88 protein-coding genes, 21 tRNA genes, 2 rRNA genes, 1 riboswitch and 1 other annotated feature (1 of these 113 cut by a window edge) are annotated in these 99,219 nt (G+C 45.4%); of the genes, 25 read left to right on the plus strand and 86 right to left on the minus strand.

Annotated features, from left to right (window positions below):
* The 8 genes from murC to AS034_RS07250 all read right to left on the minus strand — a co-directional run.
* Positions 1-382, minus strand: the beginning of a protein-coding gene (gene murC / locus AS034_RS07215; RefSeq protein WP_032087313.1) for a UDP-N-acetylmuramate--L-alanine ligase. The gene continues 941 nt to the left of window position 1, outside the view; only the first 382 of its 1,323 coding nucleotides appear in the window; its start codon is at positions 380-382; its stop codon lies off the left edge, out of view.
* 217 nt (positions 383-599) lie between these two features.
* Positions 600-1,451, minus strand: coding sequence for a hypothetical protein (locus AS034_RS07220; RefSeq protein ID WP_141687670.1), 852 nt, complete (start codon positions 1,449-1,451; stop codon positions 600-602).
* A gap of 77 nt (positions 1,452-1,528) precedes the next feature.
* The gene (locus tag AS034_RS07225; protein WP_058297981.1) at positions 1,529-4,369 is read right to left on the minus strand and encodes a DNA translocase FtsK; all 2,841 of its coding nucleotides are present in this window, start codon (positions 4,367-4,369) and stop codon (positions 1,529-1,531) included.
* Positions 4,370-5,107: 738 nt separating this feature from the next.
* Entirely contained in the window at positions 5,108-5,713 is a 606-nt protein-coding gene (gene ytpR, locus AS034_RS07230) for a YtpR family tRNA-binding protein (protein WP_032087312.1), read from the minus strand.
* A 14-nt stretch (positions 5,714-5,727) separates the two neighbouring features.
* Positions 5,728-6,522: a DUF1444 domain-containing protein gene (locus AS034_RS07235; RefSeq protein WP_058297982.1), complete on the minus strand. Its 795-nt coding sequence runs from the start codon at positions 6,520-6,522 to the stop codon at positions 5,728-5,730.
* A 140-nt stretch (positions 6,523-6,662) separates the two neighbouring features.
* Positions 6,663-6,980, minus strand: coding sequence for a thioredoxin family protein (locus AS034_RS07240; RefSeq protein ID WP_032087310.1), 318 nt, complete (start codon positions 6,978-6,980; stop codon positions 6,663-6,665).
* Position 6,981: 1 nt separating this feature from the next.
* Complete coding sequence (locus AS034_RS07245) at positions 6,982-8,016, minus strand: PTS sugar transporter subunit IIC (RefSeq protein ID WP_058297983.1); 1,035 nt, start codon at positions 8,014-8,016, stop codon at positions 6,982-6,984.
* Positions 8,017-8,233: 217 nt separating this feature from the next.
* Entirely contained in the window at positions 8,234-8,740 is a 507-nt protein-coding gene (locus AS034_RS07250) for a hypothetical protein (RefSeq protein ID WP_032087308.1), read from the minus strand.
* 196 nt (positions 8,741-8,936) lie between these two features.
* On the opposite strand from AS034_RS07250, the gene AS034_RS07255 reads away from it, so the two are divergent.
* Together AS034_RS07255 and AS034_RS07260 are read left to right on the plus strand one after the other, a co-directional pair.
* A complete protein-coding gene (locus AS034_RS07255; protein WP_032087307.1) occupies positions 8,937-9,383 on the plus strand; it encodes a YtoQ family protein in 447 nt (148 codons plus the stop codon).
* Positions 9,384-9,630: 247 nt separating this feature from the next.
* Positions 9,631-11,124 (plus strand): peptide MFS transporter, encoded by a 1,494-nt coding sequence (locus AS034_RS07260; protein WP_058297984.1) that lies wholly within the window; start codon positions 9,631-9,633, stop codon positions 11,122-11,124.
* An 88-nt stretch (positions 11,125-11,212) separates the two neighbouring features.
* Here the strand turns inward: AS034_RS07260 and AS034_RS22695 are convergent, their stop codons facing one another.
* The 3 genes from AS034_RS22695 to AS034_RS07275 form a co-directional block, all read right to left on the minus strand.
* The gene (locus AS034_RS22695) at positions 11,213-11,560 is read right to left on the minus strand and encodes a hypothetical protein (RefSeq protein ID WP_141687671.1); all 348 of its coding nucleotides are present in this window, start codon (positions 11,558-11,560) and stop codon (positions 11,213-11,215) included.
* Between the two features lie 108 nt (positions 11,561-11,668).
* Positions 11,669-12,193, minus strand: coding sequence for a DUF84 family protein (locus AS034_RS07270; RefSeq protein ID WP_336433365.1), 525 nt, complete (start codon positions 12,191-12,193; stop codon positions 11,669-11,671).
* A 119-nt stretch (positions 12,194-12,312) separates the two neighbouring features.
* Complete coding sequence (locus AS034_RS07275) at positions 12,313-13,386, minus strand: M42 family metallopeptidase (RefSeq protein ID WP_058297985.1); 1,074 nt, start codon at positions 13,384-13,386, stop codon at positions 12,313-12,315.
* 166 nt (positions 13,387-13,552) lie between these two features.
* Here AS034_RS07275 and AS034_RS07280 point away from each other — a divergent pair, with 166 nt between their 5' ends.
* Complete coding sequence (locus tag AS034_RS07280; RefSeq protein WP_058297986.1) at positions 13,553-13,867, plus strand: PepSY domain-containing protein; 315 nt, start codon at positions 13,553-13,555, stop codon at positions 13,865-13,867.
* A 47-nt stretch (positions 13,868-13,914) separates the two neighbouring features.
* On the opposite strand, the gene AS034_RS07285 is transcribed toward AS034_RS07280, so the two are convergent.
* Positions 13,915-14,760: a YtnP family quorum-quenching lactonase gene (locus AS034_RS07285; protein WP_058297987.1), complete on the minus strand. Its 846-nt coding sequence runs from the start codon at positions 14,758-14,760 to the stop codon at positions 13,915-13,917.
* Positions 14,761-15,411: 651 nt separating this feature from the next.
* Positions 15,412-16,056, minus strand: a complete 645-nt coding sequence (gene trmB, locus AS034_RS07290) for a tRNA (guanosine(46)-N7)-methyltransferase TrmB (protein ID WP_032087301.1) — start codon at positions 16,054-16,056, stop codon at positions 15,412-15,414.
* 568 nt (positions 16,057-16,624) lie between these two features.
* Between trmB and AS034_RS07295 the strand changes: the two genes are divergently transcribed.
* A complete protein-coding gene (locus tag AS034_RS07295) occupies positions 16,625-16,903 on the plus strand; it encodes a YtzH-like family protein (RefSeq protein ID WP_058297988.1) in 279 nt (92 codons plus the stop codon).
* On the opposite strand, the gene AS034_RS07300 is transcribed toward AS034_RS07295, so the two are convergent.
* The 5 genes from AS034_RS07300 to thpR form a co-directional block, all read right to left on the minus strand.
* The gene (locus AS034_RS07300) at positions 16,904-17,677 is read right to left on the minus strand and encodes a phosphotransferase family protein (RefSeq protein ID WP_058297989.1); all 774 of its coding nucleotides are present in this window, start codon (positions 17,675-17,677) and stop codon (positions 16,904-16,906) included. It lies immediately after the preceding gene.
* Between the two features lie 203 nt (positions 17,678-17,880).
* Positions 17,881-20,031, minus strand: a complete 2,151-nt coding sequence (gene pulA / locus AS034_RS07305) for a type I pullulanase (protein WP_058297990.1) — start codon at positions 20,029-20,031, stop codon at positions 17,881-17,883.
* The gene (locus tag AS034_RS07310) at positions 20,025-20,978 is read right to left on the minus strand and encodes a diacylglycerol/lipid kinase family protein (RefSeq protein ID WP_058297991.1); all 954 of its coding nucleotides are present in this window, start codon (positions 20,976-20,978) and stop codon (positions 20,025-20,027) included. The genes pulA and AS034_RS07310 overlap by 7 nt, the downstream gene beginning before the upstream one ends.
* Positions 20,975-21,952, minus strand: a complete 978-nt coding sequence (locus AS034_RS07315; RefSeq protein WP_058297992.1) for a nuclease-related domain-containing protein — start codon at positions 21,950-21,952, stop codon at positions 20,975-20,977. The genes AS034_RS07310 and AS034_RS07315 overlap by 4 nt, the downstream gene beginning before the upstream one ends.
* Before the next feature lie 24 nt (positions 21,953-21,976).
* Complete coding sequence (thpR, locus tag AS034_RS07320) at positions 21,977-22,543, minus strand: RNA 2',3'-cyclic phosphodiesterase (protein WP_058297993.1); 567 nt, start codon at positions 22,541-22,543, stop codon at positions 21,977-21,979.
* Positions 22,544-23,116: 573 nt separating this feature from the next.
* Here thpR and cysK point away from each other — a divergent pair.
* Complete coding sequence (cysK, locus tag AS034_RS07325) at positions 23,117-24,046, plus strand: cysteine synthase A (protein WP_032087295.1); 930 nt, start codon at positions 23,117-23,119, stop codon at positions 24,044-24,046.
* 62 nt (positions 24,047-24,108) lie between these two features.
* On the opposite strand, the gene AS034_RS07330 is transcribed toward cysK, so the two are convergent.
* From AS034_RS07330 to pepV, 3 genes are read right to left on the minus strand one after another with little or no spacing between them, the layout of a single operon-like run.
* Entirely contained in the window at positions 24,109-24,396 is a 288-nt protein-coding gene (locus tag AS034_RS07330; RefSeq protein WP_032087294.1) for a hypothetical protein, read from the minus strand.
* A gap of 13 nt (positions 24,397-24,409) precedes the next feature.
* A complete protein-coding gene (gene dat / locus AS034_RS07335; protein ID WP_058297994.1) occupies positions 24,410-25,276 on the minus strand; it encodes a D-amino-acid transaminase in 867 nt (288 codons plus the stop codon).
* A gap of 21 nt (positions 25,277-25,297) precedes the next feature.
* On the minus strand, positions 25,298-26,698 hold the full coding sequence (pepV, locus tag AS034_RS07340; protein ID WP_176716085.1) for a dipeptidase PepV: 1,401 nt from the start codon (positions 26,696-26,698) through the stop codon (positions 25,298-25,300).
* A gap of 372 nt (positions 26,699-27,070) precedes the next feature.
* Here pepV and AS034_RS07345 point away from each other — a divergent pair, with 372 nt between their 5' ends.
* On the plus strand, positions 27,071-27,292 hold the full coding sequence (locus AS034_RS07345; protein WP_032087291.1) for a DeoR family transcriptional regulator: 222 nt from the start codon (positions 27,071-27,073) through the stop codon (positions 27,290-27,292).
* An 89-nt stretch (positions 27,293-27,381) separates the two neighbouring features.
* Here AS034_RS07345 and AS034_RS07350 read toward each other — a convergent pair whose 3' ends face one another.
* Positions 27,382-28,098 carry a pseudouridine synthase gene (locus AS034_RS07350; RefSeq protein WP_058297996.1) on the minus strand — a complete coding sequence of 239 codons (717 nt, stop codon included), beginning with the start codon at positions 28,096-28,098 and terminating at the stop codon, positions 27,382-27,384.
* Between the two features lie 136 nt (positions 28,099-28,234).
* Here AS034_RS07350 and AS034_RS07355 point away from each other — a divergent pair, with 136 nt between their 5' ends.
* Positions 28,235-28,459: a hypothetical protein gene (locus AS034_RS07355; protein WP_058297997.1), complete on the plus strand. Its 225-nt coding sequence runs from the start codon at positions 28,235-28,237 to the stop codon at positions 28,457-28,459.
* 36 nt (positions 28,460-28,495) lie between these two features.
* Here the strand turns inward: AS034_RS07355 and AS034_RS07360 are convergent, their stop codons facing one another.
* Positions 28,496-30,118: a putative polysaccharide biosynthesis protein gene (locus AS034_RS07360; protein ID WP_058297998.1), complete on the minus strand. Its 1,623-nt coding sequence runs from the start codon at positions 30,116-30,118 to the stop codon at positions 28,496-28,498.
* 204 nt (positions 30,119-30,322) lie between these two features.
* Between AS034_RS07360 and AS034_RS07365 the strand changes: the two genes are divergently transcribed.
* Positions 30,323-31,582 carry a BaiN/RdsA family NAD(P)/FAD-dependent oxidoreductase gene (locus tag AS034_RS07365; protein WP_058297999.1) on the plus strand — a complete coding sequence of 420 codons (1,260 nt, stop codon included), beginning with the start codon at positions 30,323-30,325 and terminating at the stop codon, positions 31,580-31,582.
* Between the two features lie 44 nt (positions 31,583-31,626).
* On the opposite strand, the gene AS034_RS07370 is transcribed toward AS034_RS07365, so the two are convergent.
* The 6 genes from AS034_RS07370 to AS034_RS07395 form a co-directional block, all read right to left on the minus strand.
* A complete protein-coding gene (locus AS034_RS07370) occupies positions 31,627-31,809 on the minus strand; it encodes a sporulation protein Cse60 (RefSeq protein WP_032087287.1) in 183 nt (60 codons plus the stop codon).
* A 118-nt stretch (positions 31,810-31,927) separates the two neighbouring features.
* Positions 31,928-32,242: a rhodanese-like domain-containing protein gene (locus tag AS034_RS07375; protein WP_032087454.1), complete on the minus strand. Its 315-nt coding sequence runs from the start codon at positions 32,240-32,242 to the stop codon at positions 31,928-31,930.
* 276 nt (positions 32,243-32,518) lie between these two features.
* Positions 32,519-34,933, minus strand: a complete 2,415-nt coding sequence (gene leuS / locus AS034_RS07380; RefSeq protein WP_058298000.1) for a leucine--tRNA ligase — start codon at positions 34,931-34,933, stop codon at positions 32,519-32,521.
* Between the two features lie 109 nt (positions 34,934-35,042).
* Positions 35,043-35,264 (minus strand) — a binding site (T-box leader).
* A 513-nt stretch (positions 35,265-35,777) separates the two neighbouring features.
* Positions 35,778-36,554 carry a 3-hydroxybutyrate dehydrogenase gene (locus AS034_RS07385; RefSeq protein ID WP_058298001.1) on the minus strand — a complete coding sequence of 259 codons (777 nt, stop codon included), beginning with the start codon at positions 36,552-36,554 and terminating at the stop codon, positions 35,778-35,780.
* A gap of 15 nt (positions 36,555-36,569) precedes the next feature.
* A complete protein-coding gene (locus tag AS034_RS07390) occupies positions 36,570-37,892 on the minus strand; it encodes a GntP family permease (RefSeq protein ID WP_032087283.1) in 1,323 nt (440 codons plus the stop codon).
* 272 nt (positions 37,893-38,164) lie between these two features.
* Positions 38,165-39,529, minus strand: coding sequence for a sigma-54 interaction domain-containing protein (locus AS034_RS07395; RefSeq protein WP_032087282.1), 1,365 nt, complete (start codon positions 39,527-39,529; stop codon positions 38,165-38,167).
* A gap of 190 nt (positions 39,530-39,719) precedes the next feature.
* Here AS034_RS07395 and AS034_RS07400 point away from each other — a divergent pair, with 190 nt between their 5' ends.
* Complete coding sequence (locus AS034_RS07400) at positions 39,720-40,235, plus strand: cupin domain-containing protein (protein ID WP_058298002.1); 516 nt, start codon at positions 39,720-39,722, stop codon at positions 40,233-40,235.
* Positions 40,236-40,804: 569 nt separating this feature from the next.
* On the opposite strand, the gene AS034_RS07405 is transcribed toward AS034_RS07400, so the two are convergent.
* From AS034_RS07405 to AS034_RS07415, 3 genes are all read right to left on the minus strand, one after another.
* Positions 40,805-41,992: an MDR family MFS transporter gene (locus tag AS034_RS07405; RefSeq protein WP_058298003.1), complete on the minus strand. Its 1,188-nt coding sequence runs from the start codon at positions 41,990-41,992 to the stop codon at positions 40,805-40,807.
* A 306-nt stretch (positions 41,993-42,298) separates the two neighbouring features.
* Positions 42,299-42,463 (minus strand): hypothetical protein, encoded by a 165-nt coding sequence (locus tag AS034_RS07410; protein WP_032087279.1) that lies wholly within the window; start codon positions 42,461-42,463, stop codon positions 42,299-42,301.
* Positions 42,460-42,753 (minus strand): YtzC family protein, encoded by a 294-nt coding sequence (locus tag AS034_RS07415; RefSeq protein ID WP_032087278.1) that lies wholly within the window; start codon positions 42,751-42,753, stop codon positions 42,460-42,462. The genes AS034_RS07410 and AS034_RS07415 overlap by 4 nt, the downstream gene beginning before the upstream one ends.
* 201 nt (positions 42,754-42,954) lie before the next feature.
* On the opposite strand from AS034_RS07415, the gene mnmL reads away from it, so the two are divergent.
* Positions 42,955-43,908 carry a tRNA modification radical SAM protein MnmL/YtqA gene (mnmL, locus tag AS034_RS07420; protein WP_058298004.1) on the plus strand — a complete coding sequence of 318 codons (954 nt, stop codon included), beginning with the start codon at positions 42,955-42,957 and terminating at the stop codon, positions 43,906-43,908.
* Entirely contained in the window at positions 43,905-44,477 is a 573-nt protein-coding gene (mnmM, locus tag AS034_RS07425) for a tRNA 5-(aminomethyl)-2-thiouridylate-methyltransferase MnmM (RefSeq protein WP_032087276.1), read from the plus strand. The genes mnmL and mnmM overlap by 4 nt, the downstream gene beginning before the upstream one ends.
* Positions 44,478-44,525: 48 nt before the next feature.
* Here mnmM and AS034_RS07430 read toward each other — a convergent pair whose 3' ends face one another.
* From AS034_RS07430 to AS034_RS07445, 4 genes are all read right to left on the minus strand, one after another.
* Entirely contained in the window at positions 44,526-45,527 is a 1,002-nt protein-coding gene (locus AS034_RS07430; protein WP_058298005.1) for an LLM class flavin-dependent oxidoreductase, read from the minus strand.
* Positions 45,528-45,643: 116 nt separating this feature from the next.
* On the minus strand, positions 45,644-48,043 hold the full coding sequence (locus AS034_RS07435) for an immune inhibitor A domain-containing protein (protein WP_058298107.1): 2,400 nt from the start codon (positions 48,041-48,043) through the stop codon (positions 45,644-45,646).
* Between the two features lie 240 nt (positions 48,044-48,283).
* Complete coding sequence (locus AS034_RS07440; protein WP_058298006.1) at positions 48,284-49,348, minus strand: tetraprenyl-beta-curcumene synthase family protein; 1,065 nt, start codon at positions 49,346-49,348, stop codon at positions 48,284-48,286.
* A 13-nt stretch (positions 49,349-49,361) separates the two neighbouring features.
* On the minus strand, positions 49,362-50,165 hold the full coding sequence (locus AS034_RS07445; RefSeq protein WP_032087273.1) for an alpha/beta hydrolase: 804 nt from the start codon (positions 50,163-50,165) through the stop codon (positions 49,362-49,364).
* Positions 50,166-50,249: 84 nt separating this feature from the next.
* Between AS034_RS07445 and AS034_RS07450 the strand changes: the two genes are divergently transcribed.
* Entirely contained in the window at positions 50,250-50,765 is a 516-nt protein-coding gene (locus AS034_RS07450) for a gamma carbonic anhydrase (RefSeq protein ID WP_032087272.1), read from the plus strand.
* A 390-nt stretch (positions 50,766-51,155) separates the two neighbouring features.
* On the opposite strand, the gene metK is transcribed toward AS034_RS07450, so the two are convergent.
* Positions 51,156-52,355 carry a methionine adenosyltransferase gene (gene metK, locus AS034_RS07455; RefSeq protein ID WP_058298007.1) on the minus strand — a complete coding sequence of 400 codons (1,200 nt, stop codon included), beginning with the start codon at positions 52,353-52,355 and terminating at the stop codon, positions 51,156-51,158.
* A gap of 224 nt (positions 52,356-52,579) precedes the next feature.
* Positions 52,580-52,720: riboswitch (SAM riboswitch) on the minus strand.
* 331 nt (positions 52,721-53,051) lie between these two features.
* On the opposite strand from metK, the gene pckA reads away from it, so the two are divergent.
* A complete protein-coding gene (gene pckA / locus AS034_RS07460; protein WP_058298008.1) occupies positions 53,052-54,641 on the plus strand; it encodes a phosphoenolpyruvate carboxykinase (ATP) in 1,590 nt (529 codons plus the stop codon).
* 313 nt (positions 54,642-54,954) lie between these two features.
* Here the strand turns inward: pckA and AS034_RS22700 are convergent, their stop codons facing one another.
* The gene (locus AS034_RS22700; protein ID WP_141687673.1) at positions 54,955-55,104 is read right to left on the minus strand and encodes a lmo0937 family membrane protein; all 150 of its coding nucleotides are present in this window, start codon (positions 55,102-55,104) and stop codon (positions 54,955-54,957) included.
* Between the two features lie 187 nt (positions 55,105-55,291).
* On the opposite strand from AS034_RS22700, the gene AS034_RS07465 reads away from it, so the two are divergent.
* Positions 55,292-56,080: a GNAT family N-acetyltransferase gene (locus AS034_RS07465; protein WP_058298009.1), complete on the plus strand. Its 789-nt coding sequence runs from the start codon at positions 55,292-55,294 to the stop codon at positions 56,078-56,080.
* 54 nt (positions 56,081-56,134) lie between these two features.
* Here the strand turns inward: AS034_RS07465 and AS034_RS07470 are convergent, their stop codons facing one another.
* The 4 genes from AS034_RS07470 to AS034_RS07485 all read right to left on the minus strand — a co-directional run bounded on the left by AS034_RS07470 (position 56,135) and on the right by AS034_RS07485 (position 58,707).
* Positions 56,135-56,698: a biotin transporter BioY gene (locus tag AS034_RS07470; RefSeq protein ID WP_058298010.1), complete on the minus strand. Its 564-nt coding sequence runs from the start codon at positions 56,696-56,698 to the stop codon at positions 56,135-56,137.
* 53 nt (positions 56,699-56,751) lie between these two features.
* Positions 56,752-57,297 carry a CBO0543 family protein gene (locus AS034_RS07475; RefSeq protein WP_058298011.1) on the minus strand — a complete coding sequence of 182 codons (546 nt, stop codon included), beginning with the start codon at positions 57,295-57,297 and terminating at the stop codon, positions 56,752-56,754.
* Positions 57,298-57,666: 369 nt separating this feature from the next.
* On the minus strand, positions 57,667-57,909 hold the full coding sequence (locus AS034_RS07480) for a DUF2584 domain-containing protein (RefSeq protein WP_058298012.1): 243 nt from the start codon (positions 57,907-57,909) through the stop codon (positions 57,667-57,669).
* Positions 57,910-57,921: 12 nt separating this feature from the next.
* Positions 57,922-58,707 (minus strand): alpha/beta hydrolase family protein, encoded by a 786-nt coding sequence (locus AS034_RS07485; protein ID WP_058298013.1) that lies wholly within the window; start codon positions 58,705-58,707, stop codon positions 57,922-57,924.
* Positions 58,708-58,898: 191 nt separating this feature from the next.
* Between AS034_RS07485 and AS034_RS07490 the strand changes: the two genes are divergently transcribed.
* The 3 genes from AS034_RS07490 (at position 58,899) to AS034_RS07500 (ending at position 61,533) form a co-directional block, all read left to right on the plus strand.
* Positions 58,899-59,903 carry an ABC transporter substrate-binding protein gene (locus AS034_RS07490; RefSeq protein ID WP_058298014.1) on the plus strand — a complete coding sequence of 335 codons (1,005 nt, stop codon included), beginning with the start codon at positions 58,899-58,901 and terminating at the stop codon, positions 59,901-59,903.
* Between the two features lie 72 nt (positions 59,904-59,975).
* Positions 59,976-60,752, plus strand: coding sequence for an ABC transporter ATP-binding protein (locus tag AS034_RS07495; RefSeq protein ID WP_032087263.1), 777 nt, complete (start codon positions 59,976-59,978; stop codon positions 60,750-60,752).
* Positions 60,733-61,533, plus strand: coding sequence for an ABC transporter permease (locus tag AS034_RS07500; RefSeq protein WP_419184973.1), 801 nt, complete (start codon positions 60,733-60,735; stop codon positions 61,531-61,533). Before AS034_RS07495 ends, AS034_RS07500 begins: the two co-directional genes overlap by 20 nt.
* On the opposite strand, the gene ytkD is transcribed toward AS034_RS07500, so the two are convergent.
* Both ytkD and AS034_RS07510 read right to left on the minus strand, forming a co-directional pair.
* Positions 61,523-61,987 carry an RNA deprotection pyrophosphohydrolase gene (gene ytkD, locus AS034_RS07505; protein WP_058298016.1) on the minus strand — a complete coding sequence of 155 codons (465 nt, stop codon included), beginning with the start codon at positions 61,985-61,987 and terminating at the stop codon, positions 61,523-61,525. The genes AS034_RS07500 and ytkD overlap by 11 nt on opposite strands.
* Positions 61,988-62,072: 85 nt before the next feature.
* Positions 62,073-62,396, minus strand: a complete 324-nt coding sequence (locus AS034_RS07510) for a hypothetical protein (protein WP_058298017.1) — start codon at positions 62,394-62,396, stop codon at positions 62,073-62,075.
* A 329-nt stretch (positions 62,397-62,725) separates the two neighbouring features.
* Here AS034_RS07510 and AS034_RS07515 point away from each other — a divergent pair, with 329 nt between their 5' ends.
* A complete protein-coding gene (locus AS034_RS07515) occupies positions 62,726-62,971 on the plus strand; it encodes a DUF6154 family protein (RefSeq protein ID WP_032087259.1) in 246 nt (81 codons plus the stop codon).
* Positions 62,972-63,037: 66 nt separating this feature from the next.
* Here AS034_RS07515 and AS034_RS07520 read toward each other — a convergent pair whose 3' ends face one another.
* Positions 63,038-63,220 (minus strand): hypothetical protein, encoded by a 183-nt coding sequence (locus AS034_RS07520; protein ID WP_058298018.1) that lies wholly within the window; start codon positions 63,218-63,220, stop codon positions 63,038-63,040.
* A 180-nt stretch (positions 63,221-63,400) separates the two neighbouring features.
* Between AS034_RS07520 and ytzI the strand changes: the two genes are divergently transcribed.
* Entirely contained in the window at positions 63,401-63,586 is a 186-nt protein-coding gene (ytzI, locus tag AS034_RS07525; RefSeq protein WP_058298019.1) for a YtzI protein, read from the plus strand.
* Between the two features lie 117 nt (positions 63,587-63,703).
* On the opposite strand, the gene AS034_RS07530 is transcribed toward ytzI, so the two are convergent.
* Positions 63,704-64,177: an S-ribosylhomocysteine lyase gene (locus AS034_RS07530; protein ID WP_032087256.1), complete on the minus strand. Its 474-nt coding sequence runs from the start codon at positions 64,175-64,177 to the stop codon at positions 63,704-63,706.
* 227 nt (positions 64,178-64,404) lie between these two features.
* On the opposite strand from AS034_RS07530, the gene yidD reads away from it, so the two are divergent.
* The 4 genes from yidD (at position 64,405) to AS034_RS07550 (ending at position 68,365) form a co-directional block, all read left to right on the plus strand.
* The gene (gene yidD / locus AS034_RS07535; protein ID WP_032087255.1) at positions 64,405-64,653 is read left to right on the plus strand and encodes a membrane protein insertion efficiency factor YidD; all 249 of its coding nucleotides are present in this window, start codon (positions 64,405-64,407) and stop codon (positions 64,651-64,653) included.
* Between the two features lie 155 nt (positions 64,654-64,808).
* Positions 64,809-65,765: a metal ABC transporter substrate-binding protein gene (locus AS034_RS07540; protein ID WP_321203162.1), complete on the plus strand. Its 957-nt coding sequence runs from the start codon at positions 64,809-64,811 to the stop codon at positions 65,763-65,765.
* Positions 65,766-65,965: 200 nt separating this feature from the next.
* Complete coding sequence (locus tag AS034_RS07545) at positions 65,966-67,318, plus strand: cytochrome ubiquinol oxidase subunit I (protein ID WP_058298020.1); 1,353 nt, start codon at positions 65,966-65,968, stop codon at positions 67,316-67,318.
* 18 nt (positions 67,319-67,336) lie between these two features.
* Entirely contained in the window at positions 67,337-68,365 is a 1,029-nt protein-coding gene (locus AS034_RS07550; RefSeq protein WP_058298021.1) for a cytochrome d ubiquinol oxidase subunit II, read from the plus strand.
* A gap of 470 nt (positions 68,366-68,835) precedes the next feature.
* Here AS034_RS07550 and menC read toward each other — a convergent pair whose 3' ends face one another.
* From menC to AS034_RS07580, 6 genes are all read right to left on the minus strand, one after another.
* Positions 68,836-69,942 carry an o-succinylbenzoate synthase gene (gene menC, locus AS034_RS07555; RefSeq protein ID WP_058298022.1) on the minus strand — a complete coding sequence of 369 codons (1,107 nt, stop codon included), beginning with the start codon at positions 69,940-69,942 and terminating at the stop codon, positions 68,836-68,838.
* Positions 69,932-71,422, minus strand: coding sequence for an o-succinylbenzoate--CoA ligase (locus AS034_RS07560; RefSeq protein ID WP_058298023.1), 1,491 nt, complete (start codon positions 71,420-71,422; stop codon positions 69,932-69,934). The genes menC and AS034_RS07560 overlap by 11 nt, the downstream gene beginning before the upstream one ends.
* 98 nt (positions 71,423-71,520) lie before the next feature.
* On the minus strand, positions 71,521-72,339 hold the full coding sequence (gene menB, locus AS034_RS07565; protein WP_032087250.1) for a 1,4-dihydroxy-2-naphthoyl-CoA synthase: 819 nt from the start codon (positions 72,337-72,339) through the stop codon (positions 71,521-71,523).
* A gap of 1 nt (position 72,340) precedes the next feature.
* A complete protein-coding gene (gene menH, locus AS034_RS07570; RefSeq protein ID WP_058298024.1) occupies positions 72,341-73,165 on the minus strand; it encodes a 2-succinyl-6-hydroxy-2,4-cyclohexadiene-1-carboxylate synthase in 825 nt (274 codons plus the stop codon).
* Positions 73,162-74,898, minus strand: coding sequence for a 2-succinyl-5-enolpyruvyl-6-hydroxy-3-cyclohexene-1-carboxylic-acid synthase (gene menD / locus AS034_RS07575; RefSeq protein WP_058298025.1), 1,737 nt, complete (start codon positions 74,896-74,898; stop codon positions 73,162-73,164). The genes menH and menD overlap by 4 nt, the downstream gene beginning before the upstream one ends.
* Positions 74,891-76,300, minus strand: coding sequence for an isochorismate synthase (locus AS034_RS07580; RefSeq protein ID WP_074439960.1), 1,410 nt, complete (start codon positions 76,298-76,300; stop codon positions 74,891-74,893). The genes menD and AS034_RS07580 overlap by 8 nt, the downstream gene beginning before the upstream one ends.
* Before the next feature lie 376 nt (positions 76,301-76,676).
* Between AS034_RS07580 and AS034_RS07585 the strand changes: the two genes are divergently transcribed.
* Positions 76,677-77,600, plus strand: a complete 924-nt coding sequence (locus tag AS034_RS07585) for a 1,4-dihydroxy-2-naphthoate polyprenyltransferase (protein ID WP_058298026.1) — start codon at positions 76,677-76,679, stop codon at positions 77,598-77,600.
* A gap of 396 nt (positions 77,601-77,996) precedes the next feature.
* Positions 77,997-78,752, plus strand: coding sequence for a TraR/DksA C4-type zinc finger protein (locus AS034_RS07590; RefSeq protein WP_058298027.1), 756 nt, complete (start codon positions 77,997-77,999; stop codon positions 78,750-78,752).
* 43 nt (positions 78,753-78,795) lie between these two features.
* On the opposite strand, the gene AS034_RS07595 is transcribed toward AS034_RS07590, so the two are convergent.
* The 34 genes from AS034_RS07595 to AS034_RS07765 form a co-directional block, all read right to left on the minus strand.
* Positions 78,796-78,990 carry a hypothetical protein gene (locus AS034_RS07595; protein ID WP_058298028.1) on the minus strand — a complete coding sequence of 65 codons (195 nt, stop codon included), beginning with the start codon at positions 78,988-78,990 and terminating at the stop codon, positions 78,796-78,798.
* 72 nt (positions 78,991-79,062) lie between these two features.
* Positions 79,063-80,499: a DUF1510 family protein gene (locus tag AS034_RS07600; protein WP_058298029.1), complete on the minus strand. Its 1,437-nt coding sequence runs from the start codon at positions 80,497-80,499 to the stop codon at positions 79,063-79,065.
* Between the two features lie 29 nt (positions 80,500-80,528).
* Positions 80,529-81,926, minus strand: a complete 1,398-nt coding sequence (locus tag AS034_RS07605; RefSeq protein WP_058298030.1) for a glycosyltransferase family 2 protein — start codon at positions 81,924-81,926, stop codon at positions 80,529-80,531.
* Between the two features lie 233 nt (positions 81,927-82,159).
* A complete protein-coding gene (locus tag AS034_RS07610; protein WP_058298031.1) occupies positions 82,160-84,565 on the minus strand; it encodes a glycogen/starch/alpha-glucan phosphorylase in 2,406 nt (801 codons plus the stop codon).
* Positions 84,555-86,000: a glycogen synthase GlgA gene (glgA, locus tag AS034_RS07615; RefSeq protein ID WP_058298032.1), complete on the minus strand. Its 1,446-nt coding sequence runs from the start codon at positions 85,998-86,000 to the stop codon at positions 84,555-84,557. The genes AS034_RS07610 and glgA overlap by 11 nt, the downstream gene beginning before the upstream one ends.
* The gene (locus AS034_RS07620) at positions 85,997-87,025 is read right to left on the minus strand and encodes a GlgC family sugar phosphate nucleotidyltransferase (RefSeq protein ID WP_032087243.1); all 1,029 of its coding nucleotides are present in this window, start codon (positions 87,023-87,025) and stop codon (positions 85,997-85,999) included. The genes glgA and AS034_RS07620 overlap by 4 nt, the downstream gene beginning before the upstream one ends.
* Before the next feature lie 36 nt (positions 87,026-87,061).
* A complete protein-coding gene (locus AS034_RS07625) occupies positions 87,062-88,219 on the minus strand; it encodes a glucose-1-phosphate adenylyltransferase (RefSeq protein ID WP_032087242.1) in 1,158 nt (385 codons plus the stop codon).
* Between the two features lies 1 nt (position 88,220).
* Positions 88,221-90,092: a 1,4-alpha-glucan branching enzyme gene (gene glgB / locus AS034_RS07630; protein ID WP_058298033.1), complete on the minus strand. Its 1,872-nt coding sequence runs from the start codon at positions 90,090-90,092 to the stop codon at positions 88,221-88,223.
* Positions 90,093-90,834: 742 nt separating this feature from the next.
* Positions 90,835-91,974 carry a mannitol-1-phosphate 5-dehydrogenase gene (locus tag AS034_RS07640; protein WP_058298035.1) on the minus strand — a complete coding sequence of 380 codons (1,140 nt, stop codon included), beginning with the start codon at positions 91,972-91,974 and terminating at the stop codon, positions 90,835-90,837.
* A 13-nt stretch (positions 91,975-91,987) separates the two neighbouring features.
* Positions 91,988-94,060 carry a BglG family transcription antiterminator gene (locus tag AS034_RS07645; protein ID WP_058298036.1) on the minus strand — a complete coding sequence of 691 codons (2,073 nt, stop codon included), beginning with the start codon at positions 94,058-94,060 and terminating at the stop codon, positions 91,988-91,990.
* A gap of 124 nt (positions 94,061-94,184) precedes the next feature.
* Positions 94,185-96,098: a PTS mannitol transporter subunit IICBA gene (locus AS034_RS07650; protein WP_058298037.1), complete on the minus strand. Its 1,914-nt coding sequence runs from the start codon at positions 96,096-96,098 to the stop codon at positions 94,185-94,187.
* A 290-nt stretch (positions 96,099-96,388) separates the two neighbouring features.
* Positions 96,389-96,460 (minus strand) — tRNA-Glu (locus AS034_RS07655).
* 4 nt (positions 96,461-96,464) lie between these two features.
* Positions 96,465-96,555, minus strand: a tRNA-Ser gene (locus AS034_RS07660).
* 3 nt (positions 96,556-96,558) lie between these two features.
* Positions 96,559-96,633: transfer RNA gene (locus AS034_RS07665), tRNA-Asn, on the minus strand.
* Positions 96,634-96,642: 9 nt separating this feature from the next.
* Positions 96,643-96,719: transfer RNA gene (locus tag AS034_RS07670), tRNA-Ile, on the minus strand.
* A gap of 1 nt (position 96,720) precedes the next feature.
* Positions 96,721-96,794: transfer RNA gene (locus AS034_RS07675), tRNA-Gly, on the minus strand.
* Between the two features lie 8 nt (positions 96,795-96,802).
* Positions 96,803-96,878, minus strand: a tRNA-His gene (locus AS034_RS07680).
* A gap of 26 nt (positions 96,879-96,904) precedes the next feature.
* Positions 96,905-96,980, minus strand: a tRNA-Phe gene (locus tag AS034_RS07685).
* Positions 96,981-96,997: 17 nt separating this feature from the next.
* A tRNA-Asp gene (locus tag AS034_RS07690) sits at positions 96,998-97,074 on the minus strand.
* A gap of 98 nt (positions 97,075-97,172) precedes the next feature.
* Positions 97,173-97,246: transfer RNA gene (locus tag AS034_RS07695), tRNA-Met, on the minus strand.
* A gap of 174 nt (positions 97,247-97,420) precedes the next feature.
* A tRNA-Ser gene (locus AS034_RS07700) sits at positions 97,421-97,513 on the minus strand.
* A gap of 17 nt (positions 97,514-97,530) precedes the next feature.
* Positions 97,531-97,607, minus strand: a tRNA-Ile gene (locus AS034_RS07705).
* A 4-nt stretch (positions 97,608-97,611) separates the two neighbouring features.
* Positions 97,612-97,688, minus strand: a tRNA-Met gene (locus AS034_RS07710).
* A gap of 89 nt (positions 97,689-97,777) precedes the next feature.
* Positions 97,778-97,853, minus strand: a tRNA-Ala gene (locus AS034_RS07715).
* 8 nt (positions 97,854-97,861) lie between these two features.
* Positions 97,862-97,938, minus strand: a tRNA-Pro gene (locus AS034_RS07720).
* A 5-nt stretch (positions 97,939-97,943) separates the two neighbouring features.
* Positions 97,944-98,020 (minus strand) — tRNA-Arg (locus AS034_RS07725).
* Positions 98,021-98,062: 42 nt separating this feature from the next.
* A tRNA-Leu gene (locus AS034_RS07730) sits at positions 98,063-98,151 on the minus strand.
* 9 nt (positions 98,152-98,160) lie between these two features.
* Positions 98,161-98,235: transfer RNA gene (locus AS034_RS07735), tRNA-Gly, on the minus strand.
* 3 nt (positions 98,236-98,238) lie between these two features.
* Positions 98,239-98,323 (minus strand) — tRNA-Leu (locus AS034_RS07740).
* 35 nt (positions 98,324-98,358) lie between these two features.
* Positions 98,359-98,434: transfer RNA gene (locus tag AS034_RS07745), tRNA-Lys, on the minus strand.
* A gap of 185 nt (positions 98,435-98,619) precedes the next feature.
* Positions 98,620-98,695: transfer RNA gene (locus AS034_RS07750), tRNA-Thr, on the minus strand.
* 116 nt (positions 98,696-98,811) lie between these two features.
* Positions 98,812-98,887, minus strand: a tRNA-Val gene (locus tag AS034_RS07755).
* A 12-nt stretch (positions 98,888-98,899) separates the two neighbouring features.
* Positions 98,900-99,016, minus strand: a 5S ribosomal RNA gene (rrf, locus tag AS034_RS07760).
* Between the two features lie 96 nt (positions 99,017-99,112).
* A 23S ribosomal RNA gene (locus tag AS034_RS07765) occupies positions 99,113-99,219 on the minus strand; the annotation flags it as partial.

A 99,219-nucleotide genomic window follows, 5' to 3' on the forward strand; every position in this document is an offset into this window, starting at 1 on the left:
GTTTGGCGCCGCTGATCACATGGGCAAGAAGACCGGTGGTGGAAGTTTTACCATGTGCGCCTGTTACAGCGACACTTGTATACTTCTGCATGAAGTCCCCAAGGAATTTATGATATCTCGTAATCGGGACCCCTTGTTCGATTGCCGCTTCAATTTCTTCATGTGTATCGGGAAAAGCGTTCCCGGCAATCACATGCATATCCCCTCCGATATTTTCTTTCTGGAAAGGAAGTATTTTAATATTCGAATCTTCAAGAGACTTTTGAGTAAAGAAATATTTATCATAGTCAGATCCCTGGACCTCGTAGCCCGTATCATGGAGTATTTGGGCCAGTGCACTCATACCCGAACCCTTGATTCCTACGAAATGATATATAGTCATAATAGAACCTCCAACAATCATCTATCTAAAGCATTATATGAAATGAATATTTTTTTGCTATCCGTATGGCTGTGGATATAAGATACTGAAACACTTTGCGGCAGACTGCCGCTGTCTTCTTAAGTATAAGGAAGTTCCAGAAGAAAGGCTAACTTCTGACACACCAAATAATAATTTCTTGTTTCTTTCAACTTGAACATTATATCACCTTTTGAACCTAATGACCATGAACGTGAGGGGAATCCCCTTTCAGGATATAGGAAGGAGCCGCTTCTTTTAAAAAAGTTCTCCATAATACTCCAGTTTCATGATTCTTTAGATCGTAATCTTCTTTTATCTGTGATGGAAAATCACTGCCTGCTGCCTCAAATACGGGCCCTATGAGCCACTGATCAGTAACAAGAGGGACTTTTCTCACAAAATAGATGGAGTTTGGCTGAATTTCTTCCGTTAACCCCGATATGGGAGTTTTTACACTTTCTTCCTGATCATGGATGATGTTTTTTCCTGTGATCACGGCTTCCCCATTTCCTGTTCGGATACCCGTCACGATCAACGGTTCGAGAGCGGCCGTCAGCAGCAATGCGCCCATCATTTTGACCGGCTCACTAAGTTTTTTGGACTGGAGGAATTGGAAGAATAATGTGTGTCCCTTAATTGTCTTATAATCAAAAAGAAACCATTGGTGAAAAACGTCTTCTGCCTTTTTAGAGACAAGAGATGGTTCCTTCAGATGAAATCGTTCTGCAAAGATCACCTTGGCTCTTACTTTTTCACGTATATTGGTTTCTTTTAACGCATATTCGAACGCCTGGCGATATAAGTCATCGATCTGTTCTTCTGCGATGCGCTGTTTCTTCAAACGGTATTGATCTAAATTTAAAATTTCCTTATCCTGCATCCTCTCACCTATTCGAATTCTAATAATCCGGCCGGTCCCTTCAACTGGTCCTTGCCTGATGCATTGTCCACCTACCGGGCGCTTATTTCCGTACCCCTTTTCATTAGGCTCCAAACCAGCCGCCAACATGGCGGTGTATCCCACCCTGCTGAAGGGTAACGACAGCACGTCTGCTTACTTCTCAAAAAAAAGGTATTCTGTTTATATCATAAACAGAATACCATGTATCCTATGTTTGTACTAGCCTATGCCAGTGTTTCCAGTTCGCTTTCAGAAATCAGTACATCCCTTGGCTTACTGCCTCTTGATTCCGAAATGACACCGCTCTTTTCCATCATTTCCATGAGTCTTGCCGCACGATTATACCCAATCCTGAACCTCCTTTGCAGACTGGAGGCAGAAGCACCTCCCTGATCGATGACAAATTCGCAAGCTTCGAAAAACAGTTCATCTTCTTCTTCGGTCACTTGCGCCTTCTTAATCAGCTCATCCTGCTGAAAGATATATTCTGGTTCACGCTGGTTTCTCACATGGTTGATGATGTCGTCTATTTCGTCATCGGAGACAAAGGTCCCCTGCAGCCTAACAGGCTTTGAGGAGCCATTTTCCAAAAATAGCATGTCCCCCCTGCCGAGCAGCCGCTCTGCACCGCTTCCATCAATGATCGTCCTTGAATCCACCCCTGAGGAAACAGAGAATGCGACCCTTGTCGGTACGTTCGCTTTGATCAATCCCGTGATGACATCTACGGACGGACGCTGTGTGGCGATGATCAAATGGATGCCGCAGGCACGTGCCTTCTGGGCAATACGGCAGATCGCCTCTTCGACATCTGCAGGCGACATCATCATCAGGTCTGCCAGCTCATCGATCACGATGACCAAATATGGAAGTGTGTCATTGTATTGTTTATTACGCTTAGCCAGTTCATTGAATCGCTTGATATCCCTTACGCCGGTATGTGCAAACAACTCATACCGCCTTTCCATTTCCTCAACAGCCCACTTCAATGCAGCCGTGGCCGCTTTTACATCGGTGATGACCGGACTTACCAGATGGGGGATTCGGTTATATGGCGCAAGTTCCACCATCTTAGGGTCGATCAAGAGCATCTTCAACTCATCCGGTGATGCCTTATATAAGAGGCTGACGAGTATGGAATTGATGCATACGCTTTTTCCTGAACCCGTGGCCCCGGCAATCAGTCCGTGCGGCATCTTGCTCAAATCTGTCACAATCGGCTGACCGGAAATATCAAGACCGAGGGCTGCTGTAAGGGCTGATTCCGATTCCTGGAAGGCAGGGCTGGCAATCACCTCACTGATACAAACCGGACGGCTTTCCTTATTAGGAACTTCAATCCCGATTGTATGCTTGCCGGGGATCGGCGCTTCGATCCTGATATCTTTCGCTGCCAGGCTGAGCTTGATATCGTCAGAGAGATTCGTGATTTTATTTACCTTCACACCCGGCTCAGGCTGTACTTCGAAACGTGTAACTGATGGACCCTGGGTGACATTGACCACCTTCGCCCTCACATTGAAGTTGTGAAGCGTCTCGTCCAGAAGATTTTTCTGGGATTCAAGCCATTCACCGCTCAATTTCTTCGATACAGGAGGCATCAAGTACTCCATATCAGGGAAAGTATAGCCTTTTGTGTGCTTCACTCCGGATGACAATTCATTGTAGCTTTTAGCAGCTGCCTCACCCTGTACAGCATCTGACTCCCTGCTGACCGGTGAATCCTCAAGAACTGCCGCTTGCCCCTTCCCGGCAGCAGCTTCACTTACAGGGCCCATTCCACCTCTATTTTCAGCCATAGGGGCTTCCGTCTTTCGTTCAGTAACTGCCTGTGCTCTATGGCGCTGATTCATCTGCCGTTTATCCTGCTTCAGCATCAGGACGTTGAAAGGAAGGTGCGACCTCTTCTTTCTTGGTTTAGGTTCTTCTTCCTTATCCACTGCATGCTCATTCACAGGCGTGATTTCTTGTTCCTGCCCGGCTGCTTGCAGCTGTTCCGTTTCTTCGTGTCTTGTTTCAGATTCAGGGATATCTGCCTGCAACGTCTGGACTTCCCGGCCTGCTTGTTCATCCTGCTCCGCTTCAAACTCAGTCGGCTGCTGTTGCGATTCCGCATTCAGCTTATCTTCTGGTTGTACCAAGTGGATGACTCCATCATTCTGCTCCACTTCCGGCTGTACCCTTTGCTCCGATTGCCCATCCTCCGACAACTGCGATTCTTCGCAGGTGACCGCAGAAGTAAATCCAGATTGCAGGACTTCTTCAGCTTCCTTTTCTGCTGGATCTTCTGCTGGGACCTGATTATGTGGGCTTGTCTGTTCAGCATCATTTTCCTTGAATGAAAATTCATTTCCGATCAGGGAAGCTTCAACCCCGTACCAGCTGCCGGTTTCCTGCATTCTTTCATTTTCTTCTGCCCTTTTTTCTTGTTTAATTTCTGTGACTTCCTCTATTCCCTTAACTTCTGGAGGGTATACCTCTTGCATGATTTCATCCGGTACTTTCCCATTCCCCCTATGTAAGAACTCATTCAGCTCATATTCCACATCGCCTGTTTTTTCAGGTTTAACAGGTCTCGTCCTGAAACCGTATATCGGAGAAGGGATTTCCGTAGGGCGAAATGGCCGGCTGTTGCCTTTCTCAACTTTTTTCGTTTTTGAGATCTTTTCACTTTTTTCATAAGTGCTTTCGGCCTTGTCAGAGGACTTCGGTTTTTGATAGGCTGCATCCTGCAGCTTGCTTTTACGCGGTTTCCGTTGTATTTCCCGTGCTTCTTCGCGTTTAGCTTCACTCTTGGCTTTCTTCTCGGGCTCATGACGCTTTCTCACTGGACGCTTCTCCTGTAGATTTTCCCCGTCCGATATCAACGGGAATCTGAAGTTCCCTTTCGGATATTGGTATGTCATCCTGGCTTCAACGTCCCGTGATTTGTTTACTGCTCTATTGTTTAGTATCCGCTTTTCAGGGCGGGGTGCTTTTTCTTCGACCTCAGGTTCTTCAACATATTCTTCAAATTGTTCGTCTTCATCTGATAGTTTATTGATGATTTTTTTAATCCAGCTCACAATTATCACTCTTTCCTTGATACTTATCTTTATTTTATCAGTTAAAGAGAAAAATTCGAGTGATTTCGATAGAATTAGAGAATTGTTAAGAGAATGTGTCGAAAGCAATATTGGTGTAATATTGTTTTGGTGGGAAAAGTTAGAATGAAGGATGAATAAGTTTGGTCTTTCTTTACCGCAGTTGATTTCCGTGGAAGACTTCGCTTTCCTCGGGTAGCCCGTGAGCCTCCTGATATGAACGAAACCGTCAATAAATTGACCTACACAGATTTTGGTTATGTTTTTAGGCAACCTTAATTAGAGAAGCTCTTTTTGACTTCTCAACTTATTTGTTTCCCTTCATCACCGCTAATGATTTCCGTGCAAAACTCCGCTTTCCGCGGGCGGTTGGTGAGCCTCCTCGGCTTCGCCTGCGGGGTCTCACCTAACACGCTTTCCCGCAGGAGTCTACGTTTTGCACTCCAATCAATCGCTGGAACCGGTTTTGAATATAGTTAATGTCACACAACTTCAACCTAAAATGAAAAAGTAATCGCTACACCCCTGGAATCTTCCTGACAGCACTTTATTAGTCTTCATGTTTCAGTCAAATCACATGATGAAGATGGAATAATCCTTTGACTCCTACCAAAATAATTCGTTCACTATCTGCAGTTTTCATCTTAAAATCTTTCCCCCCTTTCTATACTAAAACTAAAAATCCCGAAGTCACTTGACTCCGGGATTGACGTTAGTAATTTATCCTTTAAATGGCTGTCCAACTTCATAGTTGTCTTCGAGTACCAGGATGCCTTTTTCCTGGGGGGCGTTTGGCAGGTCGAGTTCTTTTGCTGAACAGATCATGCCTGATGATGGGACTCCGCGCAGTTCTGCGTCTTTGATGACCATTCCGCTTGGCATGACGGCGCCGACTTTTGCCACGACCACTTTTTGTCCCTTGTCGACATTCGGTGCGCCGCATACGATTTGAAGGGATTCTCCGCCTACATCCACTTTGCAGATATTCAGTTTATCTGCATTCGGGTGTTTCTCTTTTTCAGCAACAAAGCCGACTACGAATTTAGGCGAGAAATCTGCTTCCAGAACCTCGTCAAAGCCGTTTTCCTTAATGGCTTTATTGATTTGACCAAGCTTGTCGCCGTTCATTTCCACTTGCCCTTTTTCTTGCAGATCCATATAATCGGAAGCTTTAAATAAGTTAAAGCCGACCGTTTCTCCTGAATCTTTATCAAAGATGCGGACAGCATCCCCTTTAACCTCATGCTCCACTTTTCCTTCAAACCCAGGCTGCATCGTGATGATGAGGGTATCCCCGATTCCTTCAAGATTGTAAAATACGTTCATTTTGTTTTCTCCCTTCACTTTTTACGGTTTTTAGCCAGTATGAAGACCGGTTCCAGATCTCCATCTTCATAGACAAATGATAAAGCAGTGATCGGTACATTGCCAGTCGTGAAAAAGCTCATCGTCATCTGCTGAAGGACATCATATCCTGTTTCATTGCGGATGTCACCAATGACAAGCACGTCCTGATGGGGGACAGACACAGTCATCTCCCCTTGTATATCGCTGCTGACCTTCTTCAGAAATGCATCATTCAAGATGCGGCTCGCATCATACCCATCGTTATTGTTCAAGAAATAAAAGACATTCCCGGCCACTTCGTCTTTTTTCATCTGTGTCGGAAGCCCTCTCACATTGAACAGGGCCGTTTCCTTCATCTGTTCATGCGACCAGCCTTTCTCTTTCAGCATGTTCTCATCGATGAGACGGTATGTGGATCCAAGGTCGATCGCATAATATATCCTTGTTTCCGCTGTATGATCATCCATTACCAGCGGGATGCCGTCATTTGATTCTGTCGCAAAGGACGTTGACCGGATAACAGGGAATACGTTTTTCTCTTTGCTTCCCATGTCCGATTTAGTCCCCATTACATTCAATGCTTCTTCTACGTAATAAACGACTTCATCAATGATGGATTTATTATTTTCCTTCCATTTAGAAACGATGGGAGGAAGTGCTACCGTGATCCCTTTACCGGTCTCTGTATTCTCAATCCGCAGGGAATCTTTATCCCTGTCATATGTAAAGGTGCGATTGGGCTTGTCCAGCTTTCCCTGGAGGATGCCTTTTAATTTTTTTATATCCATGGTTCCCCTCCTACATAAACTAAAGTATTCCCGTTCATATCTTATAAACTGCCACTTTTAACATTTTACAATAAAATTGTGATAATACAAAAGAAACAACGATAAAAAAGGGATATCCCCGAAAGAATATCCCTTCTTCATTATTTAGACAGTGAATTCATGAACTCCTGTATTTCTTCTTTCGTTTTACGATCCTTGCTTACAAAGCGGCCTGTTTCCTTTCCGTCTTCATAACCAAGGAAGCTTGGAATGCCAAAAATATCGTGCTCTATGCAGACATCGATGAATTGATCACGATCGACATAGATAAAGGTATACTCGCTGTATTCATTTTCAATTTCCGGCAAGATCGGTTCGATGATCCGGCAGTCCGGGCACCAGTCGGCTGAAAACATAAAAACATGTTTCCCATCGTTTTTCAATTCATTGAATTCTTCCATCGTTTCAAGTTTGCGCATATCATTTTCCTCCTGTATCGATCGTCATTTGGTCCGGTTTGATCCAGCCAATTTTCCTCATATATTCAGATAGTAACAGGGAGATGAAAGCAGGTCCAACGAAATGCAACATCAGCACTTTCATGGCTGTATCCCAAGTGAAACCCATGGTTTTAAATGTCATGATCTGACCGACGAGGCCGCTCGTTCCCATCCCCGCTCCGGCAGCATTGTTTTCCATGAGCCAGATCGTGGTCCCGATTGGTGCGAGGACCATACCTGCAATGGTCGGCGGCAGTAAGATACGCGGATTGCGGACTATATTGGGAACTTGCAGCATCGAAGTTCCGATCCCCTGGGCCAGGAGCCCCCCGACTTTATTTTCCCGGTAGCTGATTACGGCAAATCCGACCATTTGGGCAGCACACCCAATCGTCGCAGCACCGGCTGCCACTCCATTTAAATCAAGCATAAGGGCAATCGCAGCACTGGAAATCGGAGCCGTCAACGCAAGCCCCATTAGTGCCGCCACGAGTACCCCCATAATGATTGGTCTCTGTTCAGTTGCCCAGCTGATCCAGCTTCCGAACATCGTCATAAAGTCACCGATTTGCGGACCCGCGAAATAAGCAACAAAAAAACCTGCAAAAATCGTTACAAAGGGTGTAACAATGATATCAACCTTCGTCGTCTTGCTTACAAGTTTCCCAATTTCAGTTGAAACGACAGCTGCAAGATAAGCACCGGCAGGGCCGCCCAGGGAGGCACCCGCAGCACCTGTCACCACCGCAGCAAACAAAACGAGCGGGGGCGCACCCAGTCCATATGCAATGGCGACGCCTATGGCAGGACCCATCAGCCCGATGGCAAGCGCACCCATATCGATGAAGAACGTATTAACAGCGTCAGGAAGAATCGCTGCCTGCTCCCCGATCGTCTTGATGATCAGCCCGATGATCAGCGAGCTGAAAAGACCGAGTGCCATATAACTCAACGCATCTATAAAATAAACTTTGGCAGAAAACTTAACCCCTTTACTTTCCATGTAATTCTTCAATTCACATTCCCCTTTTCTCTAAATAGGAATCACACATTTACTAGTGTAAAGACACATGTTGATTTTGTCTATCATTAATTTCCTCAAACAGTTTTTAAACAGTATGCTCCCCCCAAATAGAAAGGTGCATTCAGGCAATGGCGTTTCCCGGGAACGATAAAAGCAAATAAAAAAAGCCGATCTTCCACTTAATGCAGTGAAAAATCGGCAGATATAATTAATTCTGTTTTACAGAGTTGGCTATTTCCATCATCATTTCTGCATGATCTGAAAGATCTTCCAAACTGGACTGGGTGGTCAATTTAGTGCCTCCGACCCCAACAATCAGCTCATACTCCTCTGAATCCGGCAATTTATTAATGACATAATATCCTAAACGATTATCTTCTTTGAAAGAATCATTTTGAACGATATTCTTCTCATCACTGATTGCCATATTATATAGAAGTTCACTCTTCTGATCTTCCTCGGGGTTAGTGAATAGAATGAATGTATCAGAGCCTTTTGAAATAATGACATTGTTTTCAGATTCCTTTTCAATCTTGGCTCCAAACGGGAGATAGAAGCTGAGGTTTCCCGCTTCCTCTTTCGCGTTCTTTTCTGTATTTTTGAACGTATCCTCCACGGTCTGGGCTGTCTGCTCTTTCTCTTCGTCTATTGTTGTATTGCATCCAGCTAATATAAGCACAAGAAAGAAGAGAACGATCGAAATCTTTGTTTTCATCCTCTTTTCCTCCTTTTCCTGCTTCGTCGGAACCGCCTTCAAGGTTACCTGAAGGACCTACGCTAATAATACCGTCACAAAGTACCATTGACAACCCTTACAAAAAGAAAAAACCTTAATTTCATGGCAGCGGAGGTTACTTTTCACCACCTGAGGGTAAATATGATAAAATGACTAAAAAAAGGAGAGATGCAAAGTGGAATTCACTGTTTATCTTGCAGGGGAAATACATAGCAGCTGGAGAGAAGACTTGAAGAAGGAAGCGAAAAAACTGGACTTGCCACTGACATTTGTGGGACCAATGGAAAATCATGATCGTTCTGATTACATCGGGGAAGAAATTCTTGGTGAACAGCCTGACAAGATTCTGCGTGATGAGGCCGCATCTGCGGTCAATAATCTCCGCACTGAATTATTGATGAAGAAATCTGACATTGTCGTAGCGTTATTCGGTGAGAAGTATAAACAATGGAATACAGCCATGGATGCAAGTACAGCACTTGCCTTGAATAAACCGCTGATCCTGATCCGTCCGGAAGAGCTTCATCATCCGCTGAAAGAACTGTCGAATAAAGCGAATGTAACATGCACATCGATCGGACAAGCAGCGAAAGTACTTTCGTATATATTCGAAACTGAATAACCAGTTTATTCTTGGGCTGACAGTATTTTTATCTTTCTTTCATGAAAAACATGCCGGTATAATAGTACCCGGCATGTTTTTTCTTTGCGAAACCAAGAACTTTAGACCTAAATTATCTTACTATTCTAAAATAATAAAATCTTGGTAAAATAAAAACATTTTATGATATACTTACTAGTTTTAAAAGTTTTTTTGACTTTATGAAAATATTAAAATATTATAGTAAAAGAACTAAGGAGGTTGTAATATGTCGTCAATTAATAAACAGAAAATTGTGGATAGTGTTCCCCAGAAAGGATTCTTTGGACACCCTAAGGGACTATTCACGCTATTCTTCACGGAATTTTGGGAGCGCTTTTCTTACTACGGAATGCGCGCAATCCTTGTATACTATATGTATTATGAGGTTTCAAAAGGCGGCCTTGGTTTAGAAGAAGGCACAGCTTTAGCAATCATGTCTATTTATGGTTCACTTGTTTATATGTCAGGTGTGATCGGAGGCTGGCTGGCAGACCGTATCTTCGGTACATCGAAAGCCGTCTTCTACGGAGGAATCTTGATCATGTTCGGGCATATCGCCTTATCATTCCCGGGCAGTCTTTCAATGTTTTTCGTTTCAATGGTATTAATCGTACTGGGTACAGGTTTATTAAAACCGAACGTATCGACTGTTGTCGGTGAAATGTATGCAGAAAATGATACACGCCGCGATGCTGCGTTCAGTATTTTCTATATGGGGATCAACATGGGTGCGTTCCTTGCACCGCTTCTGACAGGGGCACTTATGAAGAGCTACGGATTCCACTGGGGATTCGCACTTGCCGCAATCGGTATGTTCTTCGGATTAGTCGTTTTCTTGATCACAAAGAAGAAGAGCCTGGGTCTTGCTGGTACGTATGTGCCGAACCCGCTTAATGCTGCTGAAAAGAAAAAATACGGTTCCCTCACTGCACTTGTGGTGATTGCACTGGCAGTTATCCTTGGGATCACCATTCCTAATGGAATGTTCACCTTGGATGTATTCATCAATTTAGTCGGAATTTTCGGAATCTTGGCTCCAACTATCTATTTCATTATTATGTACAGAAGTCCTAAAACAACAGCAACTGAACGTTCACGCGTCCTTGCATATATTCCATTATTCATCGCTGCCGTTATGTTCTGGGCAATTCAGGAACAAGGTTCTACGATCCTTGCTGCTTATGCAGATAAACGTACACAGCTTGATTTCATGGGAATCGAAATCTCACCTGCATGGTTCCAGTCTCTTAATCCGTTATTCATCATTCTGCTTGCGCCTATCTTCGCCGGAATGTGGGTAAAACTTGGTGACCGTCAGCCAACGATCCCTCAGAAATTTGCAATGGGACTTCTTTTTGCAGGGTTGTCATTCCTTGTCATCCTGCTTCCTGGTTATTTCTCAGGTGAAGATGCATTGGTCAGCCCGCTATGGCTTGTATTGAGCTATTTCATCGTTGTCCTTGGTGAATTGATGCTTTCACCTGTCGGCCTTTCAGCCACAACGAAACTTGCTCCTGAAGCATTCTCGGCTCAAACGATGAGTCTTTGGTTCCTTGCTTCAGCAGGTGCACAAGCATTGAATGCACAACTTGTAAGATTTTATTCAGCTGATTCAGAAATGCTTTACTTTGGTTCCATCGGAGGGGCAGCAATCGCATTAAGTATCATCCTCTTCCTGCTGGCACCTAAAATCCAAGTGTTTATGAAAGGTGTTAAATAATTTATTGTTTAAGCCCCCTGATCCGTTCAGGGGGCTTTTATTATAAAAAAAGACCCCGCGCTAATAAAAGCGCGAAGCCTTCTGACTTTTACCAGAACCAGCAGCAATTGCCGCGGTGTCTTCTGCGGTCTTCTGCACCGCCGACATCGTCTCTTCTATGACGGCATCTGCCACGGTTATCTTCAGCACCGCGTACATCGTCATTTCGTCTTCCATGACATCTGCCGCGGTTGTTGTCCTCTGCTCCTCGTACATCATCTCTTCTGCGATGGCATCTTCCACGGTCTTCAGCGCCAGCTACATCATCATTTCGGCGGCGGCATCTTCCGCGGTCTTCATCTCCTCTTACATCATCACGTCTTCCACAACAGCCGAATAAGTCCCAGCAGCAATTGTTTCGACGGCCTTCCACTCGGTCATGTCTTCTGCACCCCATAAATCAAACCTCCCTGCATAAGAATTATCAGTGAAATAGCACTGACATATTTTATCTTATGAGGAAGGCATCAGATTGGTATGGGCCAAGTAGTAGGAAATTGAGGGGTCAGGATTGATTTTTTTTATATTTCCATTGCCCGATCAACAACTGGACGACGTGAAAGAACATGGCATCACGAGTGACGATCCCATCAGTGAATACACCAACTGCCCCCTCATTTTGACGGATGCCTGTTTTGGAAGTGAATTCATCCATGAGCGGACCAAGCTCCCTTCCCTTTCTGAGCCCTTCCGCAATTTCTGTCGGCAATGAAATACGAGCCCCTCCAGCAATGATTTCATTGCCGTTTCGATCAACCAGACTTCCCCAGTTGCAAAGGAACATCCCATATAAACTTTCAGTCACTCCTCCTTCAAGACCGATGCCGATATCGGCGTCCGTCATCCTCAACACGTTCTTTGCCCGGTTAAGAGCACCTTCGATCGTCTCCTGATCGGAAAAAGGCTGCTCACTTACATTTGACTCCGTTTTCAAGCACTGAAAGCTCACATCATCAAAACGTCCCTGAAATCCTTTTTCAATTGCTTGTACTTTCGCTTTGTTTTGTGTCCCTATTGCGATTTTCAACAAATTACGATACCTCTTTTCTTATAACATCCCGAGCCGGATTCCCCGCCCAAAAAAACTGCCTCTGAAAGAGACAGTTCTTAGCTTAGCCTATATAGTTAATCTTTGTCAGATTCAATCGATTATCCATTTCTTTTGATCGTGTCGATCGTCGAGCGGTCACACTGCTTGACAAGTTTCACAATCAATTCTTTTGCCGCTGCATAATCGTCAACGTGGATCATGGATGCATGGGTATGGATGTAGCGTGAACAAATGCCCACTACAGCACTCGGCACCCCTTCGTTTGAAATATGGACTCTTCCTGCATCCGTACCGCCCTGAGATACGAAATATTGATAAGGGATGTCATTGGACTCCGCAGTATCGAGTACGAATTCCCTGATTCCTTTATGCGTCACCATAGATCGGTCAAGGATCCTGAGAAGGGCCCCTTTTCCAAGCTGGCCAAACTCATTCTTATCACCGGACATATCATTTGCGGGACTTGCATCAAGTGCAAAGAAAATATCCGGTTTGATCATATTAGCTGCGGTCTGGGCTCCGCGCAGGCCCACTTCTTCCTGTACTGTCGCACCGGAATATAGTGTATTGGACAATTCAGTACCTTGGAGTTCCTTCAGAAGCTCGATGGACAATCCGCATCCATAACGGTTATCCCAAGCTTTGGCAAGGATCTTCTTTTCATTTGCCATTGGGGTGAACGGACAAATCGGAACAATCTGCTGACCCGGCTTGATTCCGATTTCAAGTGCATTCTCTTTATTATCTGCACCTATATCGATGAGCATATTTTTAATATCCATCGGTTTTCTGCGCTGCTCTTCCCCCAAAAGATGCGGAGGGATGCTGCCAATCACGCCTGTGACGGGACCGTTTTCCGTGATGATCTGCACACGCTGAGCAAGGAGAACCTGGCTCCACCAGCCGCCAAGGGTCTGGAAGCGGAGCATTCCGTTATCGGTGATGGAAGTGACCATGAAGCCGACTTCATCCATATGCCCTGCTACCATGACAACCGGATCTTCTTCCTGGCCCCTTTTCACTCCAAATACTCCACCGAGGCGGTCCTGTACCACTTCATCGGAATACGCAGCCAATTGTTCCTTCATGAATTGTCGGACTGCATGTTCGTTCCCGGGCGCCCCAGGCAACTCAGTCAATGTTTTAAATAAATCCAATGTATCTTGTTTCATATATTCTGCCCCTTTTTTAAAAAAATTCAGTTATGTATACTTTCATTTTACAGAACTTTCTCATGTCTTACCACCAATTAAGACAAAAGCAGTTCTCTTTTTTTCAGATTCTTTGTTAGAATGTACCTATATGCAAGTTTGTAATCAAGGCTGTGGAGGGATAAAGATGAACTGGAAGTCATTCATTTTAGGAGTGGGCATCGGCGCTGCCGGCGGGTTATTAGTTAGCGGGAAGCTAAAAGAAACAAGCCTGGTTTCAGCCGAAAAGGTGTTAAAGGATGTAAAACTCTCATTTAAAAAAGAAGGGAAGGTCGACGGGTCTTGGATTTCAATGAAACCTGAAGATTATCAAAAGCATTCCCTGTCGACAAAAGTCTATAAAGGCGGGGTATCACGCAGGAGTGAAGGCCGCCTGGAACAATTCGAATTCCTGGCAGATGCCTATACGGGCACTGTAATCGATGTTTACCCTATCTCTTAAGGTATGAAAAAACAGGATGGCAAAAGTGTCATCCTGTTTTTTCATGATCAAACTTTTCCTCTAGGTACTTCTTCGATGATTTCCCCGTCCCTGTTCCACTTCAGTGCTCTGTAGACGGCGTCGTGATAGAACAAGAACCACCACTCATTGTCGATGGCCTGATTGACCCACTTATCTTTTGCATGGATCGATGTCATTGGATAATCATCGTAGGCAAGGACCCAAAGCGGGTTCTTATGTGCATGGGTCGGCATGATATCCGCCATATGGATGAACGTCTCGCCGCCGTGCTCGATGATGATGATCGAATGTCCGTCACTGTGCCCGCCCGTATGGACCATGCGCAGTCCCGGCAGCACTTCTTTTTCTCCTTCGAACGTCTTCACCTGCCCTGCGATGCTCTCCCAGTTTTCTTTCCAATATGTATTTCTCGAGCGGATATTCGGCTCCCTCATCTCGTCCCATTCAACCTTGGACGTATGAATCTCGGCATTCGGGAATACCGGGACAAGCTTCTCCCCCTCATATTTCGTGAGTCCGCAAGCATGATCGAAGTGCATATGCGTCATCAGGATGATATCGATATCAGAAGTCGTCAAGCCAAGCTTCTCCAAGGATTCCTCTACCGATGATTCCTCGTGCACCCCATAATTCCGTTTCTGTTTATCATTTAATTTCCCTTTTCCTATTCCGGATTCAATGAGGATATTTTTACCTTGATATTGAAGAAAGAGCGGATCGGTTCGCAGCTCGATCTGGTTCAATTCATTGACTGCGTATTTTTTTGACCAAAGAGGTTTCGGCACCACTCCGAACATCGCGCCGCCGTCCATGTGCGTGACGCCCCCATTCAGCCAGTGAAATGTTAAATCTCCTGATTTCAATGATTCCATATTGTCCATTCCTCCTTTGTTCGTACGGTTTTATTTTATCAGAATTTACGGACGACTTATATAGATAAGCCTGGGGATAGTCTTAAAAAAGTCGCTATTGATTCCCATGCAAGACTTCGCTTTCCGCGGGTAGCAAGTGAGCCTCCTCGGAGTTAAAGCTCCTGAGGGGTCTCACCTGTCCAGCTCCGGCGGCTATAGACTCGAGACATATGCCATGCCATCCAAAAAGGCAAAACCCCGGCTCTGAACAAAGCCCTTTCGCTTTTCTTATAAGCTACTCTTCCCGCAGGAGTCTTCGTCTTTCACTTCAATCAACCGCTGGAGCAGTTTCAAAAAGGAGTAATTAAATAAATGAAAATTCGACAAGCGGCGCAATTAATTTGGAAAGTGGCGCAATTATCTTGATACAGGCGCAATTATCCTGAAAAATGGCGCAATTACCAGTTCACGGACCGCTGGAGGACTGTGATTCCACCTAAAATTACCCTTCCCTCTATAAAAACGCGGCAATACAGTGTTACTTTTGCCAAAACCAACAAGTTTTTCAATTAAAATTCAAATTTCATCTACCATATAAAGAAGACCTCCACCTCAAAACTGAACTCATACAAAAAAGCACCCCGCAAAACTCATCGGGATGCTCTCCTACTATTATTGATTCTGATATTGCGCTTCAACGCGGTAGATCCGCTGGCCTTTTGCTGAGAATTTTTCTTCGTATTCGGTCATGATGTTTCCTTCAAAATCGCTGTTGTGCAAATCCAGGCTCAGGAATTTCAAGTGAAGGCCGTACCATGAAAAGCTCATCAATGAATATTCAAACAAGCCTTGATTATCAGTCTTGAAGTGGATTTCCCCGCCTTTGATCAGGATATCCTCATAAAGCTTGAGGAATGTTTTGTAAGTGAGGCGGCGCTTTTCGTGGCGGTTTTTCGGCCATGGATCAGAGAAGTTCAGGTATACCCTGCCAACTTCTTCAGTTGCAAAGAAATCGGTCAGGTGGCGTGCATCCACGTTCAACAGCTTTACATTCGGAAGCTCGGCTTCTATCAAGCGGTCAAGGGCTGTCACGATGACACTTTCATATAATTCGATACCGATGTAATTGACTTCGGGATTCGCTCTTGCCATTTCCGTGACGAACTGGCCTTTCCCGGTTCCGACTTCTATATGGATGGGATTGTCGTTTCCAAACACTTCATTCCATTTGCCTTTTTTCTCTTCGGGCTGCGCGACCACATACTGCGGGTTCTCGCTGATTTTTTCTGAAGCCCATGGTTTATGTCTTAAACGCATGTTGTGACACCTCATTTATTAGTTTGGCCCATTGAAATCCGCTATTGATTTCCGTGCAAGACTTCGCTTTCCGCGGGCGGGCGGTGAGCCTCCTCGTCGCTTAAGCTCCTGCGGGTCAGAAAAGCGGAGGGGCTTTGCTCAGAGGCGGGTGGCATAAGGCGAATCGTCCACGAAGGCGTTCTTTGCCTTCTTGGACGATTTGATTTATGACATGTGCCTCTAAGCCCCAGAGCTGGACAAGTCTCAACTGTCTCGCTTTTCCCGCAGGAGTCTTCGTCTTGCACTCCAATCAATAGCTGGATTCTGTTAAAACAAAATAACAGAGCCACAAATTTAATTTAAAACTGTTTTCATATAAGACGTTTTCCTCAAAACAATTCATATGAAAACAGCTCTACCGAAAAAAACAATAACAGATGAATGGGTACTATGCAACACTATTTTGCGTACAGACCATTTCAAAAAACCGACGAATAAATAGAAAAGGAATCCACACACTAAATGTGAATTCCTGTTTTGTTTTCGCAGAAGAAAACGATGCAAAGATCTATATGAAAGGGTGTACGTCATGCCTTTAGATTCCCATTATCAAATGCAGTTGTTAAAAGATATACTCTCCAATCATCAGACAGATTGCTGCGGTTCAGTATCTGAATGTGAGCAGGTAGAGCGATTAGTCAAGTCGTTGATGGTCAACACGGAAATAAATGAAAATATAAAGCCGGTCCTGCAAGAAATTTATCAATACGGTCAAAGCGGAGCAGGCAGCTCTGACCTCGATACTCATATTACGAGCAAACGCCAAAACCTGTCTCAGTGGGTTTCGGATATGGATCAGTTCTCCTGATCAAACAACCTTATGCAAATATTCGATCCAGTGGTTCATTTCATGAAAGCGTCCTTTCCCTTTATGCCATTGTATGGAAAGGATCGTTTGAGCCACTACATACCATTTCATCCTCAATCTCAGATTGTCTGTCAGCTCAACACCATATTGGTTGAGCCACGCAGGCCATTCTTCCTCGGGGATGTACCAGTACAAAAGCATTCCTACATCGAAAGCAGGGTCGGCGATCATTGCCCCGTCCCAATCGATCAAGTACAGCTGGTTGTGATCGGAAAGCAGCCAGTTGTTATGATTGACGTCTCCGTGACAGACTACGTATTCATCCTGCCGAACCTCTTCCAGTTCTTTTTGCAGAAATAATAACGCCTGCCTTACTACCGGCAAAGAAAGGAGATCGAACTCCAGCCCCGTTTCCACTTCTGTGAGCATATGTTCAGGCTGGAAAGGTTCCTGGCCCAGTCTCTCAAGCATGGTGGACAGTGGCTTTGAAGAATGGATTTTCTTGAGCAGTCTTGCAACCCGTTCATTCTTCATTTCTTCCGGATTGAGTTCTCTTCCATTTAACCAGTGCTGTGCTGTTATTACGTCCCCATTTTCCATTCGCTTTGTCCAGACAAGCTTCGGTACGATGCCCTCTGCCGACAATACGGCTAGAAAAGGAGAAGAGTTGCGTTTAAGAAACAGCTTCTGCTCTTGATACTGAGCAAAAAAAGCTTCTCCGGTGGCACCGCCTGCGGGGACTATTTCCCAATCTTGGTCAAATAAGTGTTCCAATATTTTCACCTTCTATTGGTCCTTAGTCGTGTTCATGTATTTCAATCTTACGTTTATTATCGTCATTACAATTCATACATTTAATAGATCAACTTAAAAGTCTTATAAAACAAAAAAGACAGCTATTGGGCAGATCAATCAATAGCCATCTGTTTTTGATTTTATCGTCATCTTCTCATTTCGTCAAGCTTTGGAACGATGTGTCAGCGGACGATGACATAGGAACAAATCCCCTCAAGCCCGATGGAATCACCGTCCAGCTCCCGTAAACCGTTCACATTCGCTTTCTTTCCGTCTGACAGCATAGTCCAGGACTTCCCTTTGGGAAGCGGGAACCTGACATTGCTGCTTTCACCTGAATGAAAGATAAGAAGCAATTCATTCCACGGACCATATGGATGGACATCCCGGTAGTGAACTGATACAAGTTTTTCTTCAGGATGATGCACAAATGCATGTTTTCTGATAAGGTCCGATTGCCTGAAGCGGAATGCACCGTGACTTTTTCTGATTGCAATCAATCCCCGGATATATTCGATATCTTCCTCATGCCTTTCCCTTCTCAGCCAATCAATCCGGTTTATTTCCACCGGTGAATTATAGCTGTTCTCCACACCCTGTTTGGTACGGAAAAATTCCTGGCCGGCATGCAGGAATGGTATCCCCTGAGAAAGCAGCACCATCGAAGTCGCCAGCTTCTGTCTTTTCATCAGAAGTTCATCCTCTTCCTCAAGACAAGCTTTCATTTTATCCCAAAGTGTATGGTTGTCATGTGATTCTACATAATTGACGGATTGGGCCGGCTCGTTAAAAATGCCTTTGTCACCATCCGTGACACCGATGCTCCCCGTCAGCACCAGCTCCACTTTTGCCTCCAGATTTCCGTGGCCGAGGGCAAATCCTTTATCGTGAAGATTGAATGTACTCCCCTTAATGGTGTCCCGGAAACAATCATTGAATTGACCAATTCCCTTGAGGCTGTTTGCATTCCTGAGATTGGCTTTCCTGTCCGGCGCAATGGGTGTGTTCAGGTCCCAGCCTTCACCAATCAGGATGGCACCGGGTAGAATTTCATCCACTTCATCACGGATTTCATTCATTGTCGTGACATCAAGGATCCCCATCAGGTCGAACCGGAAACCATCCACCCCATACGTCTTCAGCCAATAGCGGATGGAATCCTTTATGAACTTCCGTGCCATCAACCGTTCGGATGCAAAATCATTTCCCACTCCCGTCCCATTGGAGGGGAGTCCGTTTTCATCGTGCCGGAAAAAATACCCCGGGACAAGCTTTTCGAATGAAGATGTTTCCTTGACAAATACATGATTGTATACGACATCCAGAATGACCCTTATATTTTCTTCATGCAGGGAATGGATGGCGGATTTCAGTTCTCGGATCCGTCCGGCCGGGTCGGCTGGATTCATGCTGTAGCTTCCTTCCGGGGCATTGAAGTATAAAGGATTATACCCCCAGTTGTAACGATTATCTGCCGGATCATCCGATACTCCGTCGAAATCATTCACAGGCAGCAATTCAACATGCGTGACCCCCAGCTCTTTCAAATAACTTATGCCAGAAGATAACCCGCTGGGTGTCCCTGTTTCTTTCTCGGTAAATGCAAGATATTTGCCCTTGAACTTCATCCCGCTTTCTTTTGCACTTGAAAAGTCCCTTACGTTCAACTCATAAATGACTGAATCGACCGGGGAAGGAAGAGGCTGCAAGGATGAACATCGCGGGGTTATTTTTTCCGGGTCCACTGCACATCCCCATTCACTGTTGAAGGAAACAGACTTTGCATACGGATCGACCAGCTCGCTCCAGATAAGATTGATGCACGTCAGGAAGGTATAATGCCAGCCTTCAATGTTTTCCCTGATTGTCAGTTCCCACACGCCGTTTATAGATCTTTCCATGGCAAGTTGAACAGCATCCTCTTCCTGTGGTGCCTTTAACTTCACCTTCACTTCAGTAGCAGTCGGGGACCACACTTTAAAAACAGCCCTGTCTTCTTCAAAGGTGAGACCCAGATCGTCTCCGTCATAGTAAAATTGCCTGTCAAATTCGTCTGTGCGGATGACGGCCCCTATTTGCAGATCCGTTTCCGTGTTATGTTCGTCTTTGATGGTATACGTTCTTCCAAGTTCCAATTCGTCCGCCAGGGATACCGTATATTTCATTGCATCATCGAGCGGTATCCTTTCCTTCAGTTCAAGAGGGATTTCATTCCCGTCCTTCACCAGGGTAAACCGGCTGGATTGCCCCCCATGATACGAATAAGGGAGAATCAGGGTGATCATATGAAATGTATCCAGGAATGCTTCGTACTGCCGACTAATGACTAACACTTCTCCCACCTGCTTCTATTTAACATTTTCCACATGCCGGGGGTCACCTCTGCATGGAGTTCCCTGCCTTCATCGATGACTCCCGCATAATCGCCATCTGCATGCACGGGTATTCCCTTACGGCTTTTTATCTTGATACTTCTTCCTATTAATGTATGGACTTCTTTTAATTCAGTATGTTTTCCGAAAAAGACAGATATAAACAAAAACATCAGCTTCCATTTCGAAAGCCCGGATACAATGGTCAGGTCAAGCACACCATCATCCGGACGTGCTTTCGGGGCAATTTTCATTCCTCCCCCAAAATAAGGCTGATTCGAAACGGTGATGAACCACACTTTTTCAAGCGTATGTTCTACACCGTCAACTTCCATCACTGCCTGAAATGGTGTAAAGGTGAGCGCTTCCCGGCAAAGGATAAGTGGATAGACCAGTTTCCCAAGCGACCAGCGGTTCAATTTCCTTTTTAACCGTGATTCATTTGCCTTCCTGGCAATCAAGGCATCAAACCCTACTCCTATATTATTCACAAAATAGTGATTTGGCCCCCCTTCTATAGAGAAAAGGCCTGCATCCAGTGAAATCGGTAAAGCAGTATGTATGGTTTCCTTTATCAGTTCGTACGCTTCTTGTTTGCCCGATGGCCACCTATACCCGCGGGCAAAATCATTTCCGCTTCCTCCGGGAATATACCCGATAAAGATATTCTCAAAACCGGCTGTACCGGAAATAATCGAGTTCATAGTCCCGTCTCCCCCGACTCCGATCATGTAGAAAGTTTCACCGGGATTTGTACGTATAAGCTCCCCTGCGATTCTTCTCACATCGTCCGGGTGATCTGTGATGTATAACGAATGGGGAATGGTGATGCTCTTACGAAACTTTTCCCAGGAGGAAAGCGAATGATGATTCTTTGCAGAAGGATTCACAATAAAGATAGTCTTCATTGGGAATCCTCTTCCGCTCCCGTGTTCCAATCTTTAAGGGTCTCATGCTGGTAGTGCATCCGTTGAAAGGAGGTCGTCTGACAGTAATCCAGAATCGATTTAGCTGCTTTCAATTGAACACTTTTTATCGGTGACCGGCTTGACCGCTGCTGATTGAACCAGCTCTCATGCTTCCTCTTATCGATGAATTCACAGCCTGCAGGCGCCTGGGGATAATCGATATACCCGTTTCTTGAGACCACGGCTTTGTGTACCGGCAGTTCAATACCGGCATACTCAACGATCTGACCGATGATGCGTTCCATCCTTCTCAATGAAATCAGCGGATTCAACACCCTTGATTCGGCGTCTCCCCATTTTTTCACCCAAAAACGATCCCCCGAACCGATGTAAGCCGTCCCGTTCTCAAATTCCAGGAAGGATAAGCACCATATTCCTGTAGGCGTAATCAGGACAACCTCCAGTTCAACGGGGGCATTTTTTATTTTAAAAACCGGAAAATATAAAACAAGGATGTTATCAGGAAAGCGCTGAAGAAGGTATTTAAGCCTCTCATCATAATAATAGCTGTTATCTACATAGGATTTTTCTGATATCGTCGAGCTTGCCCACCTTAACTGGAATTCAAAGATGGAATCCAGGAAGTGCTTCTTCAACTCTTCTTCGGAGGCAAATTCAGCATGCGGGTTCATCTCAAGCTCAATCGCATCATCATCCTTCTGAGCTGGGTTGTCACTGTCTTCCGTTTCCCCCTCCTCTTTCTTTTTAAAAAAGGACATGAATTTACGGGTGACGGTTGTTTTTTCTTTCTCGGGTTCTTCTTTTTCCAGAGAAGGAAATCCACCGCCGTTTTCCCAGTGAATTTTCATTTTTTCCCATTGCTGCTTTTTTAATCGTACAAATTGGGAAGGATATCTATATAAATCGGTTTCATATCTTGAAACATAATCTTGGAGTTTTATCAGCTGCGCCATCAGGAGTCCTTCCTTTCAGGTTATTTAGGGCGATTCATTCAAGTGTATCGTATGGACCGCTTCATATTTCGGTGTGCGATCCATATGCGTTCGGTATAGAACGATCTCTTTTATCAGGTGGCCGGGAGTTTCTTCCGGGTTGAAACCACTCAGCCATTCCTTTGAAAATCGTGTTGACTTGTTCCATTTCCGCCCGACGGTGACATGGGGGGTGAAAGGTCTGGTTTCCAATTGAAAGCCTGCTTCTTCACAGGCTTCATACACCTTTTCACGGATCTGATGAAGAGTCGAAGACGGGTTCACACCCATCCAGAAAATTCTCGGCTCATCACTTTTCCCGAAAGTGCCGAACCTCTTTAGCGAAAGCGGGAAACTCCCCAGGTTATGTAAAGACTCTGTTACATGGTCAATGGCCGCATCTAAATTTTCTTGTGCAGCATCACCCAGGAAAGCCAGAGTGATATGGTAGTCTTCCGGATGGACGTATTTCTTAAAAGAATCCTCTTCCTTCATGGGAGCAGTCAGTCTTTCTATCTCCTTCTTCATCTCGTCCGGTAATGCACATGCAAAAAAATAATGAGTTTTTAACATAACATTCCATCCCTTTTTGTTAGTCTTTTATAAAGTATATAGTCAGTTTAATACCTCATTAATATATTTTTGTTCTAAAGAATCATACTTAAGTTATTTGTATACCCATTTTGAGTCTTACTTATTGTCATTGTATAAAGTTATTGCAGGTTCCAGCAGTTGATTGAAGTGCAAGACCAAGACTCCTGCGGGAGAAGTGTCTAATAAGAAAGCGGAAGGGCTTCGAAGAGAGGTGGGTGGCATATGACGAATCAGCCACGAAGGCGTTCTTTGCCTTCTTTGCCTTCTTGGCCGGTTTGGTTATGACATGCGCCTCTAAGCCCTGCAGCTAGACATGTGAGACCTCTGAGGCTCACGGTTCATCCGAGGAAAGCGAAGTCTTGCACTGGAAATCAACTACGGTGTTTATAAGAACAAACTTTGACTTATTTATCTCTATTTTAGCAAATTGTGCTAAGAGAAAGAATCTCCTAAGGGAAATGCAATGAAAATGAAATACAAAGCCTATATAGTTGATAAGATTTATATGAATGAGTACCATATAAGTAGAGAATGCAGGAAAGGAAGTTGACCATGAAAGTAGTACAGAATATTGCTGAATTAATCGGGGATACCCCCCTTGTTAAGTTAAATCGCCTGAATCCTTCTGATGGTGCGGATGTGTACGTTAAACTTGAATTCTATAATCCGAGCAAAAGCGTAAAAGACCGGGCTGCCTTCCAGATGATTGTCGAAGCTGAAAAAGAAGGCCTGCTGAAGGAAGGTTCGACGATCATCGAGCCGACGAGCGGAAATACCGGGATCGGCCTTGCTATGAATGCAGCGGCAAGAGGCTACCGTTCCATCCTGGTCATGCCTGACACGATGACACAGGAGCGGATCAACCTGTTGAAAGCATACGGAGCGGAAGTCGTATTGACTCCAGGGGATGAGAAGATGCCTGGTGCAATCGAAAAGGCAAAAGAACTGACAAAAGAAATCCCGAACAGCTTCATGCCGATGCAGTTTGAAAATGACGCCAATCCGAATGCCCACCGTAAAACGACGGCACTCGAAATCATTGAAGCGATGGAACAGATCGGCAAGCCGCTGTCTGCTTTTGTCGCGACAGCTGGGACAGGAGGAACCATTACTGGTACTGGCGAGGTACTGAAGGAACAGTATCCGGATATCCAGGTACATGTCGTAGAGCCTGCAGGTTCACCAGTCCTTTCAGGCGGTAAACCAGGCAAACACAAGCTTGTAGGTACGAGCCCCGGCTTTGTCCCTGATACACTGAATACAGAGGTATATGATAAAATTCATAAAATCGAAGACGAACAGGCATACGATATAGCGAGAAGGATGGCAAGGGAAGAAGGCATTCTTGTAGGACCGTCTTCAGGTGCTGCCTGCTACGCTGCAATCGAGGTTGCCAAAACATTATCGCCTGACGATGTGGTCATCTGCATCGCATGTGACACAGGAGAAAGATACCTTTCAAGCGACCTGTTCCGATTCTAAATTCAAAAAAATTCCAAAGGCCCGTCCCGTACTGCTTTAAAGCAGTGCGGGACGGGCCTTCGTTATAGGTCTTCTTTTATTTTACGGTAATGCGAGATGAACGGGTCGGGTGAAGACTTTACCACGAACGTAAGGACACCTTCAATGGTATGGAGATAAAGGAAAATATATCGGGCCGAGAGATGCTTCTTCGTCACGTCCAGTACTTGATGCAGCCCGAAGCTCCTTTTAGGCGTCACGATCTTATCACTGTACAGATACAGATATTCCTCCGACTCCACCGTAAACTGCTGATTGTCTTCAATCCTGCGCTCTTTTTTCATGAAAGCTTGTGAACATATCAATTCCATCCCGCATCCTCCGTCAAACTTGAAGTTTATTACATTCTTTCTCGATTCTCTCTGTGAACCATTCCTGGAGTTTCCTTGTCACAGGTCCTGGTGCCCCCTGTCCTATGACCGTTTCATCCACCTTAATGACGGGCATCACTTCTGAAGTGGTGCTGGCGATGAACAATTCATCAGCAGAAAGCAGTTCATCCACCGTGAATGTCTTCTCGACGAACTTCACACCGTGTGCATCGGCCAATTCTTTAATGACTCTCCTTGTGATACCGTTTAGGATCAGATTCGTAGCCGGATGCGTATAAACCGCCCCGTCCTTGACCATGAAAGCATTTGACGAGGATCCTTCCGTCACTGTCTCGCCGCGATGCTGGATCGCTTCAAAATGGCCCCCTGAAGCAGCCTCCTCTTTGGCAAGGATATTCCCTAACAGATTGAGGCTCTTGATATCACATCGGAGCCACCTGATATCCTCTACAAGCGTCGTAGTAACACCTTCGTTCATTGATTTTACAGGCCTTTTAAACTCTTTCGTATAAGCCACCACACTACCGGGAACATCCCCCGCAGGGAAGTGATGCTGCCTCGTCGATATCCCCCTTGAAACCTGGATATAAACGATGCCCTCTTGGACATTATTCATTTCGATCAATTTGAACACAATGGAAGTGAATTCCTTAAGTTCAAATGGAATCTTGAGCTTCATTTTATCTGCACTTTGATACAGGCGCTCCATATGTTCATCCATCGTGAAGACATTTCCGTTGTAGACGCGGACAACCTCATAGATCCCATCACCGAATTGATAGCCGCGGTCCTCTATATCCACTTTCGCACCGGATCTTTTCACATAATCCCCATTAAGAAATACCGTTCCTTCAGTCATTTCACTCTCTCCTTTAGATCCTTAGGATTTGCAGGCCAATTCATAGATTGCCTGAGCATAGATCGCCGTCGCTTTTAAGAGATCCTCAATGTACATGTATTCATCTTTTTGATGAGCAATATCTTCCCTTCCCGGGAATAACGGTCCGAATGCCACGCCTGCTTCAAGGCTCCTTGCATAAGTCCCGCCGCCGATGGTGATGAGTTCCCCTCTTTCACCCGTCTGCTCTTCGTATACTTTTTGCAATGTCTGTACAAGCTCGTCATCCGATGACACATGATGAGGCTTGCTGTCCGTGAAATTTTCAACAGTGAAGCTTTCAATGGACTGAAGGGTTTCTTTCGCCTTCTCCATTTCGTAATCGACACCGTAGCGCATATTAAGGCCTAGGCGACCGCCTTCTTCATGGAAATAGCGCAGCTTTCCGACGTTGATTGTCAGGTCTCCTGTGATTTCATCACGATGGCTGACGCCAAGCTTCACGCCCCGGGATTCCTTGAAAAAAGTTTCTTTTGTAAAAGCAAAGAAGTTTTCTGCCTGCGCGTCCAATGGAAGCTCGGTAAGGAAAGCAGCGAGGTACAGTCCGGCATTTTTGCCGTTATCTGGCTCCATCCCGTGTGCGGACACACCTTCCACCTCAAAGATCACTTCTCCGTTTTCAATATAATATCTTCCCTTAACTCCTTCATTCTTTGTGAAGATTTCAAACTGCTGCACCCATTTTGTATGGTCTTCCTCAAGATGGACGACCGCTTTTGCAAAATCAGGTACCATATTATAACGGCGGCCGGATTCAAACGAGATAACTTGATTCCGAGATCCATTTCCTTCTCTGCCCGTTCGTTGGACAAGATCATAGTCCGCAATCCCTTTCTCCGCATAAATGATCGGGAAGTCAGCATCAGGAGCAAATCCCATCGATGGCATTTCTTCATTCTTGAAATAGTGATCCACACATCTCCAATCACTCTCTTCATCCGTTCCGATGATCATCCGGATCCGCTTGTTGAAATCCGGCTTCAGTTCTTTTACGATTTTCATTGCATAATAGGCGGCCATGGTAGGACCCTTATCATCGATCGCACCTCGGGCATAAATCTTCCCATCCTTGATTTCTCCGCCAAAAGGATCGACACTCCAGCCGTCTCCTTCAGGCACGACATCCACGTGGCAGAGGATCCCAAGAAGTTCATCCCCTCCCCCGAACTCAAGATGACCGGCAAGATTCCCGACATTCTTTGGGGTGAATCCATCTTTTTCGCCTAGCATCAATAAATAATCCAGCGCTTCCTTCACCCCTTTGCCAAGCGGGGCATCATCAGTGGCATTCTCTTCATCCAGCACACTTTTGATTTGTAAAAAATTCTGCAAGTCTTTCAATAAATCATCTTTGCGTTTCTCGACTTCCTGTGTCCAGTTCATCATTCAACACCTGCTCATTATGTATTTAATCTCATTCCCCTCCATTTTATACTGTTTAGACAGGAAATCCAAACAAGGAGAAAGACCTATGTTAAAAAGTTTAACCTTCTAATTTTCAGAATTATACATCTTTTTACCAGATCCCTCATACAATGGGGGTAACAAAGGGAGACCCCGTTAATTGTTTGTAAATTTAGACAATATTATAGAATTTTTTCAGGAATAGGGGTACAATATAATTGTCAGACATCTTATGAGTAAACGATAAAAGGAAAAGGGGTTGTCTAAAGCGCATAGTACATAGGTAGCACGTGAGGTGCACACATGGCGATGTAGTCTTTGACTTTGGAAAAATGATGAGGGAGTGGTTCTTTGAAACCTTCAACCAATCGTATGCTAACAAGAATAAAAGCTGTATACATGTACATCAACAAGAAAGGTACTGTAACAACTCAAGATCTCGTTGACGAATTTGGCATTACTCCTCGCACCATTCAAAGGGATCTCAACGTGTTAGCTTACAACGACTTGGTGCAAAGCCCAAGCCGCGGCCAATGGACAACAACCGAGAAGAAAGTAAAGATGTCTTCATAGAGAGAAAGAAAAAGAGTAATAATATGAAAATTCCAGCCCCTGAAGTATGCCACTTGAGGGGCTGGAATTTTTTCATTTTCAGGATAAAATCAAGGACGGTACTCCTTCAGCATCTCCACTTCTTCATCCGTCAACTCACGATATTCCCCAAGCTCAAGATCCTCATCCAGTTTCAGTGGCCCCATCGTTAGACGCTTCAGATACACAACACGCTTCCCGACGCTTTCAAACATCCTCTTCACCTGATGAAACTTTCCTTCCGTGATCGTCAACTCGATATCGGAAGTGAGCCCGGATTTTAAGATCACGAGGTCACCTGGCTTGGTGTGGTACCCGTCCTCAAGTGTCACACCTGCTTTAAAGGCCTCAATATCACGCTCGGTCACTTCGCCTTCGATCACGGCAAAATACGTTTTCGGCACATGCCGTTTCGGGGAAAGAAGCTGATGGGACAATTGTCCGTCATTGGTGATCAGAAGCAATCCTTCCGTATCTTTATCGAGCCTTCCGACAGGGAATGGATTGAAGATCTGGTCATCCATCTGCAGAATATCGATGACCGTCTCCTCATTGGCATCCTCGGTCGCTGAAATCAGTCCCGGCGGCTTGTTCATCAACAGATAGATGAACTCACGATATTCCACTTTATCTCCGTACAGCATGACGGTATCTTTTTCAGTGTCAACATGGACTTTCCCGTCCTTGATGACCTCCCCATTTACCTGGAGACCGCCATCCTTCAGCAGTTTCTTCACTTCTTTACGGCTTCCATAGCCCATATTCGCAAGCAATTTATCTATTCGCATACTGACAACTCCTAATTCATTTAATTCTTCATTGTTTCATTCGGTTCCTTCTTGGGTTATAAGCCCATTCATTCTCCTATTTTACACATAGGCTGGTAATGATAAGCAAGAAAATATCCTTCATGAGGTGAAAATGATGTATCCATATCGACAGCAAGGAACAGGCGGCATTTTGATCCCGATCCCCCTTCCCGGCGGGGGACAGCAATACCCGGGTTATCCCGGCGGCGGGGGAGGCGGCGGTTTCAATGATCGCCTGGACCGGTTGGAAAGGCAATATCAGCGGCTCGACCGCAGGGTTGACCGCCTTGAAAGACAAGTAGAAAGACTTGAAAGGCAGCTTGGCTACTATAATCAGTAAATGAAAAGAGGGGATGAGCACGTCATCCCCTTTTTTTTATGAACCGATCCGAAGACGGCTTCTGATCTTGCTGATCCTGTCCCCGAATAGTTTATCTGCAAGCTTGCTTCTGAGGCTGAGATAAAAATAGACAAGCGCTCCTGCACCACCGCAGACCGCGACCAGGATGATAGATTGGAATCCTGATGCAGGATTCAGGAACTGTTTCAAGATACCATACAGAATCAGGACGACAACGGCCATGACGACATTCATGATACCAATCGCCACAGTCCTCCTGAAAATAAGCTCGAATTTATAGCGTGCGTATTTTTTAATGATATACAGGTTGATGGCAATAGCAACAGCATAACCGATGGTTGTGGCCATGACAGCACCTTGTGTTTCGAACATCCGTATCAACGGGATGTTCAGGACAAGCTTCAAGAGCAGTCCTACGAGCAGACTGAAAATGGTGAACTTCTGTTCATCGATGCCCTGCAGGATGGCCGCAGTGACGGCAAAAAGAGCAAACAGGATCGCAACCGGCGCATATGTCCTGAGAATCGATGTACCCAGTTCATCACTATGATAAAACAGCGTGTACGTAGGCTCCGCCAACAGGGCAATCCCGATCGATGCAGGGACCGTCAGGAACAGCAATATTTGAAAAGATTGATCGATATTCCTCCGCATCGTCTTCCGGTCACCGCTCGTATACGAGCTTGTAATAAGCGGGATCAGCGTCATGGAAAAAGCAGTTGCCAATGACACAGGGATGATGACTAGCTTATGCGTATAAAAGTTCAAGACCGCAAAAGCATGGTCGGAAACTTTTGCATTACCGATATCCGCCATCGCTGTATTGAACGTGATCTGATCCACAAGCTGAAACAGTGGATTGGCCAGTCCAACGAAGATGAACGGGATAGAATAGGCAATGATTTCTTTATACATCTTCGGTAAAGAAACATCCGCTTCCCCCCGGTCTTCCTCCAGCAGCACATCCAAATGAGGCTTTCGCTTGAACCAATACCAGATCAAAACGGCAAGGCTTGCGAGACCTCCCACAAATGCAGCGAACGTCGCTACGCTGATGGCAGTGGTGACCGAACCGTCCATTACATCCAATACGACATAAATCCCGCCGAGTAAAAAGATGATGCGGACAATTTGTTCGATGACCTGAGATACGGCTGTGGGGCCCATCGACTGATGCCCCTGGAAGAAACCGCGTATCAGACTCATGAACGGAATGATGATGAGCGCAAAGCTGACCGCCCTGATCACCGTCGTTACCTGTGCGACGGAAATGACCTGTTCATCACTCTTGATGGTCATCTCTGCAAAGACGGGTGCAAAAATGTACATGACCAGGAATGAAAGGATCCCCGTCAGCGTCATAAGGAGCAATCCGGATTTAAAGAGCTTTCTCCCGACGGCGTATTCCCCAATCGCATTATATTTCGAGACGAATTTCGAAACAGCAAGCGGCACCCCCGCGGTCGCCACTGTCAAAAAGATCGTATAGGGCACATATCCATACTGATACAGCGATGCCCCCTCTTCATGACCCTTCAGCAGTTCATCGAACGGTATAACATAAAAAAGACCCAAAAACTTTGAAATGAAGGTCCCAAGCGTTAAAATAAACGTTCCTTTTATTAATTTTGATGACATAATATCCCTCTCTGGAAAAGCATATTCCATTTAGGAACATGCGTTATTACTTCGAAAAATTTTCACACTATCATAGTTTACTACTGTCAGTATCGAATGACAATTTTTTTCGGACGGAGGCAGTTATGAAATGAAACTTTTTATAGGGGCTTGTTTTTGATAATATTAACTGTTGAGAAGTAAAACAATAAAGTTGGTGAAGAAATGTCAGCATATGACGTAATCGTAATAGGAGGGGGACCGTCCGGGTTGATGGCAAGCATCGCTGCCGGTGAAAACGGATCAAAGGTCCTTCTTGTAGATAAAGGAACGAAACTCGGCAGAAAGCTTGCAATTTCAGGCGGCGGACGCTGCAACGTGACTAACCGCCTGCCGATCGACGAGATCATCAAGCACATCCCGGGAAACGGGCGCTTTTTGTACAGCGCATTTTCGGAGTTTAATAATGAAGACATCATTTCATTTTTCGAGAAACTCGGCATTCATTTGAAAGAAGAAGACCACGGACGGATGTTCCCCGTCTCAAACCGGGCACTGGATGTCGTGGAGGCTCTTCTGAACAGGATGAAGGAACTGGGCGTAGAGACAAGGACGAACACTGCTGTTGAAGAAGTGATCTACGAAGACGGGGAAACAAAAGGAATCCGCTTGATGGACGGAGAAGTGATCGATGCAAAAGCCGTGGTCATTGCCGTTGGCGGAAAGTCGGTCCCTCACACAGGCTCCACCGGTGACGGATATCCTTGGGCCAGAAAAGCCGGACACACCATCACGGATTTATTCCCGACCGAGGTGCCGCTCACATCGGAGGAACCATTCATCAAACAAAAAGCCCTTCAGGGACTGTCCCTCAGGGATATTGAATTGAGCGTCCTGAATCCAAAGGGCAAAAAGCTCATCACCCATAAAATGGACATGATTTTCACTCATCTGGGGATATCAGGGCCGGCAGTCCTGAGGTGCAGCCAATATGTTGTAAAAGCTATGAAAAAATGGAAACTGACCCATGTGACGATGGTCATTGACTCAATGCCGGATACCAACGAAGAACAACTCTTCCAATCCCTCTATAAGCAGGTAAAAGAAGAAGGCAAAAAAGCGGCCAAGAATATCTTCAAAGGCCTGGTTCCCGAACGGTATTTGCTATTCCTGCTCGACAAGTCAGGAATGGATCCGGATGAAAAGGGAGATCATCTTTCATCAGAAAAAGTACGTCATTTTGTAAAGCTGTTAAAGCAATTCACATTCACTGTGAACGGAACCCTTTCAATCGATAAAGCCTTCGTGACGGGAGGCGGCGTGTCAGTTAAGGAAATCGAGCCGAAAACGATGGCATCAAAGAAAATGCACGGCCTCTTCTTCTGCGGGGAAGTACTCGATATCCACGGGTACACCGGGGGCTATAACATCACAAGCGCCCTTGTGACGGGACGTCTTGCCGGATATAACGCAGCAAGAGTATAAAAGAGAAAGGTTGATCGTCTTAATAATAGACGGATCAACCTTTTTTATTTTCGATAAATGACCATGGCGGAGAAGCAGTATATCTGTTCTTCCTCTTCTTCCGTCAGCGCAGCAATATGATATTTGATATCGACGACTTTCTTCTCATCCACTTTACTCAGGAATTGATTCATATCCTGCTCCAAATCCTTCTCATGTTCATAATCAAACACTTTGACCTGGATCATCCCGCTCCCACCTTCTTTTAGAAACTATCACTAGTATTGTCGGATTTTTCAATTTTCAAACAAATCCACGTAAAAAAACACATTCCCTATTAAAGGAATGTGTTTCAGTGATCACATATTATTTCTTGGGAGCCGTTTCGCCGCCCCAATTCATCATGCCGCCTTCCATGTTCACCACTTTGTAGCCTTGTTCCTGCATATAGTGGGCAACATTTCCGCTGCGGTTTCCTGAGCGGCAGATAAAGATATATTCTTTATCCTTCTCAAACTTGTCCAATGATTCAGGGATATCGCCCATTTTGATGTGACGCGCTCCAGGAATCATCCCTTCTTCTACTTCTTCATCTTCCCGTACGTCCACCAATAATAGGTCTTCGCCGTTTTGAAGTTTTTTGTTCAATTCATCTGTTGTAATCGTTTTGATTTCAGTCATTTTCTTCACCCTTTCATGGTAATCCATTTTGATTATATCAAAGGTATTCCCTATCACAAAAAATTTACACATGTGTGGGTATCGGGGGAGGGGATGTACCAGGTACAAGGAGGCTGGTTTGTACCTGGTACATCCTATCCTTGTTTTGTGGTGCCTGGCTCAAAACGCCTCTTTTGTGCCTGGCTCAAATCATCTCTTATACGCTGGCACCACAAACAGTGTCCATCACAACAAAAAAAGGAACGGACCAAGAAAAGTCCGTTCCCGCATTCAAAATCAGTTCGCCACAATATTCACTAGCTTGCCAGGTACGGCAATCACTTTACGCACTGTTTTTCCTTCAATTTGGTTCTTGATGTCTTCGTTTTCCATCGCTGTTTTTTCAAGTTCATCCTTGTTCATGTCGCGAGGGATCATCACTTTTGCTTTTACTTTGCCGTTGACCTGAAGGACGATTTCCACTTCGTTGTCCACAAGTTTTGATTCATCAAATGACGGCCATTCCACGTATGTGATGGAATCTTCGTGTCCAAGTTTCGCCCAAAGCTCTTCCGTCATATGAGGTGCGATCGGCGCAAGGAGCTTCACGAAACCTTCGACATATGCTTTTGGAAGGGTCTTTGCTTTGTATGCTTCATTGATGAAGACCATAAGCTGGGAGATCCCTGTGTTGAAACGAAGACCTTCATAGTCTTCCGTGACCTTCTTGACCGTCTGGTTGTAAATTTTATCAAGGGCCGGGTTCGCAGTGTCGGACACTTTCCGGGAAAGCGTACCGTCTTCCTCGATAAGAAGGCGCCATACACGGTCAAGGAAACGGCGGGCTCCATCCAGTCCGTTCGTGCTCCATGCAACCGATGCTTCAAGCGGCCCCATGAACATTTCATAAAGACGGAGAGTATCTGCTCCGTGAGATTCGACGATTTCATCAGGGTTTACGACATTCCCTTTTGATTTACTCATTTTTTCATTGTTTTCACCAAGGATCATCCCCTGGTTGAACAGCTTCTGGAACGGCTCTTTCGTTGGCACGACTCCGATATCATAAAGGAATTTATGCCAGAAACGCGCGTACAGAAGGTGTAGTACCGCGTGCTCAGCTCCACCGATGTACATATCGACCGGAAGCCAGTCATCCATTTTCTTCGCATCCGCAAGTGCTTCCTCGTTATGAGGATCGATGTAGCGAAGGTAGTACCAGCAGCTTCCTGCCCACTGCGGCATTGTATTTGTTTCGCGGCGGCCTTTCTTGCCTGTTTCAGGGTCTTCTACATTTACCCAATCGCTGATGTTGGCAAGCGGTGATTCACCTGTTCCGGATGGTTTGATTTCAGTCGTCTTTGGAAGGACAAGCGGAAGTTCGCTTTCCTGAACACCTGAAGTTGTGCCGTCTTCCCAGTGAATGACAGGGATTGGTTCGCCCCAGTAGCGCTGGCGGCTGAACAGCCAGTCACGAAGGCGGTATGTGACTTTCTTCGTACCGATTTCTTTTTCTTCAAGCCACGCAATCGATTTTGTGATTGCTTCTTCTTTACCAAGTCCATTCAGGAAATCAGAGTTAACGTGCTCCCCGTCACCTGTGTAGGCTTCTTTTTCAACGTCTCCGCCGGCAACCACTTCAACAATTGGAAGATCAAATTGTTTAGCAAATTCGTAGTCTCTTTCATCATGGGCAGGTACGGCCATGATCGCTCCAGATCCGTAACTCACAAGAACGTAATCTGCAATCCAGATCGGCATTTTGCTTCCGTTTGCAGGGTTGATCGCATAAGCCCCTGTGAACACACCTGTTTTTTCTTTGGCAAGATCGGTGCGTTCAAGATCGCTCTTTGTTTTCACCTTATCAAGATAAGCTTCCACCTGTTCCTTTTGTTCGGCAGTGGTGATTTTCCCGACTAGATCATGTTCAGGCGCGAGCACCGCGTACGTTGCACCGAAGATCGTATCAGGACGTGTAGTGAACACATCGAATGATGCATCGTGTCCGTCAATGTTGAAGACGACTTCTGCCCCTTCAGAACGTCCGATCCAGTTGCGCTGCATATCCTTGATGCTTTCCGGCCAGTCGACATCTTCAAGGTCTTCAAGAAGACGGTCCGCATAAGCCGTGATCTTAAGCATCCACTGTTTCATCGGGCGGCGTTCGACCGGATGGCCTCCGCGCTCGCTCTTCCCGTCGATGACTTCTTCATTGGCAAGAACCGTACCAAGCGCCGGGCACCAGTTCACTGCTACTTCATCAACGTAAGCCAAGCCCTTTTCATAAAGCTTAAGGAAGATCCATTGTGTCCATTTGTAGTAGCCAGGGTCAGTCGTGTTCACTTCACGGTCCCAGTCATAAGAAAAACCAAGCGCCTTGATCTGACGGCGGAAGTTATCGATGTTCTGCTTCGTGAATTCGGCAGGGTCGTTTCCTGTATCAAGAGCATACTGCTCCGCAGGAAGACCGAATGCATCCCAACCCATTGGATGAAGGACGTTATATCCCTGCATACGTTTCATTCTGGAAAGGATATCCGTTGCGGTGTAACCTTCCGGGTGGCCTACGTGAAGGCCTGCACCTGATGGATACGGGAACATATCCAGTGCATAGAAATTCTTTTTCGACTCATCTTCGGTCGTTTTGAACGTTTTGTTTTCTTCCCAATACTGCTGCCATTTTGTCTCAATGCTTTTATGATCAAAACTCATATTGAGATCCTCCTTTATCAAATGAATGGATTGTGGTTCAGACGGACGGTTCGTTCTTTGATCAGGCTTATTTGAAGCAAAATAAAAAACTCCCATCCCAAATAAAAATATTTGGGACGAGAGTTATGTATATATTCTCCCGCGGTACCACCCACATTAGTGTACGCGCACTCAGCTTCATTCATCCTTAACGCGGAAAACGGCAAGTCTTACTGATTGTTCACACTTGCAACTCAGCAGGCGAGTTCATGATGTTCCCGGTTGACTTCCACCACCCGTCAACTCTCTAAGACAGAAAACATTCATTACTACTCCCGATCAACGTCTGAAATATAAGAATCATTATATGTATTCACTATTTTAGGAGAAAATATTCAGGAGCGCAAGCCCAATGTGAAGGAATTTAGTAATTTTGATGCCGTTCTTAAGTGATTATGTCAATTTTTAATAAAAAACAGATAACCATTTCTACAAAACTGTTAAAATAGGGGCCTTTTAGAATCGGTTCTAAATCCCGCTTTTGATTTCCGTGCAAGACTTCGCTTTCCATCAGAAAAGCGGAGGGGCTTTGCTCAGAGGCGGGTGGCGTAAGGCGAATCGGCCACGAAGGCGTTCTTTGCCTTCTTGGTCGATTTGACTTGTGACATGTGCCTCTAAGCCCCGCAGCTAGACAAGTCTCACATAAGCTACTCATCCCGCAGGAGTCTGCGTCTTGCACTCCAATCAACCGCTGGAAAGTACTAACATCTACTGTACATTCAAACAAAAACCGGAACTAATTTGTCTATAAAAAGGCATATTAGTTCGGGTCAACCTTATCTAAAGTACGCTCTTCTTCCATAAATCACTGAACCGTATATCCTCCATCAAGCACTACTGCCTGCCCCGTTACACCTTTTGCGGCGTCACTGCTCAGGAACATCGTGTAATCGGCAATCTCTTTTACGTCCAGAAGCCTTTTTTGCGGAACCAGCGGATAAATGACTTCTTCCACTACTTTTTCAAGAGGTACGTTTCGCGTCTTGGCGAGATCTGCCAGCTGGTTCTGCACTAGCGGTGTATCGACATAGCCAGGGCAGACAGCATTCACAGTGACACCATGTGCTGCTGCTTCAAGTGCTGCGACCTTAGTCAAACCGATGACTCCATGTTTCGCAGAATTGTAGGCTGCCTTGCCGGCAAATCCCACTAGTCCATTAATGGAAGCCATATTGATGATCCTGCCGAAACCCTGTTCTTTCATGATAGGCAAGGCATGTTTGATTGCCACAAATGGAGCCGTCAGCATGACTTTCACCAAAAACTCGAACTTCTCTGTCGGAAAATCTTCGATAGGTGACACATGCTGAAGACCCGCGTTATTAATCAGCACATCAAGCCTTCCGTAATGATTCACTGTGGACGCAATGGCTTCTTTCAAGTCTTCCTCAGAAGTAACATCACAGCGGATGCCCATCGCATCATATCCTTCTTTTTTCAGAGAAAGTGCAGCTTCCTGCACTCCATCTACCTTCAGGTCTGTTAGTACAACTTTCGCACCGGCTGCAGCGAATTCCTTCCCGATTTCAAATCCGATTCCCTGCGCTGCTCCGGTTACAAATACGACTTTGTTTTCTACCATGATGATACTCCTTTCTTAAATACCCAATCCTAAGCTGAATAAAATGATTGCAATCGCGAGACCGAGCAATGGCACAATGACCGTCACTGCCCCGACTGCTCCATACGCTTCCCCGTGCGACTCATTACAAATCGAGCGGATCGTGGTTACGACGTAGCCGTTATGCGGCAGGGAGTCCAGTGCACCAGAAGAAATCGCGACAACCCTGTGCAGCGCTTCCGGGTTCACACCCATATCCATATAGTGTGGTGCAATCAGCGGAAGTGCGATTGCCTGACCGCCGGATGCCGATCCTGTCATACCTGCGATCACACTGACTGCAATGGCACCGCCGATCAATGGCGAGCCCGGAATATTGGTCATGACGTCAACAGCCGTTTCGAACGCCGGCACTGCTTTTGCCACGCCCCCGAATCCAACGACAGCTGCAGTATTCCCGATTGCGATCAAGGCTCCGATCGTCCCTTCAGATACTGCCGGCCAAAAGCCTTTGAAGTACTTTCTGTTCAATAGATACGTGGAGATAACCCCTCCAAGCAGGGCAATAATCAAAGCAGACTGTTTCATCGAATCGTGGAAGATGAATGCAAGGATCAGTACAATCAGAAGCGGGATCAATCCCATCAACGGATTCGGCAGAGGACGCCCCTCATCGATGACTGGATCTTCTTCGCGGGATTGGAATCTCTCCCCTTTATTGATCGCCTTCTTGATCATGCGCTTTAACCACCAATAACCGAAGACTGCCATGAAGACTGCCACGATCAAGCTGACTTCCCAGCCGGCATATGGTGTCGTATTCAGATATTCAATCGGGATCCAGTTTTGGATTTCAGGTGAACCGGCCGAGGTCATCGTGAATGTAACTGACCCGAGGGCAAGTGCCGCGGGAATGAACCTGCGCGGCAGGTCTGCCTGCTTGAACAGACTTAAAGCCATCGGATACACAGAGAATGCCACGACGAATAAACTAACCCCTCCGTATGTCAAGATCGCACACGCCGCCACGATCGCCAACACGGCATATTTCATACCAAGTTTTTCGACAACGAACCTCGACACACTGTCTGCCGCTCCGCTGTCTTCCATCACTTTACCGAAGATGGCACCGAGCAAGAACATTAAATACCATGCGGCAACGAAGCTTGTAAATCCGGACATATAATTCGTGACCAGATCCGCTTCCCCTTCTGCAGCCAGCTGCGGAAACAAAGGCATACCGCTTAAAACAGCTACGAATAATGCAGAGATAGGCCCAACAATCAGGATGTTCATACCCCGCATCGTTAAAAAGATTAATAAAATGAGTCCTCCTATGAGTCCAATCATACTCAACATTTTGTATTTCCCCCTTTTTCATATAAAAGTTTCTTTCGAGACACCTTTTTGCAATCGTTTACATTTTTTGATTGCTCGTGTACGCCCCTTTCAAAAACCGTACATCTATTAACATGCAATAATTGTGCCAACTTTCAGATTACTGAAAATCTACGTTCTCAGAATGAAAAGTCCGGTATTTCGGACTGTTTTTTAAAAATTCACAGGATGTACACAATCTTGCGTAGAAAATAGAAAGTCCGGAAATTCGGACCCCTTTCCGAATTTCCGGACTAATCAAGCAGCTGATATTTGTTTAATTTCTCATATAACGTTGATTTACTTATCCCAAGTGCTGCGGCCAGTTTTCGTTTATCATGCTGAAACTTCTCCATACTTTGCTGAAGAACACTTTTTTCAGTATCATCGAGAATTTCCTTTAACGTTTTCGATTCTACATTAAAGACGGTCCCTGCTTTCATATATTCAGGGAGGGAAGTGAGGGAAATCTGGTGATCATTTGATAAATAGGTGGAAGCATTGATCACGTTCTCCAATTCCCTTAAATTACCCGGCCAGCTGTAAGAAGTAAAGACATCCAGTACGTCTTTATGGAAGCCCTGAATCCTCTTGCCTGATGATTTCATCGACTTTTTCAAGAAGAATTCCGACAGCACAGCGATGTCGTCTTTTCTCTCCCTGAGGGGCGGGATGACAAATGGCACGACATTGATCCTGTAGTAGAGGTCGCTCCTGAATCTTTTTTCTTCCATCATTTTCTCAAGCGGCCTGTTGGTGGCTGCGATGATCCTTACATCTACCTGGCGGATACGGGATGACCCGACTGCCTCCACTTCCCCTTCCTGAAGGACCCTTAGAAGCTTTGCCTGCATGTTCAATGGCATGTCCCCGATTTCATCCAGGAACAGTGTCCCTTTGTGGGCAAGCTGGAATTTCCCTTTTTTCCCGCCTTTTTTGGCACCGGTGAAGGCGCCTTCTTCATACCCGAATAATTCCGACTCGAGGAGCTGTTCTGGAATTGCAGCACAATTCACCTTGATGAAAGGCTGACCGCTCCTCTCACTCAACTGATGGATGCTGTGTGCGAATAATTCCTTTCCGGTCCCGCTTTCCCCCCTGATAAGGATTGAAATATCACTTGGCGCAATCATTTGAACTTTATCCTTCAGTTCTTTTATCACTTCAGAATCTCCGATGATATCATTTAGGCTGTACTTAACGCCTGAGTTGATATCCTGTATGTAGCTTTGTATTTTAGACATCATATTTTTCACATGTGTGCTCATCTGCATCCATTCGCTCGTATCACGGAAAATGACGCTGCCGAACGCGCCAATCACTTCCCCGTCCACAACAATCGGGATCCGGTTTGCGATCATGTAATTGCCTTTTATGTATTGAAGATCGGCCACTTCCTCTTTCCCGCTCTCCACGACTTTATGCATTCTTGTGTTTTCTATCACATTTGTTACGTGGGCGCCTATCGCTTTCTCCCTGTCCACCTCAAGAAATTTGCAATAATTCTCGTTGATGTAAATGATTTTTCCGTCTCTATCGACTACAACCAGCCATTCAAAGGCATTCTCCAGCATGATTTCAATCATCTCGGCAGAAACTTTCTTCAGCAGACTGCTCATCCCATTCCCCTTCTCTCTTGCTGTTTGATTCATTAAATAAATTGTCTCTCTATTCAAAATAATCCTTCCTATTATAGTAGCATATCCATTCAACATAAAGGGGGTTTCCAAAAAATACAAAAGCTTAGGAATGGGTTTATGATGCGGGATTACGGGGAATCTTTGTTAATAAATACAAGGAGCTGATGGAATGGAAATTGACCGTTTAAAAATCTATTATCTTGAAGATGATGGAAATATCCCCAACAACCCGGATCTGCCTGTTCTCATCTACCGTAATGCCGTGAAAGATACAGCGGAGATGGAAGAAATCTTTCATCTTAATCAATGGATGAACAGCTGGATAAACGGCATCCATGATTACCATCATTATCACAGCAATACACATGAAGTCCTTGGAGTAGTTTCAGGTGATGCATCTGTAAAACTCGGCGGTGAGAAAGGAGTGGAACTGACGATATCCAAAGGGGATGTAATCATCCTCCCTGCAGGGACCGGACACAAGAAACTATCCTCAAGTACGGATTTCAAAGTAGCCGGTGCCTATCCTGACGGTGCGGATTTCAATATGTATGAAGGCTCATTAAAAGACCGGCCGCAGGTACTCATCGATATTAAAAATGTTCCCCTCCCTGAATTCGACCCCGTATATGGGAACGGCGGTCCTGTCAATAAATACTGGCTTCAGAGCAGAACCAGGGCTTAATCCAAAGAAACCATCTTTTTCTATTCAAAATTAAGTTGTGTTTGTCTTCATTCCGTGTTATTCTATACAAGCGATGAGCTGAATTGTGTAAGTCGGTGATCACGCCTAACGGCAGCAAACTATGTGGAGTTTGGATCATCCGCCTCAATTTTTTGCAAGTGGGCTTCCATAGGAAATGGGAGCCCTTTTATTTTTATATTACGGAGGCAAGGTATCCGGCTCCGACTTAAATCGTTACATAAATACTAGAAGATTCTGTTTTCAGATGCTTTTTGTTTATTTATAGAAGATTAAAACCCGAACGAATTTGCTAACGTTTCGACAAATTCATTCGGGTTTTTGTTTAAATGTTCAGTTAGATAATTTTTCTATCCAGCGGTTGATTGGAGTGCAAGGCGCAGACTCCTGCCGGAAGAGTAGCTTATGTGAGACCCCGCAGGAACGCAGTGACGAGGAGGCTCACTGGCTACCCGCGGAAAGCGGAGTCTTGCACGGAAATCATTAGCGGTTGTTAGAGCTGAGATTTTCGTCTTTAGTCGGTATTATTAGGGTTTTATCCAAGCGGCTTTTTATTGTACAGGCAATGATACAGGTGCTTCTTTTTTCAATGGACGATCATATAGACTCGCCAGTACCAGAGCAGCGAGGAAGAAACCGATCAGTGACATGAACAAAACCTGCATACTGAACAAATCGACCAGGACGCCCCCAAGGAACGGTCCGATCATTCTCCCGCCGGTTGCCGTACTATTCACAATCCCCTGATAAAATCCTTCGCGGCCCTTAGGTGCAAGTGTATTTGCAATTGTAGGGACGGCTGGCCAAATCAGCATCTCACCGATGGTCAATATGATCATTGAAATCGCAAACCATTCAAACGTATCTGAAACAGACGCTACCCCGAATGAAACCATGAATATGATGATTCCGATCATGATCTGCAGCCTCAAATTATCTTCGAACCGTTTGATTGCTTTAGACAAAATGGGCTGCGCGAGCACGATCAAGGCACCGTTGATCGTCCAAAGCAGGCTGTACTGTTTCAGGCTTATATTGATTTCCTGTGTATATGTGGCGATTGTCGACTGCCACTGGACATAACCGACCCAGCATAACAAATAAGCTGCACAGATGATCAGAAGAGCAGTAAGCTTTGATTTGTTCCTGATCACCTTTTTCTCGTTCAGAACAGATGTCTGCCTCCCTGAACCGGCCGAGATGTCACGGTAGCCGAAAACGGCAATCAAGAAAAATAGGATATACATAAGTAAATTCGCAAGGAATATATAACTGAATGAAAAAGATGCGACAAGGCCGCCTAAAGCTGCACCGACTGCAACTCCGATGTTTTGGGCCACATACACGGAATTGAAGGCCTTCCTCCCGCCTTCAGGCCAAACCGAACCGGCCATGGCATACATGGAGGGAAACACAATCCCCGAACCAAAACCGACTGCAGTCAGAAACACAACATAATATGGCCACCCCTGCCAAATATTCATTCCTGCAAGGGCTGCCAGCGTAATACTGATCCCAAGCAGTATGGAGCGATAGCCCCCCAATTTATCAAAAAGGCTTCCGCCTATCAAATTTCCGATGACACTTGCTCCTGCATTGACCATCAGCACAAGACCTGCTACAGATAAAGATTTCCCAAGATGGTCATGCAGATAGATTGTATTGAGCGGCCATAAGAAGGAAGAACCTGTGACATTCACCATCATCCCAATGACAAGCAACCATAGTGATCTAGGCATTTTCTTCTTCCCTTTCTACCATTTATTTCGAGTCCCAAAAGAATTTTACTCCTTTTAATCTGACGGAGCAAGAAATATTTTTTATATTTTTTCCGGTGTTTTTTTCTGCGCTTCAATTGTTGTCATGACGGTGTAAAGGAGGGGATGATACAACTTGAGCCAGGCTCAGATGAGGTGGATTGAGCCAGGCTCGTACGACCGGAATTGACCCTGGCTCAATTCAGCCGATCTGAGCCAGGCTCCCCAAGCTACGGACCGCTTCTTCTATAAAAAAACCAGGCGCCGCTTCAGCACCTGGTTTTTAAATCATTTCCCGTTATTCTGTTTGGATTTGACCGGCTGCCCCTGCTTTTCATAACGTTTTTTTGCCGTTTTCACAGGGTTCTGTTCTGCACCGAATTCAGTATCCAGGCTGCGGAAATCGCTTCTTGTCTTTTGCTCCGGATTATTTTGCTTAGAACGTTTTTTCAATGTAGTTTTCCTCCCACCACAGTCGGATCATGTTCTAATAAAATCATCTCATTTTGAAGGTTCTGCAGCTGAAGCCTCATCCTGTGCAGCTGTTCACGCTGCTGGGAATTCGCACTGTGTGCCAGGTCGGAAACATCATTGACCGCTTCTTCGATCTGCTGCATCGCTTTCGTGTATTCCTGATCGTGATAGTGCTCCTGCTCCAGGCCGGATTTATACTGTTCTTGAGCGTAACGAATGGCATCTTCACATTTCTGAATACAGTCTTCAATGGATTTTCTCGTTGCCATGTCGACTACCTCCTGCATTTTAATGTTTAAAGAAGAGTGCATGCTCTCCTTCTTCATTAGTTTTAACCTCAAGACCGCATTCAGAAGTGGTAATCTTCACCTATTTCATGACATCGGATATCTTCGCGGGCACATTCATGTTAAAATCTTTTTGATAAGGGTCACATACATAACAGAAGAAATTAGGAGGTGTTTGTCATCATGACAAACCCGTTTCCATATGCAGCCGATAACAAGCGGTATCATACGTGGAATTACCATCTGCGTAATCATTTTGGCCATAAAGTCTTTAAAGTCGCACTCGATGGCGGTTTTGACTGCCCGAACCGTGACGGAACAGTCGCTCACGGCGGATGCACCTTTTGCAGTGCAGCAGGCTCCGGTGATTTTGCAGGGGACCGTGTCGACTCCCTTGAAAAACAATTCAATGATATCAAAGTGAAAATGCATACAAAATGGAAAGACGGAAAATACATGGCCTATTTCCAGGCATTCACCAATACGCACGCACCTGTAGAGATCCTCAGGGAGAAGTATGAGTCTGTACTGAAACAAAAGGATGTGGTCGGTCTCTCGATCGCCACCCGTCCCGACTGTCTTCCCGATGATGTGGTCGAGTATCTTGCCGAACTCAATGAACGGACGTATCTCTGGGTTGAACTCGGACTTCAGACCGTACATGAAAAGACGGCAGACTTGATCAATCGCGCCCACGATTATCAATGCTATGTTGAAGGCGTGAAAAAGCTCAGGAAACACGGGATCCGCGTCTGTTCCCATATCATTAACGGCCTGCCTCAGGAAAATACGGAAATGATGATGGAAACGGCCCGTGAAGTGGCAAAACTCGATGTTCAGGGGATCAAGATCCATCTTCTTCATTTACTGAAGGGAACACCCATGGTCAAGCAGTATGAAAAAGGGCTGCTCGAATTCATGGACTTTAACCAATACGTGAAGCTTGTATGCGACCAGCTTGAAATCCTGCCCCCTGAAATGATTATCCACCGGATCACAGGTGACGGACCGATTGAAATCATGGTGGGTCCGATGTGGAGCGTGAATAAATGGAATGTGCTCAATGCAATCGACCGGGAATTGAAAGATCGAAACAGCTGGCAGGGAAAATATTATAATGTGGATGTGAAAGCATGAAATTGGAACGAATCTTACCTTTTGCCCGAAAACTGCTGGAGAATGCAGTGAAACCGGGTGATATCACAATAGACGCAACACTTGGCAACGGCCATGATACATTGTTTCTCGCTCAGCTTGTAGGCGAGAACGGAAGGGTTTACGGCTTCGATATTCAAGAGGATGCCATTCAGAACACGAAAGATCAGCTCGCCACCCATGAACTCTCTGATCGTGTCACCCTTTTTCATCAGGGTCATGAGACGGTCATGAATGTCATTCCACCCCTTCATCACGGAAAAGTGACAGGAGCCGTCTTTAATCTTGGATACCTACCAGGAGGAGACAAAACAATTGTCACCCGGCCAAGGACCACCATTTCGGCAATGAACCAAATCCTTGAAATGCTTGCGCCTGAAGGAATCCTTATTCTCGTTATATATCACGGTCACCACGAAGGAGCCGTAGAACGGGACTACCTGCTCCGTTACGTAGAAAAACTGGATCAGAATTACGTACACGTTTTACGCTATCAGTTCGTCAACCAACTCAATAATCCTCCATTCATCCTCGCACTGGAGAAAAGATAAAAAACAGGGACGGGCCTTTAGCGAACTAAAGGCCCGTCCCTGAATGCTTTAAAGCAGTGCATCGGCAATGAGCTCGAAGGATCTGAGTTTGTCCTTGAAGTCATAGGTGATGCTGACAAGCATGATTTCATCCGTCTGATACTCTTCACTTAGCTGAAGGATTTCCTTTTTCACCTTCTCAGGGCTTCCGACGATCATTCGCTTGCGGTTTTCGCGGACACGTGCAGCTTCGAACGGACTGTACTGGTATGCAGCTGCTTTCTCAGGACTGGGTGTCCCGTTGGAACGCATTCCCTGTTCGATCATGATCAATGACAGGTCGATGCTTGATGCGACTCTCTCCGCCTCTTCATCGGTCTCTGCACAAATGGTGAAGACTGCCACTGTATTCTTTGGTTTATCAAGGTATTCTGATGGCACAAAATTGTTGCGGTAAGCCTCGGTATACTGAGGACCGCCTTCCCCATTGATGAATTGGGCAAATGTATAAGGCAACCCTTTCTGCGCTGCAAGCATGGCACTGGATGGACTCGATCCAAGCATCCAGACCTCAGGCATCGTCGGGATCATCGGTGCAGCCGTCAATCCTTGATAAGGGTGGGCAGGAGGCAGTGAATCCGTCAGATATCCCAGCAGTTCATCAATTTGTTCCGGGTAACGATGCACGTCACGATGTTTACCGTCACTGAGTGCCATCGAAGCCATCGGCATGCCGCCGGGCGCCCTGCCAAGTCCGAGATCGATGCGGTCGGGATTTAATCCTTCGAGGAGCCTGAAATTTTCCGCCACTTTATAAGAGCTGTAATGCGGCAGCATCACACCGCCGGATCCGACTCGGATCTTCGAAGTATTCTGCGCCAGATGGGCAATCAATACCTCGGGTGATGACCCGGCCAGGCTCGGTGAGTCATGGTGCTCCGATACCCAGAAACGGGTGAATCCCAGCTTCTCCACGAATTGTGCAAGTTCCACTGTATTATTCAACGCCTCGCGGGCGCTCATTCCTTCTGAAATGGGTGACTGATCCAAGACACTTAATTTGATCGTCAATTAGGACATCTCCTTTATCTGATGTGAGTATTATTATCAATTTCAAGAGAAAAAATGTCCAATAACATGCTTAAAGGGTGACGGCTTGGAGCCGTCACCCTTTTGAGCTTTGTTTCTTATTTGTAGATTAATACCTTACCTACAGTACCGTCCGCGCTTTCACCAGTCACACGGAATTTCAATCCGTATTCAGGGACGTTGCGTCCAGCATCGACTAGGCCTTTGTTGCTGTAGTCTGCGCTGTCGTCAAACAGCGGAGTGCGCTTAGTGAAGTTATCTTTCATCGTTACACCAAGCAAATCAGTGTAATCCAAGAACATTTTTTCTGTCTTATTCAAGCTGAATGCTGCATCATGTAATTGGTAGCGTGTAGATCCTACAGAACCATCGCTCCAGTAATTCGCTTTTTGATCAGCATCCACCACACCAAGGTAACCATCACCAGGATGGACACCAGTCCAGTTATTATCGTAGCTTTCATCCACATACCATACAAGCAACCCCGGATCATACGACATTAAGCTGTCACCGCGGCGGATATGAGATAACCCTTCATCCACACCATTGTGTGATCTCCATTCGAGCAGGTAGTAATGAGGTGATGTCGTTTTTCCAGCGGATACTTCAAAACCATCAAATGTGAAGCTGCTGCTGTCACCTTCTGCGCCGTCAGAAAGAACTTCGCCTCCATCGGCAGTCACTTTTACATTATCAACGAACATTCCTGTCAGGTTTGAACCCCAGTCAGTCATGTAGCGGAACTGCAGTTTAATCTCCTGACCCGCATATTCGCTTAGGTCAATTGACTCATGAAGCCAGCCGGCACTTGAGCCAGTGTAGCCAGGGACGTTGTCTTTGATTGCAGGATATCCATCTGCTACGATGTCATCCGTGGTATTCGGAGTAGATAAAGAGTTCCAAGTTTCACCATCGTCTGTTGAAACCTGAACCATACCGAAATCCCATCCTTCTTCAATATCATACCAAACATCATAATCAAGCGTTGCATTTTCTTTGTTGGTAAGATCGACAGAAGTCACCATCTTATGATCGATTTCATCACCAGTACCGCCGAAGAATTCTGCTTCACCTGCAGCAGGCTTGTTGATTTCCTTTACCTTGTCAGGAAGGTTGACCCTTACTGCATCATTGTTCGTCCCTTTTGTAACACCTTCATCTAAAAGAACTTCTTTACCGTTCTCGGAAATGTCATCTGCATGAAGCGTATCTCCGCTTAACCATTTGCCGCCGTGATTTGCCTGCAGCATTTCTTTTGCATAAGCACTCATTCCAGGAGGCTCTGTACCAGGGATATCACCGGCCCAGCTTCCGCTTGCCATCAGTGACCAGTAAGCAACGGCTTCCCCTGCTCCCGAGTATTGCGTATCATATTCATCAGGCAGCCCGAGGTCATGCCCGTATTCATGGGCGAATACGCCGGCTGCGCCGTCTTCAGGTTCGATAGTGTAGTCATATGCTCCAAGTAATCCGCCAAAACGGTCACTGTTTGATTTCCCGCCAGGAACTGCAACTAATTTACCGAGATTCCATCTGTGAGACCAGATTGCATCAGGACCAAGCGATCCTCCGCCAGCTTCCTCACCGACACCCGCATGGATGACCATGAGGTGATCGATGATTCCATCCGGCTCATTGTAAACTCCGTCCCCATCATAATCATCACGGTCCCAGACATCGTACTCTGATAAATCCACATTAGGATCTTCCCCGGCTTTAGACAATGCTTCGTAAACAAGCTCACGCGGTCTGGCGTCACTGCCGTCATCATCAGGATAGTTGCCGCCGTAATACTCTGCCGGGTGATCAGCTGTGTACCAGCCTGCAACTGTTCCATCAACCGTATAGCTTCCGCCCGATTGTTCTTCATAGTATTGCTTCATGGAAACCAGGTTTTCTCCATTTGGACCTTCATATCCATCTTCACCGAAGATCATGTTTTGGAAGTGTTCATGCGTATAATCTTCATAGAACATGTCTGTTTCGTCTTCTTTGATTGAACTTTTTTCATAATCCGGGAAGTCAATTGCAAGGACCAATACTTTGTCTTCCCGCACGTCACCGTCATAGTTTTCCTTCTCGACGCCGTCCGGCTGGTTCTTTTTAGCCTGTCCTAATTTGTTTCCTTTACCTTTTGTCAGGCTGTCAGTCGATTTATTACCGTCTTGCTTCACTTTCCCTTTAAGACCCTTTGGAAGCTTGTCCTTTGATTTGCCGGCACTGTCCGCTTTTGAAGCGAGATAGGACTTCAGCACTTTTTGGGCTTGTGCAGGAGTCGCGTCTTTCGCAATCTTTCCTTCTTTCTTCAGCATCTCGATCAGGCGCTCGTCATTGGCGATGCCTGCATCAAATGCTCCACCTTTACTATGATCCACCTTCACCGTCGGCTTCGCCAACACATTCTCTGGTACTACAGTCCCCGCTGATGCCGGTACCGCAAAAGCCCCGATACCCAAGGCAGCAGTGAGAGCCATAGATAAAACTTTACGTGTTTTCAACACGTCATTCCCCCTTCGTATGTACTATGTTTTTACAACTAATTACAATATACTAGATTTTTCAGAAAAATCCATATATTCTGACATAAGTTGATTATTTTCTCCTACAAGAAATTTTTACAAGGGAAAATTTAACTAATAAAAAAAGACATAAAATGACAAAAAACTGGTCCTATAGATATAGGACCAGCTTTTTTTATGGGACTATTTTATTTCGTGGTACGAAATAACTATGTTTTTTTACTTAACTTTCTTCAATTTCCGGTACATTTTTCCATTCCAGAAGAAAAATTTTGTCACCCAGCCGGCTTCTCCGATGAATTCTTTCGAAAAAGCCTGGACCCTTTTCTGCCTTCTGGCTTTTTCATCAGAAAGGTACACTCCGATCAGCCCTTTATTGATCAATCGGTGAAAGCCCGAGTGAGGAAGTTCATTCGTATGTTCATCCGCTTTCCGCAGGAAATGAATGAGTCTATCCTTCAGGTGATCTTCATTTTCATAGTAAAAACAGAAATTCAAGTCTCCTCCCTCATGATCCTCTTCCTGATCGATGAAATAATCCAGCAGGATATGAAGGCCCTGTATGTAAGGAAAATAACCAGCCTTGATTTTTTCTGTATAGGAAGGCTGAAAATCCGGCCTGCTGGCATAGGCCACAAGGCAGAAGATGCCGAGTGTGGAACCGGAACATGCCGAAAATTCATACCAATCCATCTCCGGGAGTCCGGAGCGGTGCCGTTCAAACCATGCCTGAAGCCGCCCTTCCCTTTCTTCCGGAGTAACATGTTTATGTATCTGCAGATCACAATAATAATCGCACAGTTCCAGAAGCTCATTCTTGATACTTTCATAGTGAGGGATACCGGACAGCGATTCCTGGCAGGCAAGCACTAGATCGCGCAAATAACCGCCGTCATCCTGGTCTTCCCTCAGTGCATAATAGTTAACAGGCTCCGCCCCGACGGTCAATGAATCCTTCATGGACTGGTGCAGGAGTCTGAAGTCCTCTGGATCGAGGGACGTACTCCTGTCACAAAGATTATCAAGGTAATCACTGATCGTCTGGTAAGCAACCGTGAAGCGTATCGTTTCTTTCTTCTTTTTAAGCGAGAGGATGGAAAGGATCGAACCTCCTTCACAATGAAAGGTCTTATGCTCAATACTCGCTAATGCCTGTTTTCTTAATTCATCATTTGGAATTTCAGCGGCACGTTCTTTCCAGTGATCCAGCTCTTGATGAACAAGCGGGAAAATATCCCGATATACTTTAGTCATTAATGAAAAAGGACTTGCAGGTACTGACAAGTTACCACCTCGTTTAGATTAAATATCCCAGCGCCTTCAGCCGGCTTTCGATGAAGATCTTCGAGTATTCGAAGATCTCCTCCCTTTCAGGCTCGTTATAAATTTCATGATAGCACTTCGGCCATTCCTTATAATGCATTTCAGAAAGAGACAGTTCATTGAACCATTTCTTGACCGCACTCTTATCCACGATTTTATCATCCCCGGCCTGCAGCACAAGCAAAGGGACATCAGGCATTTTATTCATATTCAGTTTAGCAAGCTTGATCGCTTGTGCAAGCTCCCTGTACCATCGGACCGAAACTTTTGTAATATAAAGAGTGTCATTGCTGTCGATTTCCCTTACATCTGCGTTCCTGGTTGCCATATCGATCGTCAATCCCGATGGGAATTTCACCATCGGCGCAATCTTGTTCAGACCATAAGAAAGAAGTTCCACAGGTTTCGACGGTCCGTCAACCAGACCGAGGCATGGGGATGACAAAATGACTCCCGCCACGTTCACGTGGGATTCCTGAAGCATTCTTACAGCAATCAGTCCGCCCATACTATGACCAAGGATGAATACGGGCAGGTCAAATTGATACGCAGCCTGAACCCAGTCTTTCACTTCGATAATATATTCGTCAAACGAGTCGATATGACCTCTTTGTCTCCTTGACGTCATTCCCTGGCCGGGCAAATCACCCATTATGACATGAAAGCCCGATGCCCGCCACATTTCAATGAGCCAGCCGTACCGGCCATGATGTTCCATTGCTCCATGAATGATGACGATGACTGCTTTTGCCTCTTGATCTGTTTCCCATTTCCACATGGCAAATCCTCCTTAAATGTTTCTCTAATGGTCATCATCTGCTACCATTATTATAGTAAAAAAAATTGAAAGGGGTAGTAAAAAATGCTTTATCCTTATCATGATAAAAAACCAGTGATTGCAGAATCTGCCTATATCGCTGATTATGTAACGATTACGGGGGATGTTGAGATCGGGGAAGAATCCAGCATCTGGTTCAATACTGTCATCAGGGGGGACGTAGCCCCAACCAGGATTGGCAGCAAAGTGAACGTGCAGGATAATTCCATCCTTCACCAAAGCCCTGAAAACCCCCTTATCCTGGAAGACGAAGTGACAGTCGGCCATGGTGTCATCCTGCACAGCTGTAAAATAAGGAAAAAAGCCCTCATCGGCATGGGATCGATCATCCTCGATAATGCCGAAATCGGGGAAGGTGCTTTTATCGGTGCCGGAAGTCTTGTCCCCCAAGGGAAAGTCATCCCTCCCAATACACTTGCCTTCGGCCGTCCCGCTAAAGTGGTGAGGGAACTAAATGAGCATGATATCAGTGAAATGAAACGGATCTCGAGGGAATATGCAGAAAAAGGACAGTATTATAAAAGCATCAAACCATTTTGATTCTTATACTTGTGATACCCCAATCCCAGCTGGATTACTACTGTTAAAAAACGGGATATACTGATCCGGTCTTAATTTTGGCCGGATCGGCAATTAGAAACCTGCAGCAGAATAGAGAATGCTGGTGCTTATTATTTTATCGCCCGGGATGAAATTATATCTCCCGTTTTTTTATTTTATCGTGCAAATGCACAGTATATCGGCCAGAATATCTTTTTATCGACCAAAATCCCGATATATCGACCAATCTGCAAAATACGACAAATCCTGCATTCGCCCTGCTTTTCAACCCGCACTCTTCACCCACATATTCCTTTCATCCCCTACCCGAAGGAACTCCATCAAAAAAACCAACACCCGTAAAGGTGCTGGTTTTTTTCATACCTGCTATTAGTTAAGAGCTTCTGCTTTCAATGCTTCAGCTTTGTCCGTACGCTCCCAAGGAAGATCAAGATCGTTGCGGCCGAAGTGTCCGTAAGCAGCTGTCTGCTTGTAGATCGGACGGCGAAGGTCGAGCATCTTGATGATTCCTGCCGGGCGAAGGTCAAAGTTATTGCGAACTACATCAACCAATACATCCTCCGAAACTTTACCCGTTCCGAATGTATCGACTGAGATCGAAACAGGCTGAGCTACACCGATTGCATACGCCAGTTGGACTTCACATTTCTCAGCAAGTCCTGCTGCCACGATGTTTTTCGCAACATAGCGTGCTGCATAAGCTGCAGATCGGTCAACCTTCGTTGCATCCTTACCGGAGAAGGCACCGCCGCCGTGGCGTGCATAACCGCCGTACGTGTCAACGATGATCTTGCGGCCTGTAAGACCTGCATCCCCTTGAGGTCCGCCGATGACGAAGCGGCCTGTCGGGTTGATGAAGTATTTAGTGTTTTCGTCGATCAGTTCTTTCGGTACAACCGGATCGATGACATATTCCTTCAGGTTGCGCTGGATCTGTTCAAGTGAAACTTCAGGGTGATGCTGTGTAGAGATGACGATCGTGTCGATACGCACAGGCTTATCGTTTTCATCATACTCAACAGTTACCTGGGTTTTACCGTCCGGACGTAGGTAAGGAAGAACTTCTTCTTTACGGACTTCAGTCAATTGACGGGATATTTTGTGAGCAAGCGAGATCGGAAGCGGCATAAGCTCCTTCGTTTCGTTGCACGCAAATCCGAACATCAGCCCCTGGTCCCCTGCACCGATCGCTTCGATTTCTTCATCGGACATTTGCCCTTCACGAGCTTCAAGCGCCTGGTCTACACCCTGGGCGATATCTGCGGACTGCTCGTCAATAGATGTCAATACAGCACAAGTTTCGGCATCGAAACCATATTTTGCACGAGTGTAGCCGATCCCGCGAATCGTTTCACGGACGATTTTCGGAATGTCCACATACGTACTTGTCGTGATTTCACCTGCAACAAGCACAAGGCCTGTTGTAACAGATGTTTCACAAGCCACGCGGGCATTCGGATCATTCGTTAAAATGGCATCAAGAATTGAATCAGAGATTTGGTCACAAATCTTATCTGGGTGTCCTTCAGTTACGGACTCAGATGTAAACAGACGACGTTTAGTTGACATCAAGGTTCCTCCTTAAGCGTAATTGCCGGCTTTACCGGCAAAACAAATAAACAGATACGGTACTCATTTCCCTAAGTAGTATGAAGTAAACATGGTTTTTTTATAAGGAAGGCCCTTATATAAAACCTGAGATTTAACTAATTATGCAGACTATAAAACAGAAAAAACCCTTCCTCTAAAAAGCACAAAGAGGAAAGGTTTCAGATCATAGCCGCGCCTTTTCTCTCTTATCGTTCAAGGTATCCACCTTGCCTCAGTTTAGCACCTTCGCTTCATGGGATCCTTCAATAAGAAAGACCCACTATCTATTTAGCAGGTTGCTGGGTTTCATAGGGTCTGCTCCCTCCACCAGCTCAGGATAAGAGTATCCGTTCAAGGTACAATAATAACGTTAAATACTCAAGAGTGTCAAATGTTTTTTAGTATGAAAAGATTCCCGGTAAATCCGACTGGATAAACGACTCAAATATATTAAGAAGAAACATAACAAACATGGGTAAATGCATGATGATTTTCCGGTGGACAAGCATAAACTGCTCTAATAAGGAGAAATAAGGTGCGGATTTTAAGGAAAATGTTACAAGTTTAAGTCACAATATAAAAAATGACTAAATAGTATAGACTAATAAATTAATTGTGTTATACTATTTTTGAAAAGATACAAGGTATTTAAATTTATATAAAGGAAGGGTTCTAATGAATTCAGTGAGCATGTCTAATGAGTTAACAGAATTACTTAACGGTCAAAACATAAAAAATCAACTGTCTGTTTCACAATTAGTGGAAAAAGTTCTCCATAGAAATGAAGGCGTTTTAACTTCTTCGGGTGCGGTAAGAGCTGAAACGGGAACATATACAGGGCGCTCTCCTAAAGATAAATTCATCGTCGAGGAGCCTACTACGAAAGATAAGATTGATTGGGGATCTGTCAATCAGCCAATCTCCGCTGAATCATTCGATAAATTATATCATAAAGTCCTTGCATACTTAAAAGAAAAAGAAGAAGTATTTGTCTTCAACGGGTTTGCAGGCGCAGATCCAAAACATAGACTGCCGATTCAGGTGATCAATGAATTTGCGTGGCATAACCTTTTCGCGCACCAGCTTTTCATCCGTCCAAGTGCGGAGGAGCTAATCTCTCACAATTCCGAATTCACGATCGTTTCTGCCCCTAACTTTAAAGCAGATCCCGCGGTTGACGGCACCAACTCGGAAACATTCATCATTGTTTCATTCGAAAAACGCATCGTCCTGATCGGCGGGACTGAATATGCAGGAGAAATGAAAAAGTCAATCTTCTCCGTCATGAACTACATGCTCCCTGAAGCCGATATCCTTTCCATGCACTGCTCGGCGAATGTCGGCCGCGAAGGTGATGTTGCCTTATTCTTCGGACTTTCCGGAACAGGGAAGACGACTTTATCGGCAGATCCGAACCGCCGTCTGATCGGAGACGACGAACACGGCTGGTCGCCGAACGGCGTATTCAATATCGAAGGCGGCTGCTATGCAAAATGCATCGGACTGACCCGTGAAAAGGAGCCTCAAATCTTTGATGCCATCCGTTTTGGATCAGTCCTTGAGAATGTCGTGCTTGATGAAGATTCACGCATTCCTGATTATGAGAATAACAGTTTAACAGAAAATACCCGTGCCGCTTATCCGCTCCAGGCAATGGAAAATATCGTGGAGCCAAGCGTGGCCGGACACCCTAATACAATCGTATTCCTGACTGCGGATGCATTCGGCGTACTGCCTCCGATCAGCAAACTGACAAAAGAACAGGCAATGTACCACTTCCTGAGCGGATACACTTCCAAGCTTGCTGGAACCGAGCGCGGCATCACTTCGCCGCAGGCAACATTCTCAACATGCTTCGGTTCGCCATTCCTGCCGCTTGCAGCTACTCGTTATGCTGAAATGCTCGGAAAGAAAATCGATGAGCATAATGCAGAAGTGTATCTCGTGAATACTGGATGGACCGGCGGTGAATATGGCGTCGGCAGCCGAATGAAGCTTTCATTCACGCGTGCGATGGTGCAGGCAGCATTGGAAGGCGAACTGACGAACGTCGAAACCGAAAAGGACGAAATCTTTGGCCTGAACATCCCTGTACACGTACCTGGAGTACCGGATGAGGTACTGCAGCCGGTTAAGACATGGTCGGATGAAAAAGCGTACAAAGCGAAAGCGACCGAACTTGCCAGCCAATTCAACGACAACTTCAAGAAATTCACTAACGTTCCAGCCGAAATCGAAGCAAAAGGCGGTCCGTCAGTAAAATAATTCATGCAGAAGAGTCCAGCACTTAAAATGTGTTGGGCTTTTTTTATTTTTGGGACGGGTTTTGCGGGGATGATCTTAATTCTTGGTTGTCTCATCTGGAGGCATGGGCGGTAGTCAACGATTTAGTTTTTTATCAACGAAAATCTCGGATTGATTATCAACAAAAAAACCGATTTATCAATGTTTTTTCAGGTTACCGACAATTCTCTGTAAATCAACAAATTCCGCCTGCGCCGATAACAACATCCAGCACCCCAATCCAACCCATCCCCAAATAAAAAAAGAGGATTCCTCCTCTTTCCTTAAAACAAAGCTATACACCTTTCTTCCGGCCTGTAATCAGATTCCACAAGAACACGATTACGGCAATGACCAATAAAATATGGATGATGGCTCCGCCGATCTTGAATATCAGTCCAAGCAGCCAAAGGACAACAAGGATCCCGATAATGGTCCACAACATCTATACCGCCTCCTTCATGATGAATTAGTGCTCACTCATTTACTGATGATAAATCATGTATTGATGCTAACTTTCCCTAAAATTCATTTTTTAAAACAAAAAAGGAAATTTAGTAAAAATTCTCTTTACTAAATATTATAAATTTTGGTAATATATCAATTAAAACTTATAAAGGGGTTTGGGGGAAATGATCAAGGTACTGACACAGGAGGATGACAGGCAATGCCAGCAGTTAATTCAAAAAGAGCCTGCTGAGAACTTGTTCATCATTGGTGATATTGAAGCATTCGGTTACGAACAGGATTTTCAGAAGATCTGGGGGGATTTTGACGAAGATGGGAATCTGAGAGGGGTCCTTCTGAAGTATAGAGAGAACTTCATTCCTTATTCGCCGGGGGAATTCGATGCGGAAGGGTTTGCAGCCATCATCAACAGCTGCGAGGACTTTTCCATCATGTCCGGGTTAAAGGCCGTAACGTCGAAAGTCGAACCTTTTCTATCAAGGGAATTCCAATCCAAAAGACAGATGTACTATGCCAAACTGGATAATTCGGAGTCATTATCAGAAGGAGAGCTTCATCATGTTGAAAAAGCCACCATTGAGGCATTGCCAAAATTGGTTGAGCTCCTGAACAGCATCCCGGAGTTCAGCGGCGGAAGTTTCACTGTCGAGAAAAGAAAACACGGGATGGAAAAAGGGGTCGCGCGCAGCTACTATATCGAAAGAGACGGCATCTTTGTATCTTCCGCTTCCACTACTGCGGAGAACAGCTCCTCGGCGATGATCGTGGCCGTCTGCACTCATCCAGATTATAAGAAAAAAGGATATGCGACCGAGTGCATGACAAAATTATGCCGTGATGTTCTCCAAGAAGGCAAGGAGCTCTGCCTTTTTTACGATAATCCCGAGGCGGGCAGGATTTATAAAAATATTGGTTTTGAAGATATAGGCTACTGGATGATGTATAAATTTTAATATTCCCAAAAAAACAGCCGGATCTCCATTTTCAGGAGACCCGGCTGTTTTCATTCATGCCGCAGCATCTGCACGATTGTGTATCAATCTTGCCTGAATCAGCCGCTTTCGAACGGTAATCCCTATCCAGCTGGCCAGGAATGCCTTGATCAATCCGACCACGATGAACGGATACACTCCTGCCGCCATCGCCTGTGTCCAGCTTAAATCTGCCACGTATTTCAATTGAATGGTCCCGATCAGAAGGGTGACGACCATCCCCGCCGTATTCGCCACCATTGCCATTGTAAGATTGAACTTTGTCTTCTCAAGGATCAAGCCTGTAATGAATGCCGCCGCGCTAAACCCGAATATGTAGCCCCCGGTTGGTCCCACCAACACCTGGGCACCTCCGCTGAATCCTGCAAAGACCGGCACCCCTACCGCTCCAAGCAATGCATATCCAATCATGGCGAAAGCTCCGTATCTGCTTCCCAGAATCGTTGCCGTCAGTCCGACCGCCAGTGTCTGCCCGCTGATTGGAACGAGCGGGAGCGGTATTTCTATCTGCGCAAAAATCCCCGTTATCGCAGCAAAGATGCTGCACTGTATGATCACTCTTAATTTTTCCCCATTCATGATTGTTCTCCCCTTTTGCGTTAACCTTCAATAATATAAAGTTAACACAATTTTCAATTCTCGGGAAGAACCTTAAATACTTTTTCTACAAACCAGCGTATGATATAGGAAAGGACAAAATATATGACAAACGACCACCATGGTTCCCATTGATACGCCTTATAATAATCGAGCCACCTGAAAAACGGTTCGCTGATGAATGAAGCTCCACCGGCCAAAACTAAATTTGCAATAAAAAATGCTTTTCCTTTGGGAAAATAATAATAAATTAACATATAAGTGACCGGTATCAACGCATAATCAAATAAATAGGCTTTCGGATAAATGGGCAAAAGCTCGGTCGGATAGCCCCAATAACCCAGTTCATACCCAAACCCGTCCAAGTTCGCCGCTGCCATGATCCATACCAGACCCAGGAACAATATCCTCGGAAGCTGCCGGCGATCCACCAATTTCAACAGCAGCACCCAGAGAAGAATCATTAAAACAATTATGATCCACCACTTCAGTGAAAGGAAATTGTATTTCAACCAATAGTCAATATTTAAATTTACCGCCCTCTGCAGCTCGTCATGAACTTTATCATATTTCTCAACCATCGCAGTACCTCAGTTTTTTTACTAGTATGGGAATATATCCAAGTATTTATCCTAAAATAAAAGAGGCTGGGACAAAAGTGATTTAGCATAAGCAAAACCCGAACTATTTTGCATGAGATGAGGCAAAATAGCTCGGGTTTTTTATTTGTTCATTGTACATCTAGGAATTAGCTCATTCAGCGGTTGATTGGAGTGCAAGACGAAGACTCCTGCGGGAAGAGTAGCTTATGTGAGACCCCGCAGGCTTGCCGAGGAGGCTCACGGGCTACCCGCGGAAAGCGTAGTCTTGCACGGAAATCATTAGCGTTATTTAGTCCACTCTGAAATGTTCGTCTTTAGACAAGGGAATTTTAGTTTTGTCCCAATCTCCTAATTGGTTTTATTGAGCGAAATCAGCTTGTAGAAGATGATGGTTTGATCATCATGCCATTGGACTTTTTCAATCATCGCATAGCCCCTTGAGTGGCTCTTCTTCGTTGTCCTTACTTCAATGGGGGTGTTCATCGGATACAAACGGTAGCCTTCTTTTTGCAACTGAAATAAGTTGTCTTTCTTCCTCACTTCTCTTCCTTTCGTGACGAGCATGGTATTAAGCTCAAGACCCATTCCCATGGTGATTCCCCTTTACTGCTGTTTTTTCATCCAATCACAGAGCATCTTGACGATTTCACGGTTCTTCAACGGGGGGAAATAATGTGTGTACGCTGAAAAATAATAGGATTCGACCGATTTCCCTGCCTCTTTCAGCCTTTTTTCTAATCTATATGCATGATCGATTGAAACGTTCTGATCTTTTTTCCCGTGTATGATCAGGACAGGTGCTGAAATCTCTTCTATTTCATAAAGGGGGGTCCGCCATTCGTAGCGCTCAGGATATTTATTCGGACTGCCGCCGATCACCCTCTTCATCATCCTCCGGAGGTCTTTCCGTTCTTCGTAGGTGAGGAACATATCGGACACCCCTCCCCAGGTGACGATGGAAGTGACCTCTTTCATCTCAATCCCGGTGAAGAGAGCCATGACGCCTCCACGGGAAAAGCCGAAAACATGGATCCTCCCGTTATGCACCCTTTCATATTTCTCCAAAAACCTATAAGCCGACAATGCATCCTCACGGTCATCACCTGCAAAGTCCTCGTTTCCTTCGCCGCCGCGGTTCCCCCGGTAATACGGGGCAAACACAATGAATCCTTCCTGGGCAAATTGGGCGATGCGGGCCGGCCTTACCATTCCAACCCCTTTTATTCCGCCCCTCAAATAGAGGAATCCATCATATGTACCTTCTTTCGCAGGCTGTGCAAGCATCCCTTTCACCCTCAGTCCCCCTGAGATATAAACGATTTCATAGAGCTCTACATGCGGATTTGGGGAAGGAAATAACGTTTTTTTCAAAATGGTTCCGTTCTTCATATTCTCTTCCTTTCGAAAAGTGGGCTCTGGGTATTCACACAATTTCATCCCATACATACACTATTTTATCAAATCTCAATTTCAAATTATCACGGTTCCCTATAGGCGCAACATACCCCTCTATCATGGCAGACAAACGTTTAGAGGGTATTCGCATGCGCACATGTTTCATTCCAAGGAGGAAAATCCACATGAAAAAATGGTCTCGAATTGCTTTCACCCTATTAGCAGCCGCTTCTCTCACCATCGGTCTGACCGCATGCGGCAGCGGAAAAGATGAACTGGAAAAAGTACGTGTGGCAGAAGTGACCCGCTCCATCTTCTATGCTCCCCAATATGTGGCGATTGAAAAAGGCTTTTTTAAAGAAGAAGGACTTGATATCGAGCTTACCACCACCTGGGGCGGCGATAAGACGATGACTTCCCTGCTGTCCGGCGGCGCTGATATCGCCCTGGTCGGTTCGGAGACATCGATTTATGTCCATGCGCAGGGGTCCGATGATCCCGTCATCAACTTTGCCCAGCTCACTCAGACGGACGGAACCTTCCTGGTTTCCCGTGAAAAGGTGGAAAACTTTGACTGGGAGCAGCTCAAAGGCTCCACATTCCTCGGTCAGCGTAAAGGCGGCATGCCGCAGATGGTAGGGGAATTTGTGCTCAAGCAGCATGGAATCGATCCGCATAACGACTTGAACCTCATCCAGAACATCGATTTTGCCAATATCGCCAACGCTTTTGCATCCGGTACAGGCGATTATGTACAGCTTTTCGAACCTACTGCCTCGATCTTTGAAAAAGAAGGAAAAGGTCATATCATCGCATCATTCGGAACAGAGTCCGGCCACGTCCCGTATACCACTTTCATGGCAAAGGACAGTTATATGAAAGAGAACAGTGAAACCATCGAAAAGTTCACGAGAGCCCTCTATAAAGCCCAGAAATGGGTGGATGAAAGCTCGCCAGGTGAAATTGCGGAAGTCCTTGAGCCTTACTTCGAAGATACGGAATCAGACATCATCGAAACAGTGGTTGAACGCTACAAATCACAGGGATCCTTTGCAACTGACCCGATCCTCGACACGGAGGAATGGAACAACCTGCAGGACATCATGGACGAAGCGGGAGAACTTCCGGTAAGGATCGACCACAAAACTCTCGTCAACACTTCTGTTGCCGAAAAAGTAAGTAAAAGATAAAATCACCGACCTGACCAGGCTGACTATTTCGTCAGCCTCTTATCAATTTAGAAAGACTGGAGGCGCGTTACCGTGGATTTTTTGTCTGTGGACTCGATTCATCACACTTATTTTTCCCCTAAAACGGCAACCAATGCCCTGGCCAATATTTCATTAAATGTGAATGAAGGTGAATTCATTTCATTTATCGGACCGAGCGGATGCGGAAAAACCACCCTGCTTTCCATCATTGCCGGGCTCATAAAACCTACTGAGGGAAAAGTACTCCTGAACGGCAGGCCGGTCAGTTCTGAAAAGAATCAAATGGGATATATGCTTCAGCAGGACTATCTTTTCCCCTGGAAAACGATAGAGGAAAATATCTTATTAGGGTTGAGAATCATGGATAGCCTGACGGAGGAGAAAAAAACCGAGGCATATGAACTGCTTGAAGAATTGGGACTGAAGGGGGTCGGGGCTTCATATCCGAGAGAGCTCTCAGGGGGGATGCGGCAGCGGGTAGCCCTGATCCGTACATTGATCACAGAGCCAAAGATCCTCCTGTTGGATGAGCCATTTTCGGCCCTTGATTATCAAACGAAGCTGAAACTTGAAGATCTGATATTCACGACCTTAAAATCATTGAATAAAACAGCCGTCCTCGTCACGCATGATATCGGTGAAGCAATTGCCATGAGCGACAGGATCATTTTATTCGCTTCAAACCCGGGGAGAGTGCATAGAGTTTTTGAGGTACCCCCTGAATTAAAGGGATTGAAGCCATTTACCGTTCGAAATCATGAAGCCTATCCGCCATTTTTCCAGAATATATGGAAGGAGCTTGAGAACCTTGAATCAGGAAACCCTTAAACAGAAGCATACAGAATACATTCATTCACTGAAAAAGGAACAGCGCCGGGTCTGGTTCTATCAGGCCTTGATTTTCCTAGTGTTCTTCACCTCATGGGAAGCAGCAAGCCGCAACAGCTGGGTGGATCCGCTGATTTTCAGTTCACCTTCAAAAATCTGGGCCTTATTTCTTGATAAAGTCGCAGACGGCAGCCTTCTTGCCAACTTATCGGTGACCCTGGGTGAAACCATCCTGGGATTCATTCTCGGAACACTTCTAGGTACACTTCTGGCAGCGCTCCTTTGGTGGTCACCGTTCCTGTCCAGGGTGCTGGATCCCTATCTTGTCATCCTGAATGCGATGCCGAAAGTGGCCCTAGGCCCCATCCTGATCGTCGGCCTCGGTCCCGGCTTCACGTCGATCATCGCGATGGGGACGGTCATCTCCGTCATCATCACGACCATCGTCGTCTACACCTCTTTCAAAGAGGTGGACCCGAATTACTTGAAAGTCATGAAGACATTCGGGGCGGGAAGGGGTCAGATGTTCAAAGAAGTGATCCTGCCCGCTTCCTTCCCGACAATCATTTCCACATTGAAAGTGAACGTCGGTTTATCCTGGGTAGGGGTCATCGTAGGTGAATTCCTTGTGTCTGCAAAAGGGCTCGGATACATGATCATCTATGGATTCCAGGTATTCAATTTTTCCCTTGTCCTGCTTTCACTGCTTGTAATCGCCGTATTTGCCACAATCATGTATAAGATTGTGGAGCAATTAGAAAAGAAGTGGATCAAGTCATAATGTTCAAATGTTTCAAAGCCAATTCCACCACTTTGTCTTTCATGATGAAACTGAACTCGGGGTGTGTCTGCATATCAGTCAGCTCACCCTCCCACAATTTACAGCCGTATGTTTCGAGATAATCGTCTTTCATGATGACATCCCTGGCTTCTGCATAGAAAATCGTTTTTACGAATGGGGATTGATCATATACTTTATATTCCCCGACAAAGACAGGTTCCTCGATCACACCCCCGGTTTCTTCAAACGTTTCGCGGACGGCCGCATCTTCAAGCGTTTCACCTTTTTCGCGCTTGCCGCCGGGAAACTCAAGGCCCCGCTTCTTATGCTGGGTCAAAAGCCACTTTTCCTTGTAACGGCATATGATTAGAACGTGGTGTGACTCCATATTAAAAAAATTTTTCTGAAATGCAAGTTCCACTTTTAAACCATTGGCGTCGATAAATTGTTCCATTTGTCATCACCCCTTTAATAATCTAATCATAAATAAAAAGCATTGGTCCACAAGTTTTGCTTGGGAACCAATACTTTTTAGCTCTTCACGGGGCTGGATGATCCAGGATCCCCATGCTTTCAATATGTTTCTTCGCCTCTTCATCACCCAGCTCATGGATCATGCCATACACCCTGTGAAGGTTTTCATCATAGGCATCATTCTCACGATCAAAGTGATATTGTACATACGGTACATGAGAACGGTAAAAATTCTGCCAGTCGGTCGAATAATTCGAATCAAAGATCTCCCTGAGCTTTGTGATTTCTTCATCAGTAGCCGAAATTTTAAAGTGCCAGGGTGAATCCGTCGAGCTCCTGGATATTTCACCGCTCGCTACCTCAATATAGTAATCATGACGTTCGTCCAAACTTCACAACCCCTTCGTATTTGTTACCCTTCTTTTTCCTCAATTCCTCACTTTCTATACACAGTGGGAGAAGGTGTAAGTGAAGAGCTGCTCATCATCCGCCCGCAGAAAGCGTTTCTTGTACGGAATCGGACAGGCATGTTCTAACAGATCACTAAAAATTTCCCTCCATCATGAATATTGTCAGTATTCTTTAGTATAGTATCAATAAGAATGTTTAGATTTCAGGGCCGGGATGCTTACAGGCAGGAAATTCGGGTAAATACAAAATAAATTGTAGTGTATTCAATCCTACTTCTGTTAAAATTAATGAAAGGGAGGTGAAGTGCATGAAGTTGATTGAAGAAATCTATGAAATGTACCGTGGCAGAATCAAAGGTACAGATGAAGACTTGGACCTCATTGCCCTTACGATCTTAGAAGATACATCCAGGAATGAAATCATCGAATTGATTCAGGAAATGGAAACAGAAGAATTGGAATATTTCCTTCGACTATACATATTTGAGACGTTAAAAGAAAAATGGTCTAAAAGTGAAGAGCGTGTCAGACTGGAACGGAAAAGCCTTCACTGATTTCCTCAGGGGAAAACATACAGTAAGAAAAAAGCCTTGAACAGCAGCTGTTCAAGGCTTTTTTCTTTATCCCTTCAAATCGATGGAAATCCCTTTGCTCGGATGCGGAGCAGCGTTAGCCTCCTTCATGTCCTGAAGCATGACAGTTACATGCGCAGCCTGTGTGGACATCTGGCTCTTCAAGAGATTCATGCTCAGCGTCCTCTGCAGCTCTGCAACCTGCTTCCCCATCAGGGCGGATACGTTCATCGCATTCCCCTCCCCTCTCCTTGTTTCATCCATCATACCAATAACAACCAGTCAGAAACAGAATAACTTTCCGCCTAGTAGAGGACCTTTATACTATATCATTCTTTCACGAAGTTGTACGAATTGGTGAATGACAATTATTTTTTCTATGATAAAATAAGGAAAAAGGGGGGCTGAACTGTGTCATTAACGCTTGTCATGATCATTGCCGTCGCTATATGCATTCTAGTGATCTTTGTCAGTGCCCTGACGACATCCAAAGCATATACGACCGTTAAACATACCGTTGATCCGCTGGATAACAATCCGCACCTTAAGCATATGGAAGATACTGAGGAAGAATCCGAAGAAAAAACCACGAAATGAATAGTTGATTGATAACCGGGGAATTTGTTCCCGGTTTTTGTTTGTTTTGGGCTAAAAAGACGCATACAAAGATCCACCGGCAAAAAGTCATGCCGGTGGATTTCTTTCGTTAATGAATTAAGCAAATACCTGCTTCAACTCTTCTTTACTGTGACCAAGCCAGTATTTCATCAATCTTTTTGCTCCCTCAAGGTCGTGAAGCTTTGCCTGTCCGCACTGCTTCTCATTTGCAGCAGGGATCTCCTCTATTTCAACCGCTTCCTTCATCGTCGCTTCCAATAAGTCGATGATTTCCTCTACTTCAGGTTCACCGCTGACGACGAGGTAGTACCCTGTCTGGCACCCCATCGGAGATATATCAATGATATCAAAATGAGCATACGGCTCGGCATATTTACGGATGGTAAACGCAAGCAGGTGCTCCAGTGTGTGAATGGAGTCAGGCTTCATTGCCTGTTTGTTCGGCTGGCTGAAACGGATATCAAATTTATTGACAAGGCCGTCGCTTCCCACCTTATGCACTCCACAGTGTCTGACATACGGTGCCTTGACCGCATTATGATCTAATTCAAAGCTTTCTACTGATGGCATTCATTATCACTCCCATTCATTTCTATCTATAGTATAACGTAAATTCAGAGTAATTTCATCAACTTAATCCGAATTGGGTGATGATCATGTCCTGATGCTTCTTTACACTCTTCGCCATTCCTGGCTTCGAACCCTCTTTACATTTTTATTTCATTCAAAAACAGGCTGCTTTCATCTTAGAAGCTTTTTTTGATATAGTAGAAGAAAACGCACTGGGAGATTATGAAATGAAACGTGCAATCCTTTTACTGTTCCGATTTTACCAAGTGGTGATTTCTCCAATAAAACCTCCGACGTGCCGCTTCTATCCGACTTGCTCTCATTACGGAATACAGGCTGTGAGCAGATTTGGCGCCCTGCGCGGAGGCTACCTGACAATAAAACGAATTCTTAAATGCCATCCATTCCATCCCGGTGGAATCGATCACGTCCCGGAGGAATGGGCGGAGAGGAATAAGAAGCAGAACCAGGACTAGCTCTGTAATCAGAGGTAGTCTTTTTCATTGCCCCTTTATTGGAAAAGATAAAAGTCTTGATTATTACTTCAGATGGTAGTAAAATAACGTTTGTGCTAAATCGTAATCATTACAATTTACAAAAAATAAAAATAAAGAAAAAAGGAGGCTGCCTCTTGAACTATATTCGTAAAAGTTTGTTATTATTAATCGTTTTACTCCTGTCTGCCTGCGGAGCTTCTCCTGAAGAGAAGGGATCGAAGGACGGGAAGCTCGACGTATATACAACGGTTTACCCGCTTGAATACTTCACAAAGGAAATCGGCGGTAAGCATGTAGAGGTTCACAGCATTTACCCGCCCGGCTCTGATGAGCATACATTCGAACCATCCCAAAAAGATATGATCGATATGGCGGAAGGCGATGTTTTCTTCTATGTCGGGATGGGTCTCGAAGGATTTGTTGAAAAGGCGAAATCAATATTAGAGAACGAAGATGTGAAGGTCGTCCCGGCCAGTAAAGGTATCAATTTGGAAGACGCAGAGCATTCGGAAGATGACGATGCTCACGGTGAAGAAACCCATTCAGATGAAGGACATGGGCATGATCATGGTGCCGATCCGCACATTTGGCTGAACCCGGAATACTCCAAGCAAATGGCCAAAGTCATTGCAGATACACTCTCGAAAGAAATGCCTGAACACAAGGAAGAGTTCCAGTCGAACCTAAAAGAATTGAACGGACAGCTGGACGCTTTGGATAAAGAGTTCAAGCAGATGGCAGAAGCAGCTCCGAAGAAAACATTTTATGTTTCCCACGCAGCTTACAGCTACTGGGAAGACCGTTACGGACTGCACCAGGAAGCCATCGCAGGATTGAATACATCTGATGAGCCTTCACAGCAGGAATTGAAGAAAATCATCGAAAAAGGCAAAGAAGATAATGTTGACTATGTTTTATTTGAACAGAATGTTTCTTCCCGTTTAACTGAGGTTGTTCAAAAGGAACTGGGGGCAGAGGCCCTTACACTCCATAACGTTTCTGTTCTGACGGAAAAAGATATCGATAACAGAGAAGATTATTTTTCACTGATGAGAAAGAACATAAAGACGTTGGAAAAAGCATTAAAATAATAGATTGAAGACACCGCTCTTATTAATGGGCGGTGTTTTTTTAGTTTTAAGACTGGTGCCTGGCTCAAATCACATCGTTTGAGCCTGGCTCAAATCACACCGTTTGGGCCTGGCTCTAATCACATCGTTTTGCCATGCATATTATTTTCCATTAAGTGGACAATAAGGAAAGCTAATGACATGGTAAGGGAGAATTGGAAATGGATGAATTGGTACTTGCACGATCTTTATTCGGCACAACGATGGCTTTTCACATCATCTTTGCAACGCTCGGTGTCGGCATTCCGCTGATGATCCTTGTAGCGGAAATTATGTATCAACGCACAAATGATCTGGATTATTCTGTGATGGCCAAACGCTGGACGAAAGCATTCGCCGTCCTACTCGGTGTCGGGATCCCGACCGGGACGATTGCAGGTGTGCAGCTTTCACTTCTCTGGCCCGGTTTCATGGAGGTCATCGGGCGGGTAATGGCGCTGCCCTTTCAAATCGAGATTTATGCCTTCTTTATTGAAGCTCTCTTTATGTCCATTTATGTTTATGCAGCGAACCGGATTGCCCCGTGGATGAGAATCGTCAGTTTGATCCTTGTCGCAATCGGCGGTCTGGCTTCGGCCGTATTGATCACAAATGTTCATGCATTTGAAGGGACCCCGGCAGGATTTAATATTGTGAATGGGGAAATCACGGATGTCGATCCGTGGAAAGCCTTTTTCAATCCGAGCTTTTTTGTAACGGCCGGACACGTCGCTCTTTCAGCCTACGTTGTCGGATCGTTCACCATTGCCTCAGTCGCTGCATTTAAAATGCTCCGCACCCCATTCGATTCGAGAGTATATAAGTTTCATGGAAAAGCACTGATGATCTGTTTATTCGTAGGTGGGGTTTTTGCGTTCTTGACCGCGATAAACGGACATGAATCTGCTCAGAAGCTGCATGAATATCAACCTGAAAAACTTGCTGCAGCAGAAGGTCTTTTCGAAACCCAGACGCATGCGCCGCTTGCCATCGGAGGCTTTACCAACCGCGCGGAACAGGAAGTCAAATGGGGTATTGAAGTTCCGTGGGCACTGAGTTTTCTGGCGGGCAACAGCTTCGATACAGAAGTGATCGGCTTGAATGATTTCCCTGAGGAATACTGGCCGCCTCTGTTTGTACATACCCTGTTTAACGCCATGGTTGGAATCGGCTCGTTATTGATCCTTCTTGCACTCGTTGCTTATGTGTGGAAGAAGCTGCTGAAAAAAGAACATTATCCAAAATGGCTCATGTGGTTGTTTGTCGCAGGTGGGCCCCTTTCCATCCTGGCAATCGAATTCGGCTGGATATTCGCCTGCACCGGACGCCAGCCGTGGACCATATATAGAATCCTGAGTACAGAGGATTCGGTGACGGCGACGGGTAATATAGCCGTTCTGTTCATTTTGTTTGTCACGGTTTATACGATTTTAGCGGTTGCCGTAGTCCTTGTCCTGCTCTACTACTTCAAACGTAATCCGCCGCAAAAGGATATCGACAAAGCAGAAAGCAAAGAAATTCCGCTCTCAACTTAAACGAAAGGAGGTATCATCATGACTCAGGTGCTAATCGCAATTACAATCCTCTGGGGCTTCGTTTTCATCTATGCCGTCATGGCAACGATGGATTTCGGGGCGGGATTCTGGTCGATGCTTTATATCAATCATGACAAGACGAAAGCAACCAATATTGCGAATCGTTATCTGTCCCCGACATGGGAAGTGACGAATACATTCATTGTCGCGCTGGTCGTGGCGGTCTACAGCCTGTTTCCGGGAGCGGCCTATTCCCTCGGGACCGTTCTTCTGGTCCCTGGAAGTTTAATTCTCCTCCTGCTTGCGATCCGCAGTGCGTTTCTCGTCTTTTCACATGTGGCCGATGATTACCGGAAACCGCTGACTTACATTACCGGCATCACCGGTCTTTTGATACCCGGTCTACTCATCAGCGTGCTGCCGATATCACATGGTCCATATATCGATTTTGAAGACGGGCAGACCCTTCAGCTGGGGAAGCTGTTTACAAGTCCGCATGAATATGCGTTCTTTGGGTTTGCCGTAGCAAGCACGTTGTTCCTTTCTTCCCTCCTATTGGCGGACTACTCGAAAGCGTCAAAAGAATACGAGGCTTATAAAGTGTACAGGCGTGATGCGATGATCATCGGCCCCATTTCCGTGGTGATGGCTTTTCTGATTATGTTTACGATGAAAAATGAAGCCAGTTGGATTTATGATCGCATGATGGAGGACTTGACGATCCTTCTCATCTCCCTGCTCGGATTTTTGGTCGCTGGTGCTGCGCTGTTTCTGCCAACGAATAAAGAGGGAATGAAAGGGATGCCGCGTGTGGCCGTGGTTGCCGTCACGTTTCAATATGTATTGGCGAGTTATGTTTACGGTAATGCCCATCTGCCTTATATCATTTATCCTGAAGTGACGATTCAGTCCGGTTTTACCGACCCGAATTCGTTCAGGGCTGTTTTCATTACGTATATCGTCGGGTTTATCATTCTATTTCCAGGGTTCGTTTATTTCTGGAGCCTGTTCATGAATGACAAACGGTATTTGCGGCAAAAGAGTTGAAATGTGCTCCTAATTGGAGATTCAACGAGAGCTCAGAGTTTAACTCTGGGCTTGTTTTTTTGATTTCCGTTGAATGGGAGTGACAACACCTGAACGCCAGGGGGATATTTTTGATAATAAGTGCGGAGTTTTGAAAATTATTCTGATTTTGCGATAACATCATCCAGCAGTCAAAAATAGATTTTCAGCTTTCGATAATAAAAAGTTGATTTATGAAAATAAATCCTCAGTTATCGATAATAAAATCTTAATTTTCGATAATAAAACTGCCAGGGGGATACCGAAGTAATCATTAAAAAGATGTTTGACTGCCTTAAACACAGAAAATGACTTACTTTTCAGCAATAAAAAACTAAAATAATGCAAAAGTGCCAGGAAAATCAAAAAATACATCGATCCCACACAAAAAATCGCCTTTACAACTACAAAAAAGACATGAAATCTTCTTTGACCTCATGTCCAATGCAAATCTATAAAACAAACTCTTCCCTAAACGTACAAACTTCCTTCAAGCGTTTCCCATTAAGCTCTACTCCGATTCCGGGCTTGTCAAATCTTTTCACCATTCCGTTCTCAACAACGATCGGGGTGTCTATGATATCTTCATCCCAATACTTCGAAGATGAGGAGATGTCCCCTGGTATCGAGAATCCTTCAAGGGTGGACAGGCTGATGTTATGGGCCCGGGAGACCCCGAATTCAATCATGCCACCGCACCACAATCTGATTCCATTTTCCATGCAGAGGCGGTAGATATCCAGAGCAGAATTATACCCTCCGACCCTGCCCAGCTTCAGGTTGACGACCCCGCAGCTGTTCAGGTGGATGGCACTTTTCATGTCGCTGGGAGTCACAATGCTTTCATCCAGACATATAGGTGTCACAAGTTTGGTTTGAAGAATACTGTGCTCAACAAGATCGTCCACTCCGAGGGGCTGTTCGATCATTTCCAGACAGAATTCATCAAGGGATTTCAAATGGCCGGCATCACCCAGATCGTAAGCAGAATTCGCGTCCGCCAAAAGGGACAGATGAGGAAATTCCTCTCTCAGTGTACGGACAACGTCAATATCCGCTCCCTTTGAAATCTTGATCTTTATCCGTTCATATCCAGCTTCAATCAGATCCCGGGTCTGTTTGATCATCCCATCAGTGGCACCTGCCCCAACAACGGCACCTGCCAGAACTTTTTCCCGTGTCCCGCCAAGCACATCCCAAAGCGGCTTATCCTGCTGTCTTGCATACAAATCCCAGACCGCCATTTCCAGGGAAGCTTTCGCCATTGCGTTCCTTCTTACACTATCAAAGAGCTCACTCAATTCTGTCGGATGGTTGACTCCATGACGCTCGAGTAATGGAATCAATACATCCTTCAGCATGTGATAAGAGGTTGTCACCGTCTCTTCCGTATACCATGGTGTTGAAAAGGCTACAACTTCACCTAAACCGATCAGTCCGTCCTTGTCCTCCACCTCAATGATGATGCCTTCCCTTGATTCAACCCGCTGAAGATGAGTGACAAACGGTTTTTTTAAAGGCATAGAAATCACATGGAGTCTGATTTTTTTAAGATTCACCGCTGTACACCCCTTTCTCCCAGCGATCTCTCAGTACGCGTCTCAGTATCTTATTGGAAGCATTCCGGGGGATTTCATTCACAAAGACGCATCTTTCAGGCTGCTTGTAAGAAGCCAGTCTGCTTTTACAGAAAGATAAAACGTCGATCTCACTGAGTTGATCCCCGCTTCCTTTCACAATGAAGGCACATGGAACCTGTCCCCACTGCTCACTTGGAATTCCTGCAACCCCGACATCTTCAATACTCGGATGGGATGAGAGCACACTTTCGATTTCTGCAGGATAAACATTCTCCCCGCCTGAGATGATCAGATCGGAACGGCGGTCGAGGACGAATAAGAATCCCTCGTCATCGACATAACCGATATCCCCTGTCGATAACCATCCATCATGGAAGCTCGTATGATTCGCTTCCTCACGCTTATAATACCCTTTCGTGACATTGGGGCCCTTCACGAAGATTTCTCCTTCTTCGCCTGCCCCTGCTTCATTGTCATTTTTCACGATTTTAAGCTGAGAGGGAAACAACGGCTTTCCTGCCGACCCGAGTTTGGACAGACTGTATTCAGGGGAGAGCGTCACGATTTGAGAAGATGTTTCCGTCATGCCGTATGTTTGGAATACAGGGATATGTTTATCTCTGCACGCCTCCAGCAGAGGAAGCGGCGCCGGCCCCCCGCCAAGAAGCATACAGCGGAAATTCTCATGGTAAGACTCATCACCCAAATCCTTCACCAGCCTCTGCAGCATATTGCTGACAGCAGACATGATTGTAATGGAGCCGTCTTTTAGTTCCCCGTTGATCCGTTCGACGTCGAATTGTTCATACAGTCTGACGCCCATCCCGTAAATGACACTTCTCATCAAGATGGAATAGCCGCTGATATGGAAGAGCGGGACCGAACACAGCCAGGTATCGTTTTCACTTATACCGAGATTCAGCGAAGAACCGATGGCACTCCACCAGTGATTCCCAAATGTCTGCAGTACGCCCTTTGGCGCACCGGTCGTCCCGGAAGTATACATAACGGAACAGACTCCGTCTAACTGAAAATGATCCTTCACCTCAAAATGAGAGGGAGATGTGTGGTCTAAATCAGATATCTTCACTTTTTGAACGTTCTGGTCCTGAAGTTTTTCATAAAACGCATCATCCACAATGACGGTGCCTAGATTCATATCTTCTATTTGGAAAGCAAGCTCACCTTGGCTTAACCGGTGGTTCAGAAGCACAGCTTTCAAACCGAGCTGCTGCACGGCATGAATGACAGTTACTGCTTCGACAGTGTTTTTGATCATCAGACCGATGAAGTCGGCATGGGATTCTTTGATATGACAATGGATCTTCCCTGCGGTGTCAACCGTCATATCCCATAATTCTTTAAACGTATAGCGGCGGTCATAACTACTCAATGCGATACGGCCAGGGGTCAAATATGTTCTTTGTTTAAGCCAATTCGGCATCTGCTGGGAAGTCATCATTCTCTACTCCAATTCTCAATGTAATGTAAGATACTCCATATCATAAAAAAACAAAAAACCTGATGAATCGTCGAGATTCATCAGGCTGCCCTCCATTAAGGGAAACGAGGGAATTGTCCGAAGTCCGGTTTGCGTTTTTCTTTGAACGAGTCTCGACCCTCTTTAGCTTCGTCAGTTGTGTAATAAAGAAGTGTCGCATCTCCTGCAAGCTGCTGTAGACCAGCCAGACCGTCTGTGTCGGCGTTGAACGCAGCTTTGAGGAAGCGAAGTGCAGTCGGGCTCTTTTCAAGCATTTCAGATGCCCACTGAACCGTTTCTTCTTCAAGTTTATCCAATGGTACAACCGTATTGACAAGACCCATTTCAAGAGCTTCCTGGGCATTGTACTGACGGCATAGATACCAGATTTCCTTTGCTTTCTTGTGACCTACGATACGTGCTAGATATCCTGCACCGTATCCGGCATCGAAGCTTCCCACTTTCGGCCCTGTCTGCCCGAAGATGGCGTTATCAGCAGCGATAGTGATATCACACACGACATGAAGGACGTGACCACCGCCGATTGCGTAACCGGAAACCATCGCAATGACCGGTTTAGGGATGACACGGATCAAACGCTGCAGGTCCAGTACATTCAGACGAGGAATCTCATCTTCACCTACATAGCCGCCGTGTCCGCGGACACTTTGGTCACCGCCGGAACAGAATGCTTTTTCGCCTGCACCCGCAAGGACGATTACGCCCACTTTGGAATCGTCACGTGCATAAGCAAACGCGTCGATCAGTTCCATTACCGTTTTAGGTGTGAAAGCGTTGCGCACTTCCGGACGGTTGATCGTGATTTTCGCGATCCCGTTATATGTTTCATATAAAATTTCTTCGTAATTTCTTTCTGAAACCCATTCAAAAGCCATATTAGAAATCCTCCTTTATGTAATTGAATAAAACTTCCTTTACTATTGTACCAAACTTTCGAGGATCTTCCACATGAATTGCATGACCCGTGTCGAAAAAAGGGATAATTTCTGTGTAGGGTATGCTCATTTTCATTTCATCCGCAATCGCGGTAAATTTGCGGTCAAGCTCCCCAACAAGCAGAATGACCGGGAATGGCAGGTTTTCAAGAGAATCCCACCAAGACGGCTGGGCCCCGGTTCCCATCCACTTCAGGCTGTTAGATAAACCAACCGGGGACTGCTGAAGGCGCTGCACCCGGATCCTCTCCTTCACCTCTTGCGGCAGTTTTTTCTGTGTGGAGAACAAAGGGATGCCCTCCCAGAATTCCACGAAAGATTGCAGCCCTTCACCCATGATCCTGTCAGCAAGGGCATAATCCCTTTCGCGTCTTTCCCGTCGTTCCTCTTCGGTTTTCAGACCCGGTGAAGCACTTTCCAGTATAAGTACACTGACTGTGTCACTGTATAGGTTCGAATAATGAAGGGCCAGTCTCCCTCCCATTGAATAACCGACAAAGGCTGCTTTTTTGATATGGAGCTCATCCAATATCGCTTTGATGTCTTCCGAGGCTGCATCCATCGAGTACCTGTCAGCATCTAAGGGAGAATCCGTTTTCCCGTGTCCGATGATATCAATGGAGATGCACTGACACATCCCCTTTAACATATCTGTCACTTCACTCCATGTGCGTGTATCACCTGTAAATCCATGAAGAAATACTACGGGAAATCCTTCTCCTTTAACATCTACAAAATAGTCAATCTCATTCACCCGGAGTATCATGGGGTATTCCCTTTCAATTCAGAAACTATTTCCTGGGAAACAAAATTCCACAAATTACGATGAATTGCTACATTTTCTTCCCGGTTTGTCAGGATTTCAATGATCTTGATTCCTTTTTTCTCCCGGGCAAGGGAGAGTGCAGATGCTAAGTCGATTTCTTCTTTCACCAGCTGATAATCAGCCCCATAGAAGGCTGCTGCTGAAGAAAAGTCCAAATCCATCGGGGTGCCGAATAATTCTTCGAAGTAAGTTCCGTCACTTGCCTGCGGCAGGAAGGAGAAGATACCTCCGCCGTTGTTATTCATCACCACGATCGTCATATCAAGACCATATTTCTTTGCAATCAGAAGACCGTTCAGGTCATGGAAAAACGCAAGGTCCCCGATCAACAGATAAAGGGGAGTGTGTCCCGTACTCATCCCGAGTGCAGTCGAAACGACTCCGTCTATTCCATTCGCACCGCGGTTGGCATGCACGGAGATTTTTTTGTCATTATTGAAGAAAAATGTATCAATATCGCGTATCGGCATGGAATTGCTTGCAAATATCGATGCACCTTCCGGCAGCTGTTCTACCAGCTGCTTGACGGCTTTCCCTTCGTTCCACGGCTGGTCATCGGCCTGAAGGATACTTCTCGAAATCGCATTCGCTTTTTTCCACTTTTGCAGCCATCCTGAATCTTTCACCTCTGCCCCAGCCATCAGATCATGACAGAATGATCCCTCATCACTGTAGATGAATTCAGTGGCCATTGCTGTCGGATCCTGCCATTCCTCTCCGCTGCTGACGACCCAATATGGTACGTCCGGCAGTCCTTTAAGGAATAGTGTCAACGGTTTGGAAACAGGCATGGAACCAAATCGGATGATGATATCGGGCTGCAGATCCGCTAGGACTTCCTTCGTTTTTAAGAAAGCATCGTATGTTTCAATGACATTCCCCTTGGAATGCAATCCGCTCCTTACCCCTGATAGAGGATCCGCTGCGACGGGAAATCCGTACTGTTCAGAAAACGCCATGATCGAATCGATGGCCGAGCTGTCAACTCCCGGTCCGCAGACAATCAGTCCGTGCTGCTTTTCCCTCAATATACGAAGCAGGTCATCGCGCATCTCCGTTGTCAATCCCCGGACGCCGTTTATGACCCGTTTGTCCCGTCTGCCCGGTGTAAATGTTGATTCGTCTAAAGCTGGTATCAACGGCTCCCTGATCGGGAAGTTGAAATGAACCGGTCCTGCCGGCGCTGACAAAGCCATACTCACACCTCTGGCAGCTGAAGACTTTGCATACTTCAATATACCGGGAGAAGATTCCGGCAAGGCCATATCGACGCTCCACTTAACATGCTTCCCATACAGATCAAGCTGATTGATCGCCTGCGGGGCACCGACTTCCCTGAGCTCGTGCGGACGGTCGGCTGTGAGCACGATTAAAGGAACCTTCGCATAGCGTGCCTCGATGACGGCTGGATAATAATTGGCTGCAGCCGTCCCAGACGTGCAAAGAATCGCAACAGGCTTTTGTTTTGCCTTTGCGATCCCGAGTCCGAAGAATGCAGCCGAACGTTCATCTACGTTGATATACGTTTTCACCCCGTGGTGATGAGTAAATAGAAGCGCCAAAGGAGTAGATCGGGATCCCGGGCTTATGACCACCTCGTCTACTCCATTTCCGACTAATTCATCGATATAAGCGGCTAGATAACTTGTTAATCTGTGTTGATGTTCATCCATTGATGTTTCCCCCTAATGCCCTCAGCATTGGCCGGAATTTCATTTGAGTTTCCTTGAATTCCGTTTCCGGATCGGAATCTGCCACAATTCCGCAGCCGGCGTATAAATACGATTCTTTTCCTTGAAGCAACCCTGAACGGATCGCAACTGCAAATTCCCCGTTACCATAGGCATCCAGCCAGCCGGATGGTCCTGCATATAAACCCCTGTCCATCTTTTCTTCCTGTCTGATGACATGAAGGGCCTCCTCCCTCGGGACGCCGCCCAAAGCAGGTGTTGGATGTAGCTTTTCAACCATATCAAGCAGGGAAGTCTGTTTGGAAGCCCGGCCTGTAACGGGTGTATATAAATGCTGTATATCTTTCATCTTCATCAGTCCCGGCTGTTCCGGCAATGAAAGATCGCTGCAGAAAGGCTCAAGTGCCTGTTGGATATTCTCGACCACCAGATGATGCTCATAACGATTCTTTTCATCTTTCAGAAGTGCTGCTCCGAGCATCTCATCTTCTTCTATCGACTGCCCCCGGGCAATCGATCCCGCCAGGCAGGTGGAGAGTACTTCTTCCCCGGTCTTTTTGACAAGGCGTTCAGGAGTAGCACCGATGAAGCAGCTTCCATTCCGTTCAAAACTGAAGATAAAGCTGTCCGGCTGCTGCTTCCAAAGATTATCCAGTACAAAGTCAGAGGTGACCGGGGCCTCGAAGCTGACTTTGCATTTACGTGCAAGCACCACCTTTTCCATGCTGCCGCCCTTTAATTCATCCACTACGTTCTGTACCGACGTCTTCCATTCCTCAGGGTTGTAATCCTCAACTCCAGAAACTGTTGTATCATCAGAAACAATCGGAAATTTCGACTTACTCAGGAGTTCATCTTTAATACGTATCAGCTTGTCCAATGAATCCTCGTCATGATTGGAACCGCATAACATATTTACAGTCAGATAATCCGCTTCCTTGGATTTAGTGAGCATTATGGATGGAACCTGAAGAGTCCCGTCAGCAAACTCATCCCATTCCGATCCTCTCTGATTCAGTGGATCGAAGCGGAATCCTCCGAAAAGAAGGGGACCTGTACCGGCCCAGTTCTCCCGGGAAAGTATGACACCATCTTCAATAAAGCGCTTCCACTCTTTCTCAACCGCAAAAAACTGCTCCCTTTCTTCGTCGGTAGAGATCGTGCAGGCCGCGCCGAGTCCGGCGATTGTAATTGTATGATCCCTGTCCTTCCACATAAATCTTGTACCTTCATACAAAGCTTTTCCTTCATTATAGAAGGAAAGTGGATCGACAGCATCGATCTTCTCCACGATGCTGAACAGGACCGGGCGCCTATATTGTCTGGCCTTTTCCATGGCTGTATCAAATGCTTTTTCAATATTGGTTTTATGGATGGTAACCAACCCGAATTCCCCCAAACAATCACGTACATGATCAAAACTTATTATAAGATACACCTCACCCTGAGGTGTGTCAACGATGTGTATGACAAATAAACAATTATATCCTTATTATATAATAAACCCTTTTTACCTATTTGAGAAACCTAAAGGGTTGTAAAAGTGCTCAAATAATGGAAGTCCTATTTAACTGTTAAAGATTTCCGTGCAGGACTATGGTTACGACTCTATCCTCCAGGAGCATCATTTCTGCTTATATAGCAACATTCACCATCTTTAAAAAAAGATTGACACTGCCCACTCGTTTACCTACACTTTAATCTGTAAAGGAATTGTAATGTTTTCAGGAAAATTCCTTAAATATTAAGGAGAGAGATGCATGGCACATCAAATGACAAATACAATAGAAGCAGATAAAGGCTGGAAAATCTGGTGGCAGCTCACCAGGCCCCACACATTGACGGCCGCTTTCGTTCCGGTGCTGCTCGGGACGGTACTTGCCCTTCAATATACAGACGTTAGAATCTCACTGTTTTTAGCAATGCTGGCAGCCTCCCTGCTTATACAGGCCGCCACGAATATGTTCAATGAGTACTATGATTATAAGCGCGGGCTCGACACAGAACACTCTGTCGGGATCGGCGGAGCCATCGTACGGAACGGCGTTAAGCCTTCGACGGTCATGACCATCGCCTTTTCATTTTACGGAATTGCCCTGCTGTTGGGATTTTACATTGTCGTCAACAGCACATGGTGGCTGGCGGTGATCGGATTAATATGCATGGCCGCAGGTTATTTTTACACCGGAGGCCCAATGCCGATCGCTTACACACCGCTTGGTGAAATTGTAGCGGGACTCTTCATGGGCCTCATCATCGTCCTGATTTCTTTCTACATCCAGACGGGAAATATCTCGACAGAAAGCATCCTGATTTCCGTGCCTGTTTCCATACTTGTAGGTCTGATCTTAATGGCCAACAATATCAGGGACTTGGATGGAGATAAAGAAAACGGCCGCAAAACCGTCGCTATCCTGCTTGGCAAAAAAGGAGCCATCGTCCTCCTTGGAAGCATGTTCTTCCTAACTTACGCATGGACAGCCGGATTGGTACTGTTTGGAGACATGTCCCCGTGGCTACTGGTTTCTTATCTTAGTATTCCAAAAGCCGTAAAAGCTACAAAAGGCTTTATTGGAAAAACCCAGCCGCTCGAAATGATGCCGGCGATGAAAGCGACAGCCCAGACAAATACAATCTTCGGTTTTCTGCTTTCCATCGGGCTGTTGATTGCATATTTCTTTTAATACCATTCACAATAGTTAATCAAAACCGGGTAGGTCTATGCCCGGTTTTTTATTTTAAAGAAAGAACATTCCATAAAGGGCATTAATCTGGAGATTAGAAACTTCGGCTACAGGCACAAAAATTTGAATACCGGCACAATTATAAATTGCAGCTAAGATTGATTTCACTGGAAAAATTAAAGAGTGAAATCGAGTCAAAGTGAAGGAAATTGAAAAGGGAACCTTTAAAAGAGTTTGAATCCTCTAAATAACTTCCCACCCAAAAGGAAAGCACTCTCCCCACAAGAGTGCTCTTTTTTATGTTTTAATCCGTCCACTTTCGGATAAAGTATGATTAGACAAAAAAAGTGATCCGGCAGTCATAAGCCGGACGTTAAAATGAAGGATGTGAGAAGATTGCTTACAAATAGTCAGCAAGAAAACTTGAAGAAAGAACTGCTTCAACAACAATCCCAATTGAGTGAACATCTAAAGCGGGACCTTGACAGTCTTCATGATACAAACGAACGCAATAATTCCGGTGAATTGTCCATGTATGACAATCATCCGGCGGATATGGGTACGGAGCTCTATGAACGTGAAAAGGATTTTGCGATCGATGATCACTCAAAGACTGAGTTGAACAAGATCGATCAGGCGTTAAAAGCCATGGAAGACGGAACATACGGTAAGTGTAAGGAATGCGGCCAGGAAATTCCCTATGAGCGACTTGAAGTGATTCCGACGACGCTTTATTGCAAGGATCACTCCCCGGAGCAGTCCAGAGCGGAAGACCGGCCGGTTGAAGAGGACGTACTGCAGCCGCCGATTGATAATGAGTTCAAACACCGCACGAACGGTAACGTCCGGGATGACGAAGACAGCTTCCAGGAAGTTGCCCGCTACGGGACTTCTGAAACGCCATCTGACTTTGAAGGCGAATACGAAGACTATTCGGAATTGTATCAAGGAGATGATTCATCCGAAGGGTTCACCGAGGATTATGAAAGCTTCGCAGCAACGGATATCGCAGGGTCAAACCGCAAGACCTATCCGTCTAAAAAACACGAGGATTATGAAGAAATGCTTGATGACAATGACCTCGAGTCACCGATTGGGGATATTCCGTATAAAGACGGGGACAGTTACGTTTCCAAAAAGAAAAAAGATTAATTCTAAAAAACCAAGGCTATGTCATACTAGCCTTGGTTTTTTATTAGAAGCCTTCCCGTGCGGAATTTTTATCATTTAAATTCTCTTCAACTCTGGATAGACTCTTCAACGCCTCTCTTTCTATTTCTTCTATGCGTTCTTCATACATTGCCTCTCTTTTTCTTAAAATGAACCATAATCCGCATATCATTAACAATAGTAAGATGACGGCCCCTGTCAGCCATGTTGTGATAGTCATGTATACCTACTCCCATTTTTTCTTTTTGTTCAGGCCGTATTCGATTAACCTCAAGCTTATGCAATAACTTTATCAGCGGTTTTTCTGATCATTTTTATACAGTTCTTCCACCTTGACTGGTGCGTAGCCTCTGCCTACAATCCACTCGACATGAACTCTGTAATTCTCTGTCTGAGTTTTATTCGTCACAGTAGCCAAGACTTTATTCATTCCTTTACCTTCCACCCACCAAAGAATCATATCATTCCTTGATAAATTAGCCCCTTTGGCTATTGCTTCAGTCATTTCTTCCCAATCCAGTGACCCCTCATCAAACGTTACCTTTGTATGATTTGTTTGATTGGTCGGAACAGGTGTCCAAACTTCATTGATGACTCTTTTTACATTTGGTTGATCACTGGTTTCATTCGATTTTTTGTCTGCCTCTTCTTCCTCAGTTTCATCCTTGGCTGTTTCATAAGACCTTTCCGTTTCAGGATCTTGATCTTTCATTTCGGTATCTTGATCACTTTTAGATCGGTTCGCTGCAGACCCAAGATCCCCGGATTTCTTATTATTTTCAGCATCTTTCTTTAATTTCGAACGACTATGATCTACAACCGGACCGTCTGATATCATTTCTAAATGTTTTTTCAGCGTGAGTGAAATAGTGTCGAGGTTCTTTTTATCCGGCATGTAATAATAAGTGCCTTTAAAGGTTTTGTCTTTCCCTTCTATTTTGTGAGCTTTCATGGTTTCCCTGGCACTCTTGTAATTTGCTTGAATATTCCATATGTCAATCGGATTCATGTTTGTCTTCACATTATGTTGGATAACATCGATGATTTCACCGAATTTGGTAAGGGATTCTATACTCTCCCCTTTCTGCATCAGCGCTTCGATAACTTGACGCTGACGTTTCTGACGACCAAAGTCTCCCCTGGGGTCTTTTTTCCTCATCCGGGCGTAAATCAATGCTTCTTTACCGTTCAGCTTAATTTCGCCTTTCGGGAAGTGTACATGTTTATCCGTGAACTCTAAATCATTGTTCACTTCAACTCCGCCGTAAGCATTGACGATTCCCTCAAAGCCCTTCATGTCCACTTCAATGAAATAATCGACAGGAACATCCAGGAGTTTCTCCACAGACTTGATTGTTTCTGCGGGGCCGCCAACTTGATAGGAGCTGTTGATTTTATCCAGGCCACCATCAATCTTAATGTGCGTATCCCTCGGGATGCTGACCATTTCGATTGATTTTGACTGGGGGTTAAGGGTCATCAGGACCATTGTATCGGCTCTTCCCCCCTCTTCACCCGGACGGGTATCCACTCCCATCAGAAGGATGGAAATGGGATCTCCATCGGTCAGGCTCAGGTCGTCCACACGTCCCTGGTATTTTTCTTTATGATCAATTTCTTCGTTCATGCTTGCCCCTGTCGAAGTGACAAACTGGAATGTGAAACTCACCAGGGTTAAAATGGACACCGTCAGTGAGGTTAATGTGATCAACAATACTTTCTTACCCATTGTCTCCTCCTTCAATCATGTTCCTTCTTTTATGCAGTGTATTCGGTCTCGTCCTCCCCATAATTCCTGCCTGTCCTCGATACTTTGTTCCACTTTTTGTTGAAGAAATATGAAATACTTCCAAACATGACAAAATACATCGTGACAAATCGGTAGATGAATATGTCGAAAAGAATGGCCCCCATGATTCGGAAACCATCTTTAATGGAGAACGTAAATCCATAATGCTTACCCTGTCTGATTGCTGCTACATCATAAATCACTCCGAACACAAAAATCCAAAACATATAGAAAAACATATAGTTCAAATATGTATTTTGCGGATCGTAGATCATATTGACAATCACAATTGCCGTCATGATATATGAAGCAATCGTCCCTACCAGGAATGCTTCGAAGATGTAAAAGAAAGATACCGCTTTGCTGAACAGGGTTTTTCCGAAAAAAGAACTGAAGTGGATGACACAGTCTATGTAAGCCTTTTGCCAGCGCACACGCTGTTTTGTCAGATCCCTCCAAGTCTCCGGCAGCTCTGTGTATCCGACCGCCTCCGAAATAAAACGAATCTTTTTCTTTTTATCTTTTGCGATCAATCGATGGATCCGCAAGGTGATGTCAATGTCTTCACCTATCGTGTTTCGGTAGCCGCCAACATCAAGCAGGGCCTGTTTTCTAAAAATCCCGAAAGCACCTGATATGACAGCCAACGCTTTAAAGCGGACCAAAGAGAGCTTTGAAATATAGAATGCTTTCAGAAAATCCAATACCTGCACACGCAGCAGCATATTGGCATGTTTCAAAGATAACCGTTTCGAGGAATCATTTGGCTTTGTCTGAAGAACATGGACCATACCTCCGGCAGCGACAACATGGCCGTCTTTGAATGTATCGTTAACAGCATGCAGGGCATCATGGTCCAATATCGTGTCTGCATCCAGCGTGATGGTGATTTCATGCAGAGAATAATCGATTCCGGCGTTTAAAGCATCCGCTTTTCCTCCATTTATCTTATCTATGACATAGACATGCGGATACAACCCCGACCGGTAGATGCCTTTGACTTCTTGATATTCCAATTTACCTCCAGGGTTCATGGAATAGGGTTCCAGCTCCAGTAATCGATACAGCTCATCCATCGTATCATCGGTTGAACCGTCATTGATATAAATGATTTCCAATTCTCTATAAGGCAGTGACGACATATTCCGGACCGAGGTTTCTATTATCCCTGTTTCGTTATAGCAAGGAATCAATATACTCAGACCTTGTTCTTCTTCATACCCATGCTTGATCATCCATTCCTTGATTGCGGGATTTCGTTTAGACCTTTCATCATTGTCCCTGAAAAACGGCAGGCAGTGGTATAAATGAAGTACAGGAAAGGTGACACTTAAAATGAAAAATACGGTGATCAATATGTCCAACATGTCCACTCCTTCTATAAAAATAAAAAGTCCCCCGATAGTGGAGGACTTGCTTTTACTCATTATTAAAAATAATAACACAGGGTGCACATCGTCAAATACAGTCGAATTGTTCAAAAACACGGTCTGTTTATTTAGTATAAACTATATAAGTGACAGAATAGTTTTCCTGACTGCGCTTACAAAACAGGTCTTTTATTGCAATTATATTCTCCTATCAATAAAGGTTTCCGACACTATCTCATCAAACTACCCTGCCCGATCTTCCAAATGTTCCTCGCATATTCCTCGATTGTCCGGTCACTGGAAAAATAGCCGGAATTCGCGATGTTATGAAGACACATGCGCGACCATTCTTCCCTATTTGTATAGGCCTTGCCCGCTTCTTCCTGAATTGCCGCATATGAATCGAAGTCACGGAGGACAAAGAACTGGTCATTTTCCCCCAGCAGGGAATCATAAATTGTTTCGAAGTGGTCATCCGCACCTGGCAGCGTATCATCTACAAGCTGGTTCAGTACCTTCTTGATACGCGGATCATGATGATAATATTCCATCGCGTAATACCCGCCCTGCTTCTGATAATTCATCACTTCCTCTGCCGTCAATCCGAAGATGAAAATATTCTCTCCCCCGACTTGCTCCAGGATTTCGATGTTGGCTCCATCGAGCGTTCCCAGTGTGAGAGCACCATTCATCATGAATTTCATATTTCCCGTACCGGATGCCTCTTTACTGGCAGTTGAAATCTGCTGAGACAAATCAGCCGCCGGAATGATTTCCTCAGCCAGTGACACCCGGTAGTTTTCCATGAAGACGACCTTGAGCCTTCCCTTAACGGCAGGATGGTCGTTCACGAGGTCTGCAACCGAATGAATGAGTTTGATGATTTTTTTAGCATAGAAATAACCGGGTGAAGCCTTAGCCCCGAAAATGAACGTCCTGGGATGGAAATCGAAATGGGGATCCTCCAGGCACCGGTTATAGAGATGCAGGATATGAAGCACATTCAACAGCTGTCGCTTGTAAGCATGAAGCCTCTTCACCTGAATATCGAAGATGGAATCCGTATCGATTTTCATCCCGTTGTTCTCATAGATCCGCCGGGCAAGCCTTTCTTTATTCACCTGCTTCACTTCATGCAGATTTTTGAGGAAAGCAGCGTCATCCCTGTACGTTTCCAAATCCTTCAGTTTACCCGGCTGATGGATCCAATCGGTTCCGATCGCAGAAGTGATCAGCTTAGATAGCGGTGGGTTGCTTCCCAAGAGCCACCTTCTATGCGTGATGCCATTGGTTTTACTATTGAATTTATCCGGGTAATATTGGTAAAATAAGTTCATTTCCCTTTGCTTGAGGATTTCGGTATGAATTTTTGCCACTCCGTTGACGCTGAAGCTCCCGACAATCGCCAAATGCGCCATCTTCACTTCTCCGTGAGAAATGATGGCCATGTCCTCGATCCGCTTCCACTCACCCGGATAATCCTCCCATAACCCTTTGCAAAAACGCTCATTGATTTCGTTGACGATCATAAAGACCCTTGGAAGCAGCGGCTGGAAAATACGGACCGGCCATTTCTCCAATGCCTCAGAGAGTGTCGTATGATTCGTATAGGCAAATGTCTTCGTCGTGACTTTCCATGCCTCATCCCAGTCGAATTCATATTCATCCACAAGGACGCGCATGAGTTCCGGGATGGCAAGCACCGGGTGGGTATCATTGATATGGATCGATACGTATTCATGAAGGTCCTTCAAATCTCCGTATCTGTAAATATATGAGTCTATGATCGACCGGATACTTGCCGACACAAGGAAATACTGCTGCTTCAAACGGAGGATCTTCCCCTCATCATGGGTGTCGTCGGGATAGAGGAATTCAGTGATTGCCTCTGTTTCCCGCTTGTATTTCATCAGATCCTTCCCTGCCTTATAGGCAGCAGGTTCCGCACTCCATAACCGGAGCGTATTCACTGTCGAGGTTTCATGACCCACAACGGGCATATCGTATGGAACGGCTGATACGAGTTCGGCATCAACATGTCTGAACTTCAGTACGCCTTTCTCCGAGTAGGATTCGACTTTCCCCCAAAAAGGGACCTCCACAGTCAAATCAGACTTCCTCACTTCCCATACATGGCCGTGACGAAGCCACTGTTCTGGAAGCTCCATTTGAAAGCCGTTGACAATTTTTTGTTCAAACAATCCATGTTTGTATCGGATGCCATACCCGTGGCCAGGGAGATTGAGTGAGGCCAGGGAATCCAGGAAACAGGCGGCCAGGCGTCCGAGCCCTCCATTGCCGAGTCCCGCATCATGTTCGATTTCTTCAATATCGGCAAGGTCGATCCCAAGGTCCTTCAGTCCCTTATCGACAACCTCATAGATCCCGAGATTCATCAAATTCTGTCTCAGGAGACGACCGAGGAGGAATTCAATCGATAAATAATACACCTGCTTCCTTTTATTAAAACGATACTGCTCATTCGTATGGATCCAGTTCATGCTGATATATTCCCTTATCAAGTGCCCCAGGGTGAAGAATTGATCCTGGGGGGTGGATTCAGGAAATGTCTTTCCGTACATCATTTCAAGTTTCTTGAGAAACATCTCTTTGAACTCATTGTGATCAGAAAACATGGCTTTCACTCCTCGATACAAGGTCAGCATATAATTGGTTGTACTTGAAGGCGGATTGCGCCCAACTATAATCTTTATTCATGGCGGTCTGTACGATATGCTTCCATGTTTCCCTTTCATCATTGTAAAAACGCAGCGCCCTTTGATACGTATGGAGCATGTCATGCGCATTGAAATTCTTAAAGGAAAATCCGTTCCCCGTCTTCGTCTCTTCATTATACGATTGGACCGTATCGTTCAGTCCGCCCGTCTCCCTCACCAGCGGCAGCGACCCGTACCGCAAGGCGATCAGCTGCCCGAGTCCGCACGGTTCGAACTTAGACGGCATCAGGAACAGATCCGATGCTGCATATATTTCTTTCGCAAATTCCTCATTGAATCCGATCGTCACCCTGACTTTATCAGGATATTGCCTTTCCATCTCGCGGAAGAATTGTTCGAATTCCCAGTCTCCCGTCCCCAGCAAGACAAATTGAACATTTTCCCGGAGCATTTCATGAAACACACCCCTGACCAATTCGAGTCCCTTTTGGACAGTCAAACGGGAAATGATCGAAACAACCGGGATGTCTTCATTCACTTCAAGATTCAGCTTCTGCTGAAGTTCACGCTTTGTTTCTATTTTCCCTTGCAGATTTCCGCTCCTGTAAGGGAATCCTCCCTCTTCAGGATTGTACACCTCATCATCGATCCCATTCAGGATGCCTTCAAGCTGACCATAACGCAGCCTTAAGATGCCATGGAGTTTTTCACCATAATACGGAGTCAATATTTCCTCTTTATAGGTCGGGCTTACGGTGGTGACATAATCCGAAGAAATCAAAGCCCCCTTCATGAAATTGATATTGTCATAAAACTCAAGGTACTCAGGGTGAAAATAACGTTCGGGAATCCCCAGCAGTTCTGTCATCACAGACTTCGGAAAGATTCCCTGGAACTGAAGATTATGGATGGTAAAGATGCTCCGGATGAAGGCATACCCCGGTTTATCCTGGTACTCTGTCCTTAAAAGAAACGGCACCATCCCGGTATGCCAGTCATGGCAATGAATCACATCCGGATAGAAATCAATGGCTTCGATGGCCTCCAGTACCGCTCTCGTAAAAAACGAAAACCGCTCGCCATCATCGAAATAACCATACATGCGGTCACGATTGAAGTAATACTCGTTATCCACAAAGTAATATGTAACCCCGTCGTGATGGAGCTCTTCAATCCCGCAATATTGATTCCTCCATCCAACAGAAACAAAAAACTCTTTCTTCTTTTTCATCTTTGAGCGAAACTCCCGGGGAATCCCCCCATACTTCGGGAGAATGACCCTGATATCAGTCCCCAGGCTCCTCAGCTCTTTTGGGAGGGCGCCTGCAACGTCAGCCAGCCCTCCCGATTTAACAAAAGGCACACACTCAGAAACAGTAAACAATACTTTCACGAATTCATCAGCGCTCCTTGAATCATTCCTTTACGGATGACAATGGGATGGCCGGGTTCGCCAATCAGCTTAACTCCGTCCTCGATCCTCACGTCTTTATCCAGGATGACATTCTCTAGTACACAGTTATCTCCAATTTGACTCTTTTGCATAATGATACTGTTTGAAATACTTGTATTCTTTCCTACTTTCACTGCCCGGAACATGGTTGAGTTCCGAACCTTCCCTTCTATATAACAGCCATTGGCGATGATGCTGTTCTTGACTGAGGCCCCGGACGTGTAGCGGGCTGGAGGCTCATCCTTCACTTTCGTGTAAATCGGCAATTCCTTTTTGAACAGCTCTTTCCAAGATGAAACATCCAGCAGCTTCATACTCGTTTGATAATATTTTTCTATGCAATCCACTGTTTCCACGAATCCAATATGTTCATATCCACAAACCTTGTAGCCGCTGTCCATGTCTTCCACAACGTCCTTCATGCATGTATAACCTGATTCTTCACGGCCCTCGATCAATTCTGTCAACAGCGACGTTTTTACCACATACATCTCGAGTGACTTCCCTTTATGGCGGATTTCGGTGATATCGCATCCAATCATTGCATGCCTTTCAAGGACCGGCCGGTAATTGATATTGCAGACTGTATAACAATTGCTGATCAGAGCATATTCCTGGCGGCTGCGGTGGAAATAATCCAGGTGATGGGCGAAATGATTGAAGGACCCCACTCCGTCATCCACTGCATCAAGTCCCGGAGCCGGAAAAAAGAATAGACCGTCACGCTTCCGGTTCAAGTCCCAGTTCTTGCCGGAACCAAGATGATCCATTAACGAACGATATTGAAACTTCGGGAAAATCGCAACAGAACCGATATCTGAATTCACCATATTGGACAATACGAAATCAATCAAACGGTATCTTCCTGCAATCGGAAGGGCAGCCATCGACCGATGTAAGAGCAAATCCTCTAAAGACTGATAATAACTAGTGGCATCTATGACTCCAAGCAATGAATTTTTCACGATAATTCCTCCTCTTACGTTGTACTTTAGAGTTTCTTACACTTCTTCCTGCTCAAGCAATGTATCAATGAATGCCTCCGTCACTAGGATTACTTCATCCGATCCCTCTTCCGGCATGATGCAGACGCCGCTCGGAACTTTGACATTCGGCGGAACAATCGCCTGTTCGATATAGGAATTCTCTCCGATCAAGGCATCCGGCATGATCACCGACCGTGAAACATGTGCACCTTTCTTAACTGTCGTCCCCTGAAATAACACAGACTTCGATATCGTGCCTTCAATCGTACAGCCTTCATTGACAAGCGATCCTTCCACCAAGGCATCCGCCGAAATATATTGAGGAGGTTCATTCGGATTGACCGAGTATACCCTCCACTCATGATCAAACAAGTTCAACTCATTGTCCTCGTCAATCAGGTCCATATTCGCTTCCCACAAGCTTTTTACCGTGCCGACATCCTTCCAGTAGCCCTTGAACGGATAGGCCATCAGCTTTTTCTTTTCATCAAGCAGAAGCGGGATCACATCTTTTCCGAAATCATGGCTGGAATGAGGATTCCGTTCATCCATCTCAAGAAAATCCTTCAAGACGGACCAATTAAAAATATAGATTCCCATTGAAGCGAGATTGCTCTTCGGATAGGCAGGCTTCTCCTCAAATTCCGTGATCCTCATCTCTTCATTCGTATTCATCAAGCCGAAACGGCTGGCCTCGGACCAATCCACCTCGATCACCGATATCGATACATCCGCTTTCTTCTCGATATGATAGTCGAGCATTTTACTATAATCCATCTTGTAGATATGATCGCCCGATAATACCAGGACGTACTCGGGATCATACTGCTCCAGATAATTCATATTTTGATAGATGGCACTTGCCGTCCCTGTATACCAGCGCATCTCGGATGACTCTGCATATGGTGGCAGAACCGTCACGCCGCCATTTTTGCGGTCAAGATCCCACGCACTGCCGATCCCGATATAGGAATTGAGCACAAGCGGCTGATACTGTGTCAGGACCCCGACCGTATCGATCCCTGAGTTCGTGCAGTTGCTCAATGTAAAATCGATGATGCGGTATTTCCCCCCAAACGGGACGGCAGGCTTCGCAAGATTCTTCGTCAAAGAACTCAATCGACTCCCTTTACCGCCTGCTAACAACATGGCCACACATCTTCCCTTTGCCATTCTATTCTCCCCTTCCGTAATCTGGTTTTAAATAAACTGCACCGTATGGAGGAATCGTCATCACTACGGATCCCGCTTTTCCATGATAGGTTTCATGGTGTACAGAAAGCGGTGCAGGATTGACCTGATCCGAACCTCCATATTTCCCGGCATCACTGTTCCATATCTCTCTATAGGAATCGGCATGAGGCACACCGACCTTATACCCGTGATAAACAATCGGACTGAAATTACAGATTACCACCAGATGGTCGTTCTCTTTCTTTCCCCTTCTGATAAAAGAAAAAATCTGCTGTTCTGAATTGTTTACATCAATCCATTCAAACCCTCCAGATTGATGATCCAGTTCGTATAAAGCCTCGGCACCCTTATATAAATGCACTAAATCCTTAAAATATGAGTTGAATTTGTGATGAAAATCGTAATTCATCAAATGCCAATCAAGCTCCTCCAAGTCCTTCCACTCCGAAAACGGGGCCAGCTCGCTTCCCATAAACAGCAGCTTCTTTCCAGGATGGGCGCACATAAATCCCAGAAGCAGCCGGTACTGTGCAAACTTCTGCCAGTAATCGCCCGGCATTTTATCCAGGAGTGACTTTTTCCCATGCACCACCTCATCATGCGAAAAAGGGAGTACATAATTCTCAGAAAAGGCATAAAGAAGGGAAAAGGTCATCAGGGAATGGCCATCCTTGCGCTTCTCGGGCGGCGTCTCCATATAATCGAGTACATCATTCATCCAGCCCATATTCCATTTATAATTAAAGCCAAGCCCCCCATAATGTACAGGGGATGTCACCTGCGGCCAATCCGTCGAATCCTCCGCAATCATCAGGATGGAAGAATCATATTCGAATACGGCCTGGTTCAGCTTTTTCAGGAATCCGATCGCCCCTTCATTCGGCGACTGCTGACCCTGATTTGCCCAGTAAATGATATTGGCCACGGCATCAATCCTGAATCCGTCTATATGGTACATTTCCATCCAGAATCGCGCGTTTGAAATCAAGAAACTTCTTACTTCACCTTTACCGAGGTCAAAATTCGCCGTCCCCCACGTATAGTTCTCGCGGTCCCGTTCTTCCCCGTACTCATAAGCAAAAGAACCGTCAAATTGGTATAAACCATGTGCATCTTTACAAAAATGTCCCGGAACCCAGTCCAAGATGACTCCTATATCGTTCCTGTGGCATTCATCGATGAATCCCATCAGCTCGTGAGGTTCTCCGTACCTGCTAGTCGGAGAATAGTAGCCAGTCGACTGATACCCCCACGAACGGTCAAAAGGGTGCTCGGTGACCGGGAGAAGCTCGATATGAGTAAAACCGTGCTCTTTCACGTACGGAATCAATTCCCGGGCAAGCTCCTTATAGGATAGAAATTTCCCATCTTTCTTTTTCCATGTCCCTGCATGCACTTCGTAGATGAACATAGGCTTATCATAAATCGATGAACCCGACCTTTTCTCGAGCCACTCTTCATCACTCCACTGAAACCCTTCCAGTTCATACACAATGCTTGCCGTCTGTGGACGTTTCTCTGAAGCAAACCCGTACGGATCCGACTTAAGCTTTCTCTCCCCTGATAAGGTGGTGATCTCATATTTATAGGTTTCACCCGTCAAATCACCATCCACCCGAACAGCCCACAACCCTTCCCGGTTCCACTTTTGCAGCTCATACCCGGCACTCTTCCAATCATTGAACGACCCTGCCAGGGACACACTCCGTGCATTCGGTGCCCAAACGCAAAATTCTGTATAGGTCCCCCGCGAGTCCTTCCTCACGTGTGAACCCATAAACTGATACGCTTGCTGTAAACTTCCCTCATGAAATAAAAAAACATCATAATCAGATAACATCATTGCGTTCATCACTTCACCTACATTTTTCAATCTATTAACTACTTTCTGCTACTTATGAAGAATTCCTTTTTAAAAACATCGCTCTATTCCGACATAATCCTACACCGGCCGAAAGGAAAGCGATTGCATTGTAAGAGTATGGAAAATGATAAGGTTTTCATGGTGAAAATATAGGGAATGCTGTCGAAAGTTTTTTGAGGAAAAAAGAAGGAAAAAAATGAAGAAAGTAAAAGGATTCCGTTATTCAGTAGGGAAATATACTGTCCGTTATGTAGGCAGCATTATAACGCCCATCGTCCTTGACGCAGAATATTAATTGGTTGTACTCGTTGTATTAGGTATAATCATCGTTCTGGCAAAACTTGAATTGTACTCGTTCGGAATTGGGGAATCTTTTAATTTTGACCCATAATCTTTCGAAAACTGAACTTTTTCTTTCAATTCCGGGCAATAATCTTCGAATTTCGCGGGATAATCTTTTAATTTTAGGATTAATTCCGTCACTTACCAAAAAAATCCAAATTATAAAATCAATGGGGAGCGGAGCAAACCTCCTCCGCTTTTCAAATAAGCTACTCTTCCCGCAGGAGTCTGCGTCTTGCACTCCAATAACCGCTTGAACAGATTGAATCTAAATGTACATTTGAAACATAACTAACAAAAAACCGAACTAACCTGCCTCATGAGATGCAAATTAGTTCGGTTTTCACTTTGACTGAAGCACTTTTCCTAAGCTTCATGATGAAAATTATTAAGATTTAAGTTCTTCATACTGATGAATGATTTCAGCCGTGATCGGGCTTTTTTCGTCCAGTCCGCTTACTTCCTTGAGAACGTATGGAACACCGTTTTCTTTAATCATGTTCTGGATCTCAATGGCTTCCTGATCTTCAGGGTGATCGAATAATAATGCCGCTGCAATGGCTTTGGCAAGATTGGAGTAGGAAAGCCCTGCTTTTTGTGCTTCAGTTGTCGGACGGATCAGTCTGTCATCCGGACCGAGTTTTCTCATCGGTGCACGTCCGACCCTTGTTACCCCGTCGTTCAAGTAGGAATTCTTGAAACGCTCGATGTTTTTTTCGATGTACGCAAGATGTTCCTTTTCATCCAACCCGTACTGCTTAATCAGGTAAGCACCGGTTTCTTTAAGCGTCTCCCTCACCTGCTCTGCGATGCTTTCATCAGCAAGTGTTTCATCAATCGTTGTTTTCCCTTTCAAATACCCAAGATAAGCGATGACTGCATGACCCGTGTTCACCGTGAACAGTTTTCGCTCGATGAAAGGGGCTAGGTCAGGGACGATGGTCATACCATTAACCGGCGGGATGGATACATCCGCTTCCACCACCCACTCGTAATAAGGTTCAACAAGGACATCCAATGAATCCTGCTCCTGGATCGGCACAATGCGGTCTACAGCTGAATTGAAGAAGTACACTTTCCCTTCCAATTTTGACTTCACTTCATCGGATAAATGATCCATGATATGTCCCTTTAAGATATCCGTCGCCCCGATTTGATTCTCGCATGCAATCACATAGAGGGGTTCGTCGGTTTCAAGGATACGGTTTTCAATCCCTTGGGAGATGAGCGGTGCGATTCGTGGAAGGATATTTGGACCGATTGCTGTAGTCAGATACGACGCCTTGGCAATTTCGTCCATCACTTCCTTTTCCTGATGGAGATTGTTAAGTCCCGATACGTTGGAAATCGTTTCGCTTTCATGCTTTTCCGTTGCCAACTTCACCTGGTAAGTTCCTTCAGCATTCAACTTATCAATGACTTTTTCCGCAATGTCGACGAACGTGACGTGATACCCCGATTTAGAGAACAACGCCCCTATAAAACCTCTGCCAATATTACCTGCGCCAAAATGTACAGTCCGTTTCATTATCATCATTCCTTTATATCAAGTTATTTTGTAAGTAATCGAGAAAGAGATGTTCAAGCTTTTTATAAATCATGGATTCATTGCCGGATGAGTAAATCATCATCGATGCATGATCTTCAATAAGGCTCGTACTGATGAGACTCAGGATTTCCTGCTCTCTTTTGCTTAAATTTTCTGGAGCGATCATAAGCAGTAGACTTTTCATTTCAAGGTCGTTTCCGTCCATCCCTTTTATAACACAAGGGTGATCCAGGTGGGCCGCTTGAAACATTAGCCCTTTAATGTTTTCATCACGGCAATGGAACAGACCCATAGTCGTACCTGGTATCCCCAGGCCGCCTTTCCTTTCCCTTTCAAGTAGGTGAGAGAGTACTTCCGCTTTGTCCGTCAGCAATCCACTCTCTTCAGCTTTTTCTGTCATCTGTTCTAACACATCGTGATGACTACTAACGGAGGACATCCGGTAAATTTTGAAATGATCGAGAATGGATTCAATACTATAATGGACATCCTTTATTTCTTTCAATAATCCCCGGATTTCTGCAGGGCGTGCATCCTCCTCTTCGGGAGGGGACGGCTTCATATATTTTTTCCGTGTAATCTTCTCTATGTTTTTTTGCACATAATCCTCGATGATTCCAATGTCTTTGTCGCTTAACAGCGGATTGACAAGCAGATAATCCACCTCAGTAAAAGGCAGCCTGACAGTTGAAATCACGATATCATAACCGCTTAGGTTGGCCGTCCTGAAATCGGCAATTGACAAGATATGAACTGAGTGAATCATCTTCAATTCTTTTTGTATCCTGCTTGCAAGCATCTTTGAGGCGCCGATCCCTGTAGGGCATACCACCACTGCACTAATTCTGACCTTCTCTTCATTCATCAGAAGTGCCGAACCGAAGTGAAGGACAATATAAGCCACTTCAGCATCCGGGAAATCAACATCTGTAAATTCAGTTTGGAGGCTGTTTTTTACTGCCAGAAACAGTACCGAGTATTTCTCCTTGATTTCCTCCGTAAGCGGATTGAATAATTCCATCTGCTGCTTCAGACGGAAAATCGATGGCCCCATATGTGCAAGCAGCCCCTGGAACAGAGAAAAATCATCGGTGAGGTCCACATTCAAATTGATTGAAACATCCTTGACTACCTTTTTGATAAGATGTCCCAGAAAGATACTATCGTAAGACACAGCATCCGTTTCCTGTACTTTTGATGCTTTTAGTATCAGCGTCAGAAAATGGATGTCCGCTTCAGTGACCTGTATGGTAAGGAGCCTTTCAAGCTCTTTTGCAATCTCCTTCATTGGCCGGTACTCGCTGGAATAACGGCTTTCCATATCATTCATTTCCGTTAACGGCCAACCATTCTGAGTTCTCTGGATACACAGGCACACATGCACGACCAGGCCGATATAATCATTGTCCACCAAATTCAGCTGCTCTTTGGATAATTGCATGCCCACAGACTGATGGACAGCCTTAAGGTGCTCCGGCGGGAAAAAGCCAAGAATCGGCTCCTGAAATGAATGGCCGTTTTGCATTAAATATAAGCTTTCTATGATCTCTTCATAAAAATAAACAAGGAAAAAGCTTGCCAGCGCATGCCGCTTACTGGCTTCATTCGCTACCAGCTCCACTCCCACCCCACGCTTCCTGGTGAGGGTGATGCTGTATTTATTCAGCCAGTCCCCCAATTCATCGAGATAGGAACCCAGTGTAGTGACACTGATTCCAAGCTGTCGGGCCAGCACCTGTTTCTTAAAGGAAGGCCCTTCATGCAGCAAAATGATCAAAAGCTGCAGCTTTCGTTCTTCCGGGGTGTCATCTGTCGGACTTGCTTCCGACAATCCTTGAATCAGCCTGTAAATATGCTCGTTCTTCCCATCTATGAACAATCCATCCCCCGGTGTCCGTTTCAATTCCAGATGATATTGTTTCAGGATGCCTTCGATCGATTTCAGATTACGCTGGATCGTCCGGCCGCTTACATTCATGAATGAAGAGAGACTGTGGACGGTATGCTTGCCCGATGTTTTTACGATCAATTCTATTATGGCTTTCTCCCTTGATGTAATGAACATGTTCTCCCTCCGTTCTATTCATGAAAATTAGTGATATAATCGGCCGTAGAAATCCCCGGTCAAACAGAGCTATTATAATAACAGCCAAAACGGAAAGGCCAAAAGAACCTTTCCGGATTGGAGGTTAATTGCTATTGATGATTTCTTTTAGTTCTTTGGCGGTTTTCGCCTGTACCATCATGTCTACGTTTTCCTGCTCGGAGCAGATGACCGCAATGCTTGAAAGGATTTCAAGGTGTGTGCCGTCTTTACCTGCGATACCGAAGATCAGCTTAGCCTGTTCACCGTTGAAGTCAACGCCGCCCGGCACTTGAATTACGGTAAAGCCTGATTTGATGACTGCTTTTTTGGCATCTTCCGTACCATGCGGGATGGCTACATTATTGCCCATATAAGTCGTCGTGATGCCTTCTCTTTCGATCATTGCATCGACGTAACTGTCTTCTACATAACCAGCTTTCACGAGTGCTTCGCCGGCAAATCGGATAGCGTCTTCCTTCGTCTGAAATTCCTGGCCGATGAAGATGTTTTCTTCTCTTAGAAGATCGTCATCCCCGTCTCCCTGAGGTTCGACTCCGACTGCTTCCTTTTCTGCATCCTCGACAAGCTCATCCTGTTCTTCCGTGATGTCATTTTGCAGACTTCCAATAAGCTTATCGTATTCCGGACTAGAAAGGAAATTATCGACTGAGATGTGGTACGCATCCGGCAGTTTATTCTTCGCTCGCGGCGTCAATTCTTCCTGAGTGATGACTACCTGTGCATCAGCCGGCAGATTGCTGATCGCTGTATTCGTAACAAAGATATCGAGTCCGGCTTCCTTCACTTTTTTACGCAGTAATGACGCACCCATCGCACTGGATCCCATCCCTGCATCACATGCAAAGACAATTTTATTTACTTCACCGGGAAGTGTGCCCTGCTGTTGACTGATTTGTCCGGAAACAGAACTCTTCTTCCCTTTCATTTCTTCCATTTTCTTCGTAGCTTCTTCAATGTTGTCTTCCTGTTTCTTGCTTGATTTCAAGACAATCGCAGAAACGATGAATGACACAACCGCTGCTACAATGACAGCCGCAAAATTGGCCAGATACTTCATACCTTCAGGAGGTGTGACAGCAGCAATAGCCAGGATGCTTCCTGGCGAAGCAGGAGCAGAAAGTCCGCCGCCCAACAGAACAAGCGTAAAGACTCCGCTCATTCCTCCCAGGATGACTGAAAGAAATAGCATAGGTTTCATAAGGACATATGGGAAGTAAATCTCATGGATACCTCCCAGGAAATGAATGATTGCTGCGCCCGGAGCGGATTGCTTTGCAGTCCCCCGGCCGAACAGCATAAATGCGAGCAATACACCAAGACCCGGTCCAGGGTTCGCTTCCAGTAAGAATAGAACCGATTGACCCGTTTGCTGTACCTGTTCCAATCCAATTGGTGAAAGAACACCATGGTTAATGGCATTATTCAGGAACAGGATTTTTGCTGGTTCGATCAAGAGACTTGTCAGCGGAAGCAATCCTGCACCGATAAGCCAGTCAACACCGGCAACCAATAGTTTTGTCAGGCCGTCAACGGCAGGGCCGATACCGAGAAACGCAAGGATTGCAAGGATTCCGCCAAGAATTCCCGCAGAGAAGTTATTAACGAGCATTTCAAACCCTGCACGGATTTTCCCTTCGATTACACTGTCAAATTTCTTGATGACATAACCGCCAAGCGGTCCCATGATCATGGCTCCGAGGAACATCGGGGTATCCGGTGCACCGACGATGACCCCCATAGTAGCAATCGCACCTACGACGCCGCCGCGCTGATCGTGCACAAGCTTACCGCCTGTATAACCGATTAAGAGAGGCAGAAGATACGTTACCATTGGCCCCACTAATTTGGCAAGGCTTTCATTTGGGAAGAAACCGGTAGGAATAAATAATGCAGTAATCAATCCCCATGCAATGAAGGCACCGATATTCGGCAAGACCATTGAACTGAGGAAGTTACCAAATTTTTGTATTTTAACTTTTACAGTTGATTGAGCCATATTTATCTTCCTTTCTAAAAAATCATTTCTTATATAATCATCATAAGTCACAGAACATTCATCAACAAGAAAGATGAAAACTAACTTTGTCACATCCCCGGCGACAAACCTATTGTTACTCAAAACCACTTATTGCATGCTTAAAGTTAGTGATTGTTTCCTTAAGTCCTCCATCTTTTCTAAACAAAAAAAACGCCCCATATATAGGACGCTTCTGATTTTTAAATTATTCAACTCAGTTTCTTCTATTAAAATAAAAAAAGACTACCATTCAGATAGTCTACTTAATATGACCCGTACGGGATTCGAACCCGTGTTACCGCCGTGAAAGGGCGGTGTCTTAACCGCTTGACCAACGGGCCTTAATGGCGGAGAAGGAGGGATTTGAACCCTCGCGCCGGTTGCCCGACCTACACCCTTAGCAGGGGCGCCTCTTCAGCCACTTGAGTACTTCTCCATATGGCTCCGCAGGCAAGATTCGAACTTGCGACCGATCGGTTAACAGCCGATAGCTCTACCACTGAGCTACTGCGGAATATTGAGATGGTGGGCCTAAGTGGACTCGAACCACCGACCTCACGCTTATCAGGCGTGCGCTCTAACCAGCTGAGCTATAGGCCCATGGAGCGGGTGATGGGAATCGAACCCACGACATCAGCTTGGAAGGCTGAGGTTTTACCATTAAACTACACCCGCAATAAAATTGGGGCGACTGATGGGAATCGAACCCACGAATGCCGGAACCACAATCCGGTGCGTTAACCACTTCGCCACAATCGCCATAAAAGTATGAAATAAATGAAAAATGGTGGCTCAGGACGGAATCGAACCGCCGACACATGGATTTTCAGTCCATTGCTCTACCAACTGAGCTACTGAGCCACACTATGTAATTGAAATGGCGGTCTGGACGGGACTCGAACCCGCGACCTCCTGCGTGACAGGCAGGCATTCTAACCAACTGAACTACCAGACCAAAGTTTTTTGCGTTAGCAAAAGAACTAACCTTGCGCCAGCAAAATATTCATCCATCCGTTACCGACTAGACGTTTATTCACTTTAACAAAATTGGTATTGCGGGGACAGGATTTGAACCTGCGACCTTCGGGTTATGAGCCCGACGAGCTACCGAACTGCTCCACCCCGCGACGATAATAAAATTTTAATCAAGTTGTGATTTTACGAATCAATATTCGTTAGAACCACCCCGACTTCAGTAAGCTTATTCAAGCTGCTGCTCAGTCGGTGCGCTGATGTGCATGCTCCGAAGATGATTCGGACGTGCTCCACCCCGCGACGATAATAAGGGTAAAAAATAAATATGGCGGAGGAAGAGGGATTCGAACCCCCGCGGGCTTTAACACCCCTGTCGGTTTTCAAGACCGATCCCTTCAGCCGGACTTGGGTATTCCTCCGTGTTTTAAAATGTGAATGGTGGACCTTGTAGGACTCGAACCTACGACCGGACGGTTATGAGCCGTCTGCTCTAACCAACTGAGCTAAAGGTCCGTATTGGTAGCGGCGGAGGGGATCGAACCCCCGACCTCACGGGTATGAACCGTACGCTCTAGCCAGCTGAGCTACACCGCCAAGAAACATTTTATATGATTTTTAGATGCTTAGCTGAAGCAAACATCATGGAAGATTATTTCACTCCACTTACGTTTCGTAAAAAATCTTGGTGGAGCCTAGCGGGATCGAACCGCTGACCTCCTGCGTGCAAAGCAGGCGCTCTCCCAGCTGAGCTAAGGCCCCATATGAAGTGGTCGGGAAGACAGGATTCGAACCTGCGACCCCTTGGTCCCAAACCAAGTGCTCTACCAAGCTGAGCTACTTCCCGAAATATGGCGCGCCCGAGAGGAGTCGAACCCCTAACCTTTTGATCCGTAGTCAAACGCTCTATCCAATTGAGCTACGGGCGCATTTGTTTTTTTTGGCACTGTAAGTTCGTTTGAAGAACTAACTGGTGCCGAGGACCGGAATCGAACCGGTACGGTAGTCACCTACCGCAGGATTTTAAGTCCTGTGCGTCTGCCAGTTCCGCCACCCCGGCAAAAACCTTTGGAGCGGAAGACGGGATTCGAACCCGCGACCCCCACCTTGGCAAGGTGGTGTTCTACCACTGAACTACTTCCGCATATGGTGCGGGTGAAGGGACTTGAACCCCCACGCCTTGCGGCGCCAGATCCTAAGTCTGGTGCGTCTGCCAATTCCGCCACACCCGCATGTAATGAGACATTTGCCTTTTGCAAACATCAAATGGTGAGCCATGAAGGACTCGAACCTTCGACCCTCTGATTAAAAGTCAGATGCTCTACCAACTGAGCTAATGGCTCCTAATAGGATGGAAAATAAATCACATTTCCGTTCAGAATCAAAGTGCATCTGCGACGTCCAGCTCTCAGGAAGCTTAAACAAGATGCTGCTCGAGCTGTACGCTAGAAGAAAACTCAATGATGCTATTTCTATCGTGCTCTACCAACTGAGCTAATGGCTCATATAAAAATGAGAAAAACCAAAATGGTGCCGGCAAGAGGACTTGAACCCCCAACCTACTGATTACAAGTCAGTTGCTCTACCAGTTGAGCTACACCGGCGTGTAGTTTTAAAGCTTGTCCTCCTACTGATAAACGTAGTATAGGAAGGAAGGGAAGTTTCTTTTACTCCGCTCACGCTTCGTAAAGGAAAGATCTTTTGCTGACGCAAAAATCAATGGTGGAGGATGACGGGATCGAACCGCCGACCCTCTGCTTGTAAGGCAGATGCTCTCCCAGCTGAGCTAATCCTCCATAATATGTATCGCCTGGCGATGTCCTACTCTCACAGGGGGAGATCCCCCAACTACCATCGGCGCTGAAGAGCTTAACTTCCGTGTTCGGCATGGGAACGGGTGTGACCTCTTCGCCATAATCACCAGACGAATATTCAATTGAAGGTTTGTTCCTTCAAAACTAGATAAAGGATTGATGTCAAGAATACCGGTATTGCCGTTGTTCATTTAAAAATGACTCTTTGTGGTTAAGTCCTCGATCGATTAGTATCAGTCAGCTCCACATGTCGCCATGCTTCCACCTCTGACCTATCTACCTGGTCATCTTCCAGGGATCTTACTCACATAAAG

Origin of the sequence: [Bacillus] enclensis, from assembly GCF_001456935.1 — a bacterium.
GTDB classification, from domain to species: domain Bacteria; phylum Bacillota; class Bacilli; order Bacillales; family Bacillaceae_B; genus Rossellomorea; species Rossellomorea enclensis.

Coding starts and splice junctions, on each gene's coding strand:
- ytpR (WP_032087312.1), bottom strand. CDS start 5,713: ATGAACGTATTTTACAATCTTGAAGGAATCGGGGATACCCTCATCATC.
- AS034_RS07235 (WP_058297982.1), bottom strand. CDS start 6,522: ATGGATATAAAAAAATTAAAAGGCATCCTCCAGGGAAAGCTGGACAAG.
- AS034_RS07240 (WP_032087310.1), bottom strand. CDS start 6,980: ATGCGCAAACTTGAAACGATGGAAGAATTCAATGAATTGAAAAACGAT.
- AS034_RS07250 (WP_032087308.1), bottom strand. CDS start 8,740: ATGAAAACAAAGATTTCGATCGTTCTCTTCTTTCTTGTGCTTATATTA.
- AS034_RS07260 (WP_058297984.1), top strand. CDS start 9,631: ATGTCGTCAATTAATAAACAGAAAATTGTGGATAGTGTTCCCCAGAAA.
- AS034_RS22695 (WP_141687671.1), bottom strand. CDS start 11,560: ATGGGGTGCAGAAGACATGACCGAGTGGAAGGCCGTCGAAACAATTGC.
- AS034_RS07275 (WP_058297985.1), bottom strand. CDS start 13,386: ATGAAACAAGATACATTGGATTTATTTAAAACATTGACTGAGTTGCCT.
- AS034_RS07280 (WP_058297986.1), top strand. CDS start 13,553: ATGAACTGGAAGTCATTCATTTTAGGAGTGGGCATCGGCGCTGCCGGC.
- AS034_RS07285 (WP_058297987.1), bottom strand. CDS start 14,760: ATGGAATCATTGAAATCAGGAGATTTAACATTTCACTGGCTGAATGGG.
- trmB (WP_032087301.1), bottom strand. CDS start 16,056: ATGCGTTTAAGACATAAACCATGGGCTTCAGAAAAAATCAGCGAGAAC.
- AS034_RS07295 (WP_058297988.1), top strand. CDS start 16,625: ATGCCTTTAGATTCCCATTATCAAATGCAGTTGTTAAAAGATATACTC.
- AS034_RS07310 (WP_058297991.1), bottom strand. CDS start 20,978: ATGAAGACTATCTTTATTGTGAATCCTTCTGCAAAGAATCATCATTCG.
- AS034_RS07315 (WP_058297992.1), bottom strand. CDS start 21,952: ATGGCGCAGCTGATAAAACTCCAAGATTATGTTTCAAGATATGAAACC.
- thpR (WP_058297993.1), bottom strand. CDS start 22,543: ATGTTAAAAACTCATTATTTTTTTGCATGTGCATTACCGGACGAGATG.
- cysK (WP_032087295.1), top strand. CDS start 23,117: ATGAAAGTAGTACAGAATATTGCTGAATTAATCGGGGATACCCCCCTT.
- AS034_RS07330 (WP_032087294.1), bottom strand. CDS start 24,396: ATGGAATTGATATGTTCACAAGCTTTCATGAAAAAAGAGCGCAGGATT.
- dat (WP_058297994.1), bottom strand. CDS start 25,276: ATGACTGAAGGAACGGTATTTCTTAATGGGGATTATGTGAAAAGATCC.
- pepV (WP_176716085.1), bottom strand. CDS start 26,698: ATGAACTGGACACAGGAAGTCGAGAAACGCAAAGATGATTTATTGAAA.
- AS034_RS07350 (WP_058297996.1), bottom strand. CDS start 28,098: ATGCGAATAGATAAATTGCTTGCGAATATGGGCTATGGAAGCCGTAAA.
- AS034_RS07355 (WP_058297997.1), top strand. CDS start 28,235: ATGTATCCATATCGACAGCAAGGAACAGGCGGCATTTTGATCCCGATC.
- AS034_RS07360 (WP_058297998.1), bottom strand. CDS start 30,118: ATGTCATCAAAATTAATAAAAGGAACGTTTATTTTAACGCTTGGGACC.
- AS034_RS07365 (WP_058297999.1), top strand. CDS start 30,323: ATGTCAGCATATGACGTAATCGTAATAGGAGGGGGACCGTCCGGGTTG.
- AS034_RS07370 (WP_032087287.1), bottom strand. CDS start 31,809: ATGATCCAGGTCAAAGTGTTTGATTATGAACATGAGAAGGATTTGGAG.
- AS034_RS07375 (WP_032087454.1), bottom strand. CDS start 32,242: ATGACTGAAATCAAAACGATTACAACAGATGAATTGAACAAAAAACTT.
- leuS (WP_058298000.1), bottom strand. CDS start 34,933: ATGAGTTTTGATCATAAAAGCATTGAGACAAAATGGCAGCAGTATTGG.
- AS034_RS07385 (WP_058298001.1), bottom strand. CDS start 36,554: ATGGTAGAAAACAAAGTCGTATTTGTAACCGGAGCAGCGCAGGGAATC.
- AS034_RS07390 (WP_032087283.1), bottom strand. CDS start 37,892: ATGTTGAGTATGATTGGACTCATAGGAGGACTCATTTTATTAATCTTT.
- AS034_RS07395 (WP_032087282.1), bottom strand. CDS start 39,529: ATGAGCAGTCTGCTGAAGAAAGTTTCTGCCGAGATGATTGAAATCATG.
- AS034_RS07400 (WP_058298002.1), top strand. CDS start 39,720: ATGGAAATTGACCGTTTAAAAATCTATTATCTTGAAGATGATGGAAAT.
- AS034_RS07405 (WP_058298003.1), bottom strand. CDS start 41,992: ATGCCTAGATCACTATGGTTGCTTGTCATTGGGATGATGGTGAATGTC.
- AS034_RS07415 (WP_032087278.1), bottom strand. CDS start 42,753: ATGGCAACGAGAAAATCCATTGAAGACTGTATTCAGAAATGTGAAGAT.
- mnmL (WP_058298004.1), top strand. CDS start 42,955: ATGACAAACCCGTTTCCATATGCAGCCGATAACAAGCGGTATCATACG.
- mnmM (WP_032087276.1), top strand. CDS start 43,905: ATGAAATTGGAACGAATCTTACCTTTTGCCCGAAAACTGCTGGAGAAT.
- AS034_RS07445 (WP_032087273.1), bottom strand. CDS start 50,165: ATGTGGAAATGGGAAACAGATCAAGAGGCAAAAGCAGTCATCGTCATC.
- AS034_RS07450 (WP_032087272.1), top strand. CDS start 50,250: ATGCTTTATCCTTATCATGATAAAAAACCAGTGATTGCAGAATCTGCC.
- metK (WP_058298007.1), bottom strand. CDS start 52,355: ATGTCAACTAAACGTCGTCTGTTTACATCTGAGTCCGTAACTGAAGGA.
- pckA (WP_058298008.1), top strand. CDS start 53,052: ATGAATTCAGTGAGCATGTCTAATGAGTTAACAGAATTACTTAACGGT.
- AS034_RS22700 (WP_141687673.1), bottom strand. CDS start 55,104: ATGTTGTGGACCATTATCGGGATCCTTGTTGTCCTTTGGCTGCTTGGA.
- AS034_RS07465 (WP_058298009.1), top strand. CDS start 55,292: ATGATCAAGGTACTGACACAGGAGGATGACAGGCAATGCCAGCAGTTA.
- AS034_RS07470 (WP_058298010.1), bottom strand. CDS start 56,698: ATGAATGGGGAAAAATTAAGAGTGATCATACAGTGCAGCATCTTTGCT.
- AS034_RS07475 (WP_058298011.1), bottom strand. CDS start 57,297: ATGGTTGAGAAATATGATAAAGTTCATGACGAGCTGCAGAGGGCGGTA.
- AS034_RS07480 (WP_058298012.1), bottom strand. CDS start 57,909: ATGGGAATGGGTCTTGAGCTTAATACCATGCTCGTCACGAAAGGAAGA.
- AS034_RS07485 (WP_058298013.1), bottom strand. CDS start 58,707: ATGAAGAACGGAACCATTTTGAAAAAAACGTTATTTCCTTCCCCAAAT.
- AS034_RS07490 (WP_058298014.1), top strand. CDS start 58,899: ATGAAAAAATGGTCTCGAATTGCTTTCACCCTATTAGCAGCCGCTTCT.
- ytkD (WP_058298016.1), bottom strand. CDS start 61,987: ATGGAACAATTTATCGACGCCAATGGTTTAAAAGTGGAACTTGCATTT.
- AS034_RS07515 (WP_032087259.1), top strand. CDS start 62,726: ATGAAGTTGATTGAAGAAATCTATGAAATGTACCGTGGCAGAATCAAA.
- AS034_RS07520 (WP_058298018.1), bottom strand. CDS start 63,220: ATGAACGTATCCGCCCTGATGGGGAAGCAGGTTGCAGAGCTGCAGAGG.
- AS034_RS07530 (WP_032087256.1), bottom strand. CDS start 64,177: ATGCCATCAGTAGAAAGCTTTGAATTAGATCATAATGCGGTCAAGGCA.
- yidD (WP_032087255.1), top strand. CDS start 64,405: ATGAAACGTGCAATCCTTTTACTGTTCCGATTTTACCAAGTGGTGATT.
- AS034_RS07545 (WP_058298020.1), top strand. CDS start 65,966: ATGGATGAATTGGTACTTGCACGATCTTTATTCGGCACAACGATGGCT.
- AS034_RS07550 (WP_058298021.1), top strand. CDS start 67,337: ATGACTCAGGTGCTAATCGCAATTACAATCCTCTGGGGCTTCGTTTTC.
- AS034_RS07560 (WP_058298023.1), bottom strand. CDS start 71,422: ATGACTTCCCAGCAGATGCCGAATTGGCTTAAACAAAGAACATATTTG.
- menB (WP_032087250.1), bottom strand. CDS start 72,339: ATGGCTTTTGAATGGGTTTCAGAAAGAAATTACGAAGAAATTTTATAT.
- menH (WP_058298024.1), bottom strand. CDS start 73,165: ATGATACTCCGGGTGAATGAGATTGACTATTTTGTAGATGTTAAAGGA.
- menD (WP_058298025.1), bottom strand. CDS start 74,898: ATGGATGAACATCAACACAGATTAACAAGTTATCTAGCCGCTTATATC.
- AS034_RS07585 (WP_058298026.1), top strand. CDS start 76,677: ATGGCACATCAAATGACAAATACAATAGAAGCAGATAAAGGCTGGAAA.
- AS034_RS07595 (WP_058298028.1), bottom strand. CDS start 78,990: ATGACTATCACAACATGGCTGACAGGGGCCGTCATCTTACTATTGTTA.
- AS034_RS07600 (WP_058298029.1), bottom strand. CDS start 80,499: ATGGGTAAGAAAGTATTGTTGATCACATTAACCTCACTGACGGTGTCC.
- AS034_RS07605 (WP_058298030.1), bottom strand. CDS start 81,926: ATGTTGGACATATTGATCACCGTATTTTTCATTTTAAGTGTCACCTTT.
- AS034_RS07610 (WP_058298031.1), bottom strand. CDS start 84,565: ATGTTTTCTGATCACAATGAGTTCAAAGAGATGTTTCTCAAGAAACTT.
- AS034_RS07625 (WP_032087242.1), bottom strand. CDS start 88,219: ATGGCAAAGGGAAGATGTGTGGCCATGTTGTTAGCAGGCGGTAAAGGG.
- glgB (WP_058298033.1), bottom strand. CDS start 90,092: ATGAACGCAATGATGTTATCTGATTATGATGTTTTTTTATTTCATGAG.
- AS034_RS07640 (WP_058298035.1), bottom strand. CDS start 91,974: ATGAAACGGACTGTACATTTTGGCGCAGGTAATATTGGCAGAGGTTTT.
- AS034_RS07645 (WP_058298036.1), bottom strand. CDS start 94,060: ATGTTCATTACATCAAGGGAGAAAGCCATAATAGAATTGATCGTAAAA.
- AS034_RS07650 (WP_058298037.1), bottom strand. CDS start 96,098: ATGGCTCAATCAACTGTAAAAGTTAAAATACAAAAATTTGGTAACTTC.